The organism is Saccharopolyspora sp. NFXS83 (assembly GCF_026241095.1).
Classification (GTDB): Bacteria; Actinomycetota; Actinomycetes; order Mycobacteriales; family Pseudonocardiaceae; genus Saccharopolyspora_C.
Genome location: NZ_JAPFGB010000027.1, coordinates 1 through 84,546, shown reverse-complemented (window position 1 = coordinate 84,546; position 84,546 = coordinate 1). Strand labels below are relative to the sequence as shown.

The window sequence follows — 84,546 nt, the reverse complement described above, 5'->3', positions numbered from 1 at the left end:
CACCGTCGCCGAAGAGGGCCCCTCCGTCTCCGGCCTGCTGGTGCTCGGGCTGACCACCGCGCTGGGCATCGTCGGGTTCCTCGACGACTTCATCAAGATCCGCAAGCAGCGCAACCTCGGCCTGAACAAGACCGCGAAGCTCGTCGGCCAGCTGGTCGCCGCGGTGCTGTTCGCGATCCTGGCGATGCGGTTCCCGGACAACAACGGGATCACGCCGGCCTCCGAGCACCTGTCGTTCATCCGCGACATCACCGTCGTGTCCTTCGGCACGATCGGGTTCGTGATCTTCGCGTACGTGGCGATCAGCGGCTGGTCCAACGCCGTCAACTTCACCGACGGCATGGACGGGCTCGCCGGTGGCACCGCCGCGATGGTGCTGGCCACCTACGTGCTGATCTCGTTCTGGCAGCTGCGCTACGACTGCACGGGCGGCAGCGGCACCGGACCGGCCTGCTACACCGTGCGCGACCCGCTGGACATCGCGGTGGTGGCCGCCGCGGCGATGGCCGCGTGCATCGGGTTCCTGTGGTGGAACGCGGCACCTGCGAAGATCTTCATGGGCGACACCGGGTCGCTGGCGCTGGGCGGCCTCGTGGCCGGGCTGAGCATGGTGACCCGCACCGAACTGCTCATGATCATCATCGGTGGGCTGTTCGTCGTCGAGGCGTTGTCGGTCGTGCTGCAGATCGTGGTGTTCCGCAGCACCCGGCGCAGGCTGTTCCGGATGGCGCCGTTCCACCACCACTTCGAGCTCGCCGGGTGGGCGGAAACCACGGTGATCATCAGATTCTGGGTGCTGGCCGGCATCAGCTGCCTGTTCGGCGTCGGACTGTTCTACGCGGACTGGCTCAGCCTCGTCGACGTCTGATGACCGGGATCCTTCCCGAACGGTCCGAGCAGGGGATCCCCGATCAGCGGCTCCGCCGCAGTCAGGACGACGCCCGAAAGATCGTTCGGCAAGGACTCCGCAACCCGGTCGGCGAACCGGAGAGGGCAGTCGAGCAGGAGAGGAGAGTGCGGTGGCACGAACGTTGCGGGGCCTGCGGGTGCTCGTCGCGGGGGCCGGGGTGTCCGGCCGCTCGGCGGCCGAAGCGCTGCTGGCCGCCGGTGCCGAGGTCACCGTCACCGACGCGTCCGAACAACGGCTGGCCGAGCTCGACACCGTGCGCGCCGGCGGCGGCCACCTCGTGCCGGGACTGCTCGAACCCCCGGAGGGGACCGAGCTGCTGGTCACCAGCCCCGGCTGGCGGCCCACCGTGCCGCTGCTGACCGCCGCCGAGAACGCCGGGATCGAGATCCTCGGCGAGGTCGAACTCGCCTGGTGGCTCGACCGGCAGCGCCCGGAACCCGCCGACTGGCTCGCCGTCACCGGCACCAACGGCAAGACCACCACGGTCACCATGCTCGAATCGATCCTGCGCGCCGCCGAGCTCGACGTCGTCGCCTGCGGCAACGTCGGGCTCCCGGTCGTCGACGCGGTGCGCGCCGGGCACCGGGTGCTGGCGGTGGAGCTGTCCAGCTTCCAGCTGCACTGGTCCCGATCGCTGGCCGCGCACGCCGGAGTCGTGCTCAACCTCGCCGACGACCACCTCGACTGGCACGGCACCCTCGACGCCTACGGCGCCGCGAAGGCCAAGGTGTACGCGGGCAACGTCGTCGCCGTGCACAACGCCGACGACGACTGGTCCACCAGGCTCTCCACCGGAGCGGGCAGGCCCGTGTCGTTCACCCTCGGCGAGCCGGGGCCGGACCAGCTCGGCATCTCCGGCGGAACGCTCGTCGACCGCGCCTTCGGCGACCGCGAAGTCCTCGCCGACGTCGCCGACGTGCGCCCCGGCGGCCCGCACAACCTGGCCAACGCGCTCGCCGCCGCCGCGCTCGCCCGCGCCTACGGCGTGCCCGCCGACGCCGTCGCGCGCGGACTCCGCGAGTTCGAACCCGGCGCGCACCGCTCCGCGGCGATCGCCGAAGTCGCCGGAGTGACCTACGTGGACGACTCCAAGGCCACCAACCCGCACGCCGCCGACGCCGCGCTGCGCGCGCACGACCGCGTCGTGTGGATCGCGGGCGGGCTGCTCAAAGGCGCGGAGGTCGACGACCTCGTCGCCCGCAACGCCGACCGGCTCGACGCCGTGGTGCTCATCGGCCGCGACCGCGCCGCATTCGCCGAAGCACTCGCCCGACACGCCCCGCACGTGCCCGTCGAGCAGGTCGCGGCGGGGGACGATGAGGGCATGTCCCAGGCCGTGACCAAGGCCGCCGCATTCGCCCACCCCGGCACGGCGGTGCTGCTCGCCCCCGCCGCCGCTTCGATGGACATGTTCACCGACTACGCGCACCGGGGCCGGGCCTTCGCCGACGCAGTGCGGGCGCTGCCCGCCACGATCGCCCCCGCCGGCGGGTGACGCCGTGGCCACCTCCACCGCCGCCGCGCGCCGCCCGCGCCGCAGCAGCCGCCCCACCGGCATCGCCGCGATCACCACCGCGCTGACCGCGTGGCTCACCCGGCCGCTGGCCTCGTTCCACCTGCTGCTGGCCGTGTTCGGGCTGCTCACCGTGTTCGGCCTGGTGATGGTGCTGTCCGCGTCCAGCGTGGACTCGTTCACCAGCGCCGGATCGTCCTACGACATCTTCATCCGCCAGGTCATCTACTGCGCAGCCGGACTCGTGCTGTTCTACGGGGCGCTGCGGTTGCCGGTGCGGCAGATGCGCAAGCACAGCCTCACCGTGTTCGGCGGCTGCCTGCTGCTGCTGGCGCTCGTGCTCACCCCGCTGGGCTCCGAGCGCAACGGCGCGCAGAGCTGGTTCGTGTTCGGCGGCGTCTCCTTCCAGCCCGTCGAGTTCGCCAAGATCGCGTTCGCGCTGTGGGGCGCGCACGTGCTGGTGACCAAGCGCGGGCTGCTCGCCCAGTACCGGCACCTGCTGGTCCCCGTGGTGCCCGCCGCGATGATGATGTTCGCGCTGGTCATGCTCCAGCCCGACCTCGGCTCCACGATCACGCTGTTCATCGTGCTGCTCGCCCTGATGTGGTTCGCCGGCGCACCGCTGCGGCTGTTCGGGGTGTCCGTGCTCGGCGCCATCACCGCCGCCGTCGTGCTCGCGATGGTCGCGCAGTACCGGATGGACCGGATCACCACCTTCCTGGACCCGGCCTCCGACCCCACCGGGCGCGGCTACCACGCGCGGCAGGCGCTGTTCGCGCTCGCCGACGGCGGCCTGTTCGGCCGCGGCCTCGGCCAGGGCTGGTCCAAGTGGCAGTACCTGCCCAACGCGCACAACGACTTCATCTTCGCCGTCATCGGCGAAGAACTCGGCTTCGTCGGCTGCACCGTCGTGCTGATCCTGTTCGGCACCACCGCCTACGTGGGCATGCGCATCGCCGCCCGCAACACCGACCCGTGGATCCGGCTCGTCGCCGCCACCCTCACCGCCTGGCTCGTCGGGCAGGCGGCGATCAACGTGGGCTACGTGGTGGGCCTGCTGCCGATCACCGGGCTACCGCTGCCGCTGATCTCCTCCGGCGGCTCGTCGGTGGTGACCAGCATGCTGGTGTTCGGGCTGCTGGCGAACTTCGCCCGCCACGAACCCGAAGCGATCGCCGCGCTACGGTCCCTCGGACCAGGCCGCGTCGGGAAACTGCTGCGGCTGTCCACACCCGAGCCCTACCGCCCGCCGGCGAAACGCCGCCCGGCGCGCACCGCACCCTCGACTCGCCCCGGTGCGCGCAGCGCAGGGGCACAGCCGACCCGCCGGGGATCACCGGACGCGCGGAACCGCACGGCGGCCCGCGGCAAGACCGGATCCCGGGCACAGACACGAGGAGGACACCGTTGAGCGGGCAGCAACCGGCCCCCGGATACCCCGGACACCCCGCCCGGCGCGGCCTGTCGGTCGTCGTCGCAGGCGGCGGCACCGCCGGACACATCGAGCCGGCCCTCGCCCTGGCCGACGCCGTGCGCAGGCTGCGGCCCGACGCGCGCATCACCGCGCTCGGCACCGAGCGCGGCCTGGAGAACCGGCTGGTGCCCGCTCGCGGCTACCCGCTGGAACTGGTGCCGCCGGTGCCGATGCCGCGCAAGCCCAGCGCCGAACTCCTGAAGATGCCGGGCAAGGTGTGGGACTCGGTGCGCAAGACGAAGGACGTGCTGGAACGCGTCGAGGCCGACGTCGTCGTCGGATTCGGCGGCTACGTCTCGCTGCCCGCCTACCTGGCGGCGCGCGGCAAGACCCCGATCGTCGTGCACGAGGCCAACGCCCGAGCGGGCATGGCGAACAAGGTCGGCGCCCGGTTCGCCGAGCGGATCCTGTCCGCCACTCCCGACAGCGGACTCGCAGGGGCCCGGCCCATCGGCATCCCGCTGCGGGAATCCATCACCAGCCTGGACCGCGCGGCGCTGCGCATGCAGGCCCGGCAGTTCTTCGGGCTGCACCCGCACGCGCCGACGATCCTCGTGTTCGGCGGATCGCAGGGCGCGCAGACGCTGAACACCGCGTTCTCCGGTGCGGCGCAGGCTCTCGGCCGCGCGGGCATCGGGGTGCTGCACGCGCACGGCCCGAAGAACACCCTCGCCGTGCAGCAGGTGCCGGGCGCGCCGATCTACAACGCCGTGCCGTACCTGGAGCGGATGGACCTCGCCTACGCGGCGGCGGACCTCGTGGTGTGCCGCTCCGGAGCGATGACCGTCGCGGAGGTCTCCGCGGTCGGCCTGCCCGCGGTGTTCGTGCCGCTGCCGCACGGCAACGGGGAGCAGGCGCTCAACGCGCAGCCCGTCGTCTCGGCCGGTGGCGCGCTGCTCGTGTCCGACGAGGACATGACCCCGGACAAGGTCATCAACGAGATCCTGCCGCTGGGCCGCGACCCGCAGCGGCTGCAGATGATGAGCCGTGCCACGCTGGGGACCGGACATCGCGAAGCCGACCAGGTGCTCGCACGAATCGTGCTGGAGGTGGCCGGCCAGTGACCGAACCACAGACCGCGGAACGCAGCGGCACCGAGGACCTGCTGTCCCGAGTGCACCTCGTGGGCATCGGCGGCGCGGGCATGAGCGGCATCGCCCGCATCCTGCTGGCCCGCGACCGGCAGGTGTCCGGTTCCGACGCCCGCGACTCCCGCACCGTGCTGGCGCTGCGCGCGCAAGGCGCGCACGTGGCGCTCGGGCACCGGTCGGAGAACCTCGACCAGCTCGACGAGGACCCGACCGCGATCGTGGTGTCCACCGCGATCCGGCCGGACAACCCGGAACTCGTCGAAGCCCAGCGCCGCGGGGTGGCCGTGCTGCGCCGCGCCGAAGCGCTCGCCGCGCTGATGGCCGACCACCGGGTCGCCTGCGTCGCCGGAACGCACGGCAAGACGTCCACGACCTCGATGCTCACCGTCGCGCTGCAGCACTGCAGGCTCGACCCGTCGTTCGCGATCGGCGGCGACCTCAACGAGTCCGGCGCGAACGCGCACCACGGCGAAGGCGGCGTGTTCGTCGCCGAAGCCGACGAGAGCGACGGGTCCTTCCTGGTGTTCGCGCCCTCGGTGGCCGTGGTGACCAACGTCGAACCCGACCACCTGGACCACCACGGCACCGCCGAGGCCTACACCGAGGTCTTCGACGAGTTCGTCCGCCGCATCGAGCCGGGCGGGGTGCTCATCGTCAACACCGACGACGCGGGCTCCGCGCGGCTGGCCGGGCAGGCCGAAGCGACCGGGCTGCGCGTCCGCCGCTACGGGCAGCACGCGGACGGCGTGGGCGACGCGCGCATCGTCGACTACCGGCCAGAGCACGGCACCGGTGTCGCGGCCGTCGAACTCGGCGGCCCGGACGGGCCGCAGCGGGTCGACGTGCAGGTCTCCGTGCCCGGCGAGCACATGGCGGGCAACGCCGTCGCCGCGCTGCTGGCCGGGCTCGAACTCGGGGCGCCGCTGGAGGAACTGCTCGACGGGCTGGCCGCGTTCGGCGGTGTGCGCCGCCGCTTCGAGTTCAAGGGCCAGGCCGGTGGGGTGCAGGTCTACGACGACTACGCCCACCACCCGACCGAGGTCGACGCGCAGCTGCGCGCCGCCCGGCCCGTCGTCGGCGACGGCAGGCTGATCGTCGTGTTCCAGCCGCACCTGTTCTCCCGCACCGCCGCCTTCGCCACCGAGTTCGCCACCGCGCTGGGACTCGCCGACGAAGTCGTGGTGCTCGACGTCTACGGCGCGCGGGAGGACCCCGAGCCCGGCGTCACCGGTGCGCTCATCGCGGACGCGATCCCGGGCGCACCGCGGCGGGTGCACTTCGAACCGTCGCTGACGGACGCGGCACCGCTGGTCGCGAGCCTGGCCGCGCCGGGCGACCTGGTGCTCACCATGGGCGCGGGCGACGTGACGATGCTCGGCCCGGAGATCCTGGTGGAGCTGGAACGGGCCGCGGGCACCGACGGAGCCACGGGGTGAACGCGTCGGGGCGGGCATCGCGGCGGCCGGGAGTGCGCAGCACTCGCGGCCGGCCGGTGCGCGGCGGCGTGTCCCGCCCCGAACGCCGGTGGTTGCTGCCGGTGCTGATGTCGGTGGTCACCGGCGTGGTCGTCCTGCTGTACTTCACCCCGGTCCTCGGGGTGCGGTCGGTGCAGGTGGAAGGGGCCGCGGCGGTTCCCGAACAGGTGGTGCTCGACTCCGCCGGGATCGAACTCGGCAACCCGATGTTGCAGGTCGACTCCGAGGGCATCCGGTCCCGGCTGGGCGAGGTCCCGGAGATCGCGGGTTCCGAGGTGCACCTGGACTGGCCGTCGACGGTGCGGCTGGAGATCGCCGAGCGCACCGCCGTCGCCTACCTGCCCGCCGACGGGCCGGGCGACAGCGGGGTGCGGTTGATCGACGCCGCCGGGGTGCCGTTCCGCACGGTGCCGCGCCCGCCCGCCGGGCTCGCGCAGCTGCGGCTGGGCGGCGACCGGGCCGAAGGCGTCCGGGTGGCGATGATCGCGCTCACGGCGCTGCCGCCGCAGTTGCGGGCCCAGGTCACCGAGGTCCGCGCCGATCGGCCGCACAACCTGTACCTGGTGTTGACGGGAGGCCGTCAGGTGCACTGGGGGGAGAGCGGCGACTCCGCCAGGAAGGCGGCGATCCTGATCCCGCTGCTCACCCGCGAGGGCCAGGTCTACGACGTCACCAGCCCGGACCTGCCCACCGTGGCGTGACGAGCCGCTCCGCTCGGTTTTCGCGATAAGAATCCGCGCGAATGCGGAATTGTCGCGAAGTCAATCGTACGCGTGCGGAGTGCGGGTGGATTGATTCGATTCGGCATATTCCCGAAGGAAACGTCCCGCGTCCTCTCGTGCGTCGATTGCCCTGGAATTCTCCTCGTTAATACGTCTAATGGGTGTATCTGGACGGCGTTTACTGCGAAGTTCGTGCTTCCTCATTCCACATGTCGCTAATGTTCCCGTGTTCATGGGGGCGGCACGAGGAGACGCGGTGGCGGACGATCAGGGGACGGTGCGTTCCGGCGGTGGCGGCGGCGGTTGGGGGACCATCGCCGCGCAGCTGACCGGCATCAAAACGCAGACCGAGCAGGTTCGGGGCAAGGTCGGCTCCGGCCAGGTGACGTTCGAACCGGGCGCCGCGGCGAACGCTGCGAAGGCCTACGAGCAGGCGCAGCACCGGCTCGCCCGGCTCATGCGGAACATCGACGCGCTCACCCGAGTGCAGGGTTTGGGCGAATACGGCTCGGCGACGCAACTCGCGGGCAAATTCGAGAACAAAGCGGCGGACTCCACGGCCGGGGCGGTCGGGCTGCTCACGCAACTCAGCGATGAGTTGAAGGACAAGGCGGACATGTTCCGGCAAGCCGCCAAGGAGTACGCCGCGACCGACGAATCGATCGAGCAGGCTTTGCAGCGAGGGGAACAGCGATGATCCGCCCCAACCGGATCGCGGGTGCGGTGCTCGCGATCGGAGCTCTGCTGGCGGTGCCGGGCTGCGCGGTGCGCGCCCAACCCGAGGTGCCGGGCGCAGCTGCCCCGGCGCGCGAGACGGGACTCGAGTCCACGGACCCGTGCGCGCTGCTCACCGAGGACGAACTCGCAGCCCGAGGCGCATGGCCGCCCGGCTATCCGAACCGGAACGTCCCCGCCGAACCGGGATGCGACTACGACGGTGACCCGTTCGGCTACAGCTTCTTCAAGAACCAGGAAATGACCGTCGAGTCCTACGGCGCGCAGGGCAACTGGGCCAAGTTCGACCGCCGCGAGCTGAACGGCCGAGCGGCGGCGAACGCGATCAACGCGAGCTCCACCGGTGGCCGGATCTGCTCGACGATGTTCGACGCCGGGGGTGGCGTGATCATCGTGACGGCCGGGGAGCTCAACGACGAAGGCCGCGACGAATGCGCCGAATCGTGGCAGGTCGCGGAGCTGGTCGAGCCGAAGATGCCGCGCTGATCGTTCGAGTCGGGACCGGTCGTCCGCGGGAGGTGGTACCGGGGCGGCACTGAATCGGGGGCAACCATGGGGTTCGAAGAGTGGGCCGGACACGTCGGGGACGCCGTCCGCGACGCCGGTGCGCACTGGACGGGGCAGGACACACGTGCGCTGCAGGACCAGCAAGAACGGTCGGACAGCGCCGAGCAGAGCGGGCAACGGCGGCGGGACGTGCTCGCCGAGCGCAACGAGGGGCTGTTCGCCGGCGGCGAGTTCGACCCGCCGTCGATCACCGAGCAGGAGAACTGGCAGTCCTACAGCCACCAGCAGTTGTACGACATCAACCAGCGCTCGCTGGACCTGGCGCAGGCGCAGGCCGCCGCGGAGACGTGGCGGCAGATCGGCGCCGCGCTCCAGGAGATCGGTCCCGAATTGCAGCGAGGTTCGCGCAGCGCGATCGAATCGGGCTGGACCGGTGAGGCCGCCGACGTCGCGATGGCTTCCGCGGATCCACTGGTGAAGTGGATGGCCGACAGCGGTGAAGCCTTCCAGCTGACCGGGAACAAGATCGAAGAAGCGGGTTCGGCCGCCGGGCAGGCGAAGGCGATGGTGCCGGAACCCCAGGACTTCAGCATCGGACGCACCATCGCGTCGAGCATCCCCGGCGGGCTCGTCAGCGGTGGTGTGGACGCCCTGGCGCAGATGCGGGAACGGCAGGAGGCCGAGCGCGCCGCGCAGGAGACGATGCAGCGGGTGCTGACCCCGACGTACGAGGACGTCGACGCCACGGTCCCGGCCTATCCGGGAATGGACGGCGCCCCGCTGCCGCCACCCCCGCCGCGCGAACCGCCGCCCGTCGAACCGCCGCCGCCACCCGTGGACCTGCGGCAGGACCGCAGCGGGGACACCGGGGAGTCCGACCGCCGAGGCGACGACCGGGGTGGGAACGAGCAGGGCGGCGATGATCGCGGCGGCGACGAGCGGGGCGGTGGCGACCGGAAGGTCCAGCCGATGCCGTACCCCGACGAGATCGGCCGTCCGAAACCGGACGGCCCTGCTAAGACGGATCCCTCGTGGGTGCCGGACCGCCCCGAATCGCCGCAGGACCGGACACCACCGGGTTCGCCGCGCTCCCCGGGCCCCTCGCAGTTCCCGCCCGGGGCCGTCGCGCCACCGCTGCACGGCGGAGGCGGCGGTGGCCGCGCCGGTGGATCGGCGACCGGCGGCGGCACCGGCAGAGGCGGGCCGGGCAGCGGCCTCGGGAGCGGACGGACCGGCACGGGCACGAACCCGCCGGGGCCCGGAGGCCGAGCCGGAGTCGGCACGCCGAACGTGGGCGCCGCACCCCGCGCGGCGGGCGTCGGCGGCACCGCGGGCGGCGCCGGCGGGCCTCGCGGCGGGATGGCCGGTGGCATGGGCGGCGCGGGTCGCGGCGGGCAGGGCGGCGAGGACTACGAACACGAACGTCCCGGCTGGCTCCAGGAGCAGGACGACGTCTGGATGGACGGCATGCCGAACACCGCTCCGCCCGTGTTCGGCGAGTGAATCCGGTTCGGACACCGGTGGGGGGATCACCGGTCGAGGGGGAGCGATGAGCTTGATCGTGCGATGGCGGCTGCACCCGCTGCACCTGTACTTGGTGCGCAGCTACCTGGGGCTGGACGACCTCACGCTGCCGCTGGAAGGCCCCGCCTACGGGCGGACCCGGCGGCAGCTCGGCGAGGTCGCCCGGCGGGAGGCGAGCACCTTGCGGGAACTGGGGATCCTGGTCGACGACGACGTCCCGGCGGAACTCGCGCGAGCGCTGCGGGTGCTCACCAAGCCGTACCTGTGGGTCGATTCCCTGTGGTTCCCCGAATTCGGCGCCGACGCGGCGTGGCGCGCCGTCGCCGCGCTGACCGACGGCGGGCGGGTGGTGCTCGGAGTGCAGCCCCCGGGCGAGGCGGGCCGGTTCGGCGGCGCGTTGACCGTGGAGGTGCACGAGAAGGTCTCGCTGCCGGAGGTGTTGCTGGCGACCTTGCCGCCCGCCCCGCCCGGCAACCGCGGCCGGGTCCAGGTGCCGGAGAGCTCGCTGCGGGAGGAGGCCGAACCGGCCCAGGGCGGGTTCCTGCGGCAGATGTCACCGGTGCGCGGCAGCGGTGACCGGCTCGTCGAGCTGTACCGCGGCATCGGCGCTGGCACCCACGTGCGGGCGGGGCAGTTCGCCGCCTCCGTGCGGGAACCGGGCGGGCGGCGGCGGCGCTCCGCGGTGGTGCGCTGGTTCGACAACGCCGAGCCGGACGGGCGCTACCTCGACCACCACGAGCGAGGCGCCACGGGGGAGCGGATGTATTCGCTCACCCCGGCCGATGCGCGGACGATCAGAATGCAACTCGACGAACTCGTCGATTCCGTGCGAGGTTGATCGTCGCCCGGGTGGTTCTCGCTTCCGGGACCAATCGCGCCAATGGCTCGGTCACGAGTGAAATCGTCGTCGGGAGAAGACGGCGGAGAGCTCGCAGGCGGCACGTGTTCGCTGCTCAGCGACTTCACCGCCGCCCGGACGGTGGAGTCGAGCGCGTTCGCCGCCAATGAGCCCTCCGAGGACGCGAGTGGATTGCTCTGAACGGAGTCACGAATTCGGGATCAGGTCCAATTCGGTCCTGTTCGGCCCCTTGCGGGGGAGCCCCTGAATGGCGCATTGACGATGATCCAACCCAGGAATAGGTTTCAGAAATCGTTTTCTGGGGGTGGTGATGGGCGATGCCGCCGCGATCAGCCGACGGACCGCGTTGTGCGGAGCAGGAGCGGTGCTGCTCGCCGGTGCCGCCGGGTGCGCACCCGCGCGGAACCCGCGCGAGATCAGCCTGTGGAACTTCTACGGACCCGGCGGGCAGACCAAGAGCCAGAACGACTGGATCATCAAGCTCGCCGCGGACTGGAACGCCACCCACGACGTGCAGGTCCGGCTGCGCTACGTGCCGAACAAGGACTACAAGGCGGGCCCGACCCTGCAGACCTCGTTCAGCGCGGGCGCCGGGCCGGACGTGTTCCTGCTCAGCCCCGGCGACTTCCTGCGCTACTACAACGGTGGCGCGCTCGCCGACCTCACCCCGCACCTCGACCCCGGCGCGCGCGAGGACTTCCTGCCCGAAGTGCTCGCCACCCGCCTCGTCGACGACCGGGTGTACGGGCTGCCGATGGAGATCGAGCCGCTCGCGCTCTTCTACGCCGAGGACGCCTTCGAACGGGCCGGGCTGTCCGAAGGCGACCTGCCGAAGACCTGGGAGGACCTGCTGGGGCTCGCCGAACGCCTCACCACCCCCGACCGGTTCGGGATGCTGTTCGAGACCAACCCCGGCTACTACCAGAACTTCACCTGGTACCCCTGGCTGTGGATGGCGGGCGGCGAGGTCCTCACCCCCGACCAGCACCGCAGCGCCTTCGACTCGCCCGCGACCCGGCGCGCGCTGCGGCTGTGGCAGGACGCGGTGGCTACCGGCAGCGCACCGCGCCGGGTGCAGGGCGAAGGCGGCAACGACTCGATCTCCAACCTCGCCCAGGGCTACTGCGCGATGCAGCAGCTCGGCATCTGGGGCATCGCCGAGATCGCCGAACAAGCCCCCGGCTTCCGCTACGGCGTGACCCCGATGCCCGCGCCGCCCGGCGCAGCGGCCACCACCGCGCTGGGCAGCTGGGCCATGGTCGCCAACGCGAAGGGCGCCAACCCGGATGCCGCGGCCGAATTCGTCGCCTGGGCGCTCGGTTCCTCCGATCCGGCCTGCGTGGAGCGGATGCGCCAGTGGAACACCGAGGCCAAGACCGGCATCCCGCCGCGCCGCTCGGTGCGGCGCGCGGCCGAAGAGCACGGCGCGTTCGACGACGGACCGATGCGGGTGTTCGCCGAACAGGTCATGGTCGACGCGCGCCCGGAACCCCGCTACCCGCCCGAGGTGTACCGGGCGATCTCCGACGCGCTGCAGGCCACCCAGCTCGACGGCTCCGATCCCGGTGCCGCCGCGGCGAGCGCCGCCGAGCAGATCGACGCGTTCCTCGACGGCTACGACGGGGCGGCGATCCAATGAGCGCTCGACGCGCTGAAGGCCGGGCGGCCCTGGGCTTCCTGGCACCGGACGGGCTGGGGCTGCTGGTGTTCGTGGCGGTCCCGACGGTGCTGGCGCTGGTCGTCGGCCTCTTCGAAGTGGACGGCTTCGGCAACGTGGAGTGGGCCGGGCTCAGCAACTTCCGGCTGATGGCCGGCGACGGCCTGCTGTGGCAGAGCTTCGGCGTCACCGCGCTGTACACGATCCTGTTCGTGCCGCTGGTGTTCGCGTGCGGACTCGGCCTGGCGCTGCTGGTGCGCGACCACTTCCCCGGCGTCGGTGCGGTGCGCGCCGCGCTGTTCCTGCCGAACGCGGTGAGCCTGGTCGTCGTCGGGCTGCTCTGGCAGTTCCTGCTCACCGACAAGACCGGGCTGGTGAGCCGCCTCGCCGCATTCTTCGGACTCGGCGGAGTCTCCTGGCTGGGCGACCCGGACCTGGCGCTGGTCACGCTGGTGCTGATCAGCGTGTGGTTCCTGATGGGCTACCAGATGCTCATCTTCCTCGGCGGCCTCAACGACATCCCCGGCGACCTCTACGACGCGGCCACAGTGGACGGTGCCGGTGCCTGGCACCGGTTCCGGCACGTGACCTGGCCGATGCTGCGGCCCACGAGCTTCTTCGTGCTCGTCACCTCGATGGTCAACGCCGTCACCGGGTTGCAGGCGTTCGACCTGGTCTTCGTGACCACCTCAGGCGGTCCCGCCAACGCGACCTCCACCATCGTCCACTACGCCTACCAGCAGGCGTTCCAGTTCGGCCGGTTCGGCTACGCGTCGGCGATCTGCGCGCTGCTGGTGCTGCTGCTGGGCACCGTCACCGGCCTGCTGTTCGCCGCGACCCGAGGAGGCCGGTTCGATGCGTAGCCGCGTGCGCGGGAAGGCCCTGCTCGCCTACCTGGTGGCGCTGCTGACCGTCGCGCCGCTGCTGTGGCTGCTGCTGGCCGCCTTCCGGCCCGAATCCGAGCTGTACTCCGCGACCTGGCCGAGCTCGCTCACGCTCGACAACGTGCTCTACGTGCTGACCGAGGTTCCTTTCCTGCGCTACCTCGCCAACAGCGCGTTCGTCTCCGCCACCGTGACGGCGGTCGCGCTGCTGCTGCACTCGATGGCCGCGTACGCGCTGGCCCGGATGCACTTCCGCGGGCGGGGCATCGCGTTCGCCACCATCATCGCGACCCTGCTGATCTCGCTGCCGGTGATCCTGGTGCCGCTGTTCCTCGTCGTGCGCACCCTCGGCATGGTCGACACCTACGCCGGGCTCATCGTGCCCGGCGTGTTCAACGCCTTCGGCATCTTCCTGCTGCGCCAGTTCTACCTCGGGGTGCCGCGCGAGCTGGAGGACGCCGCCCAGCTCGACGGCTGCGGCCACTGGCGGACCTACTGGCACGTGGTGCTGCCGCTGAGCAGGCCGATGCTGGCCGCGCTGGCGGTGCTGTTCTTCCTCACCAACTGGAACTCGTTCCTGTGGCCGCTCGTGGTCGCCCAGGACGAGTCGCTGCGCGTGGTCCAGGTCGGCATCGCCTCGCTGCAAGGGCAGTACGCCTCCAAGCAGCACTACGTCATCGCCGCCGCGCTGGTCGCCGCCATCCCCACCGTGCTGGTGTTCCTGCTCGGCCAGCGCAAGCTGATCGACTCGCTCAAGACCACCGGGCTGAAGTGACCCCTGCCGCGGGCGGCGCTGTCGGGGGCTCGCCGTAGCGTCCTCGGCGACGGGCGGAAGGGGAGCGCGATGCGGGCGGCGAGGCTGATCTCACTGGTGCTGCTGCTGCAATCCAGGGGCACCATGACCGGACCCGCGCTCGCCGCGGAGCTGGAGGTCACCGAGCGGACCGTCACCAGGGACGTGCTCGCGCTCTCCGAAGCCGGAGTGCCGATCCAAGCCGAACGCGGCCGTCACGGCGGCTACCGGCTGCTCGGCGGGTACCGCACCCGGCTCACCGGCCTGCACCGGGCCGAAGCGGAAGCGCTGCTGCTGGCCGGGATCCCCGGCCCCGCCGCCGACATGGGGCTCACCGACGCGGTCTCCAGCGCCCGCCGCAAGATCTCCGCGGCGCTCGCACCCGGCCACCGGGACGTGCCCGACCGCGTCTCCGGCCGATTCCACCTGGACGCACCCGGCTGGTTCCGGGAGGCCGCGACCCCACCGCTGCTGGCCGAACTCGCCGACGCCGTGTGGCAGGACCGCGCCCTGCGGGCCGTCTACCGGCGCGGCGAGCACGACGTGCACCGCGAGATCGAACCGCACGGCCTGGTGCTCAAAGCGGGTGCCTGGTACCTCGCCGGCCGCACCGGCGGCGAGTTCCGCGTCTACCGCGTGGACCGGTTCCAGCAGGTCGAACTCGCCGAACCGTTCCACCGCGACGAAACCTTCGCGCTCCCCGAGTTCTGGGTGCGGCACAGCGCCGAGTTCGCCCGCGCCCTGCTGCGGGACGAGATCACCGTGCGGATCAGCCCCGCTGGACTGCGCGCGCTGCACGCCCGCGTGGGTCACCCGTCGGCCACCGATGCCCGCGCCGCGGCGGGCGAACCCGACGGGCGGGGATGGGTGACCACGACCCTGCCCGTCGAATCCCTGGACGTCGCCTACGACCAGCTGCTCGGCCTCGGGCCGGAAGTGCGCGTCCTCGCGCCCGAACCGCTGCGCGAGCGGCTGGCCCGGTCGGCCGCCGCCCTCGCCGAGCTCTACGCGGCGGATCAGCGGTACCCGGTGACGTCCTCCGGCTTGCCCGCTTCCACGACCTCGGCGATGTAGCGCCACGAGTCCGGCCGCGAACCGTCCACGTCGGTGAAGTCGTAGAACCGCGCCAGCTCGATGCTCGAAAGGGTTCGGCCCGCCCAGCGGGACACCTCCGGATCACCCGCCATCGCCGCGACGCCCCGGCCGACGAAGCGCGGCGTCTCCGAGATGCCGAAGTGCGGTTCGGTGGCCTCCCGCCAGTTCTGCTCGGTGACGCCGAACAGCTCCAGCATCATCTCCGAGCGCAACCAGCCCGGTGTGACCGCGACCGCCGTGCCGCCGTGCGGGCGCAGTTCCTCCGCCAGCCCGAAGGCCATCCTGCTCGCGGCGATCTTCGTCACATCGAAGAACGCGCCCAGATCGCCGCGGTAGCGCTCGTTGTACTCCGAGGTGCCGTCGGTGAGCTCCACCACCAGCCCTCCAGGCGTCCGCGACAACAGCCGCAGCGCGAAGTGGCTGGTGATCAGGTGCGCGTCGATGCCCACCCGCAACCGCCGCAGGCCGATGTCCAGCGAGTGCTCCCACACCGGCTTGTTCCAGTCGGTCAGGTGCTCACCGCCGAGATCGTTGACCAGCAGGTCCAGCCGCCCCTGCTCCCGCTCGATCCGGGCCACCAGCTCCTCGACGTCCGCGGGCACCGCGTGGTCCGCCCGGACCGCGATCCCCTCGCCGCCCGCGGCCGTGACCAGCTCGGCCGTGTCCTCAATGGACTCCGGACGGTCGTACTCGGAACGCTGCTCGCGCGTCGTGCGCCCCGACCCGTACACCGTGGCGCCCGCGGCGCCGAGCTCCACCGCGATCCCGCGTCCTGCACCTCGGGTAGCGCCCGCGACCAGCGCGATCTTCCCGCGCAGCGGCTGATTCATCGTCGTGCTCCCTCGTCGGAGTTCCACCTGCTCGACCGATGCTCGCGATGAATCCGGACAACCGCCGTCGGGATTTCCTCGCCATTGTTTTCGAGTGGGCCGCCCGGCGCGCCGGAGCGCGCGGTACGGTGAACGGTGGTGATCGCGGACGTGGATCACCGCGCAGGCGAGAACGACGGTCGAGGCGGATCTGCGACGTGGGTGGCATGACACACCTGGGAGAGCTCCCGGCGTGGCTGCTGGACGCGGTGGCGCGGGCAAGCCTACGGTCCGCACCGGGTACGGGGTTGACCGCGTTTCGATCTTGTGCTCGCACGGGAACATCCCGGCAACGGCCGGTGCCCGTGCCGACTCCGGACACCTGTCCGGTTCCCACGGTGACCGCACCCGCGGCGGTCCGAGCAACGCAGAGCGCTCAGCCACGATCAGGAAGGCGGACCCGATGACGCCCCCGCACAACTATCTAGCGGTGATCAAGGTCGTCGGCATCGGCGGCGGCGGTGTCAACGCCGTGAACCGCATGATCGAGGTCGGGCTCAAGGGCGTCGAGTTCATCGCGGTGAACACCGACGCCCAGGCCCTGCTCATGTCCGATGCCGACGTCAAACTGGACATCGGCCGCGAGCTGACCCGAGGACTCGGCGCAGGCGCCGCCCCCGAGGTCGGGCACAAGGCCGCCGAGGACCACAAGGAAGAGATCGAAGAGGTCCTCAAGGGCGCCGACATGGTGTTCGTGACCGCAGGCGAAGGCGGTGGCACCGGCACCGGTGGCGCCCCCGTGATCGCCGACGTCGCGCGCAAGCTCGGCGCGCTGACCATCGGCGTGGTCACCCGGCCGTTCTCGTTCGAGGGCAAGCGCCGGGCCAACCAGGCCGAGCAGGGGATCAAGGAACTCCGCGACTGCTGCGACACGCTCATCGTGATCCCGAACGACCGGCTGCTGCAGCTCGGCGACATCGGGGTCAGCCTGATGGACGCCTTCCGCTCCGCGGACGAGGTGCTGCTGTCCGGTGTGCAGGGCATCACCGACCTGATCACCACGCCGGGTCTGATCAACCTCGACTTCGCCGACGTCAAGAGCGTCATGTCCGGGGCGGGCAGCGCCTTGATGGGCATCGGCTCCGCGCGCGGGGAGGGCAGAGCCGTGCAGGCCGCGCAGAAGGCGATCAACTCGCCGCTGCTGGAAGCCTCGATGGAAGGCGCGCACGGCGTCCTGCTGGCCATAGCGGGCGGCTCCGACCTCGGCCTGTTCGAGATCAACGAGTCGGCCTCGCTGGTGCAGGAATCCGCGCACCCCGAAGCCAACATCATCTTCGGTACGGTGATCGACGACTCGCTCGGCGACGAGGTGCGGGTCACCGTGATCGCCGCCGGATTCGACGCGGGCGCACCCACGCACAAGAAGCTCGAACCGACCAAGGTCGGGGGGCGCGACACCGTCGCCGGTGGCGAAGCCGGGCAGATCACCGAGGGCCAGGTCGTCGACAGCACCAGCGAGCCCGCGCCGGAACCGCCCCCGGCCCGCGCCCCGCAGCCGGCCCAGCCCGCCGCGGAACAGGCTCCGCCGCCCGCACCCGCACCGCGGCCCGAGCCGCGGGAGCAGTACGGCCAGCAGCAGAGCTACGAGCCGCGCCAGGGCTACGGCGAAGGCGGCACGCCCGGCGTGTCGGTGCCGACCCGTTCCAGCGGCGGCTACCCGTCGCACACCGGCACCCAGGGCATGAGCGGCCAGCTGCCGTCCCGCCCGGTGCCGGTCGCCGACGACAACGACGACGACGTGGACATTCCTCCGTTCATGCGGCGCTGATCGCCCGCGCGCGTAGGCGAGAATGGGCACCGGGACGACATCGTCCCGGTGCCCATTCATGTGCGCGGCCTCCGGTGCGGAGCACGCCGCCGCATGGCGGCACTTCGCCCAGTCGGCGACGAACCTTCGAGATCGGGAGTGACAGAGTGCGGATCCGGCGCGTGATCACCACGCGGGAAGGCGGCAGCTCGGCACCGCCGTTCGACACGTTCAACCTCGGCGGCCGGGTCGGTGACGATCCCGCCGCGCTGGCCGCCAACGAGCGCAAGCTCGCCGACGGGATCGGCCTGGGATCCGGCCGGCTCGTCTGGATGGAGCAGATCCACGGCAAGAGCGCCGCGCTCGTCGACGGGCCGCAGCCGGAACCGGTGGAGGCCACCGACGCGTTGGTGACCGCGCAGCCCCGCCTCGCGCTGGCGGCGCTGACCGCGGACTGCGTGCCGGTGCTGCTGGGCGACCCGGTCACCGGGGTGGTGTCCGCGGTGCACGCGGGACGCGTCGGCGCCCGGGTGGGCGTGCTCGTGGAAGCGCTGAAGACCATGCGGGAAGCGGGCGCCCGCCTCGACGACATCGAGGCGCTGCTCGGGCCCGCCGCCTGCGGCCGGTGCTACGAGGTGCCCGCCGCGATGCGCGACGACGTCGAGGAGTACTTGCCGGGCAGCGCCTGCCGCACCCGCAAGGGCACGCCCGGGCTGGACCTGCGCGCCGGGCTCTGGGAGCAGCTGGCCGGTGCGGGCATCGCGAAGATCGGGGTTGATCCGCGGTGCACCATGGAGACCCGTGAGCTGTTCAGCCACCGCCGCGACGGACCTCGCACGGGGAGATTCGCGGCAGTGGTGTGGGCGGAGCCGGAGGAGGAGTCGTGAGCGAGGACGACTGTCGCCGCGCGGAGCTGGCCGAGTCGCTGAGCGAGGTGCGCCAGCGCCTCGACGCGGCCTGCGCTGCCGCGGGGCGGCCGGCGGAGGACGTCGAGCTGCTGGCGGTGACCAAGACCTTCCCCGCGCGGGACGTGGCGCTGCTGGCCGATCTGGGGCTCACCTCGTTCGCGGAGAACCGCGAGCAGGAGGCGCGGCCGAAGGTCGCCGAGTTCGACGAGCTGCGCCCGGACGCGGGCGCTCGCTGGCACATGGTCGGGCAGCTCCAGCGGAACAAGGCGCGGTCGGTGGCCCGCTGGGCCGATGTCGTGGAGTCGGTGGACAGCCCGCGGCTGGTGGACGCGCTGTCCGGAGCCGTCCGCAACGCCCTCGACGCGGGGGAGCGGACACGCCCGCTCGAAGTTCTCGTTCAGGTGAACCTGGACGAGGCGGCGGGCCGGGGCGGCTGCGCGCCGGGCGAGGTGTTGCCGCTCGCCGCCGCCATCACGACGACGAGTGAACTTCGGTTGCGCGGAGTGATGGCGGTAGCGCCTCAGTCCACCCAGCCGGGCGTGGCGTTCGACACACTTTCCTTGATCGCTACGCAGCTGCGTCGTGACTTCCCCGAAGCTGGGGAGATCTCAGCGGGAATGAGCGGTGATCTGGAGAGTGCTGTGGCGCACGGCTCCACTCAGGTGCGTGTCGGAACGGCGCTGCTGGGAGGGCGACGGCTAATCTCGCCGTAGCCTGGGCGGAGGGTCGAAAGCCGGTCGAACCGCGCTCGGCTCGAAGGAGTCGCGGAAGAAGGGCACGCCGATGAGCACGATGCACAAGCTGAAGGCCTACTTCGGCATGGTGCCTGCCGACGAAGTCGACGAGTTCGACGACGACATCGACCGCTACGGGGACGCCGACGAGTACGACTCGCCTGGGGACCGGATCGGTGGACGTCGGCGTGTCGGGGTGCGCGGTGGCTACCAGGACGAGGCCGAGGCGGACCAAGGATTCGACGAGCACGGCAACCGGGACGTGCCGCGCCGGGAAACCGGCCACCGCGGCGAGGAATACCGCGAGGTCAAGCCGCCGCGCAGGCAGTGGTCGCCGGAGACGGCGGCGCGGACCGCCGCGGAGCGGGAGTCCGTATCCCGGCTGCGCGCGGTCACCGACACCGGAAGCCACTTCAACTTGAGCAAGATCACAACTCTGCATCCTCGCAGCTACAGCGAGGCCCGCACGATCGGGGAGCAGTACCGGGACGGCACTCCGGTGATCATGAACCTGACGGAGATGGACGAAGCGGACGCGAAGCGTCTGGTCGACTTCGCCGCAGGTCTGGCCTTCGCGATGCGCGGTTCGATCGAGAAGGTGACCAACCGGGTGTTCTTGCTCTCACCGCCCAACGTGGACGTCGCAGCCGAGGACAAGCGCCGCTTGGCCGAGGGTGCCTTTTTCAACTACGGCTGACCGGTGGCAGAGTTGAGCTGTGGAACTGGCGCTGATCGTCCTTTATTACGCGGTCTTCTTCTTCTGGCTGCTGCTCACGGCCCGTATCGTGATCGAGCTCGTCCGGGTGTTCGCTCGCGACTGGCGCCCCGCTGGAGGGGTTGCAATCGCGTTGGAGAGCATCTACACAGTGACCGACCCGCCGATCCGGCTGCTGCGTCGGGTGATCCCGACGGTCCGGATCGGCGGTGTAGGGCTGGACCTATCCATTATGGTGCTGCTGCTGGTTGTGTTCATACTGATGCAGCTGCTGTTGAAACTATGGGCGCAGTCCGGGTAACGGGGAACCCGGGTGACCCGCAGCCGAAGAGTGCGTGAGGTGATCTTGTGGGCCTGACCCCCGCCGACGTGCATAACGTCGCGTTCAGTAAACCGCCGATTGGGAAGCGCGGTTACAACGAGGACGAGGTGGACGCGTTCCTCGACCTGGTTGAAGCCGAGCTCGCTCGGTTGGTGGAGGAGAACAACGATCTGCGCAGCCAGATGGAGCAGCTGGAGAACCAGCTGCAGACCGCGCAGGTCGACCTCGATGACGCCCGCAGTCAGGCGTCCGCGGTTCCCGCCGCCCCCGCTCCGGTGGAGGAACCGCGCCGGCTCGCGCCGGTCCCGGCTCCCACCGCGGCCGAGCAGACCTCGCCGGGGGGTGATCACCACGTGCAGGCGGCCAAGGTCCTGGGGCTCGCCCAGGAGATGGCGGACCGGCTCACCGGCGAAGCCAAGGCCGAGGCCGACGGCATGCTCTCCGAGGCCCGCACCAAGTCCGAGCAGTTGCTCTCGGACGCCCGGTCGAAGTCCGACAGCATGGTCAACGAGGCCCGCACCCGGGCCGAGACGATGCTCAACGACGCCCGCACCCGGGCCGAGACGCTGGAGCGGCAGGCCCGGGAGAAGGCCGCCGGTCTGGAACGCGACGCGCAGCGCAAGCACGCCGAGGTGATGGGGAACATCACCCAGGAGAAGAACGCGCTGGAGAAGAAGATCGACACCTTGCGCACGTTCGAGCGCGAGTACCGCACCAGGCTGCAGACCTACCTGGAGTCGCAGCTGCGTGAGCTGCAGGACCGCGGATCGGCGGCACCCGCCGAGAGCGGAAGCCGTTCGGCGGGCCAGCAGAACACCTACAGCTTCGGAGCACGCGCCGCCGAAGCCGGCTAGCGGTCGGTGACCGGATCCGCCGGCCTCGAACCGCCGCGCGGCAGGGGTGCCGCCGGCGGCGAGCTGCGGAGGGGACAAGGGGGTCCCCGGACGGTGCGGTGAAGGAGATTTCGGCGTGTTGTTGGTAGTGCTGTTCCTGGTCCTGGCGGCCGGTGGCGTGCTGGTGACGTCGGTGCTGATGGACCATCCCGAATGGGCGTGGCTGTCGGTACTGCTCAGCGTGCTGGCCGCGGCGTTGCTCGTGGTGCAGCGGATTCGGCGGCGACGGGAAGCGAGCTCGTCGTCGCCGGAACCGGTGACCGAGGGTGAGGCGGGGCAGGACTCGACGGCGCATGCCGACGACGACACCGCCGAGCACGACGAGCCGGACGAGGAGGACACCGACGCGGCGGACGCGCTGCTGGTGTCCGAATCGGACGACGAGGTCGTGGTGGTCGACGAACGCCCCCGCTACCACCTGTCGAGCTGTCAGTGGCTCGGCGACCTGGAGGTGCAGGGCTTGCCGGTGCGTGAAGCCAGGGAATTGGGCTTCACCGCGTGCGCCCGATGCACCCCGGACGCGGTGCTGGCGGGTCAGGCGCGCGCCGCGCGCTGAGATCGGCCCGAACGCCGAGCGGGTGTCCAGGGCCCTGGACACCTGATCTCGCGGCGAGGGGCGTTACCGGTGGTCGCGGAAAACAGGTGGCATCGGATGGTTATGCTGAATGCGGGCTGGTCGCCGGGGAGCGGCCGGCCCGCATTCAGCGTTGATCCGGCCATCACCGGGGAGCTTCCGGAAGAACGGGTGCACCGCGCCTCGCGGTCGCCCCAGTAGAACCGGACGGGTCCGGCCCGTCACAGCCGGCAACGAGTGGCCGTCGCGAGCAGCGGCGGCAAGCGGGGTGGTACCGCGGGACGCGGGTGGCCGGTTCGGTCGCGCGCCGTGTCGTCCCCGTGTGGGCATCGAGTCAGGATGCCCGTGCGGCTGATGACGACACACCGGCGAGGAGTACACCCGCGATGGCTTATCCGAAGGTCCGCTTCGGCGGCACGTCCGCCGAGGGCACTGCCCAGGAGCGCCCGGATCAGGAGCGCCCGGCCCCAGAACGTGGCGTCGCCGCGCAACCGTCGTTCCCGCAGATCGAGCGGGAAGTGCTGGACTTCTGGTCCGGGGACAAGACGTTCCAGGAGAGCGTTCAGGCGCGGGAAGCCGGAACCCGCGGTTCGAACGAGTTCGTCTTCTACGACGGCCCGCCCTTCGCGAACGGCCTGCCGCACTACGGGCACCTGCTCACCGGGTACGTGAAGGACGCGGTGCCGCGCTACCAGACGATGCGCGGACGCCGGGTGGAGCGGCGGTTCGGCTGGGACTGCCACGGGCTGCCCGCCGAGGTCGAGGCGGAGAAGCAGCTCGGCATCACGTCCAAGTCCGAGATCGAGACGATGGGCGTCGCCGAGTTCAACGACGCCTGCCGCGCCTCGGTGCTGCGCTACACCGGCGAGTGGGAGGACTACGTCACCCGCCAGGCGCGCTGGGTGGACTTCGACAACGACTACAAGACGCTCGACCTCGACTACATGGAAAGCGTCATGTGGGCGTTCAAGACCCTGTGGGACAAGGGTCTGATCTACGAGGGCTTCCGGGTGCTCTGGTACTGCTGGCGCTGCGAGACGCCGCTGTCGAACACCGAGACGCGGATGGACGACACCTACCGGCAGCGCCAGGACCCCGCCGTGACCGTGGGACTGCGGCTCACCGCGCCCGGCAAGGCGTTCGACGGCGCGCTGGCGCTGGTGTGGACGACGACCCCGTGGACGCTGCCGTCGAACCTGGCCGCCGCCGTGCACCCGGACGTGGATTACGTGCTGGTCGAGCCGGGACAGGGCGCCGAGCGCTACGTGCTCGCCGAGGCCCGGCTGAGCGCGTACGCGCGGGAGCTGGGCGAGGACGTGGCGGACCGCGTGGTCGCCCGGCTCACGGGCAGCGAACTGCTGGGCACGACCTACCGGCCGCCGTTCGACTTCTTCGCGGGGCACACCAACGCCCACCAGGTGCTGGCGGCGGACTACGTCACCACCGAGGACGGCACCGGCATCGTGCACATCGCGCCCGCCTTCGGTGAGGACGACAAGCTCGTCACCGATGCGCACGGCATCGAGCCGGTGGTCCCGGTCGACGCGCACGGCAAGTTCACCTCCGAAGTGGCGCCCTACGAGGGCCTGCAGGTGTTCGAGGCGAACAAGCCGATTATCCGGGACCTCAAGGAGTCCGGGCTGCTGCTGCGGCACGAGACCTACGACCACCCGTACCCGCACTGCTGGCGCTGCGACAACGCGCTGATCCAGCGCGCGGTGTCCTCCTGGTTCGTGGGCGTGACCCAGTTCCGGGACCGGATGGTCGAGCTCAACCAGCAGATCAACTGGGTTCCGTCGCACATCCGGGACGGGCAGTTCGGCAAGTGGCTGTCGAACGCCAGGGACTGGAACATCTCGCGGAACCGGTACTGGGGTTCGCCGCTGCCCGTGTGGGTCTCCGACGATCCGGCGTTCCCGCGCACCGACGTGTACGGCTCGCTGGACGAGCTGGAACGCGACTTCGGGGTGCGGCCGGCGGATCTGCACCGGCCGAACATCGACGAGCTGACCCGGCCCAACCCGGACGACCCGTCGGGCGCGTCCACGATGCGCCGGGTGCCGGAGGTGCTGGACTGCTGGTTCGAGTCCGGTGCGATGCCGTTCGCGCAGGTGCACTACCCGTTCGACAACGCCGAATGGTTCGAGCACCACTACCCGGGCGACTTCATCGTCGAGTACAACGGGCAGACCCGCGGCTGGTTCTACACGTTGCACGTGCTGGCCACGGCGCTGTTCGACCGCCCGGCGTTCTCCAACGTGGCCGCGCACGGCATCGTGCTCGGCGACGACGGCATGAAGATGTCGAAGTCGAAGCGCAACTACCCGGACGTCAACGAGGTGTTCGACCGGGACGGCTCCGACGCGATGCGCTGGTTCCTGATGTCGAGCCCGATCCTGCGCGGCGGTGACCTGGTGGTCACCGAACGCGGCATCCGGGACGCGGTGCGCCAAGCGGTGCTACCGCTGTGGAACTCGTGGTACTTCCTGGCGCTGTACGCGAACGCCGAAGGCGTCGAGGGCGAGCGCCGCACGGACAGCACGCACGTGCTGGACCGCTACGTGCTGGCCAAGACGCACGAACTGGTCGGCGACGTGCAGGCCGCGATGGACTCCTTCGACCTGGCGAGCGCCTGCGGCAGCGTCCGGGACTTCCTGGAGGTGCTCACGAACTGGTACGTGCGGCGCTCCCGCGACCGGTTCTGGGCGGGCGACGCCGACGCGGTGGACACGCTGCACACCGTGCTGGAAGTGGTCAGCCGAGTCGTGGCGCCGCTGCTGCCGCTGACCGCGGAAGCCGTGTGGCGCGGGCTCACCGGCGGCCGGTCGGTGCACCTCGCGGACTGGCCGCTGGTCGACGAACTGCCCGCCGACCCGGCGCTGGTCTCGGCGATGGACCGGGTGCGGCAGGTGTGCTCGTCGGCGCTGGCGCTGCGCAAGGCGAACACGCTGCGGGTGCGGCTGCCGCTGGCGAAGCTCGTGGTGGCGGTGCCGGAGGCGGAATCGCTGCGGCCGTTCGCCGACCTGGTGCGCGACGAGGTCAACGTCAAGGAAGTGGAGCTGACCACCGACGTGGCCGCGCACGGCCGGTTCGAGATCGCGGTGAACGCCCGCGCCGCAGGGCCGCGCCTGGGCAAGGACGTCCAGCGCGTGATCAAGGCGGTGAAGTCCGGGAACTGGACCCGCACGCCGGCGGGCGCGGTGGTGGCCGATGGGACCGAGCTGCAGGACGGCGAGTTCACCGAGCGCCTGGTGTCCACCGACGACGGGGCCGCGGCGGCGCTGCCGGGCGGGAGCGGGCTGGTGGTGCTGGACTGCGCGGTCACCCCGGAGCTGGCGGCGGAGGGCGTCGCGCGCGACGTGGTCCGGGTCGTGCAGCAGGCGCGCCGGGACGCCGGATTCGAGGTCTCCGACCGGATCCGCGTCGCGATCTCCGCCCCGGCGGAGGTGCTGGCCGCGGTCGACGCGCACCGGGAGTTCATCGCCGCGGAGACGCTGGCGGACGCCGTGGAACCCGGGGCGGCCGAGGGCGGCTTCGCGGGCAGCGTCGGTGACGGCGTCGCCGTGTCGGTCGGCGTCGAAAGGGTCTGAGCGAACGGTCCGGGCGGGTTCGCCTCCAACGAGGGGAGCCCGCCCGGACCAGGCGTGGCGCGGGTCCCACTTCGCGCGGGACGGTTGCGCGCCGCAAGATCGATCCTTAGAGTTTCGGGTCGAAGGTCATGAGTGCCAGCGGGAAACCCCGGTTTGCTGGCCGGCAACCCTCCTACCGCGGTGGGGTGCCCCGGGTGAGGACCTGGCCGATCGCGCAGGGCGATCGGCAAGCGCGGGCCCCGAATGCTCCGGGCCCGGTGAGGCCCCAGGAGGCATCGTGTCGTCAGCCGTCCGCTCCAGCCGCGACGAGACCGCCGGAATCCCGATCTGGTCCATCGTGGACTCGGTTCCGACCGTTCCCGCCGTGGTCGGCGCCCAGCTGCGGGTTCCGCTGGTCACCGGCGGGACCATCGAGTACGCCAACCTGGACCACGGTGCCAGCGCGCCCTGTCTGAACGCGGTGCGCGACGCCGTGAACGAGCTGCTGCCCTGGTACGCCAGCGTGCACCGCGGTGCCGGGTTCGCCTCGCAGGTCTGCACGCGGGTCTACGAGGGGGCGCGGGACGTGCTGCGCCGATTCGTCGGTGCCCGCCGCACCGACTCGGTGATCTTCACCCGGAACACCACGGACTCGCTGAACCTGCTGGCGACGGCGCTGCCCGCGGACACCTCGGTGGTGGTCTTCGACACCGAGCACCACGCCGCGCTGCTGCCGTGGGCCGGGGACCGGGTGCGCTCGCTCGGCATCCCCGAAGACCCGCAGGACGCGGTGCGGCTGCTCGACGCCGCGCTCGCCGACTGCCCCGGCGGGCCGAAGCTCGCCGTGCTCACCGGTGCCTCCAACGTGACCGGCGAGGTGTGGCCGGTCGCCGAACTCGCGCGGGTGGCCCGGCGGCACGGGGCGCGGACCGTCCTCGACGCCGCCCAGCTCGCCCCGCACCGGCCGGTGCGGATCGCGGAACTCGGCGTGGACCACGTGGTGCTGTCCGGGCACAAGCTGTACGCGCCGTTCGGCGCGGGGGCGCTCATCGGCCGGGACGACTGGCTGGACGCCGCCGAGCCGTACCTGGCGGGCGGCGGTGCGACCCGCTCGGTGCCGGACACCGGGGAGATCGACTGGAACACCGGCCCCGAACGGCACGAGGCGGGCTCGCCGAACACCGTGGGCGTGCACGCGCTCGCCACGGCGTGCGCCGCGCTCACCGAACGCGCGGAAGCGATCACCGGGCACGAGGAACTGCTGCTGGAGCGCCTGCGCCGCGGACTTCGCGGCGTGCCGGGGCTGCGCGAGCTGAGCCTGTTCGGCGCCGAGCACGACCGGGTCGGCGTGGTCAGCTTCGTCGTCGACGACCACGACCCCGGACTGATCGCGGCGGCCCTGGCGGCCGAGCACGGGATCGGGGTGCGGGACGGGTTGTTCTGCGCGCACCGGGCGGTGCGGCACCTGCTGGCCGGCTCCGGTGAGCAGCGCGCGGTCCGCATCAGCCTCGGCCTCGGCACCACCGTCGAGCACGTGGACCGCATCGTGCGAGCCCTGCGCGGGCTGGTGGCCTACGGGCCGCAGTGGCGCTACGAGCAGGTCGACGGGCGGTGGGTTCCGGTGGACGACCCGCGGGAGTTCCCGGCCGCGCTGGTGTGAGCCGCTGTGAACGGCCGATCCGCGGTCGGGGAGAATGGGCCGGGTGAACACCGAGCAGTCCGACCCCGACCGGCCCGGAGCGAACCCCGCCACGAGCGGAGCGGACGCCTCCGAGCCGGGATCGGCCGCGTCGGGACCGACTGAACAGCCCTCGGGCGCGCAGCCCTCCGGTGAGCAGGACGCCGTGGAACAGGGCGAGCCGGCGACCGGGGACACCGCGGTGCGCTCGCCGCAGCCGCGCAAGCTGCTCGCGCTGCTGTTCGGCGTCGCCGCGGTGCTGCTCACCGCGGACGTGCTCACGAAGGTCGCCGCGGTCGCGGCGCTGGAGAACCAGCCGCCGACGAAGCTGTTCGGCGGTGCGGTCTACCTCGTGCTGGTGCGCAATCCGGGGGCGGCGTTCTCGCTGGCCACCGGCATGACCTGGCTGCTGGCGCTGCTGGCGATCGTGGTCGTCGGAGTGATCGTGTGGCTGGCGCCGAAGCTGCGTTCCACCGGTTGGGCCATCGGACTCGGCCTGGTGCTCGGCGGGGCCTGCGGCAACCTGGCCGACCGGTTGTTCCGGGCTCCGGGGCCGCTGCGCGGGCACGTCGTGGACTTCGTGTCGCTGTTCTCACCAGACGGCAGCGTGTGGCCGGTGTTCAACGTCGCCGACTCGTCCATCGTGTGCGGCGGGATCCTCGTGGTCCTCATGTCGTTGCTCGGCCGGGACTACGACGGCACGGTGCACGTGCGCAAGAAGCGCGAGGACCAGGCGTGAGCGAATCGCGGATGCTCCCGGTCCCGGACGGGCTGGAAGGCATGAGGGTCGACGCGGGCCTGGCGAAACTGCTCGGGATGTCCCGGAGCACGGTGGCCGGACTCGCAGAATCCGGGGAAGTGCTGCTCGACGGCGCCCAGGTCGGCAAGTCGGATCGGCTGATGGCGGGCGGGCTGCTGGAGGTCACGCTGCCCCCGGCCCGGCCGGAACCCGAAGTCGTCGCCGTACCGGTGGACGGCCTGAAAATCTTGCACCAGGACGACGACATCGTCGTCGTGGACAAGCCGATCGGGGTCGCCGTGCACCCCAGCCCCGGCTGGGAAGGGCCGACGGTGATCGGCGGGCTCGCCGCCGCCGGGATCCGGATCGCGACCTCCGGCGCGGCCGAGCGGCAAGGCGTGGTGCACCGGCTCGACGCGGGCACCACCGGCGTCATGGTCGTGTCCAAGAGCGAGCACGCCTACACGGTGCTCAAGCGGGCCTTCAAGGAACGCACCGTGGAGAAGCGCTACCACGCGCTCGTGCAGGGACATCCCGATCCGAGCAGCGGCACCATCGACGCGCCGATCGACCGGCACCCCCGGCACGACTACAAGTTCGCCGTGGTCAGCGGCGGCAAGCCCAGCATCACCCACTACGAGACGGTGGAGGCGTTCCGCGCCGCGTCGTTGGTGGACGTGAAGCTGGAGACCGGGCGCACCCACCAGATCCGGGTGCACTTCTCGGCGGTGCGCCACCCCTGCGCCGGTGACCTGACCTACGGCGCGGACCCGGTGCTCGCGCGCAAGCTGGGGCTGACCCGGCAGTGGCTGCACGCGCGGATGCTCGGCTTCGACCACCCCGCCGACGGCAGCTGGGTGACGTTCACCAGCGAATACCCCGCGGACCTGCAGGACGCGATCGACACCCTGCGCGCGCAGGACTCGTAGCGCCGCGCCCGGTTCGTCGCGCCGCTGATCGACTTCGTCGCGGAGCGGGCGGGATCGCGTAGTTTGGGGGAAACACCCGGGATCATGGGGAGGGGCGATGACCCAAGGTGATCGGCGGCGGGAGTTCGCCGATGAGACGCCGACGCCGCCGATGGGCATGTCGTGGAGCGGGTCGCTGCTGACCGAAGGTGCAAGGCCTGCGGAGTCGGAACGGGCCACGCAACCGGTGCGCCTCTCCGGCGAACGCGCAGATCCCCGGGCCGCCCCTGGAGCGGACTCCGAGGCCCGGAGCGCGGAGGCCGCGCAAGCGCCTGCCGAGCAGGGGGCGATGGGCCTGGCCGAACTGCTCGCGGCTGAAGACGTCGGTCGCGCCGGTCCCGCAGTGCTCGGCGCCGACCCCGCCGGTGATGCGGCCGGAGACGCGGGCGACTGGCCCACCTTGCAGCGGCGGGAGCGGCAGGAACCGCAGGACCGCGGTGGGGCGCTCGGCTGGATGCGCCGCCGCCGCGGCGAGCGGTGACCGGCTCAGTCCACGCCGACCGGGACGCGCTCCGGCTCGGCACGCCGCGCTGAGCGCCTGCGCAGCACGAGGCGGACCAGTTCGACGACACCGGCGATCACCAGCGCCGAGCCGATGCCCAGCAGCACCGCCGGCAACGGGTGGTCCCGGAACACCGCTCCGCCCAAGCACCCGACCAGCGTGAAGTACGCCGAATAGGCGGCGGCGCCGATCGCCGCGCAGGTGCTGAACAGGCGCAGCGGCATCCCGCTCGCCCCGGCGGTCATCGCCGCCGCGGTGCGGCAACCCGGCACGAACCGGCACACGATCAGGATGGAGCCGCCGCGCCGCGCCAGCGCCCGCCGCGCCCACTCGAATGGCCTCCGGCGCCGCGAGCCCGGCGGCAGCCGGTTCAGCAGCGCGCCGCCCGCCCGCCTGCCCAGCAGGTACGCGAGGTGATCACCGGCGAACCCGCCGACCGCGCCCGCCACGAGCACCCCGGCCAGGTTCGGCGTACCGGACATCGCGAACACCCCGCAGGTCACCACCAGGACCTCGCCGGGAACGCTCGGCAGCACCGCGTCGAGCGCGACGAACGCGACGAGCGCCAGGTAGATCCACGGCGACCCCATCGCGGCGTGCACGAGGTCCAAGACGGCGTCGGACACGATCAATCCCCAGGGTCGGCTCGGAAGTGCTGCCGGGCGACTCCGACGCTAAAGACCGGAAGTGAACAACACGTGCGGGATGACCCCGGGGCGACCCGGACTTCGCCCGCGGCGGGGGCCGGGGTGCGGAACTCCGGCGGCCCGCTCGCAGCGGGGACACGTCAGAGGTCGGTGATGTCCCAGGTCAAGGTTCGCTGCTCGTCACCGGGGCGAGGAGTCCAGCGGACCGCGGAGAGTTCGGTCTCGTCCGGGAGCACGTAGACGGTGTGGCCGCCCGCGGTCTCGCCCGGCGGGACGCCGATGCGGTGCGGCGGCCGGGAGGACAACGACACCGGTGCCTTGCCGACCGTGGAGCCGTCCTTGGCCACCAGGACCAGGTACAGGTCCGGCAGCGAGGTGAACGGCATCGGGCTGCGGTTGGTCAGCTCCGTGTGCACGACCACCGCCCGCTCGCCCTCCTGCAGCTGGTAGCCGGCGGCGGTGAACAGGAAGTCGGCGGGATCGACGACCTCCACGAGCTGGATGGTGATCCGCTCGCCCTCCAGGCCGTCCACGTCGAGCTTGCCGCCGACCTTGCCGGTGCGGGCCGACGCGGGATGGGCCGGTGCGGGGGTCTTCGCGGTGGGCGCGTTCGCGTTCGCCACCTGCGGGTGCTGCGGATTCGCCTGCTGCGGCCCGGAATGGGGTTGTCCGGGTTGCGGCGCGGACGGCTGATCCCCCCGCGCCCACGAGGCCGAGCCCGGTGGGCCCCACGTGTTCATCTGCGGCGCGGGCTGCTGCGGAGCCGGTTGCGGCGGCGGAGCCTGCTGGCCCGGCTGGCCGAACGACGCGGGCGGCCCGGCCGGGATGAACGGCTGCGGTCCGCTGGGAGCGCCGCCCGGGCCCGGCTGCCTGCCGCTGTGGGAGCCGCTCGGGCCGCCGTGCACCTGGTAGCCGCCACTGGGCTGGTTCTGCACCGGGTAGGGGCCGGACACCGGGTAGCCGCCGCTGGCCTGGGTCCAGGCGTTCGCGGCGGCGACGGCGTTGCGGATGCCGACCGGATCGCACTCCACGCCGACCACCATCGGCAGCCCGGTCGTGGATAACACCGCGAGCCGGGCGGCGACGTCCCGGACGTCCATGCCGAGCCGTCCCGCGAGCTCGTGCACCGCCGCACGGCCGGATTCGGCGACGGCGGTCAGCAGACGGACGTCCACGGGATCAGGTGCAGCCACGGCAAGCCACGCTACCCCCTCGGATCGATCACCGTCCGCAAGGGCGGAGAGTTCGGCGCGGGATCTCGCGAGGACCGTCCGTCGAGCTCGTCGCATTCGGGATCGATCACGCCCGGAGTCGATCCGCGGCACGCCAGGGAGGGTCGCCGAGTTGATCCCGCCCTGGCGTTAGGCTGTCTCGGTCCGGCACCGCCGCGGCCGTCCCCTGTGGTTCACGCACCGTCGTTCCGACCGGTGTCGCGCACCCGCGATCCGAGACCGGTTCTCCCGGCCGGTTCGCGCGCCCGCGCCCAGGAGACGCCGCCGAAACGGTCCGCGCTCGTTCCGGCCGATCGCGCAGGAGGATGCCCCGTGCCCGTCGATCCCTTCGTTCATCTCCACGTGCACACCGAGTACTCGATGCTCGACGGTGCGGCGAAGGTCGCCCCGCTGTTCGAGGAGGCGAAGCGGCTCGAAATGCCCGCGGTGGGCATGACCGACCACGGCAACATGTTCGGGGCCGACGAGTTCTACCAGCAGGCGAAGAAGACCGGCATCAAGCCGATCATCGGCATCGAGGCCTACATCGCGCCGAACAGCCGCTACCACAAGAAACCGGTGTTCTGGGGCGAGGCCAAGCAGCGCGGCACCGACGAGTACGGCGAGGGCGGTGACGTCTCCGGTGCCGGCGCCTACACGCACATGACGATGGTGGCGCGCAACGCGACCGGGCTGCGCAACCTGTTCACGCTCTCCAGCCGCGCCAGCATGGAAGGCCAGTACCGCAAGCCGCGGATGGACCGGGAGCTGATCGCCGAGTTCGCCGAGGGGATCATCGCGACCACCGGCTGCCCGTCCGGCGAGGTGCAGACCCGGCTGCGGCTGCGGCAGTACAAGGAGGCGCTGCAGGCCGCCTCCGACTACAAGGACATCTTCGGCGCGGAGAACTTCTTCCTCGAGCTGATGGACCACGGGCTGCCCATCGAACGCTCGGTGCGGGAGAACCTGCTCAAGATCGCTGGTGAGCTGAACCTGAAGCCGCTGGCGACCAACGACAGCCACTACGTGACCGCCGACCAGTCCGAGTCGCACGGCGCGCTGCTGTGCGTGCAGTCCGGCAAGACGCTCAGCGACTCCAGCCGGTTCAAGTTCGACGGCGACGGCTACTACCTCAAGTCCGCCGAAGAGATGCGGCAGTACTGGGACGAGGAGGTCCCCGGCGCCGCGGACAACACGCTGCTGGTCGCGGAGATGGTCGAGTCCTACGAGGACGTGTGGAGCTTCCAGGACCGGATGCCGCGCGTCACCGTGGAAGGCGGCCAATCCGAGCTGGAGCAGCTGCGCGCCGAGGTCGAGGAATTCCTGCCCAGCCGCTACCCGGACGGGCCCAGCCAGGACGTGCTGGACCGGGTCGACGTCGAACTCGACGTGCTGGACAAGAAGGGCTACTGCGCGTACTTCCTCGTCGTCGGTGACGTGACCCGGTGGGCGAAGTCGCAGGGCATCCACGTCGGGCCGGGCCGTGGTTCGGCCGCGGGCTCGCTGCTGGCCTACATCCTGCACATCACGAACCTGGACCCGCTGGAACACGGGCTGATCTTCGAGCGGTTCCTGAACCCGGAGCGCGACTCCCCGCCGGACATCGACCTCGACTTCGACGACCGGCGCCGCGACGAGGTGCTGCAGTACGCCATCGACAAGTACGGCCGCGGCAAGGTCGCCCAGGTCATCACCTTCGGCAAGATCAAGACGAAGGCGGCGATCAAGGACTCCGCGCGGGTGCACCACGGCCAGCCCGGCTTCGCGATCGCGGACAAGATCTCCAAGGCGCTGCCGCCGCCGATCGCCGCCAAGGACATCCCGCTGTCGGGCATCGTCGACCCGCAGCACGAGCGCTACGCCGAAGCCTCCGAGGTGCGCAGCCTCATCGAGACCGACCAGGCCGTCTCGCAGATCTTCGACACCGCGCGCGGACTGGAAGGCCTGATCCGCAACGCGGGCGTGCACGCCTGCGCGGTCATCCTGTCCTCCCAGGACCTGCTGGGCACCGTCCCGCTGTGGCAGCGCGACGACGGCTCCGTGATCACCGGCTGGGACTACCCGTCGTGCGAGGCCATCGGCCTGCTGAAGATGGACTTCCTGGGGCTGTCGAACCTCACGATCCTCGGCGACGCCCTGGAATCGGTGAAGACCAACCACGACCTGGAGATCGACCTCTCCACCCTCGGGCTCGACGACAAGGCCACCTACGAGCTGCTGGCGCGCGGCGAGAGCCTGGGCGTGTTCCAGCTCGAAGGCGGCGGCATGCGGGAACTGCTCAAGCGCATGCAGCCCACCGAGTTCGGCGACGTCGTCGCGGCCAACGCGCTGTACCGGCCGGGCCCGATGGAGGTCAACGCGCACCTCGACTACGCCGACCGCAAGAACGGCAAGAAGCCCGTCGAACCGATCCACCCGGAGCTCGAAGAGCCGCTCAAGGACATCCTCGCCGAGACCTACGGCCTGATCGTCTACCAGGAACAGATCATGGCGATCGCGCAGAAGGTCGCCGGGTACAGCCTCGGGCGAGCCGACATCCTGCGCCGCGCCATGGGCAAGAAGAAGAAGTCCGTGCTGGACCAGGAGTTCGAGGGCTTCCGCGACGGCATGCTCGGCATGGGGTTCAGCGACGAGGCCATCGACAAGCTGTGGTCCACGGTCCTGCCCTTCGCCGGGTACGCCTTCAACAAGTCGCACGCGGCCGGCTACGCCCTCGTGGCGTACTGGACGGCGTACCTGAAGGCGAACTACCCGGCCGAGTACATGGCGGCGCTGCTCACCTCCAACGGTGACAACAAGGACAAGATGGCCGTGTACCTCGCCGAATGCCGCCGCATGGGCGTGAAGGTGCTCTCGCCGGACGTCAACGACTCCCGCAACAACTTCACCGCCGTCGGCTCCGACATCCGCTTCGGGCTCACCGCGATCCGCAACGTCGGTTCCAACGTCGTCGCCTCCATCTGCAAGGTCCGCGAGGAGAAGAGCCGCTACACCTCGTTCACCGACTTCCTCGACAAGTCCGAGACGGTGGCCTGCAACAAGCGGGTCATCGAATCGCTGATCAAGGCGGGCGCGTTCGACTCGCTCGGGCACACCCGGATGTCGCTGGCGCAGCACCACGAAGCCGCCGTCGACGCGGTGATCGGGCTCAAGCGGCAGGAAGCGCTCGGGCAGTTCGACCTGTTCGGCGGCGGCTCCGACGACGAGGCCGCCGAGGACTCGTCGCCGCTGGCGCACCTGCAGTTCACCCCCGAGGAGTGGCCGCGCAAGCAACTGCTGGCCTACGAACGGGAAATGCTCGGCCTCTACGTCTCCGCGCACCCGCTGGACGGGGCCGAGCGGCTGCTCGCGCCGTACCAGGACACCGGCATCGCCCACCTCGTCGGCGGTGAGCGGCAGAGCTCCGGGGACGGCAAGGACCAGTGCAAGATCGCCGGGATGATCTCGGGGATCCAGCGGCGCATCAACAAGAACGGCAGCCCCTGGGCGATCGTCACCCTCGAAGACCTCGATGCCAGCGTGGAAGTGCTGTTCTTCCCCAAGTCCTACGAGATGTTCGCGGACTGCCTGGTGGAGGACACCGCCATCGCGGTCAAGGGGCGCATCAACGAGCGGGAGGGCGCGATCAGCGTCTTCGCCTCCGACGCGCTGCCGGTCGACATCTCCGCCGCCGAGACCGACCCCGGCACCAGCCCCGCGTTCGTGATCAAGGTCCCGGCCAGCAGGGTGGACAAGTCCCTGGTCGGGGAGCTCAAGCGCACCCTGCGGGCGCACACCGGCGACGTCCCCGTGCACGTGAAGCTCAGCGGACCGCGCGGGGTGACGCGGCTGGCGCTGTCCAGCGACTACTTCGTGTCCACGGAGAGCGGTCTGCAGGGAGAGCTCAAGGGCCTGCTCGGCGCGGGATGCTTCGAAGCGTTCTGACCGGGGTGGACCGAGGGGCCGTCCGCGCGCCGGGCGGCCCCTTCTTCGTCCTGTTCGGGCGGTTCGACCGGAATGTGCGCGGAAGGTCCGCACGCGCCCGCTGCGGAATCTGAGGGATCTCTCAGCGCGGAACGAGTTGACTTGCCCGCGACAGCCTCAGACCCGAGGGGAAGCGATGCCCGCCACCACGGACAACTCCGGCCTGCCCGTCCTCGACGACGCGTTCATGCAGGACCCGTACGTGAAGTACGCCAGACTGCGGGCCGAAGCACCGGCCCGGCGCGTCCTCAGCCGCGCAGGCATTCCCGTGTGGGTGGTCACCCGCTACGCCGAAGCCCGGCAGGCGCTGTCCCACCCCGGGCTCAGCAAGGGCGTCGAAGGCATCAAGAAGGCCATCGACTCCCAAGTCGCCCCCGGCGCGCACCGGGTCGAATACGTCGACGACCTCCAATCGCACCTGCTCAACACCGACCCGCCGGACCACACCCGGCTGCGGAAACTGGTCCTCAAAGGCTTCACGCCGCGCCGGGTCGAGGACCTCCGGCCGCGCATCGAAGAGATCACCGCAGGGCTGATCGACGGCCTCGCGGGAACCTCCGAAGTCGAATTGCTGGACCAGTTCGCCTTCCCGCTGCCCATCACGGTGATCTCCGAGATGCTCGGCGTGGAGGAGGACCGCCACGACGACTTCAAGCAGTGGACCACCGCGCTGATCAACGGCGTGGACGCCGACTCGGTGAACTCCGCCGGACGCAGCATCGGCGAGTACATCGCGGAACTGGTCGCCCGCAAGCGCGTGGCACCGGGCGACGACCTGATCAGCGCGCTGATCGAAGTCGCCGACGGCGAAGACCGGCTCACCGAACCCGAACTGATCTCGATGGTGTTCCTGCTGCTGGTCGCCGGGCACGAGACCACCGTGAACCTGATCGGGAACTGCGTCTACGACCTGCTGCGCAACCCGGAACGGCTCGCCGAGGTCCGGGCCGACCCGAACCTCGTCGACGACGCGATCGAAGAGACCCTGCGGCACGAGAGCCCCGTCAACCTGGCGACGATGCGCTACACCGCCGAGGCCGTGCAGCTCGGCGAGGTGGAGCTCCCCGCCGGTGAACTGGTGCTGGTGGCCCTCGGCTCGGCCAACCGCGACGAGCGGCGCTTCGAACGCGCGGCGGAATTCGACCCGGCGCGCTCCGCGACCGGCCACCTCGGATTCGGCCACGGCATCCACTTCTGCCTGGGTGCGTCCCTGGCCCGGCTCGAAGCGCGGATCGCGGTGCGGCGGCTGCTGGAGCGGTTCCCCGACCTGAGCCTCGCCGTGGACCCCGCCGAACTGCGCTGGCGGCCCAGCACGCTCGTGCACGGGCTCGAAAACCTGCCGATCCGGCTTAAGTGAACTGCCAGGACCCGCGTAGGTGGTCGGGTGGCGGACCTCAGCGGTTTCCTCGCGGCGGGATTTTCCTCCCTCGTGGCGGAGCCACGAGGGAAAAGCCGCCCTCGCGAGGAAACCGCTACCCGCGGCGGTGCCGGTTGCTCTAGCTGGTCTTGGTCAGCGGCTTCGCCTCTGACCAAGACCACGGGCCGCCGCCGCGGGGACTGCTCAGCGCAGGTCCTCGCGCACCGCGATGATCGTGTACGGGCCGACGTCGCGGCGCTCGAACTGCGGGCCGTCGAACACCGCCGGGTCGAAGTGCACGTCGTAGTCCCGGACGTTGGGCAACTGCGGGAACGCGTCGCCCTTCAAGTTCAACGCCAGCTTCCCCGCGTTCTCGTCCGACGGGTCCGCGGCGCGCTCCCGATCCGCCTCGGACGCCACCGGGCTCGCCGGGTTGCGCAGCACGAACACGTTCGGCGCGGAGAACTCGGTGCGCCGCAACATGTCCACCAGTTCCGGGGCGGTGCGCGCCTTCGTCCACCGCTCGATCTCCGCGGCGCGCTCGTCGTAGTCGGCAAGCGGGTTCGCGTAGTGCGGGGTCTCCTGCTGGAAACCCCAGTACGGGCGGAACGACATCAGCTTGTAGTCGGTGCTCAGCAGCAGGTCCCGCTCCGGCGGGCGGCCGGTGAGCCGCGAGATCTCGCGGTAGACGTCGTCGGCCCACGAACCGGTCTTCTCCGGATCGCGCGCGCCCTTCGCGTTGTCTCCGGTCGGGTAGTAGTCCTCGTAGGCCTGCTCCGTGGAGGTCGCCAGCGCGGTCCCGATGGCGCCCTGGGCCAACGTGATCGCGCCCAGCAGCCCCAGCGCGCACGACAGCGTCGTGATCCGCGCCGCGTAGCCGACGTCCACGCGTTCCCGGAGCCACCCGATGAACTCCAGCAGGGCGAAGACCCCGGCCACCGCCAGCACCACGCCCAAGATCACATTGAGCCGGAACGCCAGCAACGTCGTCTTCGCCACCAGCGCCAGCGTGGACAAGCCGAACCAGGCGTAGATCGCGATCACCAAGGTGAGCATCGCGCCGGCGACCTCGCTGCTGCGCGCGCGCAAGATCAACCAGGCGAACCCGGCCAGGCACAACGCCCCGAACACGCTCGCGTCCGTCATCGGCACCGGCAGGAACGAACCGTCCTCCGGCAGGTAGTGCAGCGCCGCGCTCCGCGGGTTGTCGGTGAAGACGTGCGTGGCCAGCACGTACGGAGCCCACACCAGCAACGAGATGACGGCGCTGACGATGCCGATCGGCAGCAACCGCAGGAACATGCGCCGCACCGTCGCCCACCCGGCCGCGCCGCGGCGCACCCGGGACACGCCCGCCACCACGGCCATCGCCACGATCAGCAGCACCGCGAACCCGAAGTGCAGCGTGTAGGTGATCGCGGCGAAACCGACGTAGCCGCCGATGCAGATCAACGTCCAGCGCGGTGCCCGCTGCTCGCGCCGCATCGCGTGCCAGGTCAGCACCGCGATCGGAGCCAGCCACGCCGCCGACGGCCACGCGTAGGGCTCCTCGATGCCGTGCAGCATCCCCGCCAGCGACGTCACCACCGCGGCCAGCAAGGCCAGGCGCCGCCGCACCACGACGCTCCACAACGTGAACGCGACGACGCTCGTCACCGCCACCCAGATCAACGCGTAGGGCTTGTAGGCCGCCCAGCCCTCCCAGCCCAGCAGGTTCGCGAACCTGCCGCCCAGCCAGAACCACCCACCGGGGTAGTACGGGGCGGTGTCCGCGTAGTTCATGTCCGACAAGCCCCACGTGGACGCCATCCGCGTCATGTACTGCAAGCGGAAGCCGTTGTCGGTGGACGAACCGCCGAAGTAGTACCGGGTCGCCTGCAGCGGGATCGCCAACGCCAGCGTCGTGAACGTCGACAACGCCGCCCACGTCCCGGCGAGCCGCACCGGCCGCGGGAAGCGGTGGCGGCCGAACGCCAGCAGGCCGAACGTGATCAACAGCACCAGGCCCGCGCCGAGCGAGGCCAAGGCCTCCGGCGCGAAGCTCGGTTCGCTGATGCCCAGTCGTGCCACCGCGAACTGCAGGGCGAGGCTGATCACCGCGGCGACCGCCGAACCCGCGAGCAACTCGGAAACCGCGCTGCGCAGTGGAAGTCGCACAGCCGAATCCTGGCGCGGTGCATCGATCGGTCGGGGTCCGGTCAACACCGGACTCGGCAAGGTTCCCGCCACGTGATTTCGGTCCTTCGGCGGTGGGGGACAGGGCGCCCGCGCAGAATAGAGGATGCCCGCCGGGCGCCCGCGCCGCGCCTGGCCGGGTGCCGACGATCACCCGCTAGGGTGCTCAGCGCTTGCCACACCACGACAGGAGGGGCGGCTGTTGCCACCAGGAGCGGTCGAGACCAGCGAAACACCCGAACCCACCGAGCCGGTGCGGCCGTCCGAGCGAGCCCCCCGGGGGACGCGCGTCCTGGTGCGGACGGACCTGCTGCCCGCGCTGAGCACCCTGTCGCTCGTGGCGTTGCTCGGGTTGCCGCTGGGATGGGTGTGGTCGCGGATCGCCCCACCGCAGGGCAGCGTGCTCGGCCGCGCGGGCACGCCGGTGCCCGCGCAGATCGTGGAGAGCTACCACAGCTTCGACGCCCTCGCGATGTTCCTGCTCGTCGCCTTCGCGACCGGACTCGTCACGGCCGCCGTGCTGTGGACCTTCCGCCGCCGCCGCGGGCCGGTGCTGCTGGTGGCCGCCGTGCTCGGATCGCTCGTGTCGTCCTGGCTGGCGATCCGGATGGGCACGACCTTCGCCGCTGAGCTCTACCCGTGGCCGACCGGGCTCACCGTCGGCGACACCCTCACCGTGCCCCCGGAAGCACCCACCGGGTGGGCCATCGTCGTCCAGCCCATGGCGATGGCGCTGGGCTACGGCCTGGCCGCCTCCTGGAACGGCTTCGACGACCTCGGACGACGCAGCTGAAGGCAGGCCGCCGCGATCAGCCCGCGGGGCGCAGGGACGCAGTCAGGCGGTCCAGGACCTCCGGGGGGATGGCGCCGGGAACGCCCTGGTCGGCGCCGGCGATGTGCACCACCGAGCTCTCCCCGTCGCCGTTGGTGGCGAGCGTGTTGATCAGCACGCTGGGAGAACCGCACGGGCCGGGAGCGGGGAAGACCGTGGCGACGACCTTGCTCGCGGGGATGCCGCCTGCCAGCTGCACCGGCTGCACGGGGGAGAGCTCGATCCGCGCGTCCGGGCCGTAGGCGAGCTCGGCGAACTTGCGCGCCGTGTCGGTGGCGACCGCGGCGTCATCCGGCCCGCGACGCGCGGTGGCCCCGGCGATCGCGCGGTAGCTGCCGCGGACCTCCGCGCAGAAGTCCTCCTGGTACACAGCGACGCCGGTCATGGTCACCGCATCGTCCAGGGCGCCGAAGCCGACGACGTTGTCCGGAGTCTCCAACTCCCACTCCAGCGGGGCGTCGTACACGGCGTGCCGATTCGGCACGGGCACCGCCTGCCAGCCCGGGACCACCGCTTCCGGAGGCGGTGCGGCGGCGGTCGAGGTCCGCTCGGAAGTGGGCGGCGGAGGGGAATCCGAGGTGGGCGCGGGCAGCGGTTCGGGCCCGGCGCGCTCCTCGCCCCGCGAGCTCGCGACGGCCACCGCGGTCACCAGCGCGACGACCACGACGGCCCCCGCGGCCACCGCCGCGATCAACGGGCCGCGGTTGCGCTTCGGCGGTGGCGGCGGGCCGAAGCCCTGCTGCGCCCACTGGCCCTGCGGGGAATGTTGGCCCTGCTGGGGGTGCTGGGATTGCTGGGGTTGCTGGAACGTGCCGAAACCCTGGTACTGCATGCCGCCTTGGTACGGCTGCTGCCCGAACCGCTGCGGTTGCTGCGCCGAGCCCCAGCCCTCGTGCCCGCCCCGGGAACCCCCGTGTCCGCCGTGTTGCGGCGAAGCCCCATTTTCCGGAGAACCCCAGTTCCCCGGCCCACCAGGTGATGACATGGGGTGATCCTAGCGAGTGATCCGAAGCGCCCGGGCGGCCTTCGCGGATCAGTTCACGCTGGTCTGCTCCGCGAATTCCGCCAGCGGCGCCGGCACCGCCCGCAGCTCGCGCAGGAATTCCGCCTCGCGCACGAGGAGCCGCCGCACCAGCCGCAACCGGGCCAGCGGGTCCGTCTCCGCGAGCAGATCCTGGCGGTCGTCGGTGCTGAGCACGCAGTCCTCCGCCAAGGCGTAGGACAGGTCGGCGGCGTCCAGGTCCGCCGCGGGCGCGTCGTAGCGGTCGCCGCGCAGGCCGGTGCCGTGGTAGCGCTCGTGCGCGGCGCGGGCGGCTGCGTCGAGCCGGCCGGTGAGCCGCGGGTCCTCGACCGGCTCGCTGTCCGGGAGCCATTCGACGCGGGCCATCAAGTACGGCGCCGCCTCCCGATCGATCTGCAGCAACCGGAACCGGTGCCCGCCGTCGGCGGTGATGTCGTAGCGGCCCTGCGGCAGCTGCTGGACTTGGCGCAGCCGTGCCGAACAGCCCACGTCGTACATCGAGTCGACGTTGTCGTCGCCGACCTCCCAGCCCTGCCGGATCCCGACCACGCCGAAGCGGCGGTCCGGCACGACTTCCTCGACCAGGTCGAGCACCAGCTGCCGGTAGCGCGCCTCGAAGATGTGCAGCGGGAGGTCGGCACCGGGCAGCAGCACCGTGCTCAACGGGAACAGCGGGAGCGTCTCGGTCACAACCGCCAACCTACGTCCCCGCCCCGCCCATCGGCCAGCACGCCGACCCCGCGGGTTCCGCCGCTACCCGCGGCCGGTGGGAGGTCGGAACACGGCGAACGGATCCGTGACCTCCAAGCCGGGGTTGGTGAACCGGAACAGCGCGGGCGGACGGCCACCGGACGGGCCTGCGGGCACGGTGCGGCCGGTCGGGGACAGGGCACCGCGGCGGGTGAGGACTCGTTGCAGGTTCGTCGCGGCGACCTCGTAGCCCAGCGCGGCGGAATAGATGCCGCGCAGCTCCGAGATGGTGAACTCGGCGGGGGCGAGCGCGAAGCCGATGTTGGTGTAGGACAGCTTCGCGCTGAGGCGGGCGCGGGCGGCGTGCGTGATGCGCTCGTGGTCGAACGCGGTCGCCGGGGGCTCGTCGACCGGATGCCACGCGGTGTCGGCGGGCACCTCCGGGTCCACGTCGGAGGGCACCAGCCCGAGGAACGCGGTCGCCACCGCCCGGTGGCCGGGGACCCGGTGGGGGTCGCTGAACACCGAGAGCTGTTCGACGTGGCTCAGCTTGTGCACGTCGACCTTCTCGGCGAGCTGGCGCCGGATGGAGGTCTCCACGTCTTCGTCCGCGCGGAGCCTGCCGCCGGGAAGCGCCCAGCGGTGCTCGTGCGGCGGCCGGGCGCGTTGCCAGAGCAGCACGTGCAGCCGCCCCTCGTGCGCGCGCAGCACTCCCGCCAGTACCTCGTGAGCTGCATCTCCCTTGTCCGCGCAAGCGGCGGTGTTACTATGAGGCACGTTTTCGATTGTAAGGCGAAAACTGCTCGGTGGGCAAACACCGACGCGCGCGCCGACGCGCGTGCCGGTGCTGAGGAGGAACAGATGGTGGTTGCCGAACAGCTCGTTCCGTACACGGGAGTGGAACCGGACGAGGCGTGGGCTCGGGAAGTCCGCGAACTCGCCGAAGAACGCGATGCCGTCGTGCTGGCGCACAACTACCAGCTGCCCGCGATCCAGGACATCGCCCACCACACCGGGGACTCCCTGGCGCTGAGCCGGATCGCCGCCGAAAGCGTTGCCTCGACCATCGTGTTCTGCGGCGTGCACTTCATGGCCGAGACCGCGAAGATCCTCAGCCCCGGGAAGAAGGTCCTCATCCCGGACGCCCGCGCCGGCTGCTCGCTCGCCGACTCCATCACCGCGGAGCAGCTGCGCGCGTGGAAGGCGGAACACCCCGGCGCCGTCGTGGTCTCCTACGTGAACACGACCGCCGAGGTCAAAGCCGAGACCGACATCTGCTGCACCTCCTCGAACGCGGTCGACGTGGTGCGCTCCATCCCCGCGGAGCAGGAAGTGCTGTTCTGCCCCGACCAGTTCCTCGGCGCGCACGTGCGCCGCGAGACCGGGCGGGACAACGTGCACGTGTGGGCGGGGGAGTGCCACGTGCACGCGGGCATCAACGGGCCGGAACTCGCCGACCGCGCGGCCTCGAACCCGGACGCCGACCTGTTCATCCACCCCGAATGCGGCTGCGCCACCTCCGCGCTGTACTTAGCCGGCGAAGGGACGCTGCCCCCGGAACGGGTCAAGATCCTCTCCACCGGCGGGATGCTCGACGCCGCTCGCGAGACCGGCGCCGAATCGGTGCTGGTGGCCACCGAGGTCGGCATGCTGCACCAGCTGCGCAAGGCCGCCCCCGAAATCGACTTCCGGGCGGTGAACGACCGGGCCTCCTGCCGCTACATGAAGATGATCACTCCGGCGGCCCTGCTGCGCGGCCTGCGGGAGGAGGCCGACGAGGTGCACGTGCCCGCCGACATCGCCGAACGCGCTCGCACCTCGGTCGAGCGGATGATCAGCATCGGCAAGCCCGGGGGTGGCGAGTGACCTGGGAAGCACGAGCGGACCTGGTCGTCGTCGGCACCGGGGTCGCCGGGCTCACCGCCGCGCTGCGGGCCCGCGAGCTCGGTCTGCGGACCCTCGTCGTGACGAAGGATTCGGCCGCCGCGGGCAACACCGGCTGGGCGCAAGGTGGCGTCGCGGTGGTGCGCCCCGACGAGCACGACGACGGCGACAGCGTGCAGCGCCACGTCGCGGACACCCTGACCGCCGGCGCGGGCCTGTGCGACGAGCAGGCTGTGCGGTCGATCCTCGCGGAGGGTGCAGCGGCGGTGGACAGGCTCCGGGCCACGGGCGCCCGGTTCGACACCGCGGGCGACGCGCTCTCGCGGGCCCGCGAAGGCGGGCACACCGCGTTCCGGGTGATTCACGCGGGCGGGGACGCCACCGGCGCCGAAGTGCAGCGCGCGTTGTCGAGCGCGGTCGGTTCCGGCGGGATCCCGGTGCTGGAGCAGCACTGCGTCGTGGAACTCGTGCGCAGCGACGGCGGCGCGCTCGCCGGAGTGCTCGCGCTCGATCCGCACGGCAACCCCGGCGTGGTGCGCGCCCCGGCGGTGCTGCTCGCCACCGGCGGGCTCGGGCAGCTCTACGCGGCGACGACCAACCCCGACGTGGCCACCGGCGACGGGATCGCGCTGGCGCTGCGGGCGGGAGCGACCGTGGCCGACCTGGAGTTCGTCCAGTTCCACCCCACCGTGCTCTACACGCCCGACGCCGTGCGCGGACGCCGGCCGCTGGTGACCGAGGCGGTGCGCGGCGAAGGCGCGGTGCTGCTGGACGCCCGCGGTCACCGGGTCATGGCCGGTGAACATCCGCTGGAGGACCTGGCGCCGCGCGACGTGGTGTCGGCGGCGATCAACCGCAAGATGGCCGAGACCGGCGCGGAGTGCGTGCTGCTGGACGCCACGAGCATCCCCGGCTTCGCCGCCAGATTCCCCACCGTCTTCGCGTCGTGCCGGGAAGCGGGCGTCGATCCGCTGCGGGAGCCGATCCCGGTGACCAGCGCCGCGCACTACTCGTGCGGCGGAGTCGTGTCCGATGTGGATGGGCGAACCGGAGTGGCCGGGCTCTACGCGGCGGGCGAGGTCGCGCGCACCGGATTGCACGGCGCGAACCGGCTGGCCTCGAACAGCCTGCTCGAAGGACTGGTCGTCGGGGCGCGTGCCGCCGATGCCGTGGCCCGGGACCTGCGCGGCGGCCTGACCGCGCGCAAGCCCGTGCTGCCACCGGTTCCGGCGGCGGCCGTGGTGGATCGCGACCTGCTGCAGCGCACCATGACGCGCCACGCCGGGATCGGCCGCAGCGCCGACGGGCTCGCGGAGGCCGCCGCGACGCTGGACCGCTCGGGCGTCGTCCGTCCACTTCGGACACGAGAGGCGGTGGAAGACGCTTCGCTGGCGCTCACGGCGCAGGCGCTGCTCGCCGCCGCCGCGGCCCGCGTCGAGTCCCGCGGCAGCCACCGGCGACGGGACCATCCGGCATCCGACGACGTACGCTGGCGGCGCAGCGTCGCGCTGCGACTGGACGTGTCCGGCTGGCTGTTCCGCACCGACCGCGAACCCGTGAGGAGCGTCGCATGACCCTGTCCGAGGTGACCGCCGGACACCTGCGCTCCGCCGGCCTGGAGCCCCAGGAGATCCGCACGCTGGTGCGCGCAGCCCTGGCGGAGGACCTGCGCTACGGCCTCGACGTCACCACCGAGGCGACCGTCCTGGTGGACGCCATCGCCGAAGCCGCCTTCCAAGCCCGCCCGGCCGGAGTCGTCGCCGGGATCCCGGTCGCGCGCGCGGTTCTCGACGAGGTGCTCGGCCCGGACGGCTACAAGGTGCTGCACAGCCGCGCGGACGGCGACATGATCATGCCGGGGGAGAGCGCGCTGAGCGTGCACGCCCCGGTTCGCGGGCTGCTCACCGCGGAACGCACCGCGCTGAACCTGCTCTGCCACCTCTCGGGCATCGCGACCGCGACCGCCGAATGGGTGCGAGCGGTGGAAGGCACCGGCTGCCGCATCCGGGACAGCCGCAAGACCCTGCCGGGCCTGCGCGTGCTCCAGAAGTACGCGGTGCGCTGCGGCGGCGGCGTTAACCACCGCATGGGGCTCGGCGACGCGATGCTCATCAAGGACAACCACGTCGTGGCCGCGGGATCCGTGGTCGCCGCGCTGCGCGCCTGCCGCGACCACGCTCCGGAACTGCCCCTCGAGGTCGAAGTGACCACGGCGGAGGAGCTGGACGAGGTGCTGGGAGAAGGTGCCGAACTGGTGCTGCTGGACAACTTCACACCGCAGGACTGCGCCGACGCGGTGCGGCGCACCAAGGAGATCTCGCCGGGAACCGAACTGGAGGCCTCCGGCGGGATCACCCTCGACGTCGCCCGCACCTACGCCGAGACCGGCGTGCACTACCTCGCCGTGGGCGCGCTCACCCACTCGTCCCCGGCGTTGGACATCGGCCTGGACATGTGAGGTCGCCCGCCGCGGCCGGGCGCGACCGCGGCTCAGAACCGCCGGTTGGCCAGCACGGGGATGTTCGCGCGCGCCTGCTCCACCGCAGCCGGGTCCAGATCGGTGACCAGCACGTCAGGGGAGTCGGTGAGCTGCGCGTGCACGGTGCCGATCGGGGTGGCGACCGTGCTGTAGCCGATGCCGGTGGGAGCCTTGCCGCTCGGCTCGACGCCCGTGGTCCGCGGGTCCGCCTGCCCGCACGCCACGATCCACGACGTGCTGTCCAGCGCGCGGGCGCGCACCAGCAGCTCCCACTGCTCGCGCTTGCCCTCGCCGGCGCCCCACGAGGCGGCGGCGACGATCACCGAAGCGCCCTGGTCGGCCAACGTCGTGTACAGGCCGGGGAAGCGCACGTCGTAGCAGGTCGTGACCCCGACGCGAGTGCCGCCGACGTCGACGGCCAGCGGGGCTGCGCCGGGGGCGACGGTGTTGGACTCGGCGAAGCCGAAGGCGTCGTAGAGGTGGATCTTGTCGTAGTGCGCGTCCAGTCCCGGGCCGGTGACCAGCAGCGTGTTCGTGACCCTGTCGTCGGCCGCGGGGGTGAACATGCCCGCGACCACCGCGATCCCCGCCTCATCGGCGAGCTTGCGGACCTCGGTGGCCCACGGGCCGTCGAGCGGCTCGGCGATCGGCGCCAGCGGGATGCCGAAGCAGGCCATGGTGGCCTCCGGGAAGACCGCGAGTTCCGCACCCGCCGCCGCGGCGCGGCGGATAGCGTCGGCGACCAGGTCCAGGTTCGCCTCCGGCTCCGGGGTCGACACGATCTGGCACAGCGCGATGCGCATGGGTTCCGCCTCTCCTCGGCTCTACACTGTTGTATACCAGAAATATGCAAGGGTTCTGGATCGAACCTCGCCGCACTGCAAGGAGCCACCGTTGACCTCGGGCCGCCAGCTCGCCTACGACCACCTCAAGGACACCGTGCTGAGCGATCCCGCGATGCAGGGCCAGTTCGTCAACGAGCAGTCGCTCGCCGACGACATCGGCGTCTCCCGAACGCCGATCCGGGAAGCCCTGCTGCTGCTCGCGGCCGAAGAACTGGTGCAGCTCGTCCCGAAGCGCGGCGCCTACATCGCGCCCGTCGCGGGACGGCAGATCCGCGAGCTGTTCGAACTGCGCGGCATGATGGAGTGCTATTCGGCCCGGCGCACCCTCGAACTCGACACCGTCCCGGTGCCGGAGATGCGCGGTGAACTCGACCGGCAGCGCGCCCTGCGCGCCGATGACGACGCGAGGTCGTTCATCGATCTCGACCACCGCTTCCACTCGGCCCTCGTGCGGGCCGTGGGAAACGACATGCTGACCAAGAGCTACGACGGCTTGCGCGCTCGGCAGGTCCGCGCAGGCATCGTCGCGCTGTTCTCCGCGGAGAACAGGCGCAAAGCGGTCGTCGACGAGCACGACGCGATCCTCGACGCGCTGGCCGGCGGTGACGCCGCTGCCGCTCAGGCGGCGATCACCGCCCACCTGGACGCTACGCGGCACGTGCTGCTCGCGGGCTGATCGCCAACCCGACGAGGGTGACCGCGCAGGTCGCCAGCAGGTAGCAGGCGGGCGCGATCCAGCTGTCGAAGTAGGCGAACAGGGACGTGAACAGCAGCGGGGCCAGCGCGCCACCGATCACTCCCGCCAGCGTGTACGCCAGCGAGCAACCGGTGTAGCGCAACCGGGTGCTGAACTGCTCGGACACGAACGCCGCCTGCGGACCGTACATCAGCGAGTGCCACAGCAGGCCCACGATCACCCCGACCACCAGCAGCGGTGCCGAACCCCCGCCGATCAGCGGGAAGAACGCGAACGGCCACACCGCGCCGCCGAGCGCACCGATCGCGTACACCCTGCGCCGCCCCCACCGGTCCGAGAGCCACCCCGCCGCGGGGATCAACGCCAGCTGGCAGGTGGAACCGATCATGACCCCGGCGACGGCCCAGCTCTGCGGCAGCTTGAGCTCCTTCGTGACGTAGGTGAGCACGAAGACGGTGAACAGCGCGTAGAGCACGTCCGGTCCGACGCGGGACAGGATCGCGGAGATCAGCGCGCGCGGTTCCTCGGTGAACACCTCGCGCAGCGGCGCCGCTGCCTGGTTCCCCTGCTGCTGCAGCTCGCGGAACACCGGGGTCTCCTCCAGCTTCACCCGGATCCACAGGCCGAAGATCACCAGGACCGCGGAGAGCAGGAACGCGACCCGCCAGCCCCAGGACAGGAACTGCTCGGGGGTGAGGCTCGCGGCCAGCGCCGCGAGGACGCCGTTGGCCAGCAGGTTGCCGGCGGGCGGACCGATCTGGGCGGCCGACGCCCAGAACCCGCGGTGCCGTTCGTCGCCGAATTCGCTGGAGAGCAGCACGGCTCCGCCCCATTCGCCGCCGATGCCGACGCCTTGGGCGAACCGCAGCGCCACCAGCAGCACGGCGCCCAGCGCTCCCACTTGGCCGTGCGTGGGCAGCAGGCCGATGAGCACCGTGGCGACACCGGTGAGCAGGAGGGTGATGACCAGCACCTGCTTGCGGCCGATTACGTCGCCGAGCCGGCCGAACACGAAGCCGCCCAACGGCCTGGACAGGTATCCGACGGCGTAGGTGGAGAAGGCCAGCAGCGTGCCGGAGAGGGGGTCGTGGCTGGGGAAGAACAGGTCGCCGAAGACGAGGGCGGACGCCACCGAGTAGGCGGCGAAGTCGTACCACTCCAGCGAGGTGCCGGACAGGGCGGCGACGAACGCCTTGACCAGGTCCTTGCGGGGTGGGCGCGTTGGTGTGTCGGCGAGCGCTTGACTCATCGGCGGTCCTTGTCGGGGAGTTCGTCACATCGGCCGGGTGTTCGGGCGAAGAAGTGATACGAACTGTATACAAGAAGTATGCTGATCGGGAGGGTCTGATGTTTCCGCTTCGTTTCGATGTGGCTGGCACGTCTGTCGAGGTGCCCGTGCGGACGCTGCTCAACGCCGGCTACGCCGGGCGCAGCCAAGACGACGTGGCCGCGCACGTCGCCGAACTCGCCGAACTCGGAGTGCCCGCGCCCACGCGCACCCCCTGCCTGTACCCGGTAGCGCCGTACCTCGCGATGCAGACCGCGGACGTCCCCGCGCAGCACGCGCGCACCTCCGGGGAAGCGGAATGGGCGCTGGTCATCGCGGGACCGCGCGAGGAGGACGTGCTGCTCACCGTCGCCTGCGATCACACCGACCGGGAGCTCGAGGTGCACGGCGTCGCCTGGAGCAAGCAGGCCGGACCGGACGTGCTCGGATCCCGCGCCTGGCGGCTGGTCGAGGTCGCCGACCGGATCGACTCGCTGACCCTCACCGCTGAGGTCGGTGGCCGGCGCATCCAGCACGGCACGCTCGGGGAGCTGCTCACCCCGGCGTACTGGCTCGATGAACTGCGGAAGCTCGAACTCGCCGAGCCCGGCACGGTGCTGCTGTCCGGCACGATCCCGATGGACACCTCGGTCGACCAGTTCGCGGACTCGTGGCGGGTCGACCTGGGGGACCCGGCGACCGGTGACGTCTTGACCTGCGAGTACGCCGTGCGCCAGATGCCGGCGCCGATCGCGTAGCGAGGGCGGCGGGACCGCTCGGCACGCCACGCCCGGCCGGTGCCGCACGATCGTGTCCGTTGTCGATGCAGCCGCCCTCGCAGGACGAGGCCGGGCCTGGAGCGACTCGCTTCGAGGGCACGTCCAGGGGCGCCGGCCGTCCGTGTCGCTTGCCTTGCGGGCCCGCTCGCCGCCATGCTCGGCCGGGCGGGCGCGGTGGCGTGCGATGTCGTGGTCCCGCGGTGGCGACGAGACCGGCCGCCGGTGTTCGCGGCACATCTCCACCTCGGCGATCAACCTGGCACGTGGTCCGAATGTGATCCGGACGATGTGGCATCGTGACTCCCTGCAAGTTCACGGCACCCGGCCGTGAACGGTGCCAGGAGCAGCACACGACGAGTGGGAGACAGACGTGAGCGACAGCGGCGAGGGCACCACTTTCATGCAGTGGCGCGAGCGGGCGCAGTCGGAGGTCCAGGAGGAACGGCCGCAGCTACGAGCCGTCATGATCACGGCCGCGGTCGTGGTCCTGGTCGGCATCATCGTGGGAGTCATCGTTCTCCTGCTGTCCTGATCCGCTCAGGACGGTCGAACGGCAACACCATCCGGACGGTCCGCCCCGAGGGCGGTTCGGGTGAATTGAGTCGGCGTGGGCGCCGTTCCCGGAACGCGCCCATCCGCCGCCGGAGCAGCGGACGTCGCACCGCCAAGTGCGCTCCCGCGCTGTTCGTGCTCCGTTCCACGTCGGCCGGTTCGACGTCGGATTCCGGCTGGATACAGCACGATCAAGTGATGACGAATCTGTGTTCGACTGGGAACACTGGGAGTCATGGAGCCCTTGGTCGTGCCGCAGCCCCCAGCGGGCGAGCCGCCGCGCGTGCCGGAGCCGCGCGACGAGACGCGTCGCGCCGCTGACGGCAGCGTCGACGGTTCCGCTGCTCCCGGCCCCGAACTCGGGCCGGTGATGGAGAACTTGTTCGACCGGCTGGAACGTCCCGCCGCTTCCCGCTCCGATGATGAACTCGTCGCGGGGATCCGCGACACCGAATCCGTCGCCCGCGCCGCGTTGTCGTGGCAGGCGGAGCTCATCGCGGAGTCCGAGCGGCGAGGCCTGCACAGCGAAGCGGGCGCGCGATCGATGCCGGTGTGGGTGCGGGAGCTGTTGAACATCGCCCGCGGCGACGCGCGGTCCCGCGTGGTCGTCGGACGAGCGGTGGCCGAACGTGCCGAGCCGAGTGGTGAACCGTTGCCGCCCGCGTTGCCCGCGACCGCCAAAGTCCTGCGGGAACGCGAGATGAGCCACGCCCACGCGCAGGTGATCGTCAACGGCATGGAGAAGCTCCCGCCGCTGGTCGGGTCGGTGCAGCGCGCCGAGGTGGAGGAAACCCTCGCCGAGCAGGCGAAGGTGCTTTCGCCGCGCGAGCTGGAGATCGCCGCCGAGCGAGTGCGGTACCTGCTCGACCAGGACGGCGCGCTGCGCGACGAGCGGCGGCAGGTCGAACGCCGAGAACTGCACCTGACCACCGACCGGGACGGGATGACCCTGGTGAAGGGCAGGCTGGACCGCGAGACCGGGGCGAAGCTGCACGCGGCCTTGGAGCCGCTCGCCGCCCCGCGACCGCAGGACTCCGGCCGTCGGGATCAGCGGACGGCCGGCAAGCGGTACGGCGATGCGCTGGCCGACCTCGTGGAGATCGTGCTGGCCTCCGACGAGCTGCCGCGCAGCGGCGGGCAGCGCCCGCACCTGACGATCACCATCGCGCACGACCAGCTCCGGGAATCCCTGGGCCACGAGCGGTTCGGCGGGACGATCGAGACCACCGGTCAACCGATCACCGCGGAAACGGCGCGCCGCATCGCTTGCGATGCGGAGTTGCTGCCCGTCCTGCTGGACGGCGAAAGTCGCCCGCTCGACGTGGGGAGGGCCCGGCGGACGGCGCCGCCGCACCTGCGCGCGGCCCTGCTCGCACGGGACGGGACGTGCGCCTTCCCCTCGTGCGACCACCCGCCCGGCACGTCCGAGGCGCACCACCTCCGCCACTGGGCGGACGGTGGAGCCACCGCGCTCGACAACCTGGTCATTCTCTGCTCCCACCACCACGCGGTGGCCCACGCGCACGGCTGGAAGATCGAGCTGGACGCCGGACGGCCGGTGTTCACACCGCCGGCGTGGATCGATGCCGATCGAACACCCAGGCCCGGTAACCGGGCGCACCACGAACCACCCGACCTGGCCGCCCGATGACGGCGGACGGGCACCCGGCGTGCTCGTCCAAGATCGACAGGACTGTGCGCCTCCGGCAGTCTGGCGGCATGGGTGAGCACAAGGATCGGATGCTGCGCGGGGAGCCGTACCAGGACGGCGATCCGGAACTCGTCGACGAACGGCGCCGCTGCCAGGCGTTGCTCGACGAGTTCAACGCGACCGGCTCCGGGCAGGAGGACGAACGGCGGAACCTGCTCGGGGAACTGCTGGGAGAGCTCGGCGCCGGATCGTGGGTCATGCCCCGGTTCCAGTGCGACTACGGGTACCTCATCCGGTTGGGACGCAACAGCTTCTTGAACTACGACGCGATCTTGCTGGACTGCGCCCCGATCACGATCGGCGATGACGTGTCGATCGGCCCGCGGTGCCAGCTGCTCACCGCGCTGCACCCGATGCAGGACCACGAAGCCCGCAGGCAGCGGTGGGAGACCGCCGCTCCCATCACCGTCGGCGACAACGTGTGGTTCGGCGGCGGCGTCATCGTCTGCCCCGGCGTGACCATCGGTTCGAACAGCGTGATCGGGGCGGGCAGCGTCGTCACCCGAGACGTCCCCGAACGCGTCTTCGCCGCAGGCAACCCGTGCCGCGTGCTGAAGTCCCTCTAGCGGTTCGGGCTCACCCGCGGACGGACGGCTTCACCCCGACGGCCGCCCAGCCGTTCCCGACGGCCGTGCGGACCTCCTCGCCGACGCCGAAATCCGGCCGCCAATCCACCACGGGCACCACGCCCGGCGGGATCAGCGACCAACCGGTCAGCAGCTCCCGCGCCTGCTCCGCGGGGCGCAGGCTCAGCGGGGTCGGGGTCTGGTCGTAGATGCGCAGACCCTCCACCACCTGCGTGGCGGACAGGCCCGCGCCGGAGGCGTGGCTCAACGCCAGCACGCTGCCGGGCGCGCACACCCGGTGGTAAGCGCTGAGGACGCCCGCCGGGTCCGCTTCGTCGGGCACGAAGTGCAGCACCGACAACGCCAGCACAGCGATCGGCTGGTCGAAGTCCAGCAGCCGGGTCACTCCCGGAGCGCCGAGCACGTCGGCGGGACGCGACAGGTCGGCTTGGGTGACCGTCACCCGCTCCTCTCCGTGCAGCAACCGCCGGGCGTGCGCGACGGCGACCGGTTCGTGATCGACGTAGGCGATCACGGCGTCCGGTCGGCCCTGGTGCGCGACCTCGTGCACGTTGCCCGCGGTGGGGATCCCCGAGCCGAGGTCGAGGAATTGGCGGATGCCGCGTTCCACGCAGTACCGCACGACGCGGCGCAGGAACGCCCGGTTCTCGCGGACCCCGACTCGGGTGGCCGGAAGCAAGTTCAGCTGCTGATCGGCGGCTTTCCGATCGGCGGGGAAGTTCTGCGTTCCGCCGAGGAAGTAGTCGTACATGCGCGCAGCGTTGGGGCGGTGGAGGTCGAGTTCACCGTGAATGTCGGCCAGCTCCTCGAATTGCTCGTCATCGCTGGTGATCGCGAACCCCTTCCCGCTTGATCCGGTGTTCGCGACCGTATCGCTTTCTCGGCCTGGGCAAGGGAAAAGCCCGGAGCCCCACCGGGCGTCCGGGCTTTCCCTCGAGGCCGACCGGCTCAGGCGCCGGCTTCGCGCAGCACGATGTCCACGGCCGCGTTGTTGCGGGCAGTCTCCCGCTCGATCACGTCACCCGGCGGGTAGAAGCCGTCGAGGCCCCCGCTGGACGGGTACATCTCCAAGGTGAAGGCGAGGATCTTGTGCTTGCCCCACATCCAGTCGAGGCTGTCGCCGTCGGTGGTGTACAGGTCGCTGGACTGCTGCGGGGTGTAGCCGTTGGAGTCCGCCATTTCGGTGCCGACCTTCTCGAAGCGGTCGTACTCCTGCTGGGTCATGCCCTCGGTCACGTCGTCCTGGGTGTGTCCGAACGGCCACAGCACGAGTTCCGAGAACGTGTGGAAGTCGATCGCCGACTTGATCTGCTGGGTGCCGCCGACGACGCGGGAGTCGATGAACTCGGCCAGCGCCGCGGTCTCCGGTGCGGAGAACGGCTGCGGTCCGCGGTAGGTCTCGTCCTGCGGGTCGTCGCTCGCGCCGCCGCAGCAGCCCCACAGGTAGTCCCAGTTGCGGTTGAGGTCCGTGCCGGTGTCCTGCCGGTTCTTCCGCCAGCCCTGGTACTCGCCGGACTCGACGTCGTAGGTGGAGCCGTCGACGTTGACCGACGGGACGATCCACACCTCGCGGTTGTCGACGCTCTCCTTCACCGCGGGGTCGGCGTACTCGTCGGTGAGCCGGTTCGCGATCTGCAGGCACATCTCGGTGGTCAGGTGCTCCCGAGCGTGCTGGTTGCAGTCGAACAGGACTTCGGGTTCGTCCTCGTCCTGCGCCACGTTGTCGCTGATCTTGAGCAGCGGGATGTCGCGGCCCTCGAAGCTCTTGCCGAGGCTGGACTTCGCGGCCAGGTCCGGGTGGTCGGCCGTGATCTTGTCGAGCTCGGCGACCATCTCGTCGTAGTTGTGGTAGGCCTCGTCGCCGGGCGGGAAGTCGCGCGGCGACGCCTGGGCCTGCAGGGTGAGGCCGCTCGAGCGCAGCTCCTCGGCCTGTGCGGTCGTGGCTTCCACCGTCGCCACGCCGTCCTTCGCTCCGAGCACCTGGGCGCCGGAGGCGTTGATGTCGGTGCGGATGCGGCTGTCGGTGTCGGGCACCGTGTAGACACCGGTGACCTCGGCCGCGGGGGCGGACCCGGCTTGAGGTGCGGCCACGCTCGCCTGGACCGGGAGTAGCAGGGCCAAGGACGCGGCGGCCGCCACCGCCGTTGCTCTGCGCCGTGCGCTGGACATCGGGCCTCCGATCGATCACGGATGGTGATCAAGCGAGACTCCCCGAGTAATGATCCGTTGGCAACCCACTAACGTCGGAAGCGGCCGATCACCGTTTTCCCGTTCATCGGCGGACGCGCGTCGGACAGCGTCGAACAGGGCGATTACCCTGGTGATTGAGCTAGTAGCCGCCCTCCGTACGCCCTGAAAGGACGCCCATGCTCTCCCGCACCGATCTGCGTGGCCGTGTTCCGTCCACCGCCGAGCTGCGCGCCACGCTGCCGCGCGCCGAGATGGACGTGGAGCACGTGCTGCATCAGGTGCGGCCGGTGATCGAGGCGGTTCGCGAGCGCGGCGTCGACGCCGTGTTGGAGTACACCGAGAAGTTCGACGCCGTGCGTCCCGAGCGCGTTCGGGTTCCCGCCGCGGAGCTCGCCGGGGCCTTGGAACGGCTCGACCCGACGGTGCGGGCGGCGCTGCAGGAATCCATCGACCGCGCGCGCCGCGTGCACGGTGAGCAGCGGCGCACCGACGTCACCACGCAGGTCGTGCCCGGTGGCACGGTCACGGAGCGCTGGGTTCCGGTCGCCCGCGTGGGGCTCTACGCCCCCGGTGGGCTCGCCGTGTACCCGTCGAGCGTGGTGATGAACGTGGTGCCCGCGCAGGCCGCAGGCGTGGAGTCGCTGGTCGTGTGCTCGCCGCCGCAGGCCGAGTTCGGCGGGCTTCCCCACCCGACGATCCTGGCGGCTGCCGCCCTGCTCGACGTGGACGAGGTGTGGGCGGTCGGTGGTGCCCAAGCGGTCGCGTTGCTCGCCTACGGCGGCGAGGACACCGACGGGCCCGCACTGCTGCCCGCGGACCTGGTGACCGGGCCCGGCAACGTGTTCGTCACCGCGGCGAAGCGGCACCTGCGCAGCGTCATCGGCATCGACGCGGAGGCGGGACCGACGGAGATCGCGGTGCTCGCCGACGGCACGGCCGACCCGGTGCACGTGGCTGCCGACCTGATCAGCCAGGCCGAGCACGACACGCTGGCCGCGAGCGTGCTGGTGACGACGTCCCAGGAGCTGGCCGACGCGGTGGACGCCGAGCTGGCCCGCCAGGTGCCGTTGACGAAGCACACCGAGCGGATCCGCACCGCGCTCACCGGCGAGCAGTCCGGCTGCGTGCTGGTCGGCACGGTCGACGACGGCCTCACCGTGGTCGACGCCTACGCCGCCGAGCACTTGGAGATCCAGACCGCCGACGCCGAGTCGGTGGCCGCGCGGGTGCGCAACGCGGGCGCGATCTTCGTCGGCCCGCACGCACCGGTCTCGCTCGGCGACTACTGCGCCGGTTCGAACCACGTGCTGCCCACGGGCGGCTGCGCACGCCACTCCTCGGGGCTGAGCGTGCAGAGCTTCCTGCGCGGCATCCACGTCATCTCCTACGACGAGCAGGCGTTGCGGGACGTCGCGGGCAAGGTCGTCGCGCTGGCCGACGCCGAGGACCTCCCGGCGCATGGGCAGGCCGTCACGGCCCGCTTCCCGTCCGGACTCGACCGCTGATCCACACCGCGAAGAGAGAACCATGAATGACGTGCTCGGCGCCGACGTGGCGCTGACCGACCTCCCGCTGCGCGAGGACCTGCGTGGCAGCAGCCCGTACGGCGCCCCGCAGCTGGACGTGCCGGTGCGGTTGAACACCAACGAGAACCCGTACCCGCCGCCGCCGGAGCTGGTGGCCGAGGTGGCCGAGTCGGTGCGGACGGTCGCGGAGTCCTTGCACCGCTACCCGGACCGGGATGCGGTGGCGTTGCGGGAGGACTTGGCCGCCTACTTGAGCGGCGCCACCGGGGTGGCCGTCTCGCACCGCAACGTGTGGGCCGCGAACGGTTCGAACGAGGTGCTGCAGCAGGTGTTGCAGGCGTTCGGCGGGCCGGGGCGCAGTGCGTTGGGCTTCGAGCCGTCGTACTCGATGCATCCGATCCTGTCGGCGGGAACGCGCACGGACTGGTTGCCGGCTCCGCGGCGCGCGGACTTCAGCTTGGACGGTCCGCAGGCGGCGGCGATCGTCGCCGAGCGCCGTCCGGACGTGGTGTTCGTGACGAGCCCCAACAACCCGACGGGTCAGGCGGTGTCGCGGCAGGACCTGCGTGCGGTGCTCGACGCGGCGACCGGGATCGTGGTCGTCGATGAGGCCTACGTCGAGTTCTGCGACGAACCGAGCGCGATCGGCCTGATCGACGAGTACCCGGCGAAGCTGATCGTCAGCCGCACCATGAGCAAGGCGTTCGCCTTCGCCGGTGGCAGGCTCGGGTATCTGGCGGCGGCGCCCGCGATGATCGACGCGCTGCTGCTGGTGCGCCTGCCGTACCACCTGTCGGCGCTGACCCAGGCCGCGGCGCAGGCCGCGCTGCGGCACGCGAAGGCGACGCTCGGTTCGGTGCAGGCCCTGGTGGACGAGCGGAACCGGGTGGTGGAGGCGTTGCGCGGCATGGGGTTCTCCCCGGTGCGCAGCGACGCCAACTTCGTGCTGTTCGGGCGGTTCGAGGACGCGCACGCCGCGTGGCGGCGCTACCTGGACGCGGGGGTGTTGATCCGCGACGTCGGCATCGCCGGGCATCTGCGGGTCACCATCGGCACACCGGAGGAGAACGACGCGTTCCTGGCGGCCGGCAAGGCGCTGGTGGACGCGGCCAGTGAGGAGAGCATGCGATGACAGCGACCGAGGCGGCGTTCGCGCCGGGCACCCGGGTCGGGCGGGTGGAACGCAGCACGAAGGAGTCCTCCGTGCTGGTGGAGCTCGACCTCGACGGCACCGGGAAGGTCGACGTCGACACGACGGTGCCGTTCTACGACCACATGCTCACCGCGCTGGGCACGCACGCCGCGTTCGACCTGAACGTCAAGGCTTCCGGTGACATCGACATCGACGCGCACCACACGGTGGAGGACACGGCGATCGTGCTGGGTCAGGCGCTGCGGCAGGCGCTGGGCGACAAGAAGGGCATCCGCCGCTTCGGCGACGCGTGGATCCCGATGGACGAGACCTTGGCGCACGCCGCGGTCGACGTGTCCGGCCGTTCCTACTGCGTGCTCACCGGGGAACCGGAGCAGTACAACTCGTTCACCATCGGCGGGAACTACCCGTTCGTGCTGAACCGGCACGTGTTCGAGTCGTTGGCGTTCCACTCGCAGATCAACTTGCACGTGCGGGTGATCCACGGCCGCGACCCGCACCACATCGCCGAGGCCCAGTTCAAGGCGATCGCACGGGCGTTGCGCGCGGCGACCGAACCGGATCCGCGGTTCGCGGGCGTGGTGCCCTCGACGAAGGGCGCGTTGTAGATGCAGAACCTGGGGCCGATCGTGTTGCTGGCCGTGGCCGGTTTCCTCGTCGGCGGTGTCGTCGCGATGTGGCGGACGACGCGGGTGATGGCGGTGGTGCTGGGCGTGCTGGCGGCGTTGGCCGCTGCGGGAGGGATCGCCTGGCTGCTGTGACGGGGATGTGAACAGCAGCCAGGCGACCTCCCGGGCACCCGTCAGGCGTTCAGCGGGTGGTTTTGGAAGAACTCCCAGATCAGCGGGGTCGCTTCGATCACGGTGGGTTTGTCGGAGTCGGGGTTGGACGATCGGCTCGGCCAGTCGTGGCCGAGTTCGTCGATCCGGTAGTGCACCAGTGCGCCGCGGTCTTCGCAGTCGGTCCAGTGCTGCCGGGTGACCTGCGGCTGCGGGTGTTCGGTGACCGGGTCCGCGTCGCACTCGTCGTGACCGGCCCAGTCGTCGAGCCAGTCCGGGATCGCGGGCAGGCCTTTGTCGGGGTCGCCGTCGTAGGGGATGGTGCCGTCGGCGGTGCCGTGGAAGGAGATCATCGGCACTGGTTCGGACGGTCGGCATTCGCCGCTCTGCGGGTAGTAGGCGCCGGCGACGGGTGCGAAGGCGGCGATGCGGTCGCCGAGGCGGCAGGCCAGCACTTCGGTGAAGCCGCCGCCGTTGGACTTGCCCGCCGCGTAGATGCGGTCCGGGTCCACGCAGAGGTCGTCCTCCACCTGGTCGAGCAGGTCGTTCGTGAATTGGACGTCGTCGGCGTCCGCCGAGTACGGCGCGCCTTCCCACGCGGTACCGCCGTCGGTGCCGACGAGGCCTTGCGGGTAGACGGCGATGGCGTCCAGTTCGGAGAACCTGGACAGTTCCTCCTGGTATTCGGCGGTGCGGGTGTGCCCGTGGAAGGACAGCGCCACGGGCGTGGGCCGCTCCGAGTCGTAGTTCTGCGGCACGTGCACGAGGTATTCCCGCGTCCGGCCGCCGGAGGTGATCTCCTGGCGGGCGGTGGTGCCGGGTTCGATGCCGGGGGAGTTGCCGCACCCGGTGCGCGGCAGCGGCCGGTCCGGTTCGGTGGTGGCGTGGGCGGGCGCGCCGGTGGCGGCTACCGCGCCGAGGGTGACGAGCAGGCTCAGCACTGCTCTGTGCATCTTCGACTCCTGTCTCGGCGCGGGCCGTCGCGGCGCGCCCGCTGCTCGTTTCCGGGCTTCTCGTTACTGGGTTGCCGCGGCGGGTTCCTTGCCGGGCTTCTCGGCCGCCGAGGTGTCCTCCTCGTCGAGGAAGCTCTGCTCGTTGAACGGGTCTTCCTTGGCGAACACCCGCTGCATCTGCTCGCGGTCGATCTCCTTGGTCCAGGAACCGATGATGACGGTGGCGATCGCGTTACCGGCGAAGTTGGTCAGCGCGCGGGCCTCGGACATGAAGCGGTCGATGCCGACGATGAGGCCGACGCCGTCCACGAGTTCCGGGCGGTGCGATTGCAGGCCGCCGGCCAGCGTCGCCAAGCCTGCACCGCTCACGCCCGCCGCCCCCTTCGACGCGATGATCATGAACACCAGCAGCGAGACCTGCTCGCCGATCGACAGCGGCTGGCCCATCGCCGAAGCGATGAACAGCGACGCCATCGTCAGGTAGATCGCGGTTCCGTCGAGGTTGAACGAGTACCCGGTCGGCACCGTGATGCCCACGACCGGCTTGCTGACCCCGAGGTGCTCCATCTTCGCGATCAGCCGCGGCAGCGCCGCTTCCGAGGAGGAGGTGGACAGGATCAGCAGGAACTCCCGGCCGAGGTAGCCGAGGAGCTTGAACACGTTGACCCGCGCGAAGGCCCACAGCAGTGGCCCCAGCACGAGGAACACGAACAGCACGCAGGTGATGTAGAAGCCGCCCATGATGACGCCGAGGCCCTTGAGGGCGTCCACGCCGGTCGCGCCGACCACGGCCGCGATGGCGCCGAACGCGCCGATCGGGGCCACCCACATCACCATCGCGAGGATCTTGAACACGAGCCGCTGGATGTGCTCGATGCCGCGCAGGATCGGGGTGCCCTTGTCGCCGAGGGATTGCAGGGCGAAACCGGCCAGCAGCGCGACCAGGAGGGTCTGCAGCACTTCACCTTCGGTGAGGGCGGAGACCAGGGTGTTCGGGATGATCCCGATCAGGAATCCGCTGAGCCCTTCGGCTTCCGCGGGGGCCTGTTCGGTTCCGCTGTTGCGCAGCTCTTCGGTCAGCTGCAGGCCTTCGCCGGGGTGCAGGACGTTGCCGACCATGAGGCCCACGACGAGCGCCACCAGCGACATCACCATGAAGTAGCCGAGTGCGAGTCCACCGACCTTGCCGACCTTCGCGGCCTGTCGCACGCTGCCGACGCCGAGCACGATGGTGCAGAAGATGACCGGCGAGATCATCATCTTGATGAGGTTGACGAAGCCGGTGCCCAGCGGTTTCAGTGCGGTGGCGAAGTCTGGGAAGGCGAATCCGACCGCGATGCCGGCCAGGACCGCCACGATGACGAAGATGTAGAGGAAGTGGGTGCGGTCCCGCTTCTTCGGCGGTGCACCGGCGGCCTCGGGTGCAGCGTCTTTGCTTGGCACGGTCAACTCCTACTGCGATGTACCGATCACGCGGGTCGGCGATCACTCATTCGGTCGTGTCTTGGGTCACGAGTACGTCGGGGAGACTATCGGACTCACAGGTGGTGACCGTCACGGTTGTGTTCATTGAGTTCATGCGGGAGCAACAACAACGCCATGTCGTATTTCCGTCGAATCGGGCGACCCAGCCTCGCCGCGCGGCTGTTCGTCCTGCAAGTGGTGGTCGTGGCCGTGGTGGTGCTGGCGGGTGTGGTGCTCGGCTACCTGGACGCGCAGCGGCGCACCGAGCAGGCCGCGGCGGAGGAGGTCGCCGGGGTGGCGAACACGCTCGCGGTATCACCCGAAGTGCGTACCGCGCTGGCGGGGAGTGAGCCGTCGCGGACTTTGCAGCCGCTGGCGGAGCAGGTCCGGGCGGCCACCGGCGTCGGCTTCATCACGATCATGGACCCGTCGGGCATCCGCTACACGCATCCGACTCCGGCGCTGATCGGCAAGCGGTTCCTCGGCAACATCGGGCAGGCGCAGCAGGGGCGGCTGCTCACTGAGACCTACGTGGGCACGCTCGGCCCGTCGGTGCGCGTCGTCGCGCCGGTGTTCGACGAGTCGGGCCGGGTGCGGGCGTTGGTGTCGGTGGGCATCGCGGTGCGGGTGCTGACGGCCGAGCTGAACGGGCAGATCCTCGTGCTGGCGGGGGTCGGCGCGGTCGCGTTGCTGTTCGGCGGGCTGGCCAGCTACTTGGTGGCGGCGCGGTTGCGCAGGCACACGCACGGCCTGGCTCCGGCGGAGCTGAGCCGCATGTACGAGTACCACGAGGCGATCCTGCACGCGGTCCGCGAGGGGTTGCTGCTGGTGGCGCCGTCGGGCGCGGTGACGCTGTGCAACGATGGGGCGGCCGAGCTGATGGGGTTGGATCCGGCCGAGGCGGAGGGTGCGCGTCCCGCGGACCTGGGGTTCCCGGAGTCGCTGGTGGACACGCTGGCCTCGCGGAGTCCGGTGCGCGACGAGGTGCACGTGACCGATGACCGGGTGCTGCTGGTCAACGTTTCCGCCGTGCGCAGCGGTAGCCGGGACTTGGGCAGCGTCGTGACGTTGCGGGACCACACCGAGTTGCAGGCGTTGACGGGCGAGTTGGATTCGATGCGCGGGTTCTCGGAGTCGTTGCGCTCGCAGGCGCACGAGTCGGCGAACCGGTTGCACGCGGTGGTGTCGCTGATCGAACTGGGCCGGGTGGAGGAGGCCGTCGCGTTCGCCACCTCGGAGCTGGAGCTGGCGCAGCAGCTCACCGATCGGGTCGTGGGGGCCGTGGGGGAGCCGGTGCTGGCGGCGGTGCTGCTGGGCAAGAGCGCGGAGGCGCGGGAGCGAGGTGTGGAGGTAGTGCTGTCCGAGGACAGTGAGGTCGATGACGGCGCGGTGGAGCGGGTCAGTTCGCGGGACCTGGTGACGATCCTGGGCAACTTGATCGACAACGCCGTGGAGGCGACGCACGAGGTCCCGTCGCCGCGTGTCGAGGTCAGCGTGCGCTCCGAGGCGGACGAGCTGCTGATCGTGGTCTCCGACAACGGGCCCGGGGTCCCGGAGGCGGCGACCGGGGCGGTGTTCGACCGCGGCTGGTCCACGAAGCGGTCGGGGCGTGGTCTGGGGCTGGCGCTGGTGGGGCGCAGCGTGCGCCGCTACGGCGGCTCGGTGCGCGTCACCGGCGGGCAGGGGGCGGTGTTCGCGGTGCGGATCCCGCTTCCCGAGGTGACCTCGTGATCTCCGTGCTGGTCGTGGAGGACGACCCGGTGGCCGGTGAGGCCCACGAGATGTACGTGAACCGGGTGGACGGTTTCGAGGTCGCGGGCCGCGCGCGCACCGGGCAGGACGCGTTGCGGTTCCTGGATCACACCCAGGTGGATCTGGTGCTGCTGGACTTGCGGTTGCCGGACATGGACGGGTTGGCGGTGGCGCGGGCGTTGCGCAACGCGGGCAGCAACGCCGACGTGATCGCGGTGACCTCCGCGCGGGACTTGAAGGTGGTGCGCGCGTCGGTCGCCAGCGGCGTGGTGCAGTACCTGCTCAAACCGTTCACGTTCGCTGCGATGCGGGAGAAGCTGGAGCACTACGCGCGGTTCCGGCAGAGCCTCGGCCACGATCGGGAGGCCAGCGGGCAGAGCGAGATCGACCGGGCGTTCTCCACGTTGCGCGGGGTGGATCGTGCGTCGCTGCCGAAGGGCATGGGGGAGGAGACGCTGGCCGCCGTGGTGTCGGCGTTGCGCGCGCACCGGGAGGGCGCTGCCGCGGGCGCGGTGGGGGAGTTGGCCGGTGTGTCGAGGGTGACGGCCCGCCGCTACTTGGAGTACCTCGTCGACAACGGCATGGCGCGCCGCGACCCGCGCTACGGCGGAGTCGGCCGCCCGGAGATGTTCTACAGCTGGGCCGGACAGCACGGGTAGCAGCCCGTCACGGCACCTGCGGCGACGTGTTCACCCGCGGTCCCTGGACGGTGTGAGGAGCGGGGAGCCCGGGCCGTAGTCGGCCATCTGGTCGTCCGCGTTGTTCAGCGAGCAGGTGCGTAGGGACAGGCAGCCGCAGCCGATGCAGCCGCTGAGCCGGTCCCGGAGCCGTTGCAGCCCGTCGATGCGGGCGTCGAGTTCGTCGCGCCAGGACCGGGACAGCCGGGTCCAGTCGGCTTTGGTGGGCGCGTGGTCGGTGGGCAGCGTGGAGAGCGCGTCGGCGACCTGTTCGAGGCTGAGCCCGACGCGTTGCGCGGCGCGGATGAACGCGAGCCTGCGCAGCACGGCGCGTTCGTAGCGGCGCTGGTTGCCGCTGGTCCGGGTGGAGGCGATGAGGCCGCGTTGCTCGTAGAACCGGAGGGCGGTCTGGGCGACTCCGCTGCGGTGGGCGACTTCGCCGATCGTGAGCAGCTGCGGGAGTTTCGACATGACCACACGGTAGCTCTGGAGTTCACCTTAAGTCTAAGGATCGGAGGGCGCGGCGGGCCCTGGCTCCCCGGGGCCCGCCGCGCCGGAGATCAGCAGTTGGGAGTGGTGGGTTTGCCGGCGAAGCGGTCGGCGATGAACTGCTTGGCGTCGGCGTTGCCCGCGAAGATGCCGCTGAGGTGATCGCTGGGGTAGGTCTTCCAGCTCACGTCCATGCCCTTGGCGCAGTAGGTCGCGCGCAGCGCTTCGGCCTGCGGCGTGTTGACGATCTCGTCGGTGGTCGCGTGGTACTGGAACACCGGCGCGTTGATGCGGCCTTGGCCGAGCTTGTTCTCGGCGAGGCGCTGCTGCCATTCCGGAGTGGGCAGCGGGTCGGTGTGGGTGTAGTCGCTGATCTTCTTGAACGGGTACTTGGCCAGCAGTTCCACCACGCAGTCGTTCTCGCGGGCGTCGGCGAGGTCGGCGCGGCCGGTCTCGTTGAGGTAGGAGTCCAGCTTCAGGTCGGGGTAGCTGGAGTCCAGGCCGAGAGCCGCGAACGCGAGGAACCCGAAGCCGACGTAGCCGTCGAGTCCTTCGGCCACTTCGTTGAGGTCGGCGGGAACACCGCCGCCCGCGACGCCGACGAGGTCGAGCTCGGGCGCGTAGTCCGGCTGCATCTCCCCGGCCCACATGACGGCCCCGCCGCCCTGCGAGTAGCCCTGGAGGGCGACCTTGGCGTCGGGCGACAGTCCGGCCTGCTGGAGGCGCTGCGCCGCTCGGACCGCGTCGAGCAGTGCGGGGCCTTCGGAACGGCCGACGATGTAGGTGGGTTCGTTGGCCTCGCCGGGTGCGTATCCCTCGTAGTCGGTGAGCGCGACGGCGTAGCCGGCGGAGAGCGCGTCGTTGATGGCGGGCTGGTCGTAGAGCGTGCCGCGTTCCATCGCTTTGGACGGGGCGCACTTGAAGGCGGGGCCCTGGGTGCCGGGCCCGAATCCGACGATGTGCGCCTTGGCGGCGTCGACGCCCTTGGGCACCAGGATCGTGCCGACCACGGTGTTGCGCTGCCCCTGGGCGTTGGTGGACAGGTACATCACCTGCCAGGCGTCGGCGTTGGCGGCGTTGCTGCCGGGGAACGCGGGCCGCCACCGGATGATGTCGCCGGGCTGTCCTTGCGGTGGCGTGGGCGGGGGGACGTAGAAGGAGTCGTCGAACGGGCCGGGTGGCAGGTCGGCGCCGAGCGGTCCGGGGGTGGGCGCGTCGGTGGGGCTGCCGGTGTTCGGGGTTCCGGGGGCGGCGGCCTGCACCGGTTGGGCGGCCAGGACCGCCAGCACGGCCGCGGCGAGCGCGGCTCCGGTGGCGGCCCGCATCCGGTGGGTGCGGCGGTTCGAAGTCAACGTGCGTTCCTCCAGCTCATTCGAGCGATCTTCGTTGATGCTCCTCGAAGCGTCCGGATCGGACGTGGTCCGAAACGATGTGACCCGGTTTTCCGGTCGTTCGCCGGATTCGGAAAACCTGGATGGTGGTCCCGGAAAGAGCTTCGAGTGCGCTGTTATGCGATGTGAATGTGAAATACCTGATACGATTTGGCAATACCCTGATAGGAGTAATCGCCCCACAGGTTCGATCTGGTATGAACTTATATATGTGCTGGTCAAAGCGCTGGCTAGATGGGGGTTTTGTGCTCCTTGGTCCAGTGTCAGGTGTCATCGATGATTGTCACGGTGGTGATAATAATCTTCCCGGAAATGGTCACGCGGGTTCGCGTTGAATGACTCCGTGCGCGTGTTGAATGGTTTTTCCTTGACACTGCGGAACTCGCGTGACAATTTCTGTTCACTTGCTCGCCGGTGAAGTCGGGCGGTGGTGTCCGCTTCCCGCCGGCGTCGAATCCCGGACATCTTGTGAAGGGAGTTCTCATGCTGACGAGGGCCGATGATCCGTTCACCGACCACGCGGCCCGGCTGCTGACGGATCCGCTGGTGGCGGCGGCGCAGGAGTCGGGCGACGAGATCGCCCTCACCTTCGTCGACTTCGACACCAGCCGGGACGGCGTGGCGTGGTCGCTGTCCTGGTTCGAGCTGCACCAGCGGGTGCGAACGGTGGCGGCGTGGCTGCAGGCCCGCTGCGAGCCCGGTGACCGGGTGGCGATCATGGCGCCGCAGGGCCTGGAGTACGTGGTGGGCTTCCTCGGCGCGGTGCACGCCGGGTTGATCGCGGTCCCGCTGTTCACCCCGGATCTGCCGGGCCACACCGATCGCCTGGAGCGCGTCCTGGAGAGCTGCTCCCCGAGTTGCGCGCTGACTTCGAAGGGTTCGTTCGACCAGGTGCGGGAGATGATCCGCGGTGGTTCGGCGCGCAACTGCGCGGCGGTGGAGACGCTGCCCGCGGCGCTCGCCGACGACTACCGGCGCCCGGACATCGGCCCGGACGACCTGGCGTACCTCCAGTACACCTCGGGATCCACCCGGGTCCCCGCCGGCGTCGAGCTGACGCACGCGAACGTGCTGGCCAACGCGCGGCAGGCCTTGGAGGCCTACGGCGGGACGGAGCCGGACGCGGTGTCGGTGAGCTGGTTGCCGCTGTTCCACGACATGGGGCTGGTGCTGTCGGTGGCGGCCCCGCTGGTCGGGTCGATCCCGTCGGTGCTGATGGATCCGGTGGCGTTCCTGCAGCGGCCCGGTCGCTGGCTGCGGTTGCTCTCGAACCATCCGGGGGCGATCAGCGCGGCCCCGAACTTCGCCTACGACTTCTGCGCGGCGCGGATCGGCGAGGACGAGAAGGCGTGGTTGCGCCTCGACGACGTGATCTCGTTGATCAACGGCAGCGAGCCGGTGCGACCGGCGACGTTGCAGCGGTTCAACGCCGCGTTCGCCGAGTGCGGGCTGCGCCCGGAGACGCACCGCTGCTCGTACGGGCTCGCGGAGGCGACGGTGTTCGTCTCGGTGACCGAGTCCGGCGCGGAACCGAAGGTGGCCGGTTTCGGCCGGGAGCAGCTGGCGCTGGGCCGGGCGGAACCGCCGCGGGACCCGGTGGACGTGGTCAACGAGCTGGTGTCCTGCGGTCGTCCGGTGGGGCAGCGGATCGTGGTGGTGGACCCGGCTTCGCGGTCGGTGCTGCCGGACGGGGCGGTGGGTGAGATCTGGGTGCGCGGCCCGAACACCGGCCAGGGCTATTGGGGCCGTGACGATCAGGAGACCTTCCACGCCGAGCTCGTCGGCGCCCCCGCGGAACTTCCCGCGGCGGACTGGCTGCGCACCGGCGACCTCGGCGCGATCCACGACGGGGAGCTGTTCATCACCGGCCGGATGAAGGACGTGATCATCATCGACGGCCGCAACCACTACCCGCAGGACGTGGAGCTGACCGTCGAGCAGGCGCATCCCGCGCTGCGCAAGCACCACACCGCCGCGTTCTCGATCACTGGCGAGGACGGCGAGCGGCTGGTGATCGTCGCCGAGTTCTCCCGGCGGGTCGCGGAGGCCGACCGCGATCAGCAGGAGATCACGCGGATGGTGTGCGCGGCGGTGTCGGCCGAGCACGGCGTGGTGGTGTCGGACCTGATGCTGGTGGAGCCGGACGTGGTGCCGCGCACTTCCAGCGGCAAGGTCGCGCGCAGGCTGTGCCGGGAGCGCTACTTGGAGGCCGCGCATGCCTGATCGCGCCGAGATCCGCGACCGGTTGGTGGGCTGGATCGCCGAGTTGCTGGGGATCGGGGCGAGCGAGGTCGTGACCGATCGCCCGTTCCAGGAGTTCGGGTTGTCCTCGCGGCAGGCGGTGTCGTTGGCGGGCCAGGTGCAGGACCTGGTCGGGCGCCGGTTGCCGCCGACGCTGCTGTGGGAGCACCCGACGATCGATCGGCTCGCGGACGCGTTGTCGGCGGGTGCGGACGGCGACGCGCCGGAGTCGGAGGCGTTGCCCCGGCCGCGCGATCCGGAGCCGGATGCGCCGATCGCGGTGGTCGGCGTGGGGTGCCGGTTCCCCGGCGCTCGGGGGCCGCAAGGCTATTGGGACCTGCTGTCGTCCGGCGCGCACGGCATCGGCGAGGTGCCGGAGGGGCGCTGGGAGCGGTTCGCCGGTGCCGATCCGGCGTTGGCGAAGTTGCCGCGTGCGGGCGGTTTCCTCGATGGTGTGGACGAGTTCGACGCCGAGTTCTTCGAGGTCTCCCCGACGGAGGCGGCGGTGATGGATCCGCAGCAGCGCCTGCTGCTGGAGGTCGCGTGGGAGGCGTTGGAGCACGCCGGGGTCGTCCCGTCGGCGTTGCGCGGCAGCGCGACGGGCGTGTTCGTCGGGGTGTCCTCGACGGAGTACGGCGCGCTGACGACGCGCGAGCTGCGCGCGGTGGACGCGTGGACGGGCACCGGGGCCGCGATGTCCATCGTGGCGAACCGGTTGTCGTACTTCCTGGACCTGCGCGGGCCGAGCATGGCGGTGGACACGGCCTGCTCGTCGTCGCTGGTCGCGGTGCACCAGGCGTGCGCGAGCCTGCGTTCGGGGGAGAGCCGGGTGGCGCTGGCCGGTGGCGTGAACCTGCTGTTGTCCCCGGCGATCACGGCGAACTTCCACCGGGCGGGCGCGTTGGCGGGTGATGGCCGGTGCAAGGCGTTCGACGGCGCGGCCGACGGCATCGTGCGCGGTGAGGGCTGCGGCGTGGTGGTGCTCAAGCGCCTCGCGGACGCGAATCGGGACGGTGACCGGATCTTGGCGGTGGTGCGGGGTTCGGCGGTGAACTCCGATGGGCGTTCCAACGGCCTGATGGCACCGAATCCGGCGGCGCAGGCCGAATTGCTGCGCCGGGCGTACGCGCACGCCGACCTCGATCCGTCCGTGGTGGATTACGTCGAGGCGCACGGGACGGGCACGTTGCTCGGGGATCCGATCGAGGCCGAAGGGCTGCGCGCGGTGTTCGCGGGCGGGCGCAGGCAGGAGCGTCCGCTGCTGCTGGGGTCGGCGAAGACGAACCTGGGGCATTTGGAGGCGGCGGCGGGCATCGCAGGGTTGATCAAGGTGGTGCTGTCGATGCACCACGGCCGGTTGCCCGCGAGCCTGCACTACTCGAATCCGAACCCGCACATCCCGTTCGAGCAGGCGAACCTGGAAGTGGTGGCGGAGGCGCGGAACTGGCCGAAGTACTCGGGCGCGGCTCGAGCGGGGGTGTCCGGATTCGGGTTCGGCGGCACCAACGCCCACGTGGTGCTGGAGGGGTGGCGGCGGATGCCGTCGCGGCGCCGCGAACCGGACGGTGCGGGCGTGCACGCCTTCCTCGTGTCCGGGGCCACCGAGCACCGGCTGCGCCGTTCGGCGGCGGATCTGGCGGAGTGGCTGGACACTCCGGTGGGACGCGCGGCGTCGCTCAACGACATCGGCCACACCTTGTCCTGGCGGCGCGCCCGGCACGCGGAGCGCGGCGTGGCCGTGGGCCGCGGCCGGGACGAGCTGTTGGCGGGTCTTCGCGGCCTCGCGGCGGGCACCGGTGGTGTGCGCGGTCGCGGTGCACCTCGGCCGAAGGGCGTCGTGTGGGTCTTCTCGGGTTACGGGTCGCAGTGGACGGGCATGGCCCGCGAGTTGCTGGCGGACGAGCCGGTGTTCGCCGCGGAGGTCGACCGGCTCGACCCGGATTACCGGGCGCGTTGCGGTTTCTCGCTGCGCGCGGCGCTGCTCGACGACGAGGGCGTCGGGGACGTGCGGCGCACGCAGCTGGTGCTGTTCGGCTTGCAGGTCGCCTATGCCGCGATGTGGCGGGCGCACGGCGTGGAACCGGCCGCGGTGATCGGGCATTCGCTCGGTGAGGTGGCGGCGGCGGTCGTGTCCGGCGCGTTGGAGGTGTCCGACGGGCTGCGCGTGATGATCGCCCGGTCCGGTTTGCTGTCCGAAGTGGACTCCTCCGGTGCCGGGGCGATGGCGGCGGTGGAGGCGACGGAAGCGGAGGCCGCGGAGCTGTCGCAGCTGTTCCCCGGCGTGACCGTCGCCGTGCGCGCGGCACCGCGCCGCTGCACGGTCGCGGGCCCCGCTGACGAGGTGGCCCGGTTGGTGTCGCACGTCGAGCGCGGCGGCCGGATGGCCCGCACGCTCGGTGTCGCGGGTGCCGGGCACACGTCGGCGGTGGACGGCGTGCTGCCCCGGCTGCGGGAGGAGCTGTCCGGGCTCGCCCCGCGCGAGCCGTCCACGGCGGTGTTCAGCACGGTGGATCCCGCTGTCGCGCCCGCCTTCGACGCCGAGTACTGGGTGCGCAACCTGCGCAGCCCGGTGCTGTTCGAGCAGGCGGTGCGCGCCGCCGCGGAGGCCGGTTTCGACGCGGTGGTCGAGTTGGCGCCGCACCCGGTGGCGGCGTCGGCGATCGAGGAGACGCTGACCGCGTCGGGCGTGGTGGATCCGGTGGTGGTGTTCACCGGCCGCCGCGGCACCGACGACACCGTGACCTTCCACTCCGCGCTCGCCGAGCTGCACGCCGCGGGACGGGTCCCGTCGACCGCGTATCGGCGCGGCAGGCTGGTGGATCTGCCGTTGCCGTCCTGGCAGCACGAATCCCATTGGGTGGCGCAGGATTCGACGCCCGCGTTGCCGGGGCATCCGCTGCTCGGGGTGCGGGTGGATCTGCCCGACGGCGGTTGCGCGTGGCGCGGGGACGTCGGCGTCGAGCGGTTGCCGTGGCTGGCGGATCACCGGGTGCAGGACACGCCGGTGCTGCCCGCCACCGGTTATCTGGAGATGGTGTTCGCGGCGGCGGCGGAGGTGCTCGACGTCGAACCGGTGAAGCTGTGCGTGGAGTCGCTGGAGCTGCACCGGGTGCTGCCGCTGGCGGCGTCGGTGCCGGTCACGACGACGTTCCGGCCGGACGACGCCTGGTCGGCGCGCGTGGAGGTGCACACCCGGTCGATCGCCGGGAGCTGGACCTGCCACGCGGCGGCCGTGCTGAGCCGGGCCGGGCAGGGCAAGCCCGCAGTGGAGTCCGATGTGGACGGTGATCCGGTCGAGCTCTACGGGTTCCTGCGCGCGGCCGGTCAGCACTACGGCCCGGCGTTCCGGGGCGTGCGCGCGGTGCGGGCGGCCGGGGGTGTCGCGGTCGCGGAGGTCGCCCTGCCCGCCGAAGCCGCCGATGAGGAGCGCTTCACCGCGCACCCGGCGCTGGTCGACGCCTGCTTGCAGGGCCTCATCGCCGCGGGCATCGGCCCCGGCGGCGGTGTCGAGGCGGACGGCACCGGCATCGGTGTTCCCGTCGAGCTGCGGGGTGTCCGGGTGCTGCGCGCGGTGCCCGACGAGGTGCGCTGCCACGCGCGGTTGCTCGCGGGCGGAGCGGAGCCCGCCGGATCGGTGCTGGTCACCGACGTGGCGGGGGACCCGGTGCTGGAGATCGCCGAGGTCCGCGCCCGTGCCCTGCAAGCCCCGCCGCGACCGCTGGCAGAGGCGTTCCTGGAGCTGCGATGGGAGCCCGCGCAGCTGCCGCCGAGCGCCGGTGCGGCACCGGGCAGCTGGCTGGTGCTGGGCGAGGGCGCTCGGGTCGCCACGGCGTTGCGCGACGCCGGGCAGCGGGTGGTGCACGGCAACGCCCGCAGGCCCGGCACCGGGCTGGACCTGCTCGCCGGCGACGCCGACCACCCGCCGCGCGGTGTGGTGCTGGCCGTCGACGGGGAGAGCGGGACGCTCGGCCGCCGCAGGCAGTACGTGCTCGCGGTGGCCGGAGTGGTGCGGGAACTGGTCGCACGGGACGCGGGAGTCCGGCTGTGGCTGTCCACATCGGACTCCGCTGGCTCCGGCTGGGGGCTGCGCTCGCTGATCCGGGTGCTGGCGCTGGAGCATCCGGAGTTGCGGGCGTCGCTGGTGGATTCGGACGGCGCGGTGCCTGCGTCGCTGGCGGCGGAGCTGCTCGCCGACAGCGCGGAGGACGAGGTCCGCTGGCGCGGCGCGGAGCGGACGGTGGCTCGCCTGCACCGGGCGGAACCGGCCCGTCCGCGCCCCGGTCGTGTCGTGCGACCCGGCGCCTACGTGATCACCGGTGGGCTCGGCGGCCTGGGCCGTGCGGTCGCGGGCCGGCTCGCCGGCAGCGGTGCGCGCCGGATCGTGCTGGGCGGTCGCAGCGCCCCGTCGCAGGAGGCCGCGGCCGAGATCGCGCGCTGGGAGGCCGCGGGCGTCGAGGTCCGCGTCGTCGGTGGTGACATCGCGGCGAAGGGGGTCGCCGAGCGGCTGGTCGACGCCGCCGCCGAAGGCGGGATGCCGGTGCACGGCGTGGTGCACGCCGCGGGGGTGCTGCGGGACGGGCCGATCGCGGAACTGGACGAGGACGCGTTGGCAGAGGTGTGGCGGCCGAAGGCGCGCGGCGCGTGGCGCGTGCACGAGGCCACCGCGCACCTGGAACTGGACTGGTGGGTGGTGTTCTCCTCAGCGGCGGCACTGCTCGGCTCACCCGGTCAGGCCGCCTACGCCGCCGCGAACGGCTGGGTGGACGAGCTGGTGCGGATGCGCCGCGAGCAGGGGTTGGCGGCGGAGACGATCCAGTGGGGCCCGTGGAGCGAGGTCGGTGGCGCCACCACGTCCCCGCTCGCGGCGGTGCTGGACCCGCTGCGCCCGGCCGAAGGCCTGGAGGCGTGGGAGGCGGTGCTCAAGTCGGGCCGGGCGGAGACCGCGGTGGTGCGGTTCGACGCGGACCGGGCGGTCGAGCACTTCCCGGCGCTGCGGTCCAGGCCCGTGTTCGGCCCGCTGCTGACGACCGCGGCGCGGCGCGCCGAGAGCAGGTTCGACGTGGCGGCCTTGCCGGACGATCCGGCCGCCGCGGTGCGGGCCATCGTCGAGCACCTCGTCGGTGAGATCGCCGGGATCTTGGGCGGCGCGGCGGAGGACCTGGATCCGCGGACGCCGTTGACGATGCTCGGGCTGGACTCGCTGATGGCGACTCGGGCCCGCAACGCGGTGGAGCGCGACTTCGGCGTGCTGCTGCCCGCGGCGCTGCTGCTGCGTGGCGCGAACCTGGACGAGCTGGCCCGGCACTTGGCGGCCGAGCTGGATCTCGGCACCGCACCGGAGACCGCGGGCCCGACGACGATCGGCCCGCGGGACGCGACGGAGCGCTGGCTCGCGCACCTGTGGGCGCAGGTCCTGGGCCCTGTCGAGTTCGGCGTGACCGACGAGTTCGCCGCCTTGGGCGGCACGGCGGAGCAGGCGGGGCAGGTCGCGGACCGGATCCGGGAGCGCCTGGATTCGCGCGACGAGGTGGCGGAGCTGTTCGCCGCGCCGACGGTGGCGGCGATGGCGGACCTGCTGCGGCACCGCTTCGAGGGCGCCGACGGGCCGCTGCGCGCGTTGCGCGAGTCCGGTGCGCGGCGCCCGCTGTTCCTGTTCCACCCGGCGGGCGGGCCGACCAGCGTGTACCAGCCGCTGGTGGCGGGGCTCGGCGCGGACCAGCCGTGCTTCGGCCTGGAACGGCTGGACGACCTGGGCACCGTGGAGCTCAAGGCCGAGCGCTACGTGGAGCTGATCCGCGAGCGGCAACCGGAGGGCCCCTACCGGTTGGGCGGCTGGTCGTTCGGCGGCTGCCTCGCCTACGAGACGGCACGCCGGTTCGCGGCGCTGGGCGAGCGGGTCGAGTTCGTCGCCCTGATCGACACCATCCTCCCGCTGCCCGATCCGCACGCCACGCAACGGGAACTGGTGTTGCGCCGCTACGAGCGGTTCGCCGAGCACATCGAGCGCACTTACGGCGTGGCGTTGGACCTGCCGTGGCAGGAGATGGCGGAACTCGGCGAGGACGAGCAGATGCGGCTGGTGATGACGGCGCTGTCCTCATCGGACATCGGCATCGGCGCGGGCGTCCTGCACCACCAGTACACGTCCTATGTGGACGCTCGTATCGCGGAGTGGTACCGCCCGGAGCCGTTCGACGGCCGGGTGCTGCTCTACCGCGCGCAGGAGGCGGAGGCCACCACGACCACGCTGGATCCCCGCTACCTGCGCACCGATGAGGCGCTGGGCTGGGACGAGATCGTCCCCGGGCTCGAAGTGGTCCGGGTGCCCGGGAACCACCTCTCGATGATCGACCCGCCGAACGTGGACGTCATCACGGCGCACCTGTCGCGGGTCCTGGACCTGGAAGCACCGCGGTTGACCAGGGAGGGCGCATGACCGGCACGGCGGAACGCATCGAGGATCTGCGGCGGCGGCACGGGGAGGCGGTGCACGAGGCCGACCAGCGAGCTCGGATCAAGCAGCACGCGAAGGGCAAGCTCACCGCCCGTGAACGCATCGCGCTGCTGCTCGACGAGGACTCCTTCGTGGAGCTCGACGAGTTCGCCGCGCACCGGGGAACGTCCTACGCGCCGGGAGAACCACGTCCTTACGGCGACGGAGTGATCACCGGCCACGGCACCGTGGACGGGCGCCCCGTGTGCGTGTTCGCGCAGGACTTCACCGTGTTCGGCGGCAGCATGGGCGAGGTGTGCGGTGAGAAGGTGCTCAAGGTCATGGACCTGGCCATGCGCATCGGCTGTCCCGTGGTGGGCATCAACGATTCCGGCGGTGCCCGCATCCAGGAGGGCGTGGTGTCGCTGGCGTACTACGCCGAGCTGGGCAGGCGCAATTCGCTGGCCTCGGGCGTGATCCCGCAACTGTCGTTGATCATGGGGCCGTGCGCGGGCGGCGCGGTGTACTCGCCCGCGATCACCGACTTCACGGTGATGGTGCGCGGCACCGCGCACATGTTCGTCACCGGGCCGGAGGTGGTGCGCTCGGTGACGGGACAGCGCACCGGCGCCGAAGAGCTCGGCGGCGCGCAGATCAACAGCGAGCTCTCCGGCAACGCCCACCACTTGGCCGAGGACGAGGCGGACGCGATCGACTGGGCCCGCACGCTGCTGGGCTTCCTGCCGTCGAACAACCAGGATCCGCCGCCGGACTACGACCCGTCCGGCGATATGGGCCGCGCGGCGGAACTGGACGCGCTGGTGCCGGACGAGCCGCACCAGGCCTACGACATGCGCCGGGTGCTGGAACTCGTCCTCGACGACGGCGATTTCCTGGAGGTGCAGCCGTTGTTCGGGCGCAGCATGCTGTGCGCGTTCGGCCGGGTCGACGGGCGCAGCGTCGGGGTGGTGGCCAACCAGCCGCTGCACAACGCGGGCACCATCGACATCGACGCCTCGGAGAAGGCGGCGCGGTTCGTGCGGTTCTGCGACGCGTTCAACCTGCCGCTGCTCACGTTCGCCGACGTGCCGGGGTATCTGCCGGGGCTGGAGCAGGAGCGCCACGGCATCATCCGCCGCGGCGCGAAGCTGATCTACGCGTATTCCGAGGCGACGGTGCCGAAGGTGACGGTCGTGGTGCGCAAGGCCTACGGCGGCGGCTACGCGGTGATGGGGTCCAAGCACCTGGGGGCGGACGTGAACCTGGCCTGGCCGACGGCGGAGATCGCGGTGATGGGCGCGTCCGGCGCGGTGAGCCTGCTGCACCGCCGGGAGCTCGCGGAGGCCGCGGCGAACGGAACCGAGGAAGCGGTGCGGGCGAAGCTCATCGAGGAGTACCGGTCGACGCTGGCCACGCCGTACATCGCGGCCGAACGCGGCTACGTCGACGCCGTGATCCGCCCGTCGGCGACGCGCGCGCACCTGAGCCGCGCCCTGCGCCTGCTGGCGACCAAGCATCAGGAAATTCCCCCGAAGAAGCACAGCACCATGCCGTTGTAGGTCTCGCACGATCAGCTCAGCGGGGCGGGTGGCGGAACCTCGGCGCTTCCCCGTTGACAGGACGCGGCGAAAACCCTCGTGCGGCAAGGCATGAACGGCGCCGCCTCGGCAATGGCCGGGGCGGCGCCGACGTGAGGTTGACGGAAAGGCGTCGAATGCGGAGTTCGCGGTGGTTTCGGAGGCCGGTGACGTGGTCGGTGGTGGTGAGCACCGCGCTGCTCGCCGGGTCGGTCGCGGCGCCGCCGCTCGCGGCCGAGCGGGGGAGCCCGCCTTCGGCGGCGGTGGCCGACGGGGCGCGGGTGCTGCAGGAGAACCGGCTCGACGACCGCACCGTCGACCTGCTGATCTACTCGCCGGCGTTGGGCACCAGCGCGCCCGTGCGGTTGCTGCTGCCCGAGGGGTGGACGCGGAACCCGGACCGGACGTGGCCGGTGCTGTACCTGCTGCACGGCTGCTGCGAGGACGCGGATTACCGGGCGTGGACGGAGTTCACCGACGTCCGGGAGTTCATGGCGGACAAGGACGTGCTGACCGTCATCCCCAGCGGCGGCCCCGCGGGCTTCTACACCCGCTGGACCAATTTCGGCGCGGGCGCACCGGATTGGGAGGCGTTCCACTTGCGGGAGTTGCGCGGCATCCTGGAACGCGACTACGGCGCGGGGCAGCGGCGCGCGGTGGCGGGCCTGTCGATCGGCGGCTACGGGGCTTTCGCCTACGCTTTCCGGAATCCGGGCCTGTTCCGGGCGGCGGCCTCGTTCAGCGGCCTGCTCAACACGTTGCAGCCCGCGGTGCCCGGTGTGATCAAGGGAATTCTGGTGCGGGAGGGCGAGAACCCGTTCGCGATGTGGGGCGACGAGGTGCTGGACCACCGGACCTGGTCGGAGCGCAACCCGTTCGACCACGCGGAGGCGTTGCGCGGCACCGCGCTCTGGGTGTCCTGCGGCAACGGGCTGCCCGGTCCGCTGGACGAGCCCGGTTCGCTGCCCGACCCGCTGGAGCCCGCCGCGTTGTCGACTTCGCAGGTGATGACTTCGCGGCTCAAGGACCTGGGCATTCCCGTCACCGAGGACTTCTACGGCCCCGGCCTGCACGATTGGCCCTACTGGGAGCGGGAGCTCCACCGCGCTTGGCCGATGTTCGCCGAGCGCCTGGGCGTGGAGCGCTCGGGGGCGAGCGCGAACGCGGTGGCCACCGCGCCGATGAGCACCAGTACCGCCGCCATCCGCATTCCCGCCGAGTAGCCGCTGGTGTAGGCGGCGTCGGCGGTGGCACCGGCGGCCAGTGCGGCGCCGCTGTAGGCGGAGAGCACCACGCCGACCACCGCCACCCCGAGCACCCCGGACGCCTCCCGCGCGGCGCTGATCATGGCCGAGGCCACGCCCGCCGTGCCGGGCGGCGCCGCCGACAGCACGGCCGAGGTCAACGGCGTGATCAGCGCCGAGCCGACGCCGATGGACAGCAGCCCCGGCATCAGTCCCCACACCGAGCTCTGCGCGTCCGACTGCGCCAGCAGCCACAGCCCGAGCGCCACCAGCGCCATCCCGGTCGTCACGATCCAGCGCGCGCCGAACCGGGCGCTCAGCGGCGGCACCAGCGGCACGCACAGCACCAGCAGTCCCGCCAGCGGCACGAACACCAGCCCCGCGGCGCTCGGGGACAGCTCCAGCACGTCCTGCAGGAACAGCGAGGTGTAGAGCAGCGTGCCGTTCACCCCGACGCCCCACAGCACCTGGGCGATGGTGCCGCCGCCGAAGACTCTGTTGCGCACCAGCGACAACCGCAGCATCGGTTCCGCCACTCGCCGCTCCACGGCGATCAGCACCGGCACGCCCGCCACCGCCACGGCCGCCGCGCCGATGATCAGCGGCGCGCCGAATCCGAGGCTCTGTCCTTCCACCAGCGCGAAACTGCCCGCCGCGAGCACCACTGTGGACAGTGCGAGCCCGGCGGGGTCCAGGTGCCGCAACGGCATCCGCCCGGTTCGCGGCCGGGTGTCGGGCAGTCCCCACCACACCAACGCCATCGTGGCCAGACCGGTGGGCAGGTGCAGGAAGAAGATCCAGCTCCAGTGCAGGTGTTCGGTGAGCACGCCGCCGACCACCGGCCCCAGCGCGAGCGCCACGGCCAGCGACGCCGTCCAGATGCCCGCGGCCAGGTCCCGGTGTTCCCGGTCGATGTCGGCGGCGAGCACCGCCAGCGACGCGGGCATCACCAGCGCGGCGGAGGCGCCCTGCGCGAACCGGACCCCGATGAGCACTTCGGCGGACTCCGCGAACCCGGCCGCGACGGAGGTGACGATCAGCGCCGCGAGCCCGATCAGCAGGATCCTCCTGCGCCCGGCCAGGTCGGCGAGCCTGCCGCCGACGATGAGCAGGCTCGCGAAGGCGAGCACGTAGCCGCTGACGATCCACTCCAGCTGCGGGACGGTCGCCCCGAGCTCGGTCTGCACGGTGGGCAGCGCGACGTTGACGACGTTGTTGTCCAGAGCCGTGACGAACCCGGCCACGGCGAGGGCCAGCAGCACCGGTGCTTGCCGCACCGGTGCGCTGGCCGCTTCCGCGCTCACGTCGCTCCGCCTTCGGCGGACCGCGCGCCGTTCGAGGCCACTGCGGGTGTCGGCATCGGCGCGGTCGCCCGCCGGTCCGGTCCGGCGGCGTGCTCCTCGGTGAGCGCACCGTAGGGCAGCAGTCGCCCGGCGGCCCGCAGCGCCATCTCCAGCTCGAACCGCGCCTGCGGATCGTTGAGGTCCGCGCCGAAGAGGTCTTCGAGCTGGTGCAGGCGGTAGCGCACCGTCTGCGGGTGCACGCGTAGCCGCTGGGCCACTTCCGGTGCGCCGCCTCGGGTCTGCAGCCACGCCAGCAGCGTTTCGGCCAGCCGGACCTGCTGCTTCGGCTTGAGCTGCTCCAGCGGTGCCAGCCGGGTGTGCACGATTTGCCGGGTGAGGTTCTCGTCGCTGAGCAGCAGCAGGCTGGAGAGGTGGTCCTTGCAGTGCAGCACCGGTTCGTTCGGCACGACGCCCGCGTTGGACAGTTCGAGCAGCCGCCGCGCCCAGCGCAGCGCGTGCGGTGCCTGCGAGATCTCGACCGGCGGCCCGATGACCATCCGCCAGCCGGTGAGCTGCTGCTCCCACGGGATGTCGCCGGGCGGGTCGTCGGTGCACGGCACCAGCAGGTGCGGCTGGGTGCATTCGAGGTCGACGAGCGCTTCCCGTCGCGCCAGCGGATTGTTGCTGTGCGGTTCGTGCTGGTCGGCGCGTTGCAGCGCGGCGACGATGACGGTGCGGGGCCACTTCCAGCGGGCTGCTGCGGCGGCTTCTTCCAGGATCCGGTGCGGTGGCTGGGGATCGGTCAGCAGCAGTTCCAGCAGTCGCCGCCTCCGGCGCGCCTGGGTTCCGGCGGCGCGGGCCTGCGCTTCGGCGAAGCCTTCGACCGACAGCGCGGAGAGTTCGTCGATGTGGGCGTAGATCGCTTCGCCGAGCAGCAGCATCGTGCGGGGTGCGACGCGGGCGCGTTCGCCGATGCGGGCGGTGCGCCGCCAGGCGAGGCGAGCACCGAGGCGGTAGGCGGCCTGCAGGCTGTCGAGGCTGCGGCCTTCGTGCATCTCGGCTTTGCCGAGCGCCCGGTGCACTTCGGCGCAGCGTTCCGGTGGCGCGGTGGGGTCGGCGATCTGGTCGACGAATTGGCTCAGCGCCTCTTCGACGCCGCGGCGGATGGCGTGCACGTATTTGTCGTCCATCGGCCGGGCGTATTCGGGGATGCGCCGCTGGATCTCGCTGAGGATCTGCGTGGCCAGGCTGTTCATCTCGGGACGCAGGATCGGAGCCAGTTCGCTGGGCAGGGCCGCCCACAGATCCGGGGCCTGGGGATGGATCGCCTTCGTCAGCATGACCCTCATTTCCTGCCGGAGGCGGGCGCCCGGATCCGGCAGGAAGAGCCGGTGGGCTGCGCCGCCCTCAAGTACCTACTCGCGAGTAGGAACTTTAGTGATCGCGACGCACTCGCCCCAACCGTCAATTTGAGTGAATACGAAAGTGGGTGCAGTTACGCCCAGTTAATGTGAAAGAAATTCGCCTAATTATTTCCCGGCAAGCTGCTTTCGCGCAATGGGTGCGTCCGCTCGGGGTGAATTGGGCGCCCGTTCGCCCGGCGCGTGGTCCGCATCGATGTAGTCCGCGGCTCGCCTCAGCCGGCGCCGGTGGCCGCGCTCTCGCGCAGCGCCGATTCGTCCTCCGCGCCGAACTCGTCCTCCAGGCGTTCCGGTGCGTGGTCCACGTCGATGCGCTCGACCGGGGCGCCGCGCGCCGATTCGATGGCCTTGATCCGCCGCGCGGCGCGGTCCGCCGCGTACTCGAACAGTCCCTCGATCTGCATCTCGAACGGATCGTGTTCCCAGTTGCCCAGCGAATGTTCGATCTGCGCGATCGCGTGCGGCAGCAGCGCCTCCATCCGCGTGGTCACGATCTCCCAGTTCGTGTCGTCGGCGGCCACGTGCCTGCGGCAGGTGAAGGTGCCCCACGCCATGTGCCGCCGTTCGTCCTCGCTGATCCGCCTGATCAGCTCCTGCATGCCCGGCAGGATGCCGTTGCGCTTGCAGGTGGTGTTCCACAGGAAGTAGCCGGTCAGCGCGAGCACGCCCTCGACGAGGTGGTTGTAGGTGACCGAGGCGCGGACCTGGTTGGCGGGGCTCGGATCGTCGCTGAGCGCGTGCAGGGCCTCCGGCAGCGCTTCGTAGAAGATCGCCCGGTAGCCGGGGTTCTCGGCGACGTGCGGGTGCAGGTCGTCGCGCACGCCCACGGCGTCGAGCCAGCGCCGGAAGCCTTGGGTGTGCTTGGCCTCCTCGAACATGAACTGGCTCAGGTAGAGCTCGTCGGCGGGCCGGCCTTCGGCGGCCATCGCGGCTTGGAACGGCCGGATGTCCTCGGTCACCGCTTCTTCGCCGCCGATGAACTGGGCGCAGAGCATGGTCGCGGCGAACCGCTGCTCGTCGGTGAGCCCGCGCCAGTCCGCGGCGTCCTGGGAGAAGTCGATCGCGGCGGGATCCCAGAACTTCCGATTTCCCTTCTCCCACAACCGGAACGGCAGGGCGTCCGGGTTGATCCGGGCCCGGTCGGGGCGGGAGGGTCTCCGGTCGTGTCGAGCGGTGGTCACGGCAGCTCCTTTCCGTCGCGCGACGCCAGCTCCAGCGTCGCCGGGTTCACCGAGTCCCCGCGCAGTTCGAGCGGGGCCCCGTCGGTGTTGTGGTCGAGGAAGAACAGCGGGTCCTCGGTGTCGACGACCAGCGACAGCCGGTGTCCCGCGGGCACGTCGTAGGCGGTGGGCGGCAGCTCGGTGTCGATCGGCAGCGGCGCGCCGGGCGTCGCGCCCTCCCAGGAGTAGGGGATGTAGGAGATGAGCCGCCCGATGCCGGTGGCGTCCACGTCGTAGAGGTAGGCGACGAGCATGCCCTCGGGGGTGGGCGGCACGGCGGTCAGCCGCAGTCGCGGACTTCCGCGCAGCACCTCGGGTTCCGCGAGTTCGGGGCCGGTCCACCGCGCGCCGGCGCTCGTGTCGAGGGCGGGCAGGAACGCCTTCGGCGGGTTCCCGGTGAGCGCCTCCAGCGTGTAGGTCACCAGTGGCACGCCCCCGTTCGCGACCGTGTCACGTCCACTGTGGATGGTTTTGCTCCAGTCGGTCGACGCGTCGGTGGTGAGTTGTTCCTCGCCGGAGAGGAAGTACCGGTCCGTGCGCGTCGCGATGTGCCGCCAGTCCGGGTACTCCTCCCGTGGCCGGTCCGTGGCGCCGCGCGGTTGCAGCACGACCGGGGCGCCGTCGGGTTCGGTGCCGCGCAGGTGGGTGTCGAACCAGCGGTACGTGTCGTTCCAGGCGTCGTTCGGGAGTCCGAGCAGCCCGCTGGTCTCGGCCGCCGCGTGCTCGCCCGGGAGCAGTTCCAGCTTGCTCGGCGTGGTCAGCCGCTGCTGGAAGTCGGCGAGCTGGCCGGGCGGGAACACCGTCTCGCTCCACGTGTTGAGCATCAGGACCGCGGGCCGGTTCCGGTTGATGCGGTCCACGTAGGACGAAGGTGAGCGCTGCCGGGACCACTCGGTCACCACGTCGCGGTCCTCGCCGGTGATGTACTTGTCCAGCATCTCCCGGCTCTCGTCGGAGAGGTTCCCGTTCTGCTCTCCGGAGATCCGCAGCACCATGGCGACCGCGGCGCGCCGGGTGCGGTTGCCGAACAGCGATTCCTCCAGGTCCGCCCAGCCGCTCATCGCGGCGACGGCGCGGATCCGCGGGTCGAACGCGGATGCCAGCACGCTGATCCCGGCGCCGTAGGAGACGCCGCCGACGCCGATCCGCGCCGGGTCGGACTCGGTGTTCGCCAGCGTCCAGTCGATCACGTTCGAGACGTCGCTGATGTCCTCCGGGCCGGCCACTTCCACTTCGCCGCCGGATTCGCCGAAGCCCCGCGCGCCGTAGGACACCGTCACGTAGCCGCGGGAGGCGAGTGCCCGGCAGGGCATGATGTTCTGCGTGCTGCCGCCGCCCCAGGCGGCCACGAGGACCGCCACCGGGTGCGGTCCGGGATCGGCGGGTTCGCACACCGCGGCGCGCAGCGCGGTGCCGTCGGTGGCGGTGATGTCGACGAGGCGGGTCTCGGTGGATCCCGGGCTCGCCGCGGCGGGCGCGGTGGTGGCCAGCACGGCCGATGCGGTGAGCAGGGCGGCGATCGGCGTGGTGCGGCGAATCATGTGGGGACCCTTTCGTCGCCGGGCGAATGCTCGGCCGTGGCGCGGCCGGTGGGCCCCCTAAGCTACTGACGGTAGGTCAACGGGCAATACTCCATTCGGATCTCACTGCCACTGATGCTTTTTCGCCCCTGTCCGAAGTGGATTTTTTGTCATTCCGGTGACAAGCGGTCCGGTTGTTCGGCTGATGCCAAGGGGAATCGCCGATCCGGGGCGTCGTCGCCCGCGGAGCTTGACTTCTAGTTAGCTCGAAGTTCCAAGGTGGTCGCCATGACGACTTCCACTTCCGGGCGGACCGGGTCCGGGTACTCGGATCTGCCCGCGCTGCTGAGCCGGATGTCCGGCGACGAGAAGCACTCGCCCGCCGCCGTCTCCACGCTGGACGTGCTGTGGGTGCTCTACGACCGCATCCTCGACGTCGACCCAGCACGACCGGACGACCCCGATCGCGACCGGTTCTTGCTGTCCAAGGGCCACGGCCCGATGGCCTACTACGCCGTGCTCGCGGCGAAGGGATTCCTCGACCCCGCCGAGCTCGACGGGTGGAACGCCTTCGACTCCCGGCTCGGCCAGCACCCGGACCGGGTGCTGGTCCCGGGGGTGGAGATCGGCAGCGGTTCCCTCGGCCACGGCCTGCCGCTGGCGCTGGGCACCGCGCTCGGATTGCGCGCGCAGGGCCGCACCGGGTCGCGGGTCGTGGTGCTGGTCGGTGACGCCGAACTCGGCGAGGGCAGCAACCACGAGGCCATCGCCGTCGCGGGCCGCCGCGGTGTCGGCGCGCTCACGACGGTCGTCGTCGACAACGCCTCGGACTCCTACGGCTGGCCGGGTGGCATCGGGGAGCGCTTCACCCGCGAGGGCTGGGCCGCGCACACCGTCGACGGCCGGGACCACGACGCCCTGCACCACGCCCTGACCGACACCCGCCTGGACCAGCCGCTCGCGGTGATCGCGCGCGTGGAACCGAAGGAGTTCGCATGACCCTCATCGACCGGACCGAACGGGACGAGGCCCGGCGCGAGGTCGCGCAGGAAGGTGCGGTCGCGCGTCCGATGCGCGTGGAGTTCACCGACATCGTCGGTGCCGCCCTCGACCACGACCCGCGGCTGGCCGTGGTGCTCGCGGAGATCTCGGCGGACCGCTTCACCGGCGCCGCCGCCCGCCACCCGGATCGGGTGCTCAACGTCGGCATCCGCGAGCAGGTCTTGATCGGTGTCGCCGGTGGGCTCGCGCTGACCGGGCTGCGGCCGGTCGTGCACTCGATCGCCCCGTTCCTGGTCGAGCGGCCCTTCGAGCAGATCAAGCTCGACCTCAACCACCAGCGGGCGGGTGCGGTCCTGGTCAGCACCGGCGCTTCCTACGACTACCCGGCGGCGGGCCGCACCCACATGGCTCCGGGCGATGTCGCCCTGCTCGACACGCTGCCGGACTGGACGGTGCACGTGCCCGGGCATCCGCGGGAGTTCGCGGAGCTGCTGCGAGCCGCGCTGCCCGGCGACGACCTCGTCTACCTGCGGATGACCGAGCGCACCAACGCGCGCCCGCTGCCGGCAGGGAGCGGGTTCCGTGCGGTTCGGGAGGGACGGGCGGGTGTGGTGCTGGCGGTGGGGCCGATGCTGGACCCGGTGCTCGCGGCGACGGCCGAGCTGGACGTGGCGGTGCTCTACGCCTCGACGGTGCGGCCGTTCGACGCCGCCGCGCTGCGGGCCGCGGCGCTGGCGGCGACTCCGGACGTGGTGCTCGTGGAGCCGTACCTGCGGGACACCTCCACCGCGGCGGCGAACGCCGCGCTGGCCGATCTGCCGCATCGAGTGCTCGGGCTCGGGGTGGGCCGCGACGCGGAACTCCGCGCCTACGGCACCGCCGGCGAGCACGACGCCGCGCACGGGTTGGTGCCCGCGGAGCTCGCCCGGTCGATCCGGAGGTTCCTCGCCATCGGCGGCCGGTAGCCTGACCGTGTGGCACGCGTCGTCGTACTGGACTATGGCTCCGGCAATCTCCGCTCCGCCGAACGCGCCTTGGAGCACGCGGGCGCGGACGTGCGGGTGACCTCGGACGCGGACGCCGCCGTCGAGGCCGACGGGCTCGTCGTGCCCGGCGTCGGCGCGTTCGCGGCCTGCATGGAGGGGCTGCTCGCCGCCGGTGGTGACAAGATCATCGACCGGCGGTTGGCGGGTGGCCGCCCGGTGCTCGGCATCTGCGTGGGCATGCAGGTCCTGTTCGACCGCGGCGTCGAGCACGGCGTGCAGGCCGACGGTTGCGGGCAGTGGCCGGGCGACGTGGAGCGCCTGCAGGCCGACGTGCTGCCGCACATGGGTTGGAACGAGGTGTCGGCGCCCGCCGATTCGGTCCTGTTCGACGGCATCGACCCCGGCACCCGCTTCTACTTCGTGCACTCCTTCGCCGCGCGGCGCTGGCAGGCGCCTTCGTCGGAGACGATCGCCCCGGCCCGCGTGACCTGGGCCGAACACGGTGAACCGTTCATCGCGGCCGTGGAGAACGGCCCGCTTTCGGCGACCCAGTTCCACCCCGAGAAGTCCGGCGAGGCCGGCGGCAAGCTACTGCGCAACTGGTTGGGGACCCTCTGACATGCGCCGCCACGGCCTGATGCACCCCAAAGGCGCAGCGCGCGTAGTAGCCCTGATCCTCGCGATCGGCGTGATCGCGGGCTTCAGCTCCACTTACCTGGTCCAAGCGGGCATGCCGGGCTGGCTGATCCTCCTGGTCACCGTCCTAGCCCTCCTGATCCCGATCATCGCCGCCACCAGGTCCTCCCAAAAAGGCGACTGACCAGCAAAAACAAGCCCCCTCCGCCTCGGCCGCGAAGCCACGCAGTAGGCGGCGAAGCCTGCCCGCCTTGCGGCGTAGCCGTGCAGTGGGCGGCGAAGCCACGCCTGCCTTGCGGCGAAGCCGTGCTTGTACGCGCGCCAGCGCATGGCCCACGTCGACAAGCCGCTCACCCGCGGGTTCTCAGCCGGTCTCTCGCGAGGACGGCTTTTTCCCTCGTGGCGGAGCCACTCGGGAAAAAGATCCCGCAGCGAGAGACCGGCTGAGGTTCCGC

Annotated in this window: 69 protein-coding genes, 1 pseudogene and 1 riboswitch; of the genes and pseudogenes, 51 read left to right on the top strand and 19 right to left on the bottom strand. The window is 71.3% G+C overall.

Annotation, left to right across the window (positions count from 1 at the left end; genetic code table 11):
• The 14 genes from mraY to OOZ19_RS24270 form a co-directional block, all read left to right on the top strand.
• The coding region (gene mraY, locus OOZ19_RS24335) for a phospho-N-acetylmuramoyl-pentapeptide-transferase (protein WP_266092481.1) at positions 1 to 868 on the top strand (868 nt) is incomplete at its 5' end.
• Between the two features lie 151 nt (positions 869 to 1,019).
• Positions 1,020 to 2,405: a UDP-N-acetylmuramoyl-L-alanine--D-glutamate ligase gene (gene murD, locus OOZ19_RS24330; RefSeq protein ID WP_266092480.1), complete on the top strand. Its 1,386-nt coding sequence runs from the start codon at positions 1,020 to 1,022 to the stop codon at positions 2,403 to 2,405.
• Between the two features lie 4 nt (positions 2,406 to 2,409).
• Positions 2,410 to 3,834, top strand: coding sequence for a putative lipid II flippase FtsW (gene ftsW / locus OOZ19_RS24325; protein WP_416309493.1), 1,425 nt, complete (start codon positions 2,410 to 2,412; stop codon positions 3,832 to 3,834).
• Positions 3,831 to 4,961 (top strand): undecaprenyldiphospho-muramoylpentapeptide beta-N-acetylglucosaminyltransferase, encoded by a 1,131-nt coding sequence (gene murG / locus OOZ19_RS24320; protein ID WP_266092479.1) that lies wholly within the window; start codon positions 3,831 to 3,833, stop codon positions 4,959 to 4,961. The genes ftsW and murG overlap by 4 nt, the downstream gene beginning before the upstream one ends.
• Positions 4,958 to 6,424 (top strand): UDP-N-acetylmuramate--L-alanine ligase, encoded by a 1,467-nt coding sequence (murC, locus tag OOZ19_RS24315; RefSeq protein ID WP_266092478.1) that lies wholly within the window; start codon positions 4,958 to 4,960, stop codon positions 6,422 to 6,424. Before murG ends, murC begins: the two co-directional genes overlap by 4 nt.
• Positions 6,421 to 7,164: a cell division protein FtsQ/DivIB gene (locus OOZ19_RS24310; protein WP_266092477.1), complete on the top strand. Its 744-nt coding sequence runs from the start codon at positions 6,421 to 6,423 to the stop codon at positions 7,162 to 7,164. Before murC ends, OOZ19_RS24310 begins: the two co-directional genes overlap by 4 nt.
• Positions 7,165 to 7,462: 298 nt before the next feature.
• Positions 7,463 to 7,882, top strand: coding sequence for a hypothetical protein (locus OOZ19_RS24305; protein ID WP_266092476.1), 420 nt, complete (start codon positions 7,463 to 7,465; stop codon positions 7,880 to 7,882).
• Entirely contained in the window at positions 7,879 to 8,406 is a 528-nt protein-coding gene (locus OOZ19_RS24300) for a DUF3558 family protein (RefSeq protein WP_266092475.1), read from the top strand. The genes OOZ19_RS24305 and OOZ19_RS24300 overlap by 4 nt, the downstream gene beginning before the upstream one ends.
• Positions 8,407 to 8,472: 66 nt before the next feature.
• A complete protein-coding gene (locus OOZ19_RS24295) occupies positions 8,473 to 9,930 on the top strand; it encodes a PPE domain-containing protein (RefSeq protein WP_266092474.1) in 1,458 nt (485 codons plus the stop codon).
• 46 nt (positions 9,931 to 9,976) lie between these two features.
• Positions 9,977 to 10,789, top strand: coding sequence for an ESX secretion-associated protein EspG (locus OOZ19_RS24290; RefSeq protein WP_266092473.1), 813 nt, complete (start codon positions 9,977 to 9,979; stop codon positions 10,787 to 10,789).
• 331 nt (positions 10,790 to 11,120) lie between these two features.
• A complete protein-coding gene (locus OOZ19_RS24285; protein ID WP_266092472.1) occupies positions 11,121 to 12,449 on the top strand; it encodes an ABC transporter substrate-binding protein in 1,329 nt (442 codons plus the stop codon).
• A complete protein-coding gene (locus OOZ19_RS24280; RefSeq protein ID WP_266092471.1) occupies positions 12,446 to 13,330 on the top strand; it encodes a carbohydrate ABC transporter permease in 885 nt (294 codons plus the stop codon). The genes OOZ19_RS24285 and OOZ19_RS24280 overlap by 4 nt, the downstream gene beginning before the upstream one ends.
• Positions 13,323 to 14,126: a carbohydrate ABC transporter permease gene (locus tag OOZ19_RS24275; protein ID WP_266092470.1), complete on the top strand. Its 804-nt coding sequence runs from the start codon at positions 13,323 to 13,325 to the stop codon at positions 14,124 to 14,126. The genes OOZ19_RS24280 and OOZ19_RS24275 overlap by 8 nt, the downstream gene beginning before the upstream one ends.
• 69 nt (positions 14,127 to 14,195) lie before the next feature.
• Positions 14,196 to 15,218, top strand: coding sequence for a helix-turn-helix transcriptional regulator (locus tag OOZ19_RS24270; protein WP_266092469.1), 1,023 nt, complete (start codon positions 14,196 to 14,198; stop codon positions 15,216 to 15,218).
• Here OOZ19_RS24270 and OOZ19_RS24265 read toward each other — a convergent pair.
• Positions 15,161 to 16,069: an SDR family oxidoreductase gene (locus OOZ19_RS24265; RefSeq protein WP_266092468.1), complete on the bottom strand. Its 909-nt coding sequence runs from the start codon at positions 16,067 to 16,069 to the stop codon at positions 15,161 to 15,163. The genes OOZ19_RS24270 and OOZ19_RS24265 overlap by 58 nt on opposite strands.
• A gap of 442 nt (positions 16,070 to 16,511) precedes the next feature.
• Between OOZ19_RS24265 and ftsZ the strand changes: the two genes are divergently transcribed.
• The 12 genes from ftsZ (at position 16,512) to OOZ19_RS24205 (ending at position 29,436) form a co-directional block, all read left to right on the top strand.
• A complete protein-coding gene (gene ftsZ, locus OOZ19_RS24260; protein WP_266092467.1) occupies positions 16,512 to 17,876 on the top strand; it encodes a cell division protein FtsZ in 1,365 nt (454 codons plus the stop codon).
• A 146-nt stretch (positions 17,877 to 18,022) separates the two neighbouring features.
• Positions 18,023 to 18,742: a peptidoglycan editing factor PgeF gene (gene pgeF, locus OOZ19_RS24255; RefSeq protein WP_266092466.1), complete on the top strand. Its 720-nt coding sequence runs from the start codon at positions 18,023 to 18,025 to the stop codon at positions 18,740 to 18,742.
• Positions 18,739 to 19,476, top strand: a complete 738-nt coding sequence (locus OOZ19_RS24250) for a YggS family pyridoxal phosphate-dependent enzyme (RefSeq protein WP_266092465.1) — start codon at positions 18,739 to 18,741, stop codon at positions 19,474 to 19,476. Before pgeF ends, OOZ19_RS24250 begins: the two co-directional genes overlap by 4 nt.
• Before the next feature lie 70 nt (positions 19,477 to 19,546).
• Entirely contained in the window at positions 19,547 to 20,194 is a 648-nt protein-coding gene (locus tag OOZ19_RS24245; protein ID WP_266092464.1) for a cell division protein SepF, read from the top strand.
• A gap of 19 nt (positions 20,195 to 20,213) precedes the next feature.
• Complete coding sequence (locus OOZ19_RS24240) at positions 20,214 to 20,513, top strand: YggT family protein (RefSeq protein WP_184481339.1); 300 nt, start codon at positions 20,214 to 20,216, stop codon at positions 20,511 to 20,513.
• A 47-nt stretch (positions 20,514 to 20,560) separates the two neighbouring features.
• Positions 20,561 to 21,388 (top strand): DivIVA-like cell division protein Wag31, encoded by an 828-nt coding sequence (gene wag31, locus OOZ19_RS24235; RefSeq protein WP_266092463.1) that lies wholly within the window; start codon positions 20,561 to 20,563, stop codon positions 21,386 to 21,388.
• 115 nt (positions 21,389 to 21,503) lie between these two features.
• Positions 21,504 to 21,983: a hypothetical protein gene (locus OOZ19_RS24230; RefSeq protein ID WP_266092462.1), complete on the top strand. Its 480-nt coding sequence runs from the start codon at positions 21,504 to 21,506 to the stop codon at positions 21,981 to 21,983.
• 404 nt (positions 21,984 to 22,387) lie between these two features.
• Complete coding sequence (ileS, locus tag OOZ19_RS24225; RefSeq protein WP_266092461.1) at positions 22,388 to 25,591, top strand: isoleucine--tRNA ligase; 3,204 nt, start codon at positions 22,388 to 22,390, stop codon at positions 25,589 to 25,591.
• 124 nt (positions 25,592 to 25,715) lie between these two features.
• Positions 25,716 to 25,830: riboswitch (SAM riboswitch) on the top strand.
• A gap of 38 nt (positions 25,831 to 25,868) precedes the next feature.
• Positions 25,869 to 27,230 (top strand): aminotransferase class V-fold PLP-dependent enzyme, encoded by a 1,362-nt coding sequence (locus tag OOZ19_RS24220; protein WP_507028818.1) that lies wholly within the window; start codon positions 25,869 to 25,871, stop codon positions 27,228 to 27,230.
• Positions 27,231 to 27,273: 43 nt separating this feature from the next.
• Positions 27,274 to 27,987 carry a signal peptidase II gene (lspA, locus tag OOZ19_RS24215; RefSeq protein ID WP_416309492.1) on the top strand — a complete coding sequence of 238 codons (714 nt, stop codon included), beginning with the start codon at positions 27,274 to 27,276 and terminating at the stop codon, positions 27,985 to 27,987.
• Between the two features lie 11 nt (positions 27,988 to 27,998).
• Positions 27,999 to 28,916, top strand: coding sequence for an RluA family pseudouridine synthase (locus OOZ19_RS24210; protein ID WP_266092484.1), 918 nt, complete (start codon positions 27,999 to 28,001; stop codon positions 28,914 to 28,916).
• A 97-nt stretch (positions 28,917 to 29,013) separates the two neighbouring features.
• Entirely contained in the window at positions 29,014 to 29,436 is a 423-nt protein-coding gene (locus tag OOZ19_RS24205; RefSeq protein ID WP_266092460.1) for a hypothetical protein, read from the top strand.
• A gap of 5 nt (positions 29,437 to 29,441) precedes the next feature.
• On the opposite strand, the gene OOZ19_RS24200 is transcribed toward OOZ19_RS24205, so the two are convergent.
• A complete protein-coding gene (locus OOZ19_RS24200) occupies positions 29,442 to 30,083 on the bottom strand; it encodes a DedA family protein (protein ID WP_266092459.1) in 642 nt (213 codons plus the stop codon).
• 161 nt (positions 30,084 to 30,244) lie between these two features.
• The gene (locus tag OOZ19_RS24195) at positions 30,245 to 31,297 is read right to left on the bottom strand and encodes an AsnC family protein (protein WP_266092458.1); all 1,053 of its coding nucleotides are present in this window, start codon (positions 31,295 to 31,297) and stop codon (positions 30,245 to 30,247) included.
• 351 nt (positions 31,298 to 31,648) lie between these two features.
• On the opposite strand from OOZ19_RS24195, the gene dnaE reads away from it, so the two are divergent.
• On the top strand, positions 31,649 to 35,239 hold the full coding sequence (dnaE, locus tag OOZ19_RS24190; RefSeq protein WP_266092457.1) for a DNA polymerase III subunit alpha: 3,591 nt from the start codon (positions 31,649 to 31,651) through the stop codon (positions 35,237 to 35,239).
• Between the two features lie 175 nt (positions 35,240 to 35,414).
• Entirely contained in the window at positions 35,415 to 36,635 is a 1,221-nt protein-coding gene (locus OOZ19_RS24185; RefSeq protein ID WP_266092456.1) for a cytochrome P450 family protein, read from the top strand.
• Positions 36,636 to 36,839: 204 nt separating this feature from the next.
• Here the strand turns inward: OOZ19_RS24185 and OOZ19_RS24180 are convergent, their stop codons facing one another.
• Positions 36,840 to 38,792, bottom strand: a complete 1,953-nt coding sequence (locus OOZ19_RS24180) for an arabinofuranosyltransferase (protein WP_266092455.1) — start codon at positions 38,790 to 38,792, stop codon at positions 36,840 to 36,842.
• Positions 38,793 to 39,012: 220 nt separating this feature from the next.
• Here OOZ19_RS24180 and OOZ19_RS24175 point away from each other — a divergent pair, with 220 nt between their 5' ends.
• Positions 39,013 to 39,603, top strand: a complete 591-nt coding sequence (locus tag OOZ19_RS24175) for a DUF2567 domain-containing protein (protein ID WP_266092454.1) — start codon at positions 39,013 to 39,015, stop codon at positions 39,601 to 39,603.
• A gap of 16 nt (positions 39,604 to 39,619) precedes the next feature.
• On the opposite strand, the gene OOZ19_RS24170 is transcribed toward OOZ19_RS24175, so the two are convergent.
• The 3 genes from OOZ19_RS24170 to OOZ19_RS24160 form a co-directional block, all read right to left on the bottom strand.
• Positions 39,620 to 40,627: a DUF8017 domain-containing protein gene (locus OOZ19_RS24170; protein ID WP_266092453.1), complete on the bottom strand. Its 1,008-nt coding sequence runs from the start codon at positions 40,625 to 40,627 to the stop codon at positions 39,620 to 39,622.
• A 48-nt stretch (positions 40,628 to 40,675) separates the two neighbouring features.
• Positions 40,676 to 41,353 carry an LON peptidase substrate-binding domain-containing protein gene (locus OOZ19_RS24165; RefSeq protein ID WP_266092452.1) on the bottom strand — a complete coding sequence of 226 codons (678 nt, stop codon included), beginning with the start codon at positions 41,351 to 41,353 and terminating at the stop codon, positions 40,676 to 40,678.
• Positions 41,354 to 41,416: 63 nt separating this feature from the next.
• Entirely contained in the window at positions 41,417 to 42,073 is a 657-nt protein-coding gene (locus tag OOZ19_RS24160; protein ID WP_266092483.1) for an NUDIX hydrolase, read from the bottom strand.
• Between the two features lie 141 nt (positions 42,074 to 42,214).
• Here OOZ19_RS24160 and nadA point away from each other — a divergent pair, with 141 nt between their 5' ends.
• The 3 genes from nadA to nadC are packed head-to-tail and all read left to right on the top strand — an operon-like array spanning position 42,215 to position 45,695.
• Positions 42,215 to 43,219, top strand: a complete 1,005-nt coding sequence (gene nadA / locus OOZ19_RS24155) for a quinolinate synthase NadA (protein WP_266092451.1) — start codon at positions 42,215 to 42,217, stop codon at positions 43,217 to 43,219.
• On the top strand, positions 43,216 to 44,811 hold the full coding sequence (locus tag OOZ19_RS24150) for an L-aspartate oxidase (RefSeq protein ID WP_266092450.1): 1,596 nt from the start codon (positions 43,216 to 43,218) through the stop codon (positions 44,809 to 44,811). Before nadA ends, OOZ19_RS24150 begins: the two co-directional genes overlap by 4 nt.
• The gene (gene nadC, locus OOZ19_RS24145; RefSeq protein ID WP_266092449.1) at positions 44,808 to 45,695 is read left to right on the top strand and encodes a carboxylating nicotinate-nucleotide diphosphorylase; all 888 of its coding nucleotides are present in this window, start codon (positions 44,808 to 44,810) and stop codon (positions 45,693 to 45,695) included. The genes OOZ19_RS24150 and nadC overlap by 4 nt, the downstream gene beginning before the upstream one ends.
• A gap of 32 nt (positions 45,696 to 45,727) precedes the next feature.
• Here nadC and OOZ19_RS24140 read toward each other — a convergent pair whose 3' ends face one another.
• A complete protein-coding gene (locus OOZ19_RS24140; RefSeq protein WP_266092448.1) occupies positions 45,728 to 46,519 on the bottom strand; it encodes a carbon-nitrogen hydrolase family protein in 792 nt (263 codons plus the stop codon).
• Positions 46,520 to 46,610: 91 nt separating this feature from the next.
• Here OOZ19_RS24140 and OOZ19_RS24135 point away from each other — a divergent pair, with 91 nt between their 5' ends.
• Positions 46,611 to 47,237 (top strand): GntR family transcriptional regulator, encoded by a 627-nt coding sequence (locus OOZ19_RS24135; protein WP_266092447.1) that lies wholly within the window; start codon positions 46,611 to 46,613, stop codon positions 47,235 to 47,237.
• Here the strand turns inward: OOZ19_RS24135 and OOZ19_RS24130 are convergent.
• Complete coding sequence (locus OOZ19_RS24130; protein WP_266092446.1) at positions 47,209 to 48,507, bottom strand: MFS transporter; 1,299 nt, start codon at positions 48,505 to 48,507, stop codon at positions 47,209 to 47,211. The two genes, OOZ19_RS24135 and OOZ19_RS24130, sit on opposite strands and share 29 nt — an antisense overlap.
• Positions 48,508 to 48,605: 98 nt before the next feature.
• Here OOZ19_RS24130 and OOZ19_RS24125 point away from each other — a divergent pair, with 98 nt between their 5' ends.
• From OOZ19_RS24125 to OOZ19_RS24110, 4 genes are all read left to right on the top strand, one after another.
• Positions 48,606 to 49,283, top strand: a complete 678-nt coding sequence (locus tag OOZ19_RS24125) for a DUF2848 domain-containing protein (RefSeq protein ID WP_266092445.1) — start codon at positions 48,606 to 48,608, stop codon at positions 49,281 to 49,283.
• A gap of 391 nt (positions 49,284 to 49,674) precedes the next feature.
• Positions 49,675 to 49,836, top strand: a complete 162-nt coding sequence (locus tag OOZ19_RS24120; protein WP_266092444.1) for a hypothetical protein — start codon at positions 49,675 to 49,677, stop codon at positions 49,834 to 49,836.
• A gap of 255 nt (positions 49,837 to 50,091) precedes the next feature.
• Positions 50,092 to 51,507, top strand: a complete 1,416-nt coding sequence (locus OOZ19_RS24115; RefSeq protein WP_266092443.1) for an HNH endonuclease signature motif containing protein — start codon at positions 50,092 to 50,094, stop codon at positions 51,505 to 51,507.
• 68 nt (positions 51,508 to 51,575) lie between these two features.
• Positions 51,576 to 52,133 carry a sugar O-acetyltransferase gene (locus OOZ19_RS24110; RefSeq protein ID WP_266092442.1) on the top strand — a complete coding sequence of 186 codons (558 nt, stop codon included), beginning with the start codon at positions 51,576 to 51,578 and terminating at the stop codon, positions 52,131 to 52,133.
• Positions 52,134 to 52,143: 10 nt separating this feature from the next.
• Here OOZ19_RS24110 and OOZ19_RS24105 read toward each other — a convergent pair whose 3' ends face one another.
• Positions 52,144 to 52,947, bottom strand: coding sequence for an SAM-dependent methyltransferase (locus OOZ19_RS24105; protein WP_266092482.1), 804 nt, complete (start codon positions 52,945 to 52,947; stop codon positions 52,144 to 52,146).
• 155 nt (positions 52,948 to 53,102) lie between these two features.
• Positions 53,103 to 54,323: a M14 family metallopeptidase gene (locus OOZ19_RS24100; protein WP_266092441.1), complete on the bottom strand. Its 1,221-nt coding sequence runs from the start codon at positions 54,321 to 54,323 to the stop codon at positions 53,103 to 53,105.
• Positions 54,324 to 54,520: 197 nt separating this feature from the next.
• On the opposite strand from OOZ19_RS24100, the gene hisD reads away from it, so the two are divergent.
• From hisD to OOZ19_RS24080, 4 genes are read left to right on the top strand one after another with little or no spacing between them, the layout of a single operon-like run.
• Positions 54,521 to 55,849 carry a histidinol dehydrogenase gene (gene hisD / locus OOZ19_RS24095; RefSeq protein ID WP_266092440.1) on the top strand — a complete coding sequence of 443 codons (1,329 nt, stop codon included), beginning with the start codon at positions 54,521 to 54,523 and terminating at the stop codon, positions 55,847 to 55,849.
• A 22-nt stretch (positions 55,850 to 55,871) separates the two neighbouring features.
• Positions 55,872 to 57,002, top strand: a complete 1,131-nt coding sequence (locus OOZ19_RS24090; RefSeq protein WP_266092439.1) for a histidinol-phosphate transaminase — start codon at positions 55,872 to 55,874, stop codon at positions 57,000 to 57,002.
• Complete coding sequence (hisB, locus tag OOZ19_RS24085; protein ID WP_266092438.1) at positions 56,999 to 57,631, top strand: imidazoleglycerol-phosphate dehydratase HisB; 633 nt, start codon at positions 56,999 to 57,001, stop codon at positions 57,629 to 57,631. The genes OOZ19_RS24090 and hisB overlap by 4 nt, the downstream gene beginning before the upstream one ends.
• Entirely contained in the window at positions 57,632 to 57,784 is a 153-nt protein-coding gene (locus OOZ19_RS24080; protein ID WP_184481281.1) for a CG2302 family histidine operon protein, read from the top strand.
• A 41-nt stretch (positions 57,785 to 57,825) separates the two neighbouring features.
• Here the strand turns inward: OOZ19_RS24080 and OOZ19_RS24075 are convergent, their stop codons facing one another.
• The gene (locus OOZ19_RS24075) at positions 57,826 to 58,755 is read right to left on the bottom strand and encodes a CE1 family esterase (protein WP_266092437.1); all 930 of its coding nucleotides are present in this window, start codon (positions 58,753 to 58,755) and stop codon (positions 57,826 to 57,828) included.
• A 63-nt stretch (positions 58,756 to 58,818) separates the two neighbouring features.
• On the bottom strand, positions 58,819 to 60,204 hold the full coding sequence (locus OOZ19_RS24070; protein WP_416309491.1) for a cation:dicarboxylate symporter family transporter: 1,386 nt from the start codon (positions 60,202 to 60,204) through the stop codon (positions 58,819 to 58,821).
• A 150-nt stretch (positions 60,205 to 60,354) separates the two neighbouring features.
• On the opposite strand from OOZ19_RS24070, the gene OOZ19_RS24065 reads away from it, so the two are divergent.
• Positions 60,355 to 61,950 carry a sensor histidine kinase gene (locus OOZ19_RS24065; RefSeq protein ID WP_266092435.1) on the top strand — a complete coding sequence of 532 codons (1,596 nt, stop codon included), beginning with the start codon at positions 60,355 to 60,357 and terminating at the stop codon, positions 61,948 to 61,950.
• Entirely contained in the window at positions 61,947 to 62,630 is a 684-nt protein-coding gene (locus OOZ19_RS24060; RefSeq protein WP_266092434.1) for a response regulator, read from the top strand. Before OOZ19_RS24065 ends, OOZ19_RS24060 begins: the two co-directional genes overlap by 4 nt.
• Before the next feature lie 30 nt (positions 62,631 to 62,660).
• On the opposite strand, the gene soxR is transcribed toward OOZ19_RS24060, so the two are convergent.
• Both soxR and OOZ19_RS24050 read right to left on the bottom strand, forming a co-directional pair.
• Positions 62,661 to 63,119 (bottom strand): redox-sensitive transcriptional activator SoxR, encoded by a 459-nt coding sequence (soxR, locus tag OOZ19_RS24055; RefSeq protein ID WP_266092433.1) that lies wholly within the window; start codon positions 63,117 to 63,119, stop codon positions 62,661 to 62,663.
• Between the two features lie 89 nt (positions 63,120 to 63,208).
• Positions 63,209 to 64,462, bottom strand: coding sequence for a lipase family protein (locus OOZ19_RS24050; RefSeq protein ID WP_416309495.1), 1,254 nt, complete (start codon positions 64,460 to 64,462; stop codon positions 63,209 to 63,211).
• A 549-nt stretch (positions 64,463 to 65,011) separates the two neighbouring features.
• Here OOZ19_RS24050 and OOZ19_RS24045 point away from each other — a divergent pair.
• The 4 genes from OOZ19_RS24045 to OOZ19_RS24030 all read left to right on the top strand — a co-directional run bounded on the left by OOZ19_RS24045 (position 65,012) and on the right by OOZ19_RS24030 (position 76,002).
• The gene (locus tag OOZ19_RS24045; protein ID WP_266092431.1) at positions 65,012 to 66,751 is read left to right on the top strand and encodes a fatty acyl-AMP ligase; all 1,740 of its coding nucleotides are present in this window, start codon (positions 65,012 to 65,014) and stop codon (positions 66,749 to 66,751) included.
• Positions 66,744 to 73,205, top strand: a complete 6,462-nt coding sequence (locus OOZ19_RS24040) for a type I polyketide synthase (RefSeq protein WP_266092430.1) — start codon at positions 66,744 to 66,746, stop codon at positions 73,203 to 73,205. The genes OOZ19_RS24045 and OOZ19_RS24040 overlap by 8 nt, the downstream gene beginning before the upstream one ends.
• Complete coding sequence (locus tag OOZ19_RS24035) at positions 73,202 to 74,761, top strand: acyl-CoA carboxylase subunit beta (protein ID WP_266092429.1); 1,560 nt, start codon at positions 73,202 to 73,204, stop codon at positions 74,759 to 74,761. Before OOZ19_RS24040 ends, OOZ19_RS24035 begins: the two co-directional genes overlap by 4 nt.
• A 155-nt stretch (positions 74,762 to 74,916) precedes the next feature.
• The gene (locus OOZ19_RS24030; RefSeq protein ID WP_416309490.1) at positions 74,917 to 76,002 is read left to right on the top strand and encodes an alpha/beta hydrolase; all 1,086 of its coding nucleotides are present in this window, start codon (positions 74,917 to 74,919) and stop codon (positions 76,000 to 76,002) included.
• Positions 76,003 to 76,100: 98 nt separating this feature from the next.
• Here OOZ19_RS24030 and OOZ19_RS24025 read toward each other — a convergent pair.
• The 4 genes and pseudogenes from OOZ19_RS24025 to OOZ19_RS24010 all read right to left on the bottom strand — a co-directional run.
• Positions 76,101 to 77,267 (bottom strand): annotated as a pseudogene (locus tag OOZ19_RS24025) (MFS transporter); the annotation flags it as partial.
• Between the two features lie 56 nt (positions 77,268 to 77,323).
• Complete coding sequence (locus OOZ19_RS24020) at positions 77,324 to 78,646, bottom strand: PucR family transcriptional regulator (RefSeq protein WP_266092427.1); 1,323 nt, start codon at positions 78,644 to 78,646, stop codon at positions 77,324 to 77,326.
• 296 nt (positions 78,647 to 78,942) lie between these two features.
• Positions 78,943 to 79,908, bottom strand: coding sequence for a R2-like ligand-binding oxidase (locus OOZ19_RS24015; RefSeq protein WP_266092426.1), 966 nt, complete (start codon positions 79,906 to 79,908; stop codon positions 78,943 to 78,945).
• The gene (locus tag OOZ19_RS24010; RefSeq protein ID WP_266092425.1) at positions 79,905 to 81,488 is read right to left on the bottom strand and encodes a CocE/NonD family hydrolase; all 1,584 of its coding nucleotides are present in this window, start codon (positions 81,486 to 81,488) and stop codon (positions 79,905 to 79,907) included. Before OOZ19_RS24010 ends, OOZ19_RS24015 begins: the two co-directional genes overlap by 4 nt.
• 267 nt (positions 81,489 to 81,755) lie before the next feature.
• Here OOZ19_RS24010 and OOZ19_RS24005 point away from each other — a divergent pair, with 267 nt between their 5' ends.
• From OOZ19_RS24005 to OOZ19_RS23990, 4 genes are all read left to right on the top strand, one after another.
• Positions 81,756 to 82,466 (top strand): thiamine pyrophosphate-binding protein, encoded by a 711-nt coding sequence (locus OOZ19_RS24005; RefSeq protein ID WP_266092424.1) that lies wholly within the window; start codon positions 81,756 to 81,758, stop codon positions 82,464 to 82,466.
• 71 nt (positions 82,467 to 82,537) lie between these two features.
• Positions 82,538 to 83,434, top strand: coding sequence for a transketolase family protein (locus OOZ19_RS24000; protein ID WP_416309494.1), 897 nt, complete (start codon positions 82,538 to 82,540; stop codon positions 83,432 to 83,434).
• A gap of 9 nt (positions 83,435 to 83,443) precedes the next feature.
• Positions 83,444 to 84,073, top strand: a complete 630-nt coding sequence (gene hisH, locus OOZ19_RS23995; RefSeq protein WP_266092422.1) for an imidazole glycerol phosphate synthase subunit HisH — start codon at positions 83,444 to 83,446, stop codon at positions 84,071 to 84,073.
• A 19-nt stretch (positions 84,074 to 84,092) separates the two neighbouring features.
• A complete protein-coding gene (locus tag OOZ19_RS23990; protein ID WP_266092421.1) occupies positions 84,093 to 84,275 on the top strand; it encodes a hypothetical protein in 183 nt (60 codons plus the stop codon).
• Positions 84,276 to 84,546 lie beyond the last annotated feature (271 nt).

Bases quoted from the DNA above. Each gene is read 5' to 3' on its own strand.
- OOZ19_RS24300 (WP_266092475.1), top strand. From the start codon at position 7,879: ATGATCCGCCCCAACCGGATCGCGGGTGCGGTGCTCGCGATCGGAGCT.
- OOZ19_RS24295 (WP_266092474.1), top strand. From the start codon at position 8,473: ATGGGGTTCGAAGAGTGGGCCGGACACGTCGGGGACGCCGTCCGCGAC.
- OOZ19_RS24290 (WP_266092473.1), top strand. From the start codon at position 9,977: ATGAGCTTGATCGTGCGATGGCGGCTGCACCCGCTGCACCTGTACTTG.
- OOZ19_RS24285 (WP_266092472.1), top strand. From the start codon at position 11,121: ATGGGCGATGCCGCCGCGATCAGCCGACGGACCGCGTTGTGCGGAGCA.
- OOZ19_RS24280 (WP_266092471.1), top strand. From the start codon at position 12,446: ATGAGCGCTCGACGCGCTGAAGGCCGGGCGGCCCTGGGCTTCCTGGCA.
- OOZ19_RS24275 (WP_266092470.1), top strand. From the start codon at position 13,323: ATGCGTAGCCGCGTGCGCGGGAAGGCCCTGCTCGCCTACCTGGTGGCG.
- OOZ19_RS24270 (WP_266092469.1), top strand. From the start codon at position 14,196: ATGCGGGCGGCGAGGCTGATCTCACTGGTGCTGCTGCTGCAATCCAGG.
- OOZ19_RS24265 (WP_266092468.1), bottom strand. From the start codon at position 16,069: ATGAATCAGCCGCTGCGCGGGAAGATCGCGCTGGTCGCGGGCGCTACC.
- ftsZ (WP_266092467.1), top strand. From the start codon at position 16,512: ATGACGCCCCCGCACAACTATCTAGCGGTGATCAAGGTCGTCGGCATC.
- OOZ19_RS24245 (WP_266092464.1), top strand. From the start codon at position 19,547: ATGAGCACGATGCACAAGCTGAAGGCCTACTTCGGCATGGTGCCTGCC.
- ileS (WP_266092461.1), top strand. From the start codon at position 22,388: ATGGCTTATCCGAAGGTCCGCTTCGGCGGCACGTCCGCCGAGGGCACT.
- OOZ19_RS24210 (WP_266092484.1), top strand. From the start codon at position 27,999: ATGCTCCCGGTCCCGGACGGGCTGGAAGGCATGAGGGTCGACGCGGGC.
- OOZ19_RS24205 (WP_266092460.1), top strand. From the start codon at position 29,014: ATGACCCAAGGTGATCGGCGGCGGGAGTTCGCCGATGAGACGCCGACG.
- OOZ19_RS24185 (WP_266092456.1), top strand. From the start codon at position 35,415: ATGCCCGCCACCACGGACAACTCCGGCCTGCCCGTCCTCGACGACGCG.
- OOZ19_RS24170 (WP_266092453.1), bottom strand. From the start codon at position 40,627: ATGTCATCACCTGGTGGGCCGGGGAACTGGGGTTCTCCGGAAAATGGG.
- nadA (WP_266092451.1), top strand. From the start codon at position 42,215: ATGGTGGTTGCCGAACAGCTCGTTCCGTACACGGGAGTGGAACCGGAC.
- nadC (WP_266092449.1), top strand. From the start codon at position 44,808: ATGACCCTGTCCGAGGTGACCGCCGGACACCTGCGCTCCGCCGGCCTG.
- OOZ19_RS24140 (WP_266092448.1), bottom strand. From the start codon at position 46,519: ATGCGCATCGCGCTGTGCCAGATCGTGTCGACCCCGGAGCCGGAGGCG.
- OOZ19_RS24130 (WP_266092446.1), bottom strand. From the start codon at position 48,507: ATGAGTCAAGCGCTCGCCGACACACCAACGCGCCCACCCCGCAAGGAC.
- OOZ19_RS24125 (WP_266092445.1), top strand. From the start codon at position 48,606: ATGTTTCCGCTTCGTTTCGATGTGGCTGGCACGTCTGTCGAGGTGCCC.
- OOZ19_RS24115 (WP_266092443.1), top strand. From the start codon at position 50,092: ATGGAGCCCTTGGTCGTGCCGCAGCCCCCAGCGGGCGAGCCGCCGCGC.
- OOZ19_RS24110 (WP_266092442.1), top strand. From the start codon at position 51,576: ATGGGTGAGCACAAGGATCGGATGCTGCGCGGGGAGCCGTACCAGGAC.
- OOZ19_RS24100 (WP_266092441.1), bottom strand. From the start codon at position 54,323: ATGTCCAGCGCACGGCGCAGAGCAACGGCGGTGGCGGCCGCCGCGTCC.
- hisD (WP_266092440.1), top strand. From the start codon at position 54,521: ATGCTCTCCCGCACCGATCTGCGTGGCCGTGTTCCGTCCACCGCCGAG.
- OOZ19_RS24090 (WP_266092439.1), top strand. From the start codon at position 55,872: ATGAATGACGTGCTCGGCGCCGACGTGGCGCTGACCGACCTCCCGCTG.
- hisB (WP_266092438.1), top strand. From the start codon at position 56,999: ATGACAGCGACCGAGGCGGCGTTCGCGCCGGGCACCCGGGTCGGGCGG.
- OOZ19_RS24080 (WP_184481281.1), top strand. From the start codon at position 57,632: ATGCAGAACCTGGGGCCGATCGTGTTGCTGGCCGTGGCCGGTTTCCTC.
- OOZ19_RS24075 (WP_266092437.1), bottom strand. From the start codon at position 58,755: ATGCACAGAGCAGTGCTGAGCCTGCTCGTCACCCTCGGCGCGGTAGCC.
- OOZ19_RS24065 (WP_266092435.1), top strand. From the start codon at position 60,355: ATGTCGTATTTCCGTCGAATCGGGCGACCCAGCCTCGCCGCGCGGCTG.
- soxR (WP_266092433.1), bottom strand. From the start codon at position 63,119: ATGTCGAAACTCCCGCAGCTGCTCACGATCGGCGAAGTCGCCCACCGC.
- OOZ19_RS24050 (WP_416309495.1), bottom strand. From the start codon at position 64,462: ATGCGGGCCGCCACCGGAGCCGCGCTCGCCGCGGCCGTGCTGGCGGTC.
- OOZ19_RS24045 (WP_266092431.1), top strand. From the start codon at position 65,012: ATGCTGACGAGGGCCGATGATCCGTTCACCGACCACGCGGCCCGGCTG.
- OOZ19_RS24040 (WP_266092430.1), top strand. From the start codon at position 66,744: ATGCCTGATCGCGCCGAGATCCGCGACCGGTTGGTGGGCTGGATCGCC.
- OOZ19_RS24035 (WP_266092429.1), top strand. From the start codon at position 73,202: ATGACCGGCACGGCGGAACGCATCGAGGATCTGCGGCGGCGGCACGGG.
- OOZ19_RS24030 (WP_416309490.1), top strand. From the start codon at position 74,917: ATGCGGAGTTCGCGGTGGTTTCGGAGGCCGGTGACGTGGTCGGTGGTG.
- OOZ19_RS24020 (WP_266092427.1), bottom strand. From the start codon at position 78,646: ATGCTGACGAAGGCGATCCATCCCCAGGCCCCGGATCTGTGGGCGGCC.
- OOZ19_RS24010 (WP_266092425.1), bottom strand. From the start codon at position 81,488: ATGATTCGCCGCACCACGCCGATCGCCGCCCTGCTCACCGCATCGGCC.
- OOZ19_RS24005 (WP_266092424.1), top strand. From the start codon at position 81,756: ATGACGACTTCCACTTCCGGGCGGACCGGGTCCGGGTACTCGGATCTG.
- OOZ19_RS24000 (WP_416309494.1), top strand. From the start codon at position 82,538: ATGCGCGTGGAGTTCACCGACATCGTCGGTGCCGCCCTCGACCACGAC.
- OOZ19_RS23990 (WP_266092421.1), top strand. From the start codon at position 84,093: ATGCACCCCAAAGGCGCAGCGCGCGTAGTAGCCCTGATCCTCGCGATC.